This is a genomic window from Pseudomonas fluorescens NCIMB 11764 (assembly GCF_000293885.2).
GTDB classification, from domain to species: Bacteria; Pseudomonadota; Gammaproteobacteria; order Pseudomonadales; family Pseudomonadaceae; genus Aquipseudomonas; species Aquipseudomonas fluorescens_B.
Map to the genome: position 1 here is coordinate 1,375,344 of NZ_CP010945.1, position 114,667 is coordinate 1,490,010.

106 protein-coding genes, 1 tRNA gene and 3 pseudogenes (2 of these 110 only partly in view) are annotated in these 114,667 nt (G+C 57.3%); 55 read left to right on the plus strand and 55 right to left on the minus strand.

Going from position 1 to position 114,667, the window contains the following annotated elements; translation table 11 throughout:
* Positions 1-405 carry the 5' portion of an SDR family oxidoreductase gene (locus B723_RS06285; RefSeq protein WP_017335901.1) on the minus strand. Its footprint begins 336 nt before the window's first position, so 405 of the gene's 741 nt are visible here — the first part of the coding sequence; the start codon lies at positions 403-405; the stop codon falls past the left edge of the window.
* A 130-nt stretch (positions 406-535) separates the two neighbouring features.
* Between B723_RS06285 and B723_RS06290 the strand changes: the two genes are divergently transcribed.
* Both B723_RS06290 and mgrA read left to right on the plus strand, forming a co-directional pair.
* Positions 536-1,426, plus strand: a complete 891-nt coding sequence (locus B723_RS06290) for a LysR family transcriptional regulator (protein WP_017335902.1) — start codon at positions 536-538, stop codon at positions 1,424-1,426.
* 163 nt (positions 1,427-1,589) lie between these two features.
* Positions 1,590-2,627, plus strand: a complete 1,038-nt coding sequence (gene mgrA, locus B723_RS06295; RefSeq protein ID WP_017335903.1) for an L-glyceraldehyde 3-phosphate reductase — start codon at positions 1,590-1,592, stop codon at positions 2,625-2,627.
* A 163-nt stretch (positions 2,628-2,790) separates the two neighbouring features.
* Here the strand turns inward: mgrA and tauD are convergent, their stop codons facing one another.
* The 7 genes from tauD to B723_RS06330 all read right to left on the minus strand — a co-directional run bounded on the left by tauD (position 2,791) and on the right by B723_RS06330 (position 11,174).
* The gene (gene tauD / locus B723_RS06300) at positions 2,791-3,633 is read right to left on the minus strand and encodes a taurine dioxygenase (RefSeq protein WP_017335904.1); all 843 of its coding nucleotides are present in this window, start codon (positions 3,631-3,633) and stop codon (positions 2,791-2,793) included.
* Between the two features lie 54 nt (positions 3,634-3,687).
* Entirely contained in the window at positions 3,688-4,521 is an 834-nt protein-coding gene (tauC, locus tag B723_RS06305) for a taurine ABC transporter permease TauC (protein ID WP_017335905.1), read from the minus strand.
* Entirely contained in the window at positions 4,518-5,312 is a 795-nt protein-coding gene (gene tauB / locus B723_RS06310) for a taurine ABC transporter ATP-binding subunit (protein ID WP_017335906.1), read from the minus strand. Before tauB ends, tauC begins: the two co-directional genes overlap by 4 nt.
* 16 nt (positions 5,313-5,328) lie before the next feature.
* Positions 5,329-6,306, minus strand: a complete 978-nt coding sequence (tauA, locus tag B723_RS06315; RefSeq protein WP_017335907.1) for a taurine ABC transporter substrate-binding protein — start codon at positions 6,304-6,306, stop codon at positions 5,329-5,331.
* A 304-nt stretch (positions 6,307-6,610) separates the two neighbouring features.
* Complete coding sequence (gene gshA / locus B723_RS06320; RefSeq protein ID WP_031318224.1) at positions 6,611-8,194, minus strand: glutamate--cysteine ligase; 1,584 nt, start codon at positions 8,192-8,194, stop codon at positions 6,611-6,613.
* A 272-nt stretch (positions 8,195-8,466) separates the two neighbouring features.
* Positions 8,467-8,850 (minus strand): PaaI family thioesterase, encoded by a 384-nt coding sequence (locus B723_RS06325; protein WP_017335909.1) that lies wholly within the window; start codon positions 8,848-8,850, stop codon positions 8,467-8,469.
* On the minus strand, positions 8,850-11,174 hold the full coding sequence (locus tag B723_RS06330; protein WP_017335910.1) for a Tex family protein: 2,325 nt from the start codon (positions 11,172-11,174) through the stop codon (positions 8,850-8,852). The genes B723_RS06325 and B723_RS06330 overlap by 1 nt, the downstream gene beginning before the upstream one ends.
* Before the next feature lie 360 nt (positions 11,175-11,534).
* On the opposite strand from B723_RS06330, the gene ompR reads away from it, so the two are divergent.
* Both ompR and B723_RS06340 read left to right on the plus strand, forming a co-directional pair.
* Positions 11,535-12,275, plus strand: a complete 741-nt coding sequence (ompR, locus tag B723_RS06335) for a two-component system response regulator OmpR (protein ID WP_008149284.1) — start codon at positions 11,535-11,537, stop codon at positions 12,273-12,275.
* A gap of 103 nt (positions 12,276-12,378) precedes the next feature.
* On the plus strand, positions 12,379-13,692 hold the full coding sequence (locus B723_RS06340) for an ATP-binding protein (RefSeq protein WP_017335911.1): 1,314 nt from the start codon (positions 12,379-12,381) through the stop codon (positions 13,690-13,692).
* Between the two features lie 129 nt (positions 13,693-13,821).
* Here the strand turns inward: B723_RS06340 and rimK are convergent, their stop codons facing one another.
* Genes rimK through B723_RS06355 form a run of 3 tightly spaced genes read right to left on the minus strand, consistent with a single transcriptional unit; the run spans position 13,822 to position 15,999 of the window.
* Positions 13,822-14,727 (minus strand): 30S ribosomal protein S6--L-glutamate ligase, encoded by a 906-nt coding sequence (gene rimK / locus B723_RS06345; RefSeq protein WP_007949201.1) that lies wholly within the window; start codon positions 14,725-14,727, stop codon positions 13,822-13,824.
* Positions 14,724-15,185, minus strand: coding sequence for an ATP-dependent zinc protease family protein (locus B723_RS06350; protein WP_193393014.1), 462 nt, complete (start codon positions 15,183-15,185; stop codon positions 14,724-14,726). Before B723_RS06350 ends, rimK begins: the two co-directional genes overlap by 4 nt.
* Before the next feature lie 34 nt (positions 15,186-15,219).
* Entirely contained in the window at positions 15,220-15,999 is a 780-nt protein-coding gene (locus tag B723_RS06355; RefSeq protein WP_017335913.1) for an EAL domain-containing protein, read from the minus strand.
* Positions 16,000-16,107: 108 nt separating this feature from the next.
* Between B723_RS06355 and B723_RS06360 the strand changes: the two genes are divergently transcribed.
* The gene (locus B723_RS06360; protein WP_017335914.1) at positions 16,108-16,515 is read left to right on the plus strand and encodes an RNA-binding S4 domain-containing protein; all 408 of its coding nucleotides are present in this window, start codon (positions 16,108-16,110) and stop codon (positions 16,513-16,515) included.
* A gap of 212 nt (positions 16,516-16,727) precedes the next feature.
* Here the strand turns inward: B723_RS06360 and B723_RS06365 are convergent.
* Positions 16,728-16,964, minus strand: a pseudogene (locus B723_RS06365) (phosphatase PAP2 family protein); the annotation flags it as partial.
* A gap of 101 nt (positions 16,965-17,065) precedes the next feature.
* On the opposite strand from B723_RS06365, the gene hslO reads away from it, so the two are divergent.
* Together hslO and B723_RS06375 are read left to right on the plus strand one after the other, a co-directional pair.
* On the plus strand, positions 17,066-17,968 hold the full coding sequence (gene hslO, locus B723_RS06370; RefSeq protein ID WP_017335916.1) for an Hsp33 family molecular chaperone HslO: 903 nt from the start codon (positions 17,066-17,068) through the stop codon (positions 17,966-17,968).
* Positions 17,969-18,147: 179 nt separating this feature from the next.
* A complete protein-coding gene (locus B723_RS06375) occupies positions 18,148-19,689 on the plus strand; it encodes a phosphoenolpyruvate carboxykinase (protein WP_017335917.1) in 1,542 nt (513 codons plus the stop codon).
* Between the two features lie 143 nt (positions 19,690-19,832).
* On the opposite strand, the gene B723_RS06380 is transcribed toward B723_RS06375, so the two are convergent.
* The 5 genes from B723_RS06380 to B723_RS06400 form a co-directional block, all read right to left on the minus strand.
* A complete protein-coding gene (locus B723_RS06380) occupies positions 19,833-20,186 on the minus strand; it encodes a DUF1493 family protein (RefSeq protein WP_017335918.1) in 354 nt (117 codons plus the stop codon).
* A 101-nt stretch (positions 20,187-20,287) separates the two neighbouring features.
* Entirely contained in the window at positions 20,288-20,587 is a 300-nt protein-coding gene (locus B723_RS06385; RefSeq protein ID WP_017335919.1) for a type II toxin-antitoxin system RelE/ParE family toxin, read from the minus strand.
* Complete coding sequence (locus B723_RS06390; protein WP_031318228.1) at positions 20,587-21,030, minus strand: hypothetical protein; 444 nt, start codon at positions 21,028-21,030, stop codon at positions 20,587-20,589. The genes B723_RS06385 and B723_RS06390 overlap by 1 nt, the downstream gene beginning before the upstream one ends.
* Positions 21,031-21,183: 153 nt before the next feature.
* Positions 21,184-21,480: a hypothetical protein gene (locus B723_RS06395; protein ID WP_017335921.1), complete on the minus strand. Its 297-nt coding sequence runs from the start codon at positions 21,478-21,480 to the stop codon at positions 21,184-21,186.
* Between the two features lie 280 nt (positions 21,481-21,760).
* Entirely contained in the window at positions 21,761-22,036 is a 276-nt protein-coding gene (locus B723_RS06400) for a hypothetical protein (RefSeq protein WP_017335922.1), read from the minus strand.
* A gap of 295 nt (positions 22,037-22,331) precedes the next feature.
* Between B723_RS06400 and B723_RS06405 the strand changes: the two genes are divergently transcribed.
* Entirely contained in the window at positions 22,332-22,835 is a 504-nt protein-coding gene (locus tag B723_RS06405; protein WP_017335923.1) for a hypothetical protein, read from the plus strand.
* A 46-nt stretch (positions 22,836-22,881) separates the two neighbouring features.
* Here the strand turns inward: B723_RS06405 and B723_RS06410 are convergent, their stop codons facing one another.
* Positions 22,882-23,946 (minus strand): S8 family peptidase, encoded by a 1,065-nt coding sequence (locus B723_RS06410; RefSeq protein WP_031318230.1) that lies wholly within the window; start codon positions 23,944-23,946, stop codon positions 22,882-22,884.
* Between the two features lie 274 nt (positions 23,947-24,220).
* Between B723_RS06410 and B723_RS06415 the strand changes: the two genes are divergently transcribed.
* The 3 genes from B723_RS06415 (at position 24,221) to B723_RS06425 (ending at position 28,008) form a co-directional block, all read left to right on the plus strand.
* A complete protein-coding gene (locus B723_RS06415) occupies positions 24,221-26,155 on the plus strand; it encodes a RecQ family ATP-dependent DNA helicase (RefSeq protein WP_017335925.1) in 1,935 nt (644 codons plus the stop codon).
* A 102-nt stretch (positions 26,156-26,257) separates the two neighbouring features.
* On the plus strand, positions 26,258-27,484 hold the full coding sequence (locus B723_RS06420; protein WP_017335926.1) for a 3-hydroxyacyl-CoA dehydrogenase: 1,227 nt from the start codon (positions 26,258-26,260) through the stop codon (positions 27,482-27,484).
* A gap of 92 nt (positions 27,485-27,576) precedes the next feature.
* Complete coding sequence (locus B723_RS06425; protein WP_017335927.1) at positions 27,577-28,008, plus strand: acyl-CoA thioesterase; 432 nt, start codon at positions 27,577-27,579, stop codon at positions 28,006-28,008.
* 70 nt (positions 28,009-28,078) lie between these two features.
* On the opposite strand, the gene B723_RS06430 is transcribed toward B723_RS06425, so the two are convergent.
* The 4 genes from B723_RS06430 to B723_RS06445 form a co-directional block, all read right to left on the minus strand.
* Positions 28,079-28,564 carry a glycine zipper domain-containing protein gene (locus B723_RS06430; protein WP_017335928.1) on the minus strand — a complete coding sequence of 162 codons (486 nt, stop codon included), beginning with the start codon at positions 28,562-28,564 and terminating at the stop codon, positions 28,079-28,081.
* Between the two features lie 339 nt (positions 28,565-28,903).
* Positions 28,904-31,252, minus strand: coding sequence for an FdhF/YdeP family oxidoreductase (locus B723_RS06435; RefSeq protein ID WP_017335929.1), 2,349 nt, complete (start codon positions 31,250-31,252; stop codon positions 28,904-28,906).
* On the minus strand, positions 31,249-32,088 hold the full coding sequence (gene fdhD, locus B723_RS06440) for a formate dehydrogenase accessory sulfurtransferase FdhD (protein ID WP_017335930.1): 840 nt from the start codon (positions 32,086-32,088) through the stop codon (positions 31,249-31,251). The genes B723_RS06435 and fdhD overlap by 4 nt, the downstream gene beginning before the upstream one ends.
* A 94-nt stretch (positions 32,089-32,182) precedes the next feature.
* Entirely contained in the window at positions 32,183-33,070 is an 888-nt protein-coding gene (locus B723_RS06445) for a LysR family transcriptional regulator (protein ID WP_017335931.1), read from the minus strand.
* Positions 33,071-33,206: 136 nt separating this feature from the next.
* Here B723_RS06445 and lysM point away from each other — a divergent pair, with 136 nt between their 5' ends.
* Positions 33,207-33,647, plus strand: coding sequence for a peptidoglycan-binding protein LysM (gene lysM / locus B723_RS06450; RefSeq protein WP_017335932.1), 441 nt, complete (start codon positions 33,207-33,209; stop codon positions 33,645-33,647).
* 144 nt (positions 33,648-33,791) lie between these two features.
* Here the strand turns inward: lysM and yrfG are convergent, their stop codons facing one another.
* Positions 33,792-34,454, minus strand: coding sequence for a GMP/IMP nucleotidase (gene yrfG, locus B723_RS06455; RefSeq protein ID WP_017335933.1), 663 nt, complete (start codon positions 34,452-34,454; stop codon positions 33,792-33,794).
* Between the two features lie 90 nt (positions 34,455-34,544).
* Here yrfG and nudE point away from each other — a divergent pair, with 90 nt between their 5' ends.
* On the plus strand, positions 34,545-35,111 hold the full coding sequence (nudE, locus tag B723_RS06460) for an ADP compounds hydrolase NudE (protein ID WP_017335934.1): 567 nt from the start codon (positions 34,545-34,547) through the stop codon (positions 35,109-35,111).
* Positions 35,108-35,935, plus strand: a complete 828-nt coding sequence (gene cysQ, locus B723_RS06465) for a 3'(2'),5'-bisphosphate nucleotidase CysQ (protein WP_017335935.1) — start codon at positions 35,108-35,110, stop codon at positions 35,933-35,935. Before nudE ends, cysQ begins: the two co-directional genes overlap by 4 nt.
* Positions 35,936-36,109: 174 nt before the next feature.
* Here cysQ and B723_RS06470 read toward each other — a convergent pair whose 3' ends face one another.
* Genes B723_RS06470 through rfbB form a run of 7 tightly spaced genes read right to left on the minus strand, consistent with a single transcriptional unit; the run spans position 36,110 to position 43,195 of the window.
* Positions 36,110-36,565, minus strand: coding sequence for a thioesterase domain-containing protein (locus B723_RS06470; RefSeq protein WP_017335936.1), 456 nt, complete (start codon positions 36,563-36,565; stop codon positions 36,110-36,112).
* A gap of 40 nt (positions 36,566-36,605) precedes the next feature.
* On the minus strand, positions 36,606-37,991 hold the full coding sequence (locus B723_RS06475; protein ID WP_017335937.1) for a sigma-54-dependent transcriptional regulator: 1,386 nt from the start codon (positions 37,989-37,991) through the stop codon (positions 36,606-36,608).
* Positions 37,988-39,796: a sensor histidine kinase gene (locus B723_RS06480; RefSeq protein ID WP_031318232.1), complete on the minus strand. Its 1,809-nt coding sequence runs from the start codon at positions 39,794-39,796 to the stop codon at positions 37,988-37,990. Before B723_RS06480 ends, B723_RS06475 begins: the two co-directional genes overlap by 4 nt.
* A gap of 36 nt (positions 39,797-39,832) precedes the next feature.
* Positions 39,833-40,702 carry a dTDP-4-dehydrorhamnose reductase gene (gene rfbD / locus B723_RS06485; protein ID WP_017335939.1) on the minus strand — a complete coding sequence of 290 codons (870 nt, stop codon included), beginning with the start codon at positions 40,700-40,702 and terminating at the stop codon, positions 39,833-39,835.
* Positions 40,699-41,244: a dTDP-4-dehydrorhamnose 3,5-epimerase gene (gene rfbC, locus B723_RS06490; RefSeq protein WP_017335940.1), complete on the minus strand. Its 546-nt coding sequence runs from the start codon at positions 41,242-41,244 to the stop codon at positions 40,699-40,701. Before rfbC ends, rfbD begins: the two co-directional genes overlap by 4 nt.
* A complete protein-coding gene (rfbA, locus tag B723_RS06495) occupies positions 41,241-42,116 on the minus strand; it encodes a glucose-1-phosphate thymidylyltransferase RfbA (protein ID WP_017335941.1) in 876 nt (291 codons plus the stop codon). The genes rfbC and rfbA overlap by 4 nt, the downstream gene beginning before the upstream one ends.
* On the minus strand, positions 42,113-43,195 hold the full coding sequence (rfbB, locus tag B723_RS06500) for a dTDP-glucose 4,6-dehydratase (protein WP_017335942.1): 1,083 nt from the start codon (positions 43,193-43,195) through the stop codon (positions 42,113-42,115). Before rfbB ends, rfbA begins: the two co-directional genes overlap by 4 nt.
* Positions 43,196-43,371: 176 nt before the next feature.
* Between rfbB and B723_RS06505 the strand changes: the two genes are divergently transcribed.
* The 12 genes from B723_RS06505 (at position 43,372) to B723_RS06560 (ending at position 56,745) form a co-directional block, all read left to right on the plus strand.
* Complete coding sequence (locus B723_RS06505; protein ID WP_017335943.1) at positions 43,372-46,284, plus strand: aminotransferase; 2,913 nt, start codon at positions 43,372-43,374, stop codon at positions 46,282-46,284.
* 211 nt (positions 46,285-46,495) lie between these two features.
* Entirely contained in the window at positions 46,496-47,374 is an 879-nt protein-coding gene (gene aguB / locus B723_RS06510) for an N-carbamoylputrescine amidase (protein ID WP_017335944.1), read from the plus strand.
* Between the two features lie 4 nt (positions 47,375-47,378).
* Entirely contained in the window at positions 47,379-48,485 is a 1,107-nt protein-coding gene (gene aguA / locus B723_RS06515) for an agmatine deiminase (RefSeq protein ID WP_017335945.1), read from the plus strand.
* Between the two features lie 244 nt (positions 48,486-48,729).
* Positions 48,730-48,942 carry a hypothetical protein gene (locus B723_RS06520; RefSeq protein ID WP_017335946.1) on the plus strand — a complete coding sequence of 71 codons (213 nt, stop codon included), beginning with the start codon at positions 48,730-48,732 and terminating at the stop codon, positions 48,940-48,942.
* Between the two features lie 314 nt (positions 48,943-49,256).
* Positions 49,257-49,925, plus strand: coding sequence for a DsbA family protein (locus B723_RS06525; protein ID WP_017335947.1), 669 nt, complete (start codon positions 49,257-49,259; stop codon positions 49,923-49,925).
* 242 nt (positions 49,926-50,167) lie between these two features.
* Positions 50,168-51,454: an OprD family porin gene (locus B723_RS06530; RefSeq protein ID WP_017335948.1), complete on the plus strand. Its 1,287-nt coding sequence runs from the start codon at positions 50,168-50,170 to the stop codon at positions 51,452-51,454.
* A gap of 330 nt (positions 51,455-51,784) precedes the next feature.
* On the plus strand, positions 51,785-52,075 hold the full coding sequence (locus B723_RS06535; protein ID WP_017335949.1) for a type II toxin-antitoxin system RelB/DinJ family antitoxin: 291 nt from the start codon (positions 51,785-51,787) through the stop codon (positions 52,073-52,075).
* A complete protein-coding gene (locus tag B723_RS06540) occupies positions 52,041-52,355 on the plus strand; it encodes a type II toxin-antitoxin system YafQ family toxin (RefSeq protein WP_033037147.1) in 315 nt (104 codons plus the stop codon). Before B723_RS06535 ends, B723_RS06540 begins: the two co-directional genes overlap by 35 nt.
* A 263-nt stretch (positions 52,356-52,618) precedes the next feature.
* The gene (locus B723_RS06545) at positions 52,619-53,632 is read left to right on the plus strand and encodes a 2-keto-3-deoxygluconate permease (RefSeq protein WP_017335951.1); all 1,014 of its coding nucleotides are present in this window, start codon (positions 52,619-52,621) and stop codon (positions 53,630-53,632) included.
* The gene (locus tag B723_RS06550) at positions 53,629-54,909 is read left to right on the plus strand and encodes a four-carbon acid sugar kinase family protein (protein ID WP_017335952.1); all 1,281 of its coding nucleotides are present in this window, start codon (positions 53,629-53,631) and stop codon (positions 54,907-54,909) included. Before B723_RS06545 ends, B723_RS06550 begins: the two co-directional genes overlap by 4 nt.
* 5 nt (positions 54,910-54,914) lie before the next feature.
* Positions 54,915-55,916 (plus strand): 4-hydroxythreonine-4-phosphate dehydrogenase PdxA, encoded by a 1,002-nt coding sequence (pdxA, locus tag B723_RS06555; RefSeq protein ID WP_017335953.1) that lies wholly within the window; start codon positions 54,915-54,917, stop codon positions 55,914-55,916.
* 55 nt (positions 55,917-55,971) lie between these two features.
* Positions 55,972-56,745, plus strand: coding sequence for a DeoR/GlpR family DNA-binding transcription regulator (locus tag B723_RS06560; RefSeq protein WP_017335954.1), 774 nt, complete (start codon positions 55,972-55,974; stop codon positions 56,743-56,745).
* A 521-nt stretch (positions 56,746-57,266) separates the two neighbouring features.
* Here the strand turns inward: B723_RS06560 and B723_RS06565 are convergent.
* Entirely contained in the window at positions 57,267-57,548 is a 282-nt protein-coding gene (locus tag B723_RS06565) for a DUF3077 domain-containing protein (RefSeq protein ID WP_017335958.1), read from the minus strand.
* Between the two features lie 449 nt (positions 57,549-57,997).
* Here B723_RS06565 and B723_RS33605 point away from each other — a divergent pair.
* From B723_RS33605 to B723_RS06590, 6 genes and pseudogenes are all read left to right on the plus strand, one after another.
* Positions 57,998-58,316, plus strand: a pseudogene (locus B723_RS33605) (transcriptional regulator).
* Complete coding sequence (locus B723_RS06570) at positions 58,306-58,590, plus strand: helix-turn-helix domain-containing protein (protein WP_017335959.1); 285 nt, start codon at positions 58,306-58,308, stop codon at positions 58,588-58,590. The pseudogene B723_RS33605 and the gene B723_RS06570 overlap by 11 nt, the downstream one beginning before the upstream one ends.
* A gap of 211 nt (positions 58,591-58,801) precedes the next feature.
* A complete protein-coding gene (locus B723_RS06575; protein ID WP_017335960.1) occupies positions 58,802-59,023 on the plus strand; it encodes a tautomerase family protein in 222 nt (73 codons plus the stop codon).
* Positions 59,020-59,676, plus strand: coding sequence for a DsbA family oxidoreductase (locus tag B723_RS06580; RefSeq protein WP_017335961.1), 657 nt, complete (start codon positions 59,020-59,022; stop codon positions 59,674-59,676). Before B723_RS06575 ends, B723_RS06580 begins: the two co-directional genes overlap by 4 nt.
* Before the next feature lie 42 nt (positions 59,677-59,718).
* Complete coding sequence (locus tag B723_RS06585; protein WP_017335962.1) at positions 59,719-60,429, plus strand: SDR family NAD(P)-dependent oxidoreductase; 711 nt, start codon at positions 59,719-59,721, stop codon at positions 60,427-60,429.
* A gap of 67 nt (positions 60,430-60,496) precedes the next feature.
* Positions 60,497-61,339 carry an oxidoreductase gene (locus tag B723_RS06590; RefSeq protein WP_017335963.1) on the plus strand — a complete coding sequence of 281 codons (843 nt, stop codon included), beginning with the start codon at positions 60,497-60,499 and terminating at the stop codon, positions 61,337-61,339.
* Positions 61,340-61,701: 362 nt separating this feature from the next.
* Here the strand turns inward: B723_RS06590 and B723_RS06595 are convergent, their stop codons facing one another.
* The 5 genes and pseudogenes from B723_RS06595 to B723_RS06615 all read right to left on the minus strand — a co-directional run bounded on the left by B723_RS06595 (position 61,702) and on the right by B723_RS06615 (position 67,908).
* The gene (locus tag B723_RS06595) at positions 61,702-63,873 is read right to left on the minus strand and encodes a DEAD/DEAH box helicase (RefSeq protein ID WP_017335964.1); all 2,172 of its coding nucleotides are present in this window, start codon (positions 63,871-63,873) and stop codon (positions 61,702-61,704) included.
* Positions 63,870-65,324: a Hachiman antiphage defense system protein HamA gene (locus B723_RS06600; protein ID WP_017335965.1), complete on the minus strand. Its 1,455-nt coding sequence runs from the start codon at positions 65,322-65,324 to the stop codon at positions 63,870-63,872. The genes B723_RS06595 and B723_RS06600 overlap by 4 nt, the downstream gene beginning before the upstream one ends.
* Positions 65,321-66,445 (minus strand): ComEC/Rec2 family competence protein, encoded by a 1,125-nt coding sequence (locus tag B723_RS06605; protein WP_144425203.1) that lies wholly within the window; start codon positions 66,443-66,445, stop codon positions 65,321-65,323. The genes B723_RS06600 and B723_RS06605 overlap by 4 nt, the downstream gene beginning before the upstream one ends.
* 209 nt (positions 66,446-66,654) lie before the next feature.
* On the minus strand, positions 66,655-66,936 hold the full coding sequence (locus B723_RS06610; RefSeq protein ID WP_017335967.1) for a hypothetical protein: 282 nt from the start codon (positions 66,934-66,936) through the stop codon (positions 66,655-66,657).
* Positions 66,933-67,908, minus strand: a pseudogene (locus tag B723_RS06615) (integrase domain-containing protein). Before B723_RS06615 ends, B723_RS06610 begins: the two are co-directional and overlap by 4 nt.
* 798 nt (positions 67,909-68,706) lie before the next feature.
* On the opposite strand from B723_RS06615, the gene B723_RS06620 reads away from it, so the two are divergent.
* Positions 68,707-70,053: a site-specific integrase gene (locus B723_RS06620; protein ID WP_017335968.1), complete on the plus strand. Its 1,347-nt coding sequence runs from the start codon at positions 68,707-68,709 to the stop codon at positions 70,051-70,053.
* Here the strand turns inward: B723_RS06620 and B723_RS06625 are convergent.
* From B723_RS06625 to B723_RS06635, 3 genes are all read right to left on the minus strand, one after another.
* On the minus strand, positions 70,050-70,793 hold the full coding sequence (locus B723_RS06625) for a replication initiator protein A (protein ID WP_017335969.1): 744 nt from the start codon (positions 70,791-70,793) through the stop codon (positions 70,050-70,052). The two genes, B723_RS06620 and B723_RS06625, sit on opposite strands and share 4 nt — an antisense overlap.
* 226 nt (positions 70,794-71,019) lie before the next feature.
* Positions 71,020-71,220: a helix-turn-helix transcriptional regulator gene (locus B723_RS06630; protein WP_017335970.1), complete on the minus strand. Its 201-nt coding sequence runs from the start codon at positions 71,218-71,220 to the stop codon at positions 71,020-71,022.
* Positions 71,221-71,829: 609 nt separating this feature from the next.
* On the minus strand, positions 71,830-72,582 hold the full coding sequence (locus tag B723_RS06635; RefSeq protein ID WP_238588312.1) for a TraX family protein: 753 nt from the start codon (positions 72,580-72,582) through the stop codon (positions 71,830-71,832).
* Positions 72,583-72,866: 284 nt separating this feature from the next.
* Between B723_RS06635 and B723_RS06640 the strand changes: the two genes are divergently transcribed.
* The 8 genes from B723_RS06640 to B723_RS06670 all read left to right on the plus strand — a co-directional run bounded on the left by B723_RS06640 (position 72,867) and on the right by B723_RS06670 (position 79,408).
* The gene (locus B723_RS06640; protein WP_017335972.1) at positions 72,867-73,295 is read left to right on the plus strand and encodes a hypothetical protein; all 429 of its coding nucleotides are present in this window, start codon (positions 72,867-72,869) and stop codon (positions 73,293-73,295) included.
* Between the two features lies 1 nt (position 73,296).
* Positions 73,297-73,797, plus strand: coding sequence for a DotI/IcmL family type IV secretion protein (locus tag B723_RS06645; protein WP_031318241.1), 501 nt, complete (start codon positions 73,297-73,299; stop codon positions 73,795-73,797).
* 14 nt (positions 73,798-73,811) lie between these two features.
* Positions 73,812-74,237, plus strand: coding sequence for a hypothetical protein (locus B723_RS06650; protein ID WP_017335974.1), 426 nt, complete (start codon positions 73,812-73,814; stop codon positions 74,235-74,237).
* A gap of 379 nt (positions 74,238-74,616) precedes the next feature.
* Positions 74,617-74,808, plus strand: coding sequence for a hypothetical protein (locus B723_RS32855; protein WP_144425206.1), 192 nt, complete (start codon positions 74,617-74,619; stop codon positions 74,806-74,808).
* Positions 74,795-75,331, plus strand: a complete 537-nt coding sequence (locus tag B723_RS06655) for a hypothetical protein (protein WP_017335976.1) — start codon at positions 74,795-74,797, stop codon at positions 75,329-75,331. The genes B723_RS32855 and B723_RS06655 overlap by 14 nt, the downstream gene beginning before the upstream one ends.
* Entirely contained in the window at positions 75,324-77,516 is a 2,193-nt protein-coding gene (locus B723_RS06660; RefSeq protein WP_017335977.1) for a hypothetical protein, read from the plus strand. Before B723_RS06655 ends, B723_RS06660 begins: the two co-directional genes overlap by 8 nt.
* Positions 77,517-77,620: 104 nt before the next feature.
* Positions 77,621-79,045 (plus strand): DUF6035 family protein, encoded by a 1,425-nt coding sequence (locus B723_RS06665; RefSeq protein WP_017335978.1) that lies wholly within the window; start codon positions 77,621-77,623, stop codon positions 79,043-79,045.
* 12 nt (positions 79,046-79,057) lie between these two features.
* A complete protein-coding gene (locus B723_RS06670) occupies positions 79,058-79,408 on the plus strand; it encodes a histone-like nucleoid-structuring protein, MvaT/MvaU family (RefSeq protein ID WP_017335979.1) in 351 nt (116 codons plus the stop codon).
* Between the two features lie 313 nt (positions 79,409-79,721).
* Here B723_RS06670 and B723_RS06675 read toward each other — a convergent pair.
* A protein-coding gene (locus tag B723_RS06675; RefSeq protein WP_144425201.1) for an IS3 family transposase occupies positions 79,722-80,809 on the minus strand; the annotation gives its coding sequence in 2 pieces (ribosomal slippage) (positions 79,722-80,557 and positions 80,557-80,809; 1,089 coding nt in all).
* Positions 80,810-81,030: 221 nt separating this feature from the next.
* Here B723_RS06675 and chrA point away from each other — a divergent pair.
* The 4 genes from chrA to B723_RS06700 all read left to right on the plus strand — a co-directional run bounded on the left by chrA (position 81,031) and on the right by B723_RS06700 (position 85,485).
* Entirely contained in the window at positions 81,031-82,236 is a 1,206-nt protein-coding gene (gene chrA / locus B723_RS06685; RefSeq protein WP_031318243.1) for a chromate efflux transporter, read from the plus strand.
* A gap of 10 nt (positions 82,237-82,246) precedes the next feature.
* The gene (locus tag B723_RS06690) at positions 82,247-82,552 is read left to right on the plus strand and encodes a PadR family transcriptional regulator (RefSeq protein ID WP_017335982.1); all 306 of its coding nucleotides are present in this window, start codon (positions 82,247-82,249) and stop codon (positions 82,550-82,552) included.
* 582 nt (positions 82,553-83,134) lie between these two features.
* Positions 83,135-84,622: a SulP family inorganic anion transporter gene (locus B723_RS06695; protein ID WP_017335983.1), complete on the plus strand. Its 1,488-nt coding sequence runs from the start codon at positions 83,135-83,137 to the stop codon at positions 84,620-84,622.
* Between the two features lie 11 nt (positions 84,623-84,633).
* Positions 84,634-85,485, plus strand: coding sequence for a universal stress protein (locus tag B723_RS06700; protein ID WP_017335984.1), 852 nt, complete (start codon positions 84,634-84,636; stop codon positions 85,483-85,485).
* A 102-nt stretch (positions 85,486-85,587) separates the two neighbouring features.
* Here B723_RS06700 and B723_RS06705 read toward each other — a convergent pair whose 3' ends face one another.
* From B723_RS06705 to B723_RS06715, 3 genes are read right to left on the minus strand one after another with little or no spacing between them, the layout of a single operon-like run.
* Positions 85,588-88,581, minus strand: a complete 2,994-nt coding sequence (locus B723_RS06705) for a Tn3 family transposase (RefSeq protein WP_017335985.1) — start codon at positions 88,579-88,581, stop codon at positions 85,588-85,590.
* A gap of 3 nt (positions 88,582-88,584) precedes the next feature.
* Complete coding sequence (locus tag B723_RS06710) at positions 88,585-88,995, minus strand: putative toxin-antitoxin system toxin component, PIN family (RefSeq protein ID WP_017335986.1); 411 nt, start codon at positions 88,993-88,995, stop codon at positions 88,585-88,587.
* Complete coding sequence (locus B723_RS06715; RefSeq protein WP_017335987.1) at positions 88,995-89,234, minus strand: ribbon-helix-helix domain-containing protein; 240 nt, start codon at positions 89,232-89,234, stop codon at positions 88,995-88,997. The genes B723_RS06710 and B723_RS06715 overlap by 1 nt, the downstream gene beginning before the upstream one ends.
* A gap of 201 nt (positions 89,235-89,435) precedes the next feature.
* Between B723_RS06715 and B723_RS06720 the strand changes: the two genes are divergently transcribed.
* Positions 89,436-90,353: a recombinase family protein gene (locus B723_RS06720; protein ID WP_017335988.1), complete on the plus strand. Its 918-nt coding sequence runs from the start codon at positions 89,436-89,438 to the stop codon at positions 90,351-90,353.
* 317 nt (positions 90,354-90,670) lie between these two features.
* Here B723_RS06720 and B723_RS06730 read toward each other — a convergent pair whose 3' ends face one another.
* Genes B723_RS06730 through B723_RS06745 form a run of 4 tightly spaced genes read right to left on the minus strand, consistent with a single transcriptional unit; the run spans position 90,671 to position 93,250 of the window.
* Entirely contained in the window at positions 90,671-91,210 is a 540-nt protein-coding gene (locus tag B723_RS06730; RefSeq protein WP_017335990.1) for a hypothetical protein, read from the minus strand.
* Between the two features lie 37 nt (positions 91,211-91,247).
* Entirely contained in the window at positions 91,248-91,952 is a 705-nt protein-coding gene (locus B723_RS06735; protein ID WP_017335991.1) for a hypothetical protein, read from the minus strand.
* On the minus strand, positions 91,949-92,740 hold the full coding sequence (locus tag B723_RS06740; protein WP_017335992.1) for a hypothetical protein: 792 nt from the start codon (positions 92,738-92,740) through the stop codon (positions 91,949-91,951). The genes B723_RS06735 and B723_RS06740 overlap by 4 nt, the downstream gene beginning before the upstream one ends.
* Before the next feature lie 9 nt (positions 92,741-92,749).
* Positions 92,750-93,250: a hypothetical protein gene (locus B723_RS06745; protein ID WP_017335993.1), complete on the minus strand. Its 501-nt coding sequence runs from the start codon at positions 93,248-93,250 to the stop codon at positions 92,750-92,752.
* Positions 93,251-93,564: 314 nt separating this feature from the next.
* Between B723_RS06745 and B723_RS06750 the strand changes: the two genes are divergently transcribed.
* The 6 genes from B723_RS06750 (at position 93,565) to B723_RS06775 (ending at position 100,959) form a co-directional block, all read left to right on the plus strand.
* Positions 93,565-93,906 (plus strand): hypothetical protein, encoded by a 342-nt coding sequence (locus tag B723_RS06750; RefSeq protein WP_017335994.1) that lies wholly within the window; start codon positions 93,565-93,567, stop codon positions 93,904-93,906.
* Positions 93,906-98,267, plus strand: a complete 4,362-nt coding sequence (gene mobF / locus B723_RS06755; RefSeq protein ID WP_017335995.1) for a MobF family relaxase — start codon at positions 93,906-93,908, stop codon at positions 98,265-98,267. The genes B723_RS06750 and mobF overlap by 1 nt, the downstream gene beginning before the upstream one ends.
* Positions 98,267-99,469, plus strand: a complete 1,203-nt coding sequence (locus tag B723_RS06760) for a hypothetical protein (protein WP_017335996.1) — start codon at positions 98,267-98,269, stop codon at positions 99,467-99,469. The genes mobF and B723_RS06760 overlap by 1 nt, the downstream gene beginning before the upstream one ends.
* Positions 99,459-99,875: a hypothetical protein gene (locus B723_RS06765; protein WP_017335997.1), complete on the plus strand. Its 417-nt coding sequence runs from the start codon at positions 99,459-99,461 to the stop codon at positions 99,873-99,875. Before B723_RS06760 ends, B723_RS06765 begins: the two co-directional genes overlap by 11 nt.
* Entirely contained in the window at positions 99,872-100,114 is a 243-nt protein-coding gene (locus tag B723_RS06770) for a hypothetical protein (protein ID WP_017335998.1), read from the plus strand. Before B723_RS06765 ends, B723_RS06770 begins: the two co-directional genes overlap by 4 nt.
* 380 nt (positions 100,115-100,494) lie before the next feature.
* Positions 100,495-100,959, plus strand: a complete 465-nt coding sequence (locus B723_RS06775; protein WP_017335999.1) for a hypothetical protein — start codon at positions 100,495-100,497, stop codon at positions 100,957-100,959.
* A gap of 91 nt (positions 100,960-101,050) precedes the next feature.
* Here B723_RS06775 and B723_RS06780 read toward each other — a convergent pair whose 3' ends face one another.
* The 4 genes from B723_RS06780 to B723_RS06795 all read right to left on the minus strand — a co-directional run bounded on the left by B723_RS06780 (position 101,051) and on the right by B723_RS06795 (position 106,249).
* A complete protein-coding gene (locus B723_RS06780; protein WP_017336000.1) occupies positions 101,051-103,675 on the minus strand; it encodes an AAA family ATPase in 2,625 nt (874 codons plus the stop codon).
* Between the two features lie 100 nt (positions 103,676-103,775).
* Positions 103,776-104,828, minus strand: a complete 1,053-nt coding sequence (locus tag B723_RS06785) for a DUF3800 domain-containing protein (RefSeq protein ID WP_017336001.1) — start codon at positions 104,826-104,828, stop codon at positions 103,776-103,778.
* Between the two features lie 240 nt (positions 104,829-105,068).
* Entirely contained in the window at positions 105,069-105,659 is a 591-nt protein-coding gene (locus B723_RS06790) for a hypothetical protein (protein ID WP_017336002.1), read from the minus strand.
* Positions 105,660-105,865: 206 nt separating this feature from the next.
* Positions 105,866-106,249 (minus strand): hypothetical protein, encoded by a 384-nt coding sequence (locus B723_RS06795; protein WP_017336003.1) that lies wholly within the window; start codon positions 106,247-106,249, stop codon positions 105,866-105,868.
* A gap of 102 nt (positions 106,250-106,351) precedes the next feature.
* Here B723_RS06795 and B723_RS06805 point away from each other — a divergent pair, with 102 nt between their 5' ends.
* The 3 genes from B723_RS06805 to B723_RS06815 are packed head-to-tail and all read left to right on the plus strand — an operon-like array spanning position 106,352 to position 110,498.
* Positions 106,352-106,942 carry a hypothetical protein gene (locus B723_RS06805; RefSeq protein ID WP_144425207.1) on the plus strand — a complete coding sequence of 197 codons (591 nt, stop codon included), beginning with the start codon at positions 106,352-106,354 and terminating at the stop codon, positions 106,940-106,942.
* Between the two features lie 23 nt (positions 106,943-106,965).
* Positions 106,966-108,774: an ATP-dependent nuclease gene (locus B723_RS06810; RefSeq protein ID WP_017336006.1), complete on the plus strand. Its 1,809-nt coding sequence runs from the start codon at positions 106,966-106,968 to the stop codon at positions 108,772-108,774.
* Entirely contained in the window at positions 108,771-110,498 is a 1,728-nt protein-coding gene (locus B723_RS06815; RefSeq protein ID WP_017336007.1) for a UvrD-helicase domain-containing protein, read from the plus strand. The genes B723_RS06810 and B723_RS06815 overlap by 4 nt, the downstream gene beginning before the upstream one ends.
* Before the next feature lie 60 nt (positions 110,499-110,558).
* Here B723_RS06815 and B723_RS06820 read toward each other — a convergent pair whose 3' ends face one another.
* The 4 genes from B723_RS06820 to B723_RS06835 form a co-directional block, all read right to left on the minus strand.
* On the minus strand, positions 110,559-112,040 hold the full coding sequence (locus tag B723_RS06820; RefSeq protein WP_017336008.1) for a Shedu immune nuclease family protein: 1,482 nt from the start codon (positions 112,038-112,040) through the stop codon (positions 110,559-110,561).
* Positions 112,041-112,168: 128 nt separating this feature from the next.
* A complete protein-coding gene (locus B723_RS06825) occupies positions 112,169-113,197 on the minus strand; it encodes an Abi family protein (RefSeq protein WP_238588313.1) in 1,029 nt (342 codons plus the stop codon).
* A gap of 523 nt (positions 113,198-113,720) precedes the next feature.
* A tRNA-Thr gene (locus tag B723_RS06830) sits at positions 113,721-113,796 on the minus strand.
* A 130-nt stretch (positions 113,797-113,926) separates the two neighbouring features.
* Positions 113,927-114,667, minus strand: partial view of a nucleoside deaminase gene (locus tag B723_RS06835; protein ID WP_017336012.1) — the 3' portion only. It continues 501 nt past the right edge of the window; the window shows 741 of its 1,242 coding nt (coding positions 502-1,242); its start codon lies off the right edge, out of view; it ends in the stop codon at positions 113,927-113,929.

Here is a 114,667-nt window from a genome sequence, read left to right on the forward strand (position 1 = left end):
CCGTCCGCCGCTGTTCAGGCGAGTGGCCGCTTCACGCAACGTGTTGAACGTGCCGCGAGCGTGAATGTTGAAGTTCTGGTCGAACAGTTCGTCCGTGTGTTGCGCCAGCGGCATCACTTTGAAAATGCCGGCGTTGTTGATCAACACATCGACTTTGCCCAGCTGCGATTCGGTTTCATCGAACATCCGGCGCACGTCGTCGGCATTGGCCACGTCAGCCTTGATCGCTATGGCTTGATGGCCGGCCTGACGCAACTCCACGACCAGTCCGGAGGCTTCGGCGGCGCTGCTGGCGTAGTTGATGGCGACGGCGAACCCCTCGCTGGCCAGTTGTCTGGCGATGACGGCGCCGATGCCGCGAGAGGCACCGGTCACGATGGCCACTTTCGAAGTTTGAGTAGTCATGGCGGTTAATCCTTTGGGGGTGTTGGTGGGGGGGGAAAGCCAGATTCACATGTTTACTCAGGCCGATAAATGCACGAGAGTTGCCTTGACTGTTCAATAATCGCCAACAATCGAAGCTCCGGAGCTCAGCGTGGATCAAGTCAAGGCAATGAAGGTTTTCGTGCGGATCTACGAGCGCAGCAGCTTCACCCTGGCCGCCGAAGACCTGAATCTGCCGCGGGCAACCCTGACCCACACGCTGAATCAGTTCGAAGCCTGGCTCGGTACGCGTTTGCTGGAGCGCAGCACACGTAAAGTGCGTCCGACGCTGGACGGCGAGGCTTACTACCTGCGTTGTGTGCAGTTGCTGGCAGAGCTGGAAGAAGCCGAGCTGGCCTTTCGCAGCGTGGCGCCGAAGGGGCGATTGCGCGTGGATTTGCATGGCACCTTGGCCAAGCACTTCGTGATCCCTGCGTTGCCGCAGTTCATGGCCCGTTACCCGGATATCGAACTCTCCATCAGCGAGGCCGACCGCTTTGTCGACCTGATTGCCGAAGGCGTCGACTGCGTACTGCGCGCCGGCACCCTCGGCGACTCGGCGCTGATCGGCAAGCGTGTCGCCAACCTGCGGCAGATCACCTGCGCCAGTCCTGCATATCTGCGCAAATACGGCGAACCGAGAACCCTCGAAGACCTGAAACACCATCGCGCGGTGAACTACGTCTCGCGCACCACGGCCAAGTTGTTTCCATTCGAGTTCATGGTTGATGGCGAGCTGAAGGAAGTGGCCATCGACGGCGCGATTTCAGTATTCGGCGCGGAAATCTATGCCGCGTCGGCCATCGCCGGACTGGGCTTGATCCAGTGCCCGCATTACCGAATGGCAACGCTGATTGCTCAGGGGCTGGTGCAGGAAATCCTCATCGACACCCCTCCGCCGCCGATGCCGGTTTCAGTGCTGTATCCGCACAACCGACACCTGTCGCCACGGGTTCGGGTGTTTGTGGATTGGTTGGGGGAGGTGTTTGCGGGGGCCGTTTGAACGAAGGCTGCGATCCTGGCGATGGTTGTACCGCCGAAGATGAATAATGTGAAACGTTTCAGCATTTCCTCGAGTCGGAGGTTTATCGACGTTTGTCTGGGCGTATGCTGGGCAACTTGCGAAGCAGTCGATGCCAACTTCAAGACAGACAAGAGAGGATTCGATGACCTACACCGCTGCCGAAAACCGCTACGACTCCATTCCTTACCGCCGCGTCGGCCGCAGCGGTCTGGTGCTGCCGGCGTTGTCCCTGGGCCTGTGGCACAACTTCGGCGACAGCACGCCGATCGACACCCAGCGTTCGTTGCTGCGCACGGCGTTCGATCTGGGGATCAACCACTTCGACCTGGCCAACAATTACGGCCCGCCGTACGGCAGCGCCGAGATCAATTTCGGCCGTTTGCTGCGCGAAGACTTCAAGCAGTATCGCGACGAGCTGATCATTTCCAGCAAGGCCGGTTGGGACATGTGGCCCGGTCCTTACGGGCAGGGCGGCGGTTCGCGCAAATACGTGCTGGCCAGTCTTGATCAGAGCCTGCAGCGCCTGGGCCTGGATTATGTGGATATTTTCTATTCCCACCGTTTCGATCCGGATACTCCGCTGGAGGAAACTGCCAGCGCATTGGCTACGGCGGTGCAGCAGGGCAAGGCGCTGTACATCGGCATCTCGTCGTATTCCGGGGTGAAAACCCGTGAGATGGCGGCGCTGTTGAAAGAGTGGAAAGTGCCGTTGCTGATTCACCAGCCGGCCTACAACCTGCTCAATCGCTGGGTGGAAAAGGACCTGCTGGAGGTCACCGACGAACTGGGCACCGGCGTGATTGCCTTCACACCGTTGGCGCAGGGCCTGTTGACCGACAAGTACCTCAATGGCATTCCGAAGGACGCGCGGGTCAATCGTCCGGGCGGTGGTTCTTTGCAGTCCTCGCATCTGTCGGAGGCCAACATCGCCCATGTGCGTGGGCTCAACGAAATCGCCAAGCGTCGCGGCCAGAGCCTCGCGCAACTGGCGCTGGCGTGGACGCTGCGCGATCCGCGGGTGACCTCGGCGCTGATTGGTGCGAGCCGGCCGGAGCAGATCATCGAGAACGTCGGGGCCTTGAAGAATTTGAGCTTCACTGTGGAGGAGTTGGCGGAGATTGACCGGTTTGCCCAGGAGGGCGGGATCAATCTTTGGGAGAAACCTTCGACGGCTGAGTAAGGGTTTGGCGCCAGAATCTTTGGCGCCTTTTAGACCGCTATCGCGAGCAGGCTCGCTCCCACAGTGGTTGGGGGTTGACCACAAAATGTGTGGCCGGCCGATCACTCTGTGGGAGCGAGCCTGCTCGCGATGGGGCCAGTACAGTCAATGGAAAAATCAGGATTTACCTGAAAAACGGCACATCCCCCAACACCGTCGCCCGCTGCATCACCCGCCGCGCCGGTCGGTAATCATCCACCGCGTAATGCTGCGTCACGCGGTTATCCCAGAACGCTACGTCGTCCTTCTGCCAGCGCCAGCGAATGGTGAACTCCGGCCGCGTGGCATGGGCGAACAGAAATTTCAGAATCACCTCGCTCTCGGTTTCCGACAGCTCATTGATCTTCGAGGTGAAGCCTTCATTGACGAACAATGACCGGCGCCCGCTCACCGGGTGTGTGCGGATCACCGGGTGCGACAGCGGCGGATTCCTGCGGCGTGCTTCTTCCCACTGAGCCAGCGCCTCAGGCGTATTGCCATAGCGTTCCAGCGGAAACGAACGGGTGAAATCGTGAGTCGCGGTCAGCCCTTCAAGCAAACTCTTCATCGGCGCTGACAACGCTTCATAAGCCGCAATGCCGCTGGCCCACAACGTGTCGCCACCAAACTCCGGCAGCAATTTCGCGCTGAGCACCGCACCCATCGCCGGGGTCGGCAGGAAGGTCACGTCGGTGTGCCAGATCGCGTTGTCGCGCACGTCGGTGACGGCCGTGTCGAGGATCAGCACTTCCGGTTGTTCCGGTACATTCGGGTAGATCGGATGAATATGCAGGTCGCCGAAATGGGCGGCGAACCGTGCCTGTTGCTGCGGCGTGATCGGCTGGTCGCGGAAGAACAGCACCTGATGCTGGAGCAGCGCCTGCTCGATGGCATCGCGCTGTTCCAGGGTCAGCGGCTGACTGATGTCGATGCCGCTGATTTGCGCGCCGAGCGCGTAGCTGAGAGAGACGATTGTCAGGTGGCTCATGGTGGTTCTCTTAATCCGGGGTGCCGAACTGTCGGCGTGTTCAATGACAAGTCTTTAGTGAGCCTGGCCGTGCCACGGCACCAGTTTGCGTTGCAGAGCACGCAGGCCCATCTCCATGGCAAAGGCGATCAGCGCAATCACCAGAATCCCCAGTACCACCACATCGGTGACCAGGAATTGCGCGGCCGACTGGACCATGAAGCCCAAACCGCTGGTGGCGGCGATCAGCTCGGCGGCGACCAGCGTCGACCAACCCACCCCCAGACCAATACGCACGCCCGTCAAAATGTCCGGCAAGGCACTCGGTAAAATCACATGGCGAATCAATTGTGCCCGGGTTGCGCCCAGCGACTGCGCAGCGCGCAATCTGGCCGGGTCGACGGTGCGCACGCCCGTCGCGGTGGCGATGGCGATCGGGGCGAAAATCGCCAGGTAGATCAGCAAGACTTTCGACAGCTCGCCAATGCCGCACCAGATGACGATCAGCGGCAAATAGGCCAGCGGTGGAATCGGGCGGTAGAACTCGATCAGCGGATCGAGAATGCCCCGCGCGATACGGTTGGCACCGATCGCAATGCCGACCGGCACGGCGGTCAGCACGGCAAAGCCGAGGCCCAGACCGATGCGGCCGAGGCTCGCGCCCAGGTGCTGCCACAACGTTGAATCCATGTAGCCGGTGGTCACCAGCAGCCAGCCCTTTTGCAGCACGGCAGACGGTGGCGGCAGAAACAGCGGCTCGATCATTCCGGTAGCAGTCACGGCCCACCAAAGGGCAACCAGCGCGACCAGGGTCAGCACGCTGATCCAGCGCGTGCTCACACTGCGACGAACAGGAATGACCGTCGAACCCGGTTTCACCGTCACCGCCGGAATTTCATAGCTGCTCATGCGCGCTCCTGCCGCGTGGCGGCGCTGCGTTGGGAGAAGACTTTGGCGAGTACGTGTTCGCGGGTTTCGATAAAGCGCCGGTCGGATTTGATCGCCCGTGCGGATTCGCCAGCGGCATAACGCTGACCAAAATCCAGGCTCAGTCGCTCGACGATTTGCCCGGGGTTTGGCGCCAGCAGAATCAGGTCCGTGGCGAGAAACACCGCTTCTTCGATGTCGTGGGTAATCAGGAAAACGGGTTTGGCTGTGCGTTTCCACACCTGCAACAGCAGCTCCTGCATCTGTTCGCGGGTGAAGGCGTCGAGGGCGCCGAAGGGTTCGTCCATCAGCAGCACGCGAGGATCGGCGGCGAGCGCACGGGCCAGGCCGACACGCTGTTTCTGGCCACCCGATAATTGCCAGATGCGGCGATGTTCGAAACCGGAAAGGTCCACCAGCGCGAGCATTTCCCGAGCGCGGCTTTCACGTTTGTCGCGGGAAACACCCGCCAGTTCCAGACCGAAACCGACGTTGGCCAGCACGTCCTGCCAAGGCAGCAGCGCGTCGTCCTGGAACACCACGCCACGTTCTGCGCTCGGGCCTTTGACCGGCACACCATCAAGGGTGATGCGCCCGGCGCTGGGTTCGACGAAACCGGCAATCAGGTTCAACAGCGAAGTCTTGCCACTGCCGGAAGGGCCGAGGGCCACCAGCAATTGCTGGGGGCCAAGGCTCAAGGAAATATCCGCCAGCACCGGTTCCGGGCTGCCAGGGTACTGTGCGCTGATGCGCTCCAGCTGTAGCAAAGCCATCGCGATTCACTCCCGATCAGTTGGTGATGAACTTGGCGCTGACGTACGGCGCGTAGTCCGGCAGTACGGCCTCGACTTTGCCTTGTTCCTTGAGGAACACGGCGGTGTCGGTGATGGCTTTGGTGGTCGGCGCACCGAGGGTGATCACCTGATCAGCCGCCAGCGGATAGACGTTGCCTTGCAGCAACAGCGGAATGTCGCTGGCCTTGGCGCCGGACAGCTTCACCAGTTTGTCGACGTTGGACTGATTGGCGAGCCAGGCTTGCGGATCCTTGCGGTAATCGGCGTAGGCGTCGAGGGTGACTTTAGCGAACGCGGTGACGATTTCCGGGTGCTTCTGGGCGAAGTCTTTACGCACGATCCATGCATCGAAAGTCGGTGCGCCGAACTTGGCCAGTTCGCCGGAGGTGATCAGTACTTTGCCGTTTTCCTTGGCTACACCGAGCGCCGGATCCCAAACGTAAGTGGCGTCGATGTCACCGCGTTTCCACGCCGCAATGATCGCCGGCGGCGCGAGGTTGAGCACCGTGACTTTCGACGGGTCAATGTTCCAGTGCTTCAACGCGGCCAGCAGGCTGTAGTGACCGGTGGAAACGAACGGCACGGCAATTTTCTTGCCGATCAGGTCTTGCGGCGTCTTGATCCCGGACCCGTCGCGGGCGACCAGGGCTTCCGCGGCGCCGATTTGCGTGGCAATCAGAAAGGTTTCTACGGGAACTTTACGAGTGATCGCAGCCGTCAGGGGGCTGGAGCCGAGGTAACCGATCTGCACATCACCGGACGCGATGGCGGCGATGATGTCGGCGCCGTTGTCGAATTTGCGCCAGTCGATTTCGGCGTTGGTGGCTTTTTCGTACGCGCCGTCGGCCTGGGCGACTTTCGCCGGGTCTACGGTGGTCTGGTAAGCGACGGTCACGTCAGCCGCCTGGGCAAAGAAACTCGCGGCCGCCAAAGACGCGGCTGCCAGGAGGCGAATAGGGGAATTCAGTTTCATTGGGAAGCTCCTTTTCAGACGAACCGAGAGTCGGCGTGAAAACGAGACTAAATGATATAAGAATACGAAAATAAATAACTTTTTAGAATGAGCTTATGAGCGGAAAATTCTAAGAGAGAGTCGTTGTCGACCGCTTTCGTGGCGAGGGAGCTTGCTCCCGCTGGAGGCCGAAGGACTCCCGATCCAGACAATCGCATTCTGGAAGATAAAACAGGGTTGTCTGGTTGTGCGGCTGCTGTGCAGCCAAGCGGGAGCAAGCTCCCTCGCCACAATGATTTGCAGTGACTGAGGGAGCGAGTGAAGGTTAGTTGCTGATTGCCAGAATGCTCGCCTGATACGAACCGACAAACACATCGAAATCGCCGACTTCGTTCTGTTCCAGCTCTACTTGCTCAGCCAGCGAGGTACGTGCACGGTCTTCAAATTTCGCCTGGTCTTCGCCTGAAAGCGGCTCGCTGCGGAAAAATTCCGCGTGGGCCTCGCTCTGACGCAGGGAGAACTGGCTGAAGCTTTCCTTGTGCTCGGCCATCGCCGCCAGCACCTGGGCCGATGGCGTCAGGGACGGGTCCTTGACCTTGGCCAGTTGCGCATCCAGCGCCTTGCTGTGCGCATCGCCGCCATGGCTCTGATCCAATAATGCCGCCAGTGGTGCAATTTTCTCTAACAGATCGCCAGCCCACTCTTTCAGGTCAACCGGTTGACCGTCGCGCTGCAGTTGCAGGCCCGGACGGCGACCTTCCTTGACCACGCTGAGGAAGTTCGAGGTGGCGTTGCCGCATGAAGTATTGGTCAGCAGCGGGCTGTCGTTCAGCGCGCAATACAGCAGGAACGCATCGAGGAAGCGCGATTCGGTGAGGTCGATGCCCATTGGCAGGAACGGGTTGATGTCCAGGCAACGGACTTCAACGTACTGGATGCCACGGGCCACCAGCGCCTGGATCGGTCGTTCGCCGGTGTAGGTCACGCGTTTCGGGCGGATGTTGGAGTAGTACTCGTTTTCGATCTGCAGGATGTTGGTGTTGAGCTGAACCCACTCACCGTCCTGATGGGTACCGATTTCAACGTACGGTGGGTACGGCGTAGCCACCGCTTTGCGCAGGCTGTCGGTGTAGCTCGTCAGATCGTTGTAGCAGGGCGTCAGACCGGCCTGGGCGTTGCTCTGGTAACCCAGGTCGCTCATGCGCAGGCTGGTGGCATACGGCAGGTACAAAGTGTCCGGGTCCAGTTGCTCCAACTGGTGCGAGCGACCGCGCAGGAAACCGGCGTCCAGCGCTGGAGAGGCACCGAACAGGTACATCAGCAGCCAGCTGTAGCGACGGAAGTTGCGGATCAGGGCAATGTAGGCCGACGACTGATAGTCGCGGTCAGTGCCGACAAAGCCTTCGGCTTCTTTGAGCAGCGGCCAGAGTTTTTCCGGCAGGGAAAAGTTGTAGTGAATCCCGGCGATGCACTGCATGGTCTTGCCGTAGCGAAGGGCCAGGCCCTTGCGGTAGACATACTTGAGCTTGCCGATGTTGGACGTGCCGTAATAGGCGATCGGGATATCTTCCTCGGCCGGCAACGGGCACGGCATCGACGGACTCCACAGGTACTCGTTGCCGAGCTTGCTGTAGGCAAAACGGTGAATCTTGTCCAGGCTCGCCAGGGTGTCGGCCGGGTCGGGCAGGGCGGGGGTGATGAACTCCAGCAGTGACTCGGAATAGTCAGTGGTGATTTGTTCGTTGGTCAGCGCGGAACCCAATTCTTCCGGGTGCGGCGTTTGCGCCAGGCGACCTTCGCCGGTCACGCGCAGGCATTCACGTTCGATGCCGTGAAGGCACTGTTCGAGCAGAGAGAGGTTAGCGCGCTCGCCGAGCAGAGCCAGGCGGCGGTTGAGAAGTTCGCTCAAGTTGGATTCCTTCACGCGTCAGTCGCCCCAATATGGGGGTGGGCAAGACGGTCTACAAGGGTGAAGTTGAAACTGGCGTTTTCGCCTGGTTTTTGAGCCGCTCAGGCCATATGCCGGTCAGTCAGTAACCGCACAATCCCTGTGGGAGCGAGTCTGCTCGCGATGAGGGAGTGTCAGGCAACATTTTTGTCGGCTGACACACCCTCATCGCGAGCAGGCTCGCTCCCACAGGATTCGTTGCGCTGAAATTAACTCAAAATGATGGCAATCATCTACAGGACAGCGAACGTGCCTTGTGCTTTTGCGACGAGTTTGTCGCCCTGCATCACGTCGGCTTCGACCACCAGCGTGCGGCGACCCGGATGAATCACCCGCGCCGTGCACATCACCTCACCGTCTGCGACGGCGCGGATGTAGTTGATCTTGCACTCGATGGTCGCGCTCTGCTGGTCAAAGCCGTGGGTGCTGGAACAGGCCAGCCCCATGGCAATGTCCACCAGGCTGAACAGGGCCCCGCCGTGCAGCTTGCCGCCGCGATTGCGCAGTTCTGGTTCCAGCGCCAGGGCGACTTGCGCCACCCCGGCCTCCAGACTGTGCAAGCGACATCCCAGCAACTTGAAAAAAGCGCTTTCGGTCAGTCCGGCCGGAATGTCCATCAGCGTTTCTTCAATTGCTTGGCGTTGGCGAACAGCGAAGCCATGGCGTTGTTGGCCGGGGCCGCCGCCGTGGTTTCCTTGCGTGGTGCAGTGTTCTGGGACTGGCGCGGTGCCGACCCCGGACGCGCACCACGGGCGCCGTCGATTTTCTCGCCCGGAGTGTCGCTCATGCGCATCGACAGGCCTACGCGTTTGCGCGGGATATCGACTTCCATGACCTTCACTTTCACCACGTCACCGGCCTTCACCGCTTCGCGCGGATCCTTGATGAACTTCTCCGAAAGCGCGGAGATGTGCACCAAACCGTCCTGATGCACGCCGATGTCGACGAACGCGCCGAAGTTGGTCACGTTGGTCACGACGCCTTCGAGGATCATGCCCAGCTGCAGGTCCTTGAGGTCTTCGACGCCTTCCTGGAACTCGGCGGTCTTGAACTCGGGACGCGGGTCACGGCCCGGTTTTTCCAGCTCTTGCAGAATGTCGGTGACCGTTGGCAGACCAAAGGTTTCGTCGGTGTATTTCTTCGGGTCGAGACGCTTGAGGAAACTCGCATCGCCGATCAACGAGCGAATGTCGCGGTCGGTTTCAGCGGCGATGCGTTGCACCAGCGGATAGGCTTCCGGGTGAACCGCCGACGAATCCAGCGGGTTGTCGCCGTTCATCACGCGTAGGAAGCCGGCTGCCTGCTCGAACGTTTTCTCGCCCAGACGCGCGACTTTCTTCAACGCTGCACGGGTTTTGAACGCGCCGTGCTCGTCGCGGTGGCTGACGATGTTCTGCGCCAAAGTGGCGTTGAGGCCGGAAATACGGGCCAGCAGCGCCACGGAAGCGGTGTTCACGTCCACGCCCACGGCGTTCACGCAGTCTTCGACTACCGCGTCCAGGCCGCGCGCCAGTTTCAGCTGCGACACGTCGTGCTGGTACTGGCCGACGCCGATGGATTTCGGATCGATCTTCACCAGCTCGGCCAGTGGATCCTGCAAGCGACGAGCGATGGATACCGCGCCACGGATCGACACGTCGAGGTCCGGGAATTCCTTGGAGGCCAGTTCCGACGCCGAGTAAACCGATGCGCCGGCCTCGGACACCATGACTTTGGTCATCTTCATGGCCGGGTATTTTTTGATCAGTTCAGCGGCCAGCTTGTCGGTCTCGCGGCTGGCGGTGCCATTGCCGATGGCAATCAGGTCCACCGAGTGCTTGGCGCACAGGGCTGCAAGTATCGCGAGGGTCTGGTCCCATTTGTTGTGTGGCACGTGCGGGTAAACCGTGGCGTGATCCAGCAGCTTGCCGGTGGCGTCGACCACAGCGACCTTGCAACCGGTGCGCAGGCCCGGGTCGAGGCCCAGCGTGGCGCGTGGGCCGGCCGGGGCCGACAGCAGCAGGTCGTGCAGGTTGTGCGCGAACACGTTGATCGCTTCGGTTTCCGCACCGTCGCGCAGTTCGCCCAACAGGTCGGTTTCCAAGTGGGTGTAGAGCTTGACCTTCCAGGTCCAGCGCACCACTTCGCCCAGCCATTTGTCGGCGGCGCGGTTCTGGTTCTGGATGCCGAACTGCTGGCCGATCATGCCTTCGCACGGGTGCATGGTGCCCGGCAGTTCGTCGCCGACTTTCAGCGCGGAGCTGAGAATGCCTTCGTTGCGGCCACGGAAAATCGCCAGCGCGCGGTGCGACGGCATGCTTTTCAGCGGTTCATCATGTTCGAAATAATCGCGGAACTTGGCACCTTCCTCTTCCTTGCCGGCAATCACGCGGGCACTGAGGGTGGCTTCCTGCTTGAGGTAGCTGCGCAGCTTGTCCAGCAAACCGGCGTCTTCGGCGAAGCGTTCCATCAGGATGTATTTGGCGCCTTCGAGGGCAGCCTTCACATCGGCGACGCCTTTTTCGGCATCAACGAAGCGCGCAGCTTCGGTGTCTGGCGTCAGGGTCGGGTCGTTGAACAGGCCGTCGGCCAGCTCGCCGAGGCCGGCTTCCAGGGCGATCTGGCCCTTGGTGCGGCGCTTCTGCTTGTACGGCAGGTACAAGTCTTCGAGGCGGGTCTTGGTGTCGGCGAGCTTGATGTCGCGTTCAAGTTGCGGGGTCAGCTTGCCTTGCTCCTGGATGCTGGCAAGGATGCTGATGCGCCGTTCGTCGAGTTCTCGCAGGTAGCGCAGACGCTCTTCCAGATGACGCAACTGGATGTCATCGAGGCTGCCGGTCACTTCTTTCCGGTAACGGGCGATGAAGGGAACGGTAGAGCCTTCATCGAGTAGCGCGACGGCCGCTTCGACCTGTTGTGGGCGTACGCCGAGTTCCTCGGCGATGCGGCTGTTGATGCTGTCCATAAAACCACCTGACAAATTGTGAAAGCAGGCTCGCGGGCGCATGAATAAAGGCTCGGCGAGTCTGGTTGAGCGGCCTGGCCTGCGCCGCTACCTGAATCAACAGGCATCCCGTTGACCCGTGAAATCGAACAAATACTGCCAGCGCCTTGAAAATAAAAAGCGGCTGCCGCAGTAATGATCAGACGTTGCCTGACACAAAAGGCCGCGCATTATAACCAGCGTTCTGTCATTCGGGGGCATCACAGGCTGTAGGCACAATGCCCGGATTCCTGGCGGTGAAGGAAAAATCTGCTAACAATGCACACGGTGCGTATAACGGCAGCTACGCCATAATGCGCGCCGAGATCAAAGGAGCATCCAATGAGCAGCACTGCAAACATTGCTGAAGGCGAAAAAATTCTTATCGTTGACGACGATCCGGGGCTCAGCAGCCTGCTGGAACGCTTTTTCGTCAGCAAGGGCTATCGCGCCCGCGCCGTACCGAACACTGAGCAAATGGACCGCCTGCTGGCGCGTGAAGTGTTCAACCTGGTCGTCCTCGACCTGATGCTGCCCGGCGAAGACGGTCTGACCGCCTGCCGCCGCCTGCGCACGGCGAACAATCAGATTCCGATCATCATGCTCACCGCCAAGGGCGACGAGCTGAGCCGCATCAAGGGCCTGGAGCTGGGCGCCGACGATTACCTGGCCAAGCCGTTCAACCCGGACGAGCTGATGGCGCGCGTCAAAGCCGTCCTGCGTCGTCAGTCCGCTCCGGTGCCGGGCGCGCCGGGCAGCGAAGACGAAAGCGTGACCTTCGGTGACTATGAACTGTCGCTGGCCACTCGCGAACTGAAACGCGGTGACGAAGTGCACATGCTCACCACCGGTGAGTTTGCGGTGCTCAAGGCGTTGGTCATGAACGCGCGTCAGCCTCTGACTCGCGACAAACTGATGAACCTGGCCCGAGGCCGCGAGTGGGATGCCCTGGAGCGTTCCATCGACGTGCAGATTTCCCGTCTGCGCCGGATGATCGAACCCGATCCATCCAAGCCGCGTTACATCCAGACCGTCTGGGGCGTGGGCTACGTGTTCGTTCCGGATGGCGCCGCCACCAAGTGATCGGCGATTTGTAGGAGCGGGTCGTGCGGATGATGTTGTCCGCAGACTCGCGATCCGCAATATGCGAGCATCGCTCGCTCCTGCAAGTGTGTAGCGGTTATCCATGAAAACCCCCGTGTGGTTCCCCCAGAGTTTCTTCTCCCGCACCCTGTGGCTGGTGCTGATCGTCGTCCTGTTCTCCAAGGCGCTGACCCTGGTTTATCTGTTGATGAACGAAGACGTGCTGGTGGATCGCCAATACAGCCACGGCGTCGCCCTGACGCTGCGCGCCTATTGGGCGGCGGATGAAAACAACCGTGAAAAGATTGCCGAAGCCGCGACCCTGATCCGGGTGGTGGGTGCCGGCGTGCCGGAAGGCGAGCAACACTGGCCTTACAGCGAGATCTACCAGCGGCAGATGCAGGCAGAGCTTGGCGCCGACACCGAGGTGCGATTGCGCATGCACTCGCCACCGGCCCTGTGGGTTCGGGCGCCCAGTCTCGGTGATGGCTGGCTGAAAGTGCCGCTGTACCCGCATCCTTTGCGCGGCCAGAAAATCTGGAACGTGCTCGGCTGGTTCCTGGCCATCGGCTTGCTGTCCACCGCCTCGGCGTGGATCTTCGTCAGTCAGCTCAATCAACCTTTGAAACGCCTGGTCTATGCCGCGAGGCAACTTGGCCAGGGCCGTAGTGTGCGTCTGCCGATCAGCGATACGCCAAGCGAGATGACCGAGGTGTATCGCGCCTTCAACCAGATGGCTGAAGACGTCGAACAGGCCGGCCGCGAGCGCGAGCTGATGCTGGCCGGCGTGTCCCATGACTTGCGTACGCCACTGACACGGTTGCGGCTGTCCCTGGAACTGATGGGCGACCACAGCGACCTGACGGACGACATGGTGCGCGACATCGAAGACATGGACGCGATTCTCGACCAGTTCCTCGCGTTCATTCGCGATGGTCGCGATGAATCGGTGGAAGAGGTGGACTTGACCGACCTGGTGCGTGAAGTCGCCGCGCCTTACAACCAGAACGAAGAGAAAGTACGCCTGCGCCTGGAGCCGATTCAGCCGTTCCCGTTGCGTCGGGTGTCAATGAAGCGCCTGCTGAACAACCTGATCGGCAACGCGCTGCATCATGCTGGCAGTGGGGTCGAAGTGGCGGCTTATGTTTCCGGGGATGTGAGCGCTCCTTACGTGGTGCTGAGCGTCATGGACCGTGGTGCGGGCATTGATCCGTCGGAGCTGGAGGCGATCTTCAATCCGTTCACTCGTGGGGATCGCGCTCGCGGTGGTAAAGGGACCGGGTTGGGCCTGGCGATCGTGAAGCGGATTGCTTCGATGCATGGTGGGAATGTTGAGTTGCGCAACCGGTCGGGTGGCGGACTGGAAGCGCGGGTGCGGTTACCGCTTGGGTTGATGTTGCCGCGGGATGCGGTTTAAAGACCAGCATTGTCAGTGGGGCTTAAGGCCTCATCGCGAGCAGGCTCGCTCTCACATTGAAATACGTTTCCCTTGTGGGAGCGAGCCTGCTCGCGAAGGCGGTCTTCCGACCGCCATAAATCTCAGGGTTTAACCTTTCCCTTTGGTCCGCGTCATATTCGGCCCACCATTTTTCTCAAGATGCTCAATGATGATCCCCGCCACATTCTTCCCGGTGGTGGTTTCAATCCCTTCCAGACCCGGCGAAGAATTCACTTCCATCACCAGCGGCCCGTGATTGGAACGCAGGATATCCACGCCCGCCACCGCCAAACCCATCACTTTCGCTGCACGCAACGCAGTCATGCGTTCTTCCGGCGTGATCTTGATCAGGCTGGCGCTGCCACCGCGATGCAGGTTGGAGCGAAACTCCCCGGGCTTGGCCTGACGCTTCATCGCCGCAATCACCTTGTCGCCCACCACGAAGCAACGAATGTCCGCACCGCCGGCTTCCTTGATGTACTCCTGAACCATGATGTTCTGCTTGAGGCCCATGAACGCCTCGATCACCGATTCCGCCGCCGTCGCGGTTTCACACAGCACTACGCCAATCCCCTGGGTGCCTTCCAGCACCTTGATCACCAGCGGTGCGCCGTTGACCATGTCGATCAGGTCGGGAATGTCATCCGGGGAATGCGCAAATCCGGTGACCGGCAAACCGATTCCACGGCGAGACAGCAATTGCAGCGAACGCAGTTTGTCCCGCGAGCGGGCAATGGCCACCGATTCGTTGAGCGGAAACACCCCCATCATTTCGAACTGGCGCAACACCGCGCAGCCATAGAACGTTACCGATGCACCGATCCGCGGGATCACCGCGTCGAAACCTTCCAGCGGTTTGCCGCGGTAGTGGATCTGCGGCTTGTGACTGGCAATGTTCATGTAGGCGCGCAGGGTGTCGATCACCACCATTTCATGGCCACGCTCGGTACCGGCTTCGACCAGACGACGAGTGGAATACAGACGCGGGTTCCGCGACAGCACAGCGATCTTCATGCAACACCTGTGGAAGAGGTAGATACCGGGAACACCGGCTTGTCTTGTACATATTTAATGCCCGGATTGACCACCAACTGGCCGTCGATCAGGGCTTTGGAACCGAGTAACAGGCGATAACGCATGGACTTGCGACAGGCGAGGGTGAACTCGACCCGCCAGACCCGATCACCGAGGGCCAGGGTGGTGCTGACCACGTAACGCTTCTGCGCATGGCCGTTGGAGCTTTTGATGGTTTTCATCGTCACCAGTGGTGCTTCGCAGCGGCGGTGACGCAGTTGCACGACCGTGCCCAGGTGCGCGGTGAAGCGCACCCAGCTCTCGCCCTCGCGCTCGAACGGCTCGATGTCGGTGGCGTGCAGGCTGGAGGTGCTGGCGCCAGTGTCGATTTTTGCCCGCAGGCCCGCGACTCCCAAATCCGGGAGCGCCACCCACTCGCGCAGACCGATAACGGTCAAATGGTCAAATGTCTTCAATAGGAAAAACCGGCGATTATCGCGTCCAGGCTTCAGGCGGTACCTGAGCCAACGCTTTGAATGCAGGTTTGGCGAACCAGTAACCCTGCATCAGAAAAATTCCACAGTCCGCCAGGAAATCCCGTTCTCCGGCGCTTTCAATGCCTTCGGCGATGACTGTAACGTCCAACTCCGCACAGATTGTGACAATCCCCCGAACGATAGCCTGACGAACACGATCGCGGTCGACATCGCGGATCAGCGCCATGTCGAGTTTGATCAGGTCCGGTTGGAAATCAGCCAGCAGATTGAGCCCCGAGTAGCCCGCGCCGAAATCGTCGATGGCGGTCTTGAAGCCGAATTCGCGGTATTCACGCAGAATATTAGTCAAATGGCGATAGTTATCTACGTGCTCGCTTTCCAGGGTTTCGAAAATCAGACGGTCGATGGGGAAGCTGTGTGTTTTCGCGGCCTCTAGCGTGCTGCGGATACAGAGTTCGGGGCGGTAGACAGCGTTGGGCATGAAGTTGATCGATAAGTGTGTCTGCATGTTTAGACGAGCCGCGCCTGCAATGGCTCGAGTCCGGCAGAGCTGGTCAAAGCGGTAGCGATTCGCTTCTGTAATCTGCTCAAGCACAGACAGAGCGCCTTCCCCCGCGATGCCGCGTACCAAGGCTTCATGGGCGAAAACCGACTGATCCCGCAAGTCGACGATCGGTTGGTAGGCAAAGGCAAAGTCGAAGCCCAGCGGCTCGCTTTGCTGACAGCCCTGGCAACCATTTTGAGGCGAGGTCAATGAAGCCGGAAATATAGTCACTCCATGCCGGGGATCCGGCCTTGGTCACAGTCTATCTGGAGAGCCGGGTTGTTGCGCCCGACAGAAACGGTAGTACAGTTCCGACTATTGGCGGAAAGAGGAATTCAAGTGGCACAAAAACAGGAAGAAGACGACAAGGTCCGTCTCGATAAATGGTTGTGGGCCGCGCGTTTTTATAAAACACGTGCCTTGGCCAAGGCCGCGATTGAAAGCGGCAAGGTGCATTGCCGGGGCGAGCGCTGCAAGCCGGGCAAGGAGCCCAGGATTGGCGACGAGTTTCAGATTCGTACCGGGTTCGAGGAGCGCACGGTGGTGGTCCAGGCGTTGTCGATCGTGCGCCGTGGCGCGCCGGAGGCTCAGGCGTTGTACGCCGAAACCGAAGCCAGCATCGCCAAGCGCGAAGCGGCTGCAGCCATGCGCAAGGCCGGTTCGTTGGGCGTGAGCACCGATGGCAAGCCGAGCAAGAAACAGCGGCGGGATCTGTTTAAGTTTCGTGGGAGCAGTAACGACGAGTAGGGCTGGCAGATGTGTGTTGCCTGCAAAAAGATCGCAGCCTTCGGCAGCTCCTACGGGTGTACGCATTCCCATGTAGGCGCTGCCGAAGGCTGCGGTCTTTCAGGATCACCGCGTTACCCAGGCGAAGCGCTACACCACACACATCCGCGAAACCATCGGCATTTTTCCCAGCAGTCCGAACAACGCCAGCCCCCGGATCACCAGTGAAGCTAGATCATCCCGACCACCGCATCGAACGGGCGCAGACTTGCAATTGCCCAGCTGTGCAGCCATATCGGGTGAGTCGCCAGCGGCGAATTGAGTGGGTGAAACAGCCACTCGTCGAAAATCACACACAGCCTTTGACCCGTAGGCCATAACCAGAAGGCCAGCAGTGCCAGAGGCACAACATTGCAGAACGCCAACCGGCGGGTGTTCCACCTTGCTTGGAACAAACCCGGATTGTTCATAAAATGCCTCCCTTGGCTGAACGTCGCGCACCAAAACGGTGCCGTGTGGGCGCAATTTCACGTTCTGCAATTATTTGTCATTACTTCAGATACCCAGACCTATGACCGAGCTACCGGATACCGACTACACCCAACGCTTCATCTTCGATGACAGCGACACCCGCGGCGAGCTGGTGTCGTTGGAGCGCAGCTACGCCGAAGTCCTCGCCAAACACGCGTACCCGGAGCCGGTAAAACAACTGCTCGGCGAACTGATGGCCGCGGCTTCGTTGCTGGTCGGCACCTTGAAGTTCGATGGGTTGCTGATTCTCCAGGCCCGCTCCGATGGCCCGGTGCCGTTGCTGATGATCGAATGTTCCAGCGAGCGCGAAATCCGTGGCCTGGCCCGTTACGAGGCCGACCAGATCGCCCCCGACGCAACCCTCGCCGACCTGATGCCCAACGGCGTATTGGCACTGACCGTCGACCCGACCCAAGGCCAGCGCTACCAGGGCATCGTCGACCTGGATGGCGAAACCCTGTCGGAGTGCTTCACCAATTATTTCGTCATGTCCCAACAGGTGGGTACGCGTTTCTGGCTGTACGCCGATGGCCGTCGCGCCCGGGGCCTGCTGCTGCAGCAACTGCCCGCCGACCGTCTGAAAGACGAAGAAGAACGCGCCGCCAGTTGGCAGCATGTCACTGCATTGGCCGGCACCCTGACCGCCGATGAATTGCTCAGCCTGGACAACGAAACCGTGCTCCATCGCCTCTACCACGAAGAGCAGGTTCGGCTGTTTGATGTGCAGAAGCTACGCTTCCGTTGCAGCTGCTCGCGCGAACGTTCTGCCAATGCACTGGTCAGTTTGGGTCAGGAAGATGCCCAGGCACTGGTCATCGAACACGGTGGCCACATCGAGATCGATTGCCAGTTCTGTAACCAGCGCTACCTGTTCGACGCCGCCGATATCAGTCAATTGTTCGCTGGCGCAGGTGTCGAGACGCCGTCAGATACCCGTCACTAAAACGGTTCAGCGCAGGTAAATTCACTGGATAGTGCCGGAATAACGCCGTTACGACGGGAGGGCCCTACTTTTTTTGGGCTTTTCTGGCATAATCCGGCCCACTTTTTTCGCGGTAGTAGTGCACGACTTTCTACTACAAAACGTTTGGAGCACTCGGCCACTGGCCGACGGGGAACCTCATGACGCAAGCCAATAACGCCGTGTACACCGATCTGAGTGTTGATGATCTGGTTAAAGAAGCCCTGAATCGCGGTGAAGGCGAGCTTGCCGATACCGGCGCGCTGGTTGTTCGCACCGGTCACCGTACCGGCCGCTCGCCAGTCGATCGTTTCATCGTTGAAGAGCCGACCACCCAGGCCGCCATCGCCTGGGGCCCTATCAACCGCAAGTTCCCGGCCGACAAGTTCGATGCCCTGTGGGCTCGCGTCGAGGCGTTCAACAACGCGCAAGAGCATTTCGTTTCCCACGTTCATGTAGGTGCGTCTGAAGACCACTACCTGGCCGTGAAAATGACCACCCAGACTGCCTGGCAGAACCTGTTCGGTCGTTGCCTGTTCATCAACCCGGAAAAATACAACCCGGCTGGCCGTGATGAGTGGCAAGTGCTCAACGTTGCCAACTTCGAATGCGTGCCAGAGCGTGACGGCACCAACTCCGATGGTTGCGTGATCCTCAACTTCGCCCAGAAAAAAGTGCTGATCGCTGGCATGCGCTACGCCGGCGAAATGAAAAAAGCCATGTTCTCGGTGCAGAACTTCCTGCTGCCGGCTGCCGACGTACTGCCGATGCACTGCGCCGCCAACATCGGCGAAGCCGGCGACGTGACCCTATTCTTCGGCCTGTCCGGCACCGGTAAAACCACCCTGTCCGCCGACGAAAGCCGCTACCTGATCGGTGACGACGAACACGGCTGGGGCGAAGGCGTTGTCTTCAACATCGAAGGCGGCTGCTACGCCAAGTGCATCGACCTGTCGGAGAAGAACGAGCCGGTCATCTGGAAAGCCATCAAGCACGGCGCCGTCCTGGAAAACGTCGTGATCGACGACGCCAAGCACGCCGACTACGCCGATGTCAGCCTGACCCAGAACAGCCGCGCCGCCTACCCGCTGGAGCACGTTGCCAAGCGTTCCGAGAAAAACCTCGGTGGCGAGCCAAACGCTGTGATCTTCCTGACCTGCGACCTGACCGGCGTCCTGCCGCCCGTCTCGATCCTCAGCGAAGAACAAGCGGCCTACCACTTCCTGTCCGGCTACACCGCACTGGTGGGCTCGACTGAAATGGGTTCCGGCAGCGGCATCAAGTCGACCTTCTCCACCTGCTTCGGCGCTCCGTTCTTCCCGCGTCCGGCCGGTGAATACGCAGAGCTGCTGATCAAGCGCATCCGCGGCTTCGGCTCCAAGGTCTACCTGGTCAACACCGGCTGGACCGGCGGCGGCTACGGCGTCGGCAAACGCTTCAACATCCCGACCACTCGCGGCGTGATCGCAGCGATCCAGAGCGGCGCGTTGATCGGTGTTGAAACCGAGCACCTCGACACCATCAACCTCGACGTGCCACTGGCCGTACCGGGCGTTGAGACTGGCCTGTTGAACCCACGTAATACCTGGGCTGACAAGGCTGCTTATGATGAAGCCGCTAAAGCACTGGCCGGGTTGTTCGTTGAGAACTTCAAGAAGTTCGAAGTGAGCGACGCGATCAAGGCTGCTGGGCCGAAGTTGTGAGAGCTGGTTTGATGGAATGAGAAAGCCGCCCTTTGGGGCGGCTTTTTTGTATGTGCAATTCAGGCTGTCAGGCACACCGTAACTGCCATTATTCCAACCGAAAAGGCACTAAACGACCAGAATAATGGCACTTACGCGTTCGGCTAGATGCCTTCCAATTCCTGTGTCTCCCACCGTTGCACTTTGATCGCTTGGTAAAGCATTCCGATGGTTAGCGGGACTTTGTCACCGCGCCCCTTCGCCCGGCGCTTTTGAAACACATCAAACCCTTCCGGTTGGAAGTAGCGATAAGCGTCGTAGTCGATGAAGTCGATTCCAAACTGTTCTTCCAGGGCTTCCATCAGGTTTCGCGCATCGGCGCCGTCACAGCCCAGGTCGAAGTTGATCGAGGTGTTGAGGCTGATAGTTTTGCGTTCGGGCAGGCCGAGTTCTTCGTGCAGCAACTGCATGAGCAGGTGCATGGCGTGATCGTCGGGGAAGTTGGAAGCGAGGTTCATGATTGAGTCCAGTTGAAGGCAAGGCTGGCGCCGATGCTTATCAGCGCCTCCTGACACGCGCTGTTGAGTAGGTCCTTCAGAGCTCTTGAAGCCCTCAGGACTCAAGATGACCCTGCGGTTGACTCAGTCCACGGCCACTTCTGTCTAGCATGCAGTATCCGCACTACTTCTACCGTTTCATCCAGGACCATGTAGACCATGATGTAATTCGATGTGGCGACGATTTCATGAGTACCAAAAACTCTACCCCTCCTATACAGCTTTGGTCGCTGACGTGCTTGGTCTGCTTTGAGCTCAAAGATTTCGTCTAAAACAAGGGCCGCGTCAGGGTTGTCCTGACAAATATGATTCATGATGTTATCCCGGTCAGTCAGCGCCGAGGGGCGCCAAACTACCCGCATCAGCGCGCCCGTTGACGTATGGCATCACGTTTGGCAGCAAAGATTCGGCGCGCCTCTTCGTCGCTAACACTTGGCCGAGGATCATCAATGCTGGCCTGAACCTGTTTCCTGAACCACTCCTCGTAAGCAGCCGCTTCGTGAACTTGCTTCATTGCGTCGGAGCGGTCAGGGCGAGAATAGGTTTTTACTTGAAGGGGGTCATAGCTCGAAGCGTCGACATCGAAATGATTGATGCCTATTCCTTGCAAATAGATCACTAGGGTTTCGAGTCGTTTGAATAGGCGTATTTGCTGGCTGCGTTGCGCTGCCAGAGAATGCTTTTTTGATCCATGTTGGACCTGAATCGCCCAACCACCTTGCTTGGCTACGATGTGAATGGCGCTAACAGCGTCGCTTTCAACCAGTTTGACGAGTGCGCTGTGATCAATCGTTTCGGTTGTCATAAGAAGGAGCCTATGGCTGATCAGTGGCTCACATGCTACGCAATCAATAATAGTTTGCAATCTTCTGTCTCCATTAAGGATGTAGGAATTAGTATCCTTTTTCGTGGGCAGCCAGCTCACAGTGAGGCTGGCATACCCTGTGAACACGGTGTGTCAGGCCGGTGCTTTCCAGCCCATCATGCGTTGTTGGGCGACTTTCAGTAGGTCGCAGCCGTCCTGAGTCAACAGGTAGAGGGCGTGGGTGATATGCGGGATGTCTTCGACGTCACCGTTTTTGAAGCATTGGCAATGTAGGGTTTTGAGTAGGTCGCTGGAAGCGCGGATGCGCTGGAGGGCGGCTTCGAGGATGTCTTGCGGATTGGCCTCTGTGTCGATGATCAGGGGCGGGGAATCGGTGAGGTTTGTTTCGAGTGGGCGGTAGCGGTTTGGAAACGGATTTAATATGGTCACTGAAGAACACCTCTAATTAATTGGGAATATGCGTTCTCTTTGTCGAGTGACCAAGCCCGAGTCGCTGATTTGGCAGCGACGGTCTGACTATAGGTGTGAGTCGCCGGTTGGCGATAGGCGACAAGGTGCCTTCTGTTGTAGGACCGGGATGAAGCTTTGATAGGGCGTTGCCTACGTACTTATCCCCCGTCGAATTTCTCTCGTTTATTGATATGCAGGCACACCGCGTTATCGTTCTTCGCGGGCAAGCCTCGCTCCTCCAGGGGGGTGTGGGTGGGCATTAACCAGCGGTGAGTTTTGGGAGGCGTTGGCGGGCGATGTCGAGGAGTTCGTTGCCGTCCTGGGTCAGCAGGTAAAGCGCGTTGACGATGTTGGGAATGTCGCTCGCGTCCGCCTGTTTGAAGCATAGGCAGTACAGCGTTTCGAGCAGGTCGCTGGCGGCGCGGATGCGTTGTCGGGCGGCGTCGAGGATTTCGTGCGGGTCGGCCTCGGTGTCAATCACCAGGACCGGGGTGTCGCTGTAGCGGCTTTTGAGTGGGCAATAGCGGTCTTGCATCTGGGTCCGTCCTGTAGGAAGTCTGGCAGGCCGACACTGTTTCAGCCGCGCCGAAAACTATGAAGCGGACGACGCGTTGCGGCAATACGGCTGCAATCGACACAGTTTGTAGGGGATTTACTGGCCCTCGGGCATTCGCCCTACGCGTTTCCCGAGGTTTTTTTAATCGAAACCCTTACAGGTGAATTTTCCTACGTGTTTCTCAGGCGCAGCGCAGCAAACCTCTGTATCGTGCGCGCCAGAATCTGTAGGGCATTTCGAAAATGCCTGGTTAAGCACTTAAAGGGAATTAGGTATGCAATGGCTACGTATGGCCTCGGTTTTGTTGTTGTGGGCGGGGGCGTGTCGTTTGACCGGCGCGGCTGACGCGGGTAACTCGATGGTGCTGGCCAACATGGACCGCACGGGCTGGCCGGACGCGCTCACCACTCAGGCGAACATGGACACCGCGTCTCGCGCTGAGGTGTTGATGTTCGGCAAGGCGCTGCTGGCCAGCGAAGCGCTGGACGAACAGGGTCTGAAACAACGCCTGGGCGTGCAGGCGGTGAAGCTCAAGTCTGTACGCCAGGTGCGTGATGGCTTGTGGGATCGATTGCTGACCACCTACCGCAATGCCAGCCAAGACTGCGACGGCGAACCGTTCTGCCCCCGTGTGCGAAGCGTCGCTGATTTGCGTCAGTTGGCCGCGGCGTTCACCGGCGAAATCAGCCCGGCCCACGCGGCGTGGGCGAGCAAGAGCCAGGTGTTTCATGAGCAGGCGTTGAATGAGCAACTTCGGGTGGCGGTGTTGGTGCCCTAGTGCTGTCTAGGGCAAGTCCCGGTGACGCTGTCCTCCCCGTTTCGGCTTAGTTGATCGTGGATTTCGGAGCCTGGCGCGAAGCCGCTTCAAGATCCATCAAACCTCGACCGTACGCCTCACTGTTGGCATAGATACCTGTTCGGTTCGCTGTTGCCAGCAGGCGTTCGCGTACTTGTTGCGCGGTAAGTTCGGGGTATCGGCTTTGCAATGCTGCCAGGGCTCCGCTGACCATGGCGGCAGCCGGCGAGGTGCCGGCGGTCTGCACGTACTTTCCGTCCTTGCTGGTGGTCAGCAGTCCTTGCCCAGCGCCGGAATCGCCGCCCGGTACCGCGATGCACCAGGCAGCCGCCACGCCGCAATAGTTGGACTTGGCATTGATGGCGCTGCCGTCGTTTTTCAGTGCAACCACGGCGATCCAGCCCTTTTCCAGTTCGGGTATGGCGATCGGCAAGCCGGGTTCAGCCAACGGTTCCCGTTTCAGTTCGTTACCCGTCGGGAACACAAAAACAGCGCCTTCCTGAACCAGTTTCCGGGCAGTCACCAACGACTCCGGCATGACCTGCTTGTAACGCGCCTCATTGATCTCTGTCGCCGGAATGGCATTGGCCCACGAGTTGTTGAGAATGCGCGCACCTTTGTCGAAGCCGGCCTGCCAGGATTGTGCAATCTCGGTGTCGAAGAAAAATGGCTCGTTGTCGTCGCCGAAACGAAAGGGGATCAGTTGTGCGTTGAAGGCGACACCGTGCATGCCCTGGTCATCTTTGTTGGCGGCGAGAATGCCGGCCATCTGGGTACCGTGACCCACCCGGTCGAAGGTGCCGGCACGGTTCTCGACATAGTCAAAACCCGGGTCAGCGATTCTTCCCTGAAATTCCGGCAAGTTGCTGTTCAGGCCTGAGTCGACAAGCGCTACGGCCACCCCCTGGCCAGTGCCGCCTCGGGCGTAGAGGGCTGACGCGTTAATCACCGCCAGGCCTTGCTGGCCCTGATATTCCAGTGTCTCGAACGGGGTCGGGTCGATGGACGGCTGCGTGGGGTTCGTCAGGCAGCCGCTTAACAAAAAGGTCAATGCGAGCACGGGGGGGAGTAAAAAAATGGGTCGTTGAGGCATGGTCGTTCCTTCGTAAATCTCCGCGCACATCAGGCTTTCCTGCCGTGTTGAACATTGCGCGAAGAGGGCAATTTTTTTTGAAGGTGAACCTTACCGGTGAAAAGGGGTGAAGCGTCAGGGAGGCAAAGTGCCCCGTTTGTTTCAACCTGTGGCGAAGGTTTGGCCTGATGGACGCTGTATCATCCCGTATCGTTTTTGCCCCCGACCTTTTCTCGACTCGCTGCGATCACCGGCTAGGCTTTGGGCTTCGCAGCGGTCAACGGAGTGACAGCTTATGCACAACACCCTGGAACAGGTTTTCGGTTATCCACAGTTTCGGCCCGGCCAGGAGGCGACGATCAGCGCTGTACTGGCCGGGCGTTCGGCGGCGGCGATTTTCCCCACGGGTTCAGGCAAGTCCCTGTGTTACCAGATGTCGGCGGTATTGCTGCCGCACCTGACGCTGGTGGTCTCGCCGTTGTTGGCATTGATGCAGGACCAGTTGGCGTTTCTTCAGCGACACGGGATCGCAGCGGGCAGTATCGATTCGGCCCAGAGCCGCGACGACGCCAGCGATGTGATGGCTCGCGCCAAGTCCGGCGAGCTGAAGATTCTGATGATTTCCGTGGAGCGCCTGAAGAACGAGCGCTTTCGCCATTTCTTGCAGCAGGTGCCGATCTCGCTGCTGGTGGTGGACGAGGCGCATTGCATCTCGGAGTGGGGTCATAACTTCCGCCCCGACTATCTCAAGCTCCCGGACTACCAGCGCCAGTTCAACATCCCTCAGGCGTTGCTGCTGACCGCCACCGCGACCCCGAAAGTGGTCGCGGATATGGAAGCGAAATTTTCCATCGCTCCTGAAGACGTGGTCACCACCGGTTTCTATCGGCCGAACCTCAACTTGCTGGTGGAGCCGGTGCGCGGCCAGGACAAACGTCGACGCCTGGTCGAATGGATGAGGGAGCGTCCCGACCAGCCGAGCATCGTCTACGTCACCTTGCAGAAAACCGCCGAGCACATCGCCGAACACCTGGGGCGCAACGGCGTGCAGGCCGAGGCCTATCACGCCGGTTTGCCCCATGAACAACGGGAAGCGATTCAAAAGCGCTTCATGGGCGGTCAGTCCAATTGCATCGTCGCTACCATCGCTTTTGGCATGGGCATCGACAAGAGCGACATTCGCAACGTGGTGCATTTCGACTTGCCCAAATCCATCGAAAACTACAGTCAGGAAATCGGTCGCGCCGGGCGTGACGGGCAACCGTCGGACTGCCTGGTACTGGCCAACCGCGACAGCCTCAACGTGCTGGAAAACTTCGTCTACGGCGACACGCCGGAATTGGACGGCATCCGTCACGTACTCGACGAATTGCAAGCCGCTGCACCCGAGGGGCAATGGGAGTTTCTGCTGGGACCGTTGGCCGATCAGAGCAATATCCGCCAGTTACCGCTCAAGACCTTGCTGGTGCAATTGGAGCTACGCAGGATCATCGCCCCGCGTTACGCCTATTACGCCGAATACCGCTTCAAGTATTTGCAGGAGCCGGAAGACTTGCTGGCCCGCTTCGAGGGTGAGCGCAAGGACTTCGTAGCGGCAATCATCCAGACTTCCACCCGCGCGCGGACCTGGGCCACGGTGAATTTCGATGCGTTGTACGAGCAGCATCGGGCCGAGCGCGATCGGGTGGTCAAGGCACTGGATTATTTCCAGGAAAAGGGCTGGGTCGAGCTGGAAAGCAAACAGATGACCGAGGTCTACAGCCTGCTGCAAACGGACTTCGACAGTCAGGCACTGAGTGCCGAACTGCATGCTTGTTTCACCCAGCATGAACGCACCGAGATCGCGCGAATCCACGCCATGCTGGATCTGTTCGCCACCGAGCATTGCCTGGGTTATCGCCTCGCCGAGTATTTCGGCGACGAAAATGCGCCGCAGCAGTGCGGGCACTGTTCGGTGTGTCACGGGCATGTGGCGCGGCTGCCCGCACCGCCAGAGTTGCCGGCGCTTGTGGATAAAAACTTCGAGGCGCTGTGCGGTGATTTTATCCACAGGCATGAACAGCACGTCGGCAGCGTTCCCTCAGCGGAGCGCGTGACGCGGTTTTTGTGCGGGATCAGCGTGCCGCTGTTTACCAAGCTCAAGGCCCGGTCGATTCCAGGGTTTGCAGCGCTGGAGGATTATCCGTATGGCGATGTGCGGAGTTGGGCCGAGGCGCATTTGCCGGGTTAGATCCATCCGCTGAATGTCCCCCATCACAGGAATAAATTTCAAAAATGCCCGGTGGCTGACTATGGTGGGGACTGTCTTTGGATCGCCAACAAGAGAACAATCATGAGCCAGACACCGTTCAACATTCAGCGCGCCGCCGTCATCGGTGCGGGCACCATGGGCCGTGGCATTGTCATGTGCCTGGCCAACGCCGGGGTGCCGGTGCAATGGGTGGATAACAATCCGCAGATGCTTGAGCAAGCGCTGGCCAGCGTGGCCGAGACCTGCGCGCACAACGTGCGTCAGGGGCGGATCGATCAGGCCGAGGCGGACGCTCGTATTGCGCGGATCTCGGCGGCTGCCGATTACGCAGCGATCCGCGATGTCGATCTGGTGATTGAGGCGGTGTACGAAAACCTTGAGCTCAAGCAGAAAATTTTCCGTGAGCTCGATGGCCTGCTCAAACCCGAAGCCATTCTGGCGAGCAACACGTCAGCGCTGGATATCGACGCGATCGCTGCGGCCACTCGCCGTCCGCAACAAGTGCTGGGCCTGCACTTCTTCAGCCCGGCGCACATCATGAAACTGCTGGAAATCGTTCGTGGCGCACAGACTGCGCCGGCGGTGCTGGATGCCGCGCTGGAGCTGGGCAAGCGCATGGGCAAGGTCAGCGTGGTGTCGGGCAACTGCGAGGGGTTCATCGGCAACCGCATGCTCAATACCTACGTGCTCGAAGCGCGCAAGATGCTGCTCGAGGGCGCTTATCCCTATCAGGTGGATGCGGCGTTGCAGGGCTTCGGTTTCGCCATGGGGCCGTTTCGCATGTTCGATGTGGTCGGCATCGACCTGCAATGGCGCGCTCGGGAACTGGCCGGTGTCGGGCAGGATGCGCCGCAGGTCCAGGTGGACAACCGCCTGTGCGAACTGGGGCGTTTCGGCCAGAAGAGTGGCAACGGTTATTACCACTACGAAGCCGGCAGTCGCCAGGCTGAGCACGATGTGGAAGTGGATGCGCTGGTGCTGCAAGTCAGCGAGGGATTAGGCTTCCAGCGTCGTGAAATCGGCCCTGAGGAGATTCTGGAGCGCTGCTTGCTGGCGCTGGTCAACGAGGGCGCGAAAATCCTTCAGGAAGGGGTTGCTGCAACGGCGCACGACATCGATCTGGTGTACCTCAACGGCTATGGGTTCCCGGCGGACAAGGGCGGGCCGATGGCCTGGGCGGGTCAGCAAGGGTTGGCGGACATTCATCAGCGGTTGTTGGCGCTGGAGACCCGGCAGGGTGATCACTGGCAGCCGGCGCGGTTGATTGGGGAGTTGGCGGCGGTGGGTAAGGGGTTTGCTGATTTGTAGTGTCTTTAATGACGCAATCGCGAGCAGGCTTGCGATGAGTACGACGCGGTTTCCGCCTTAAACTCGCCATCCAACTCAAGGAATCGAACCTGATGTCCAACCCGATGCCTCAACGCACCGACTACCCGCACTTCCAGCCCATCACCACTCGCTGGCACGACAACGATGCGTACGGTCACGTCAACAACGTCACCTACTACAGCTTTTTCGACACGGCGGTGAACACGTATCTGATCGAAGTCGGCGGCCTGGATATTCATGACGGCGAAGTCGTGGGTTTTGTCGTGAGTTCGGCGTGCGATTACTTTGCCTCCATCGCTTTCCCCGACCGGATCGAGATCGGTTTGCGGGTGGGCAAGCTGGGCAACAGCTCTGTGCAATACGAACTGGCGGTGTTCAAGGCGGGTGAAGACGACGCCTGTGCGGCGGGGCGCTTCGTACATGTGTTCGTGGATCGGACATCGAATCAGCCGGTGGCGATTCCTGGCGGATTGCGCGGTGCGCTGGAGCGGTTGGTGGTTTGACCGGCAAAAAAAAATCGCAGCCCGAAGGCTGCGATTTCTTGATCTACCGGTAAACGAGGCGATTCAAGCCTCAGTCGCGATAGCGATGGTGATGCTTGCGGTGGCCATAGGCGTGACCGCGACCGGGATGACCATCACGGTAGTAGCGACGGTCGTCACCACGGCCGCGATAGGAGCGACGATCATCGTCCTCATCGCTCTTGTTGCCCATGTAGTTACCCAGCGCGCCACCGGCGCCGCCGCCTGCCGCGGAGCCGATCAGGCTGCCGGTGGTGCCGCCCATGCTGCGACCGACCACGTTACCGCCCGCTGCGCCCAACGCACCGCCAATGGCCGCTTCGCCACGGCTGCGTTTGTCTGCGCCGACTGCGCTACCACCCGCGCCGCCCAGGGCTGCGCCGATGGTGGAACCTGTGTTGCCGCCTAACGATTGACCGACGACCGAGCCCAAAACCCCACCCAATGCGCCGCCCACACCTGCTTCGGTGGTGCCTCCGGCAGAAGCTAAGCCACTGACCAGGCCAAGGGACAACAAGAGAATCGAGGAGAACTTCATAGAGGAACCTCAAGGGGATGACGGCGCGATCCTGAGGCTGAGGCAGGGTGCTTACAATCGAAATCCGACGAATGACACGACTTCAGCAGATATACCTAAGTTACTGTTTTTTGGGCGGAACTTAAGTGTTTTTCGCCGGTCTTTAGCTACTTCGGACAGGCCGTTTTTGTGAAAAAACGGCCTTTTTTGTGGGCGTTGGGAAAGTTGGCTTGCCGCTGAAAATCAGGCGCGTACATCGTCTTGTGGCGAGGGAGCTTGCTCCCGCTGGGTCGCGAAGCGGCCCCAAAAAAAGCAGCGGTGCGGCGTTCCGACAAGCTCCCTCGCCACAGGGTGTGCGCGTTAAGCTGACTTGGCCATGATCAACCCGGTCTCACTCGCCGCTTCCAACCGGATCGCCACAAACTTCGACGTCGGCGTATGGCTGCCATCCCCGGTGCTCTCCAGAGGCACCAGCGGGTTCACTTCCGGGTAATACGCAGCCGCTTGCCCCGCAGGAATATCAAACGCCAGCAGCGTGAAGCCCTTCACCCGACGCTCTACGCCATCGTCCCAGATCGACACGATGTCGGCCTTCTGCCCAGGCTTGAAGCCCAGGCGAATAATGTCGGCTTCGTTGACGAACAACACGTCGCGCTGACCTTTCACGCCGCGATAACGGTCATTCAAGCCATAGATCGTCGTGTTGTATTGATCGTGGGAACGCATTGACTGCAGGATCAGGTCCGGCAATACGCCAGTGGCGCGGGTGCGTTCGTGCACCAGGTCCTTGGGCAATACGTTCGGGCGGAAATTGGCCCGGCCTGATGCAGTGTTCCATTTGCGCGCACCGGCACTGTTGCCGAGGTAAAAACCACCAGGGTTCTTGATCCTCTCGTTGAAGTCCTTGAAGTTGGGAATGGTGTCGGCAATCAAGTCGCGGATGCGATTGTAGTCCGCTACCAGCCAATTCCAGTCCACGGGGTGGCTGCCCAGCGTGGCGGCCGCGATACCGGCAAGAATCGCTGGCTCCGAGCGCATCTGGTTCGACAGCGGCTCCAACTGGCCATTGGAGGCGTGGACCATGCTGAACGAGTCTTCGACGGTCACTGCTTGAGGGCCTTCGGTTTGCCGGTCGATGTCGGTCCGGCCCAGGCACGGCAGGATCAGCGCGTCTTTACCGTGGGCCAGGTGGCTGCGGTTGAGCTTGGTGCTGATCTGCACGGTCAGGTCACAATTGCTCAGCGCCTGGAAGGTCCGCGGACTGTCAGGGGTGGCTTGGGCGAAGTTGCCACCCAGGGCGATGAACACTTTTGCCCGACCTTCGGCCATGGCGTGAATCGCTTCAACCACGTTGTGGCCGTTTTCACGCGGCACCTTGAACTGGAAACGACGTTCCAGGGCGTCGAGGAACGCCACCGGCGGACGCTCGTTGATACCCATGGTCCGGTCGCCCTGCACATTACTGTGGCCACGCACCGGGCACAGGCCCGCGCCCGGCCGCCCGATGTTGCCGCGCAAGAGCATCAGGTTGGCGATTTCCTGGATGGTCGCCACCGAATGACGATGCTGGGTGATACCCATGGCCCAGCACATGATGACGTTCTTGCCTTTGGCGTACATGCGCGCGGCTTTTTCGATTTCGACTAGGGGCAGGCCTGATTGCTCGACGATCTGCTCCCACGAGGTGTCGTCGACGACGCCCAGGTAGTCCAGCACGTTGACGCTGTGTTCATTGAGGAAGTCGTGGTCGAACACGGCAGGCTCACCCGCCTTCTGCGCATCGCGCTCCCATTGCAGCAGGAACTTGGCCATGCCGCGCATGATCGCCATGTCGCCGCCCAGTGCCGGACGGAAGTACGCGGTGTTGGTCGGCTTGTCGCCGTTGGTGAGCATTTCGAGCGGGTGTTGCGGGTGCTGGAAACGTTCCAGTCCCCGTTCTTTCAGCGGGTTGATACACACCACTTGAGCGCCACGTTTGACCGCTTCGCGCAACGGTTCGAGCATCCGTGGGTGGTTGGTGCCGGGGTTCTGGCCCCAGACGAAAATCGCATCGGCGTGCTCGAAGTCATCGAAGGTCACGGTGCCTTTGCCGACGCCAACGCTCTGCGACAACGCAACACCGCTGGCCTCGTGGCACATGTTCGAGCAGTCGGGGAAGTTGTTGGTGCCGTAGGCGCGCACGAACAATTGATAGAGGTACGCCGCTTCGTTGCTGGCACGTCCCGAGGTGTAGAACTCGGCCTGGTCCGGGCTCGACAAACCGCGCAGATGCTTGGCGATCAGGGCAAACGCATCGTCCCAGCTGATCGGTTGGTAGCGATCGGTTTCGGCGTTGTAGCTCAATGGCTCGGTCAGGCGGCCCTGATATTCAAGCCAGTAGTCGCTCTGCTCCAGCAGCTGGGTGACGCTGTGTTTGGCGAAGAACTTGCCGTCGACACGGCGTTTGGTCGCTTCCCAGTTCACCGCTTTGGCGCCGTTCTCGCAGAACGCCACCATGCCGGCTTCATTGGAATCGCCCCAGGCGCAACCGGGGCAGTCGAAGCCGCCGTTCTTGTTGGTCTTGAGCATCATGCGCAGGTTTTTCAGCGCGTTGTCGCTGGTCAACCAGGCCTGGGCAACGCTGATCAGCGCGCCCCAACCACCGGCCGGGCCTTTGTAGGGCTTGTAGCGGGGGACGGGTGTCTGGTCGGCTTGACGATGTTGACTCACGCTTGATTCTCCAACGCAGGGCTATATACCCGCGGCGCACTTTTCTGCGGCAGGTGGATGAGATTGAGGTTATGGCGGCGGGCCCATTGCACGGCTAGGCCCGTGGGCGAGGACAGGCTGACGAGGGTCTGGATGCCTGCGCGCAACACTTTCTGGATCAATTCGAGGCTGCAACGGCTGGTGACAATCGCCAGGCCGCCGGTGGTCGGGATTTTTTGCCGGATCAGCCCGCCGATCAGTTTGTCGAGGGCGTTGTGCCGGCCAATGTCTTCGCGACCCAGCAGCAATTCGCCTTCGGCGTTCATGAACACCGCCGCATGCACCGCGCCGCAATGCTGACCCAGAGGCTGAAACGCGCTGATGCGCTGGCGCAAGCCGTCAAGCCATTCGGCGGGTGGCAGGGGGGCGCCGGGCAACACCTTGAGGTCCGGCAAGGCCTGCTCCACCGCTTCCACGCCACACAGTCCGCAACCGCTGGTGCCGGCCAATTGCCGACGCTGCTGCTTGAGGTTCCAGAAGGCGCGGTTGGCGATGGTCACTTGCGCGTATTGCGCCGAACCCGAGCCGCTGAGTTGCAGGTCATAAATGTCGGAGGCGTCTTCGATGATGCCGCTGCCGAGGCTGAAACCGACAATGAAGTCTTCCAGATCCGTTGGCGTCACCAGCATCACCGCCTGGCTGATGCCGTTGAAGGCAATCGCCAGCGCGACTTCTTCGGCCAGCGCGGTGCTGGCCGATTCGGTGTATTGAAGATCGCTGTAACTGTAGGTTTGGCTGGCGGCGGGCGCGGGCGCTTCGAGGGCTGGCGCCGCGCAAACAGGGCGCTTGGCTTTCATCAGGCATCACCGACGGTTTGGTCAGGTTTAAGCCTATGCGCGTCAAAGTGTCGCGTCTAATCGCTATTACTGATCTGCCGATAGATGACATCGATCAAGAGATGGTTGGCGATTTCTGATAGATCGCAAAACAGGCTTCCGCCAGCGCTGACCGCGGCGCGCTGCGACGCATGATCAGCCCCAGTTGGCCGAGGGTCTGCGCGTTTTCGATCGGTTGCAAACGCAGATGATCGGTCAGGTTTTCCAGCCCACCGTCCAGCGGCATCACGGCGCAACACAAACCACCGTGCACAGCTTGTAACAGTTGATGCACGGCATCGGTCTGCAACAGCGGCTGGGGGGTGAGGCCGCGGCTGTGGAAATTGTGATCGATGGACTGGCGGAAATGCATGCCGCTGGTGAGCATGCCCAGCGGCAGTTCAATCAACGACTCCCAGCTCAGCGGTGCCTCGCCGAACGTGAAAAAGCGCTGATCGTAGAGCAGGCCCATGCGGGTTTCGCTGAAGGTCAGGGAGTCGAATCGTTCGGCGTCCAGGCGTTCCAGGTACGACACACCGAGGTCCAGGCGATTGTTCGCCAGTTGTTCGAGGATCTGCTCGGAGCTCAGCGCAGAGAGTTCGAAACGCAGGTTCGGGTGTTCGGTGTGCAGGCGTTGTAGCAGGGGCAGCGGATCGAAACTCGACAAGGGCACCACGCCCAGACGCAGCGTACCGACCAGGTTGCCGCGACAGGCGGCGGCCTCGGCCTGCAAACCGTCACAGGCCGCCAGCACGGTGCGCGCCCAGGCCAGCACCCGCTCGCCAGGCGCGGTAAAGCCTTCGAAGCGTTGGCCGCGGTTGACCAATGGCAGCTCCAGCTCTTCTTCGAGGCTGCGCAGACGCATGGACAAGGTCGGCTGGGTGATGTGACAACGTGCGGCGGCCTGGCCGAAGTGACGGGTTTCGTCGAGGGCGATGAGGAATTTCAGTTGCTTGATGTCCATCTTCGCTCCAGGGCGCGGGAAGGTCGGGATTCTAGCGCCTGGGGGCAAGCGGCGTCATTGGTCGGGTGAGAACCGAGGGTTGCAACCTTGGTCTAGGCTTTTGCGTCTGGAACCCAAAACCCAAGGAGCGTGCACCATGAGTATTTTTAGCTTTGTGAAAGAAGCAGGCGAAAAACTTATCGATCTGCTGACACCCGGCAATGCCAATGCCAGCGAGCAGTTGAAGGAACACATCAGCAAGGTCGGCCTGGGTAACCCGAATGTGCAGGCGACAGTGGATGGCGACAAGGTCACGGTGACAGGTGAAGTCGGCAGTCAGGAAGAGAAGGAGAAGATTCTGTTGGCGGTGGGCAATATCGCCGGCGTCGGGAGCGTGGATGACCAGATTACGGTGACCGGGCCGGTGGTGAAGGCTGCGACCTTTGTCACGGTTGTGAAGGGCGACACCCTGAGTGCGATTTCCTTGCGCGTGTATGGCGATGCCAACAAGTATCAAAAGATCTTCGAGGCCAACAAGCCGATGCTCAAGGATGTGAACAAGATTTATCCGGGGCAGTCGTTGCGGATTCCGGAGTAACACATAAACCTGTGGCGAGGGAGCTTGTCGGAACGCCGCACCGTCCCGCTCGGCTGCGCAGCAGCCGCAATTCTCTGAAGGAAACTTCAGCCAGATTGGGAGCGCTTTGCACTCCAGCGGGAGCAAGCTCCCTCGCCACAAGTCTCAAAGCCCGGCAATCAGCTCCCGATAATCGATCACCGCCACAAACTCCGCCGTGTCTTTCGGCCCTTTGCGGCTGTCCGGTTCCCGCACTGCCAACAAATGCGCAACACCGAAATCCCGCGCACTGCGCAGGATCGGCAACGTATCGTCGATAAACAGGCTGCGCGCCGGATCGAAGCCGATGTCCGCCTGCAAGGCCTCCCAAAACTGCGGATTCTCCTTGGGGAAGCCGTAATCGTGAGAGCTGATCAATCGCTCGAAGTAGGGCGCCAGTTCAATTCGTTCCAGCTTCAGTGACAACGAGTCCCGGTGCGCATTGGTGATCATCACCACCCGTTTGCCCGCCTTCCTGATCGCCTCCAGAAATGTATCCGCATCGGGGCGCAAAGCGATCAGGTGCGCGGTTTCCAGTTTCAGTTCGCGCACCGGCAGCTTCAGCTCGGCGCTCCAGAAATCCAGGCAATACCACTGCAACTGGCCGGCGTTGCGTTCGAACAGCGGCTGCAATTCCATCTCGGCCATGGCCCGGCTCACCCCGTGCAACTCGGCGTAACGCTGGGGCAAATGCTCCAGCCAGAAATGATTGTCGAAATGCAGGTCCAGCAGCGTGCCGTCCATGTCCAGCAGAACGGTGTCGATGTCGCGCCACGGCAGCAGTGACATAAAAAACTTCTCCAACGGTAAAAAAGATATCCGAGGTCAACAATCAGGATAGGCCGGGTATAGTAACGCGTTCACGCCAAGGAGCTTTTCATGCGCCAGAAACCCACCGTCCTCGCCCGCGAGATTGTCGCCACCAGCCGTTTATTCTGCGTCGAAGAGCTGAAACTGCGCTTTTCCAATGGCGTGGAGCGCACATATGAACGACTGGTCGGCAAGGGCGCCGGGTATGGCGCGGTGATGATCGTGGCGATGATCGATGCAGACCACGCGGTGCTGGTCGAGGAATATTGCGGCGGCACCGATGAATACGAGCTGTCTTTGCCCAAGGGCTTGATCGAACCGGGTGAAGACGTGTTGGCGGCGGCGGAGCGCGAGCTCAAGGAAGAAGCCGGTTATGGCGCACGACAGCTGGAGCATCTGACCGAGTTGTCCTTGTCGCCGGGTTACATGAGCCAGAAAATTCAGGTGGTCCTGGCCACCGACTTGTACGAAGAACGGCTAGAGGGTGACGAGCCCGAACCTATGGGCGTGGACAAGATCAATCTGCGTGAACTGTCCGGCCTGGCACAGAACCCGCGATTCACCGAGGGCCGTGCCTTGGCGGCGCTGTACCTGGCCCGCGATCTGCTGACTCAGCGCGGGGTATTCCTGCCATGAATTTTCCGCATCCCTTGATGGCGCCGGTGGTTGAACTGGCACTGAAGGCTGGCGACGCCATCCTGCCGTTTTGGCGTACCGGCACTGCGGTGACCGCCAAGGCTGACGATTCACCGGTCACCGCGGCCGACCTTGCCGCTCATCACCTGATTCTGGCCGGGCTGACCGCGCTGGACCCAAGCATTCCGGTGTTGTCCGAAGAGGACGCCAACATCCCGCAGAGCGTGCGTGCCGGCTGGCAGCGCTGGTGGCTGGTCGATCCGCTGGACGGGACCAAGGAGTTCATCTCGGGCAGCGAAGAGTTCACCGTCAACATCGCGCTGATCGAGCAAGGTCGCGTGGTGTTTGGTGTGGTGTCGATGCCGACCAACGGGCGTTTCTATGTTGGCGGTGCGGGTCTTGGCGCGTGGCGTGGTGATCGAGAAGCCGAGCCATCGCCGATTCAGGTTCGCAATGCTCTGGCTCCTGGAGAGGCGTTCACGGTCGTTGCCAGTCGTCGGCATTCAAGCCCTGAACAAGAACGCTTGCTGGCCGGACTGAGCGACAGCCTCGGTGAGTTGCAACTGGCCAATATCGGCAGTTCGCTGAAATTTTGCCTGCTGGCGGAAGGCGCGGCCGATTGTTATCCGCGCCTGGCACCGACTTCGCAGTGGGATACGGCGGCGGCCCAAGGTGTGCTGGAAGGAGCCGGCGGTGAAGTGCTGGAGTTGAGCGGCGTGCCGTTCAGTTATCCGGCGCGGGAGTCTTTGCTGAACGAGTTTTTCCTGGCGCTGCCGGCGAAGGCTGCCTGGCGGGAAAAACTGCTGGAACTCGCCCGTTCCTGATCTGCGCACACGCCTTGTGGCGAGGGAGCTTGTCGGAACGCCGCACCGTCCCGCTCGGCTGCGCAGCAGCCGCAATTCAGGCACCGGGATTTAAATGATATCGCGCGGTGGCTGGCCTTGGGGCCGCTCCGCGACCCGGCGGGAGCAAGCTCCCTCGCCACAGGTGTTGTGTCGTTATCGGTGAAGGACGTACTGCCCGGTGAACGTTACTGCATCGTCATCGCTATCGGCATTCACAATCCGTGAGTGCAACGTCAACCGCGCCCGCCCATAGCGTCCATACATCGCCAAGAACTTCTTCCATACCGCCGCACTCGGCGCCTGGCAAATCGCCGTCGCGTCCATGGTCACCGGCAGCGGATAGCTGATCTGCCCTTCCTGGATCACGATGTGCCCGTCCTCAATCCCTTCCTCGCGCAGACGCAAGTGCAGCCAGCCCCAGCCCGCCAGCACCGCGCCGCAATACAGGCTGCCGCCGAACATGGTGCTCTTGTGATTGACGTTGGCTTCCAGCGGCAAGTACAGGCGCAATTGCTGGTCATGCCAGTCGAGCACTTTGACGCCCATGGCCTGCGTCAGGGGAATGTCGCGGTGCAGGACTGATTCCAGATGACGACTGTCGCGGTTCATGAATAGGCCTTTTGCTTGAGGAGTAAGGATTGCCGGTCGCTCAATCGAGTTCGTCGGTCGGGTGATGGTCGGCAAAGTTCAGCCCGTGCTTGCGCAGTTTGTCGTGCAAGGTCTTGCGTGGAATGCCGAGGGCTTCGGCGAGGCTGCGGACCGAGCTGTGAGAGCGCGCCAGTTCGGCGGCAATCAGCGATTTCTCGAAGTTTTCCACCTGTTCGCTCAATCCGCCGCTGAACGCTTCAACCGTTGTGCTCGCTCCAGCCTCCGGCGCGCTGTTGTCCAGTGCCAGTTCCAGGCCCAGGGCGAAGCGTTCGGCGGCGTTCTGCAATTCCCGCACGTTACCCGGCCAGGTGTGACGCAGCAGCAGCGCCCGTTGCCCCGGTTGCAGTTCATGGGGCGGCAAGCCATGGCGAGCGCTGGCTTCATCGGCAAAATGCTGGAACAGCATCAGCGCGTCTTCACCGCGTTCGCGCAGCGGCGGAATCCGCAGCGGTGCGACGTTGAGACGGTAATACAAGTCGGCGCGGAAGCGTCCCTGATCGGCGGACTGGCGCAGGTCTTCCTTGGTCGCGGCGATGATGCGGATGTCCAGCGGGATCAGCTGATTGCCCCCCAGACGCTCGACCACCCGCTCTTGCAGCAAGCGCAGCAGCTTCACCTGCACGTCCAGGCTCATGCTTTCGATTTCATCGAGGAAGACTGTGCCGCCGCTGGCGAATTCGAACTTGCCGATACGGCGCTTCTGCGCCCCGGTAAACGCGCCCGGTTCATGACCGAACAACTCGCTTTCCACCACTGATTCGGCGAGGGCCCCGGCATTAATGGCCACGAACGGGCCGTTACGCCGGTTCGACAAATCGTGCAGGGCCCTGGCCACGACTTCTTTGCCGGCACCGGTTTCGCCGAGGATCAGCACGTCGGCCTTGGTCGCGGCCAGTGCACCGATCTGTTCGCGCAAACGCAGCATCGGCGCCGATTGCCCGACCAGTCTTGCGCTCAGTTCATTGCGGTCGCTCAGGGCCAGACGCAGACTGCGGTTGTCCAGCACCAGCCGGCGCAAGGCCAATGCACGGCGCACGCTGTCGAGCAGGGCGTCGCTGGCGAAGGGTTTTTCCAGAAAGTCATAAGCACCGGTGCGCATCGCTTGCACGGCCAGCGGCACGTCGCCGTGACCGGTGATCAGCAGCACGGGCAGCTCCGGGTCTTGCGCGTGCAGTTCGGTCAGTAACTCAAGACCGTCCATGCCCGGCATGCGAATGTCGCTGACCACTACCCCCGGCCAGTCACGCTCCAGTTGCCCGGCCACGCCCTTGGCTTCGGCGAGTGGCAGGATTTTCAGGCCCGCCAGGTCCAGCGTCTGGCTCAAGGCTTGGCGCAGATGCGGATCGTCGTCGATCAACACGACCTGGATGCGGTTGTCGATGGTCATGCACTTCGGTCCTCGGACGGTTGCAGGCTCACGCCCGGTGCGCCTGCGCGCAGTTTCAGGGTAATCAAGGCACCGCCTTCCTTGTGGTTGGCGAACGACAGTTCACCCCCGAAGGCGCGCATCAGGGTCTCGCAAATCGCCAGCCCCAGGCCCAGGCCCTGCGTGCGGGTCTTGGTGGTGTAGAAAGGCTCGCTGGCGCGGCCGAGGGCTTCCATGCAAAAGCCAGGGCCGTTGTCGCGAATGTACAGAATGACGCCATCGGCGGTGGATTGGGCACTCAACCAGAGTTTACGCGGCGGGCCTTTTTCCGTCAGCGCGTCCAGCGCGTTGGCCAGCAGGTTGCCGAGCACCTGACGCAAACGGGTTTCCCCGGCTTCGACCCACAGCGTGGCGGCCGGCAAATCTCGGATCAACTCGACCTCCATGCTCCGCCGGCGCTTGGCCAACAGCGCCAGCGCGTCATCCAGCGCCGGTTGCAGCGCAACGCTTTCCGGGGCGTGGCGATCACGCCGGGCAAAGGCACGCAGGTGCGCGATGATCGAGGCCATGCGCCCGGTCAGTTCGCTGATCAGCTTGAGGTTGCCGCGCGCATCGTCGGTGCGCTCGTGATCAAGCAGCACTTCGGCGTTTTCCGCGTAGCTGCGAATCGCCGCCAGCGGTTGATTGAGTTCGTGGCTGATGCTCGCCGACATGGTCCCGAGCGCCGACAGCTTGCCCGCCTGCACCAGATCATCCTGGGCACGCACCAATTCCTGCTGGGCATTTTCACGCTCCAGCACTTCCTGTTTCAGCCGACGGTTGAGGCCTTCGAGGTCGCTGGTGCGTTCGGCGACGCGGCCCTCCAGTTCCCGACGGGCCTTGGCTTCGAAGGCGATTCGATCGAGGTAGTGGCGGCGGCGTTGCATCATCAGGCCGAGCAGCAGCATCAACACCAGCAGCGTCGCGCCGCCAATGGCGACCACCGTGCGCACCGGGCGGTCGATCAGGGTGCGCGGCGCAAGGATGCTGACGCTCCAGCCGGTTTCGTCGATCTGCCGGGTCTGGGTCAGCCACGCGTCCGGATCAAGGTTCAACGGCTTGGGTTCTCGGGTCGGGTAGGGCTGAATCGCGGTGATTGCCTCGCGCTCCGCGTCGCTCAACGGACGGGTCGCGCGAAAACGCCATTCCGGCCGCGAAGTGAGAATGACCACGCCGTTGTGGTCAGTCACCAGCAGTTGTTCCGGGGTTTTGCCCCAGAGGCTTTCGGTGTGGTCCAGGTCAACCTTGACCACCAGCACGCCGATGATTTTTTCGCGATCCCGGACCGCGGCGGCGAAGAAGTAGCCACGTTTGGCCGACGTGGTGCCCAGGCCGAAGAAGCGCCCCAGACGCCCGGCCATGGCTTCACTGAAATACGGCCGAAAGGCGAAATTGCGCCCGACGAAACTGTCGTGTTTGTCCCAGTTGGAGGCGGCGAGCGTCTTGCCCGTGGTGTCCATCAGGTACATGACTTCGGCGCCGGTCTGGGCGCTGATGTTTTTCAGCAGCCGGTTGGCGTTGCCTTGGATGACGCCATCATCCGGTGCAGACAGGTCAGCACGCAGGGCCGGCAGGTCGCCAAGAATCTGCGGCAGCACTTCATAGCGATGCAGTGTGCCCAGCAGGTTGGCGACGTACAGGTCGAGGGTCTGACGGTTCTGCCCGGCCAGTTCGCTGCGGTAATAACGCTCGGCCAGATGCTCCAGCGGCCACAGCAATGGCGCGAGGCACAGCGCAAGCAGAGCCAGGCTGCGCCAGCGGGGTCGGCGTGGAAGGGTCGAGTTCATGAGCATCAGGCGCCTGTGGGTACAGGCGCATTATGCCTAGGCTTGTCCGGCAAGACACTCGCGCAGCGCGGTTTGCCAGTCAGGTTGACTGACGCCCCATTCGCGCTGCAGGCGACTGCAATCCAGGCGCGAGTTCAGCGGGCGGCTGGCGGGTGTCGGGTAGTCGCTGGTGGTAATCGGCAGCAGGTTTGCGCAAGGCTTTCCCTGTTCCCGCAGCGCTTCGCCGATGGCCTGGGCGAAACCGAACCACGAGGTCTCACCCTGCGCGGTCAGGTGATAAGTGCCCCAGGCGCCAGTCTCGCCGGCCTGCCAGCGTTCGATCAGAGCGAGGGTGCTGTTGGCGATCGTGCCGGCCCAGGTGGGTGCTCCGATCTGGTCGGCGACGATGCGCAGCTCCGGTTTTTCCTGCAGAAGACGTTGCATGGTCAGCAGGAAGTTGCGGCCGTGGGTCGAATAGACCCAACTGGTGCGCAAGATCAGGTGCTTGCCTTTTACCGCCGTAATCGCCTGTTCGCCGGCGAGTTTGCTCTTGCCGTAAACGCCCAATGGGTGAGGTTCGTCAGCTTCGTTGTAAGGCGCAGTCTTGCTGCCGTCGAACACGTAATCGGTGGAGTAGTGGATCAGCGGGATGCCCAGCGCCGCCGCTTCTTCCGCCAGAATGCCTGGGGCCTCAGCGTTGACGGAGAACGCCGCTGCTTTCTCGCTTTCAGCCTTGTCGACCGCCGTATAAGCCGCGGCGTTGATGATCAGGTCGGGACGAACACGCCGCACCTGCTGGCGGATCTGTTCCGGTTGCGCCAGGTCAAGCTGATCGCGTCCCGGAACGATCAACTCGCTCAGAGCGCCCAGACGATGCTGTAACTCACGTGAAACCTGGCCCTGCTGGCCACAGATGAGTATTTTCATGGAAACAGATCAACTTCTTGCAAGGTTTTGCCGTGCTGATCCCTGGCCGAAAGCTTGGGTGCCTCCTCCAGTTGCCAGTCGATGGCAAGTGTTGGATCGTCCCAACGGATGCAACATTCGGCGGACGGATTGTAATAGTCGGTGGTCTTGTAGAGGAACTCGGCGAAGTCACTCAGCACCACGAACCCATGGGCAAAACCTTCCGGCACCCAGAGTTGGCGACTGTTTTCTGCGGACAAACGCACAGCAGCCCACTGGCCGAAATTCGGTGAGCTGCGACGTACATCTACCGCTACATCGAGCACTTCACCGGCCGTAACGCGCACCAGTTTTCCCTGGGTGTTTTCCAGTTGGTAGTGCAAGCCGCGCAGGACGCCCTTCTGTGAGCGGGAATGGTTGTCCTGAACGAACTGTCTCTTCAGGCCGGTCGCCTCTTCGAAGGCCCTGGCATTGAAGCTTTCGTAGAAAAAGCCGCGCTCATCCCCGAAGACCTTGGGTTCAAGGATCAACACACCGGGCAACGCGGTTTCAATCACATTCATTGTCCACCCTCAGCCAGTTTGTAAAGGTACTGACCATAACCGGTCTTGCCAAAATACTTGGCGCGCTCGAGCAAATGCTCGCGGTCGATCCAGTCTTTTTCGTAAGCGATTTCTTCGAGGCAGGCGACTTTCAACCCTTGGCGATGCTCGATGGTCTGCACATACTGGGACGCTTCGAGCAAGCTGTCGTGAGTGCCGGTGTCCAGCCAGGCGAATCCGCGGCCGAAGCGCTCGACCTGCAGATCGCCACGCTTGAGGTAGGCATTGTTGACGTCGGTGATCTCCAGTTCGCCGCGAGGCGAGGGCTTCACGGCCTTGGCGATCTCGATCACATCGTTGTCGTAGAAATACAGGCCGGTCACGGCATAGCTGGATTTCGGGGCTTTCGGCTTTTCTTCGATCGACAGGGCACGGCCTTCGTCGTCGAAATCGATCACGCCGAAGCGCTCCGGGTCTTTGACCCAGTAGCCGAACACGGTGGCGCCAGAAGGACGATTGACAGCGTTAATCAATTGCTCGCTAAAGCGTTGACCATGGAAGATGTTGTCGCCGAGGATCAGGCACACCGGATCCTTGCCAATGAATTCCTCACCAATCAGAAAGGCCTGGGCCAGGCCATCGGGCGAAGGCTGTTCGGCATAGCTGAAATGCACGCCGAACTGACTGCCGTCCCCCAACAGGCCGCGATATTGCGGCAGGTCCTGCGGTGTGGAGATCACCAGGATTTCCTTGATGCCGGCCAGCATCAGGACCGAGATCGGGTAGTAGATCATCGGTTTGTCGTAGATCGGCAGCAGCTGTTTGGACACGCCCAGCGTAATCGGGTGCAGACGCGTGCCCGAGCCCCCGGCCAACACAATTCCTTTCATCATGCGATCAACTCCTTGGTATTGATGGCGCCCAGTCGTTCACCCTGATAGCTGCCGTCCTGAACTCGGCGGCACCACTCCAGGTTTTCCAGATACCACTGGACGGTTTTGCGCAGGCCGGTCTCGAAGGTCTCTTCGGGCGTCCAGCCGAGTTCGCGCTCAATCTTGCTGGCATCGATCGCGTAGCGCAGGTCATGGCCAGGACGGTCCTGGACGAAAGTGATCAGGTCGGCGAAATGCGCGACGCCTTCAGGTTTGTTCGGCGCCAGCTCTTCGAGCAGGGCGCAGATGCCACGCACTACATCAATGTTCTTCTGCTCGTTGTGACCGCCGATGTTGTAGGTCTCGCCGACCACGCCTTCGGTGACCACTTTGAACAGTGCGCGGGCGTGATCCTCGACAAACAGCCAGTCGCGAACCTGCAGGCCGTTACCGTAGACAGGCAGCGGCTTGCCGGCGAGGGCGTTGAGAATCACCAGCGGGATCAGTTTTTCGGGGAAGTGGAACGGCCCGTAGTTGTTCGAGCAGTTGGTCAGCAACACCGGCAGGCCGTAGGTGCGTTGCCAGGCGCGGACCAGATGGTCGGAGGCCGCCTTGCTGGCGGAATACGGTGAACTTGGCGCGTACGGGGTTGTTTCCGTGAACAGGTCATCGACGCCATGCAGGTCGCCGTACACCTCGTCCGTGGAAATGTGGTGAAAACGGAAAGCGCTTTTTTCGGGCTCGGCCAGGGTCTGCCAGTAGGCGCGGGTTGCTTCGAGCAGGCTGTACGTGCCGACGATATTGGTTTGAATGAAATCCGACGGACCGTCGATGGAACGGTCGACATGGGACTCGGCCGCCAGATGCATGATCGCATGCGGCTGGAAACGGGCCAGTACGGCGCTGACGGTGGCCTGATCCACGATATCGGCCTGCACGAATTCGTAGCGTGTGTCGTTGGCAATGCTGGTCAGCGATTCCAGATTGCCGGCGTAGGTCAGTTTGTCCAGGTTGAGCACTTCATGCTCAGTATGCCGGATCAAGTGACGAACCAGGGCAGAGCCAATGAAACCGGCACCGCCGGTGATGAGAATACGCATGTTGGCCAGCCTTTATCTGTAAGACGATTGAAGCAAATGAGCATAGCTTGTCGGCAGGAGAGGGGTGGTGCAATAGGGTTGTGACAGCTATTTGGGTTTTGTTGGGCGCGCGGGGGTTGATTATCGACCGACGTGGTGGCGATATAAGCGACTAATAAAATTTCAGGGGTCGTTGTATGCCGCTCGCCACGTTGATTCATCGCGCCAGTTTGCCCAGCCCGCAGGTCTCTGCGGCGCAAGCGCTCGAGCTGCTCGAAGGGCATTACGGGCTGAGCGGAAAGCTGCAGGCGCTCGGCAGCCAGCAGGACCTCAACTACCGCGTTGACAGCCAGCATGGACGTTTCGTCCTGAAAATCTGCCGGGGCGACTATTCGGCGCTGGAGCTGCAAGCCCAGCATGCGGGGCTCAAGCATCTGGCCGAGCACTCGAAGGTGCCGGTGCCGCAAGTGATTTCCGCCCAGAACGGCGCTGACCTGCTGTCACTTGAAGTCGGCGGACAACCGGTGCATGTGCGCCTGCTCGAATACATCGAGGGCCAGTCGCTCACACACCTGGATCATTTGCCTGGGGCCGTGGTGGCCGGTTTCGGCCGGCTCTGCGGTGAAATGGACCAGGCGCTGGCCGATTTCAACCATGCGGGTCTTGAACGCACCCTTCAGTGGGACGCGCGCCATGCCAAGGCGTTGATCGCGCATTTGCTACCGGTCATCGAGGATGACGCGCAGCGAGCGTTGATCGCGCAAGTGGCCGAAGAGGCCGAGCGGCATTTGCAGCCGCTGGTGGACAAGTTGCCGGTGCAGGCCATCCACATGGACATCACCGATGACAACGTGGTCTGGCAGCGCGATTCGCAACGCCAGTGGCAACTGCAAGGCGTGATCGATTTCGGCGACCTGGTCCGCACCTGGCGCATCACCGACCTGTCGGTGACTTGCGCGGCGTTGCTGCACCATGCCGGTGGCGATCCGTTCTACATCTTGCCGGCGGTTCAGGCCTATCACGCGGTCAACCCGTTGCAACACGAAGAACTGCAGGCCCTGTGGCCATTGATCGTCGCGCGGGCGGCGGTGCTGGTGCTCAGCGGCGAACAGCAGGTCAGCATCGACCCGGGTAACCAATACAGTCGCGACAACCTGACCCACGAGTGGGAGATTTTCCGCGTGGCGACCTCAGTGCCGCTGGCGTTGATGGAAGCGGCGATCCTCACCGCTGTCGGCCAGAGCCTGCCAGCCATCGGCAGTGAAGGCTTTGCGCCACTGCTGCCGAGCCTGGTCGGACGTGAATTTGCCTTGATCGACCTGGGTGTACTCAGCCCGCATTTCGAGGCCGGTAACTGGGAGCAGGAAGGGATCGATCAACGCCTGTTGAGCGAAGCGGCGGCGGCTCACGGTCTGGCCGCAAGCCGTTACGGACAATACCGTTTGTCCCGTACCCGCCCCGACAGTGCCAGCGAACCGGACACGTGCCCGCTGCATGTCGAGTTGCGGGTGCCCGATGGCACCGCGGTCGAATCGCCATTTGCCGGCGTGGTCCACCAACCGGCGCCGGGTGTGTTGCAACTCGACGGCCCACAGCTGAGCGTGCGGCTGTGGGGCGTGACGCCGTCGCTGCACACCGGCGCGGCGCTGGTCAAAGGCCAGGTGTTGGGCGCGGTCAGCGGTCCGTTGCGGGTGCAGTTGTGCCGAGGCGCTTCGTTCGATGCGCCGTTGTTCTGCACGCCGTCTCGTGCGGCGGCCTGGCAAGCGTTGTGTCCATCGCCGGCGGTGTTGCTGGGGTTGGCTTGCGATGCGGAGGTTGAGCTTGATTCGCAGACTTTGCTGGCGCGCCGCGACGCCAGTTTCGCCCGGACGCAGAAACACTATTACGTCGACCCGCCACGCATCGAACGCGGCTGGCGCAACCACCTGATCGACATGCAGGGCCGCTCCTACCTCGACATGCTCAACAACGTCGCGGTGCTCGGTCATGGCCATCCGCGCATGGCCGCAGTGGCCAGCCGCCAGTGGTCGCTGCTCAATACCAACTCGCGCTTCAATTACGCGGCGGTTGCCGAATTTTCCGAGCGTTTGCTGAGGTTGTCTCCGGATGGCATGGACCGGGTGTTCCTGGTCAACAGCGGCAGCGAGGCCAATGACCTGGCGATCCGTCTGGCATGGGCCTACAGCGGCGGTCGCGACATTGTCAGCGTGCTGGAGGCTTATCACGGCTGGACAGTGGGCGCCGACGCGGTCTCGACGTCGATTGCCGACAACCCCAAGGCCTTGAGCAGCCGTCCGGACTGGGTGCACCCGGTGACGGCACCGAACACCTATCGCGGTGAATTCCGGGGCCCGGACAGTGCGCCGGATTATGTGCGCAGCGTCGAGCACAACCTGGCGAAAATCGCCGGGCAAGGACGCCAGCTGGCCGGTTTCATTTGCGAGCCGGTGTACGGCAATGCCGGCGGCATCTCGCTGCCGCCGGGGTATTTGAAACAGGTCTACGGGATGGTTCGCGCCCAGGGCGGCGTGTGCATCGCCGACGAAGTGCAGGTCGGTTACGGGCGCATGGGTCACTTCTTCTGGGGCTTCGAAGAACAGGGCGTGGTGCCGGACATCATCACCATGGCCAAGGGCATGGGCAACGGCCAACCGCTGGGCGCTGTGATTACCCGTCGGGAAATCGCCGAGGCGCTGGAAGCCGAAGGTTATTTCTTCTCATCGGCGGGTGGCAGCCCGGTCAGTTGCCAGATCGGCATGGCCGTTCTGGATGTGATGGAAGAGGAAAAACTTTGGGATAACGCCCAGGTCGTGGGCGGGTATTTCAAAGAGCGTCTGGAAGCGCTGATCGATATTCATCCGCTGGTGGGCGCGGTGCACGGGTCCGGTTTTTATCTGGGCGTTGAATTGATCCGCGACCGCGAGACCCTGGAACCGGCGACCGAAGAAACCACGGCGTTGTGTGATCGCCTGCGGGAATTGGGGATCTTCATGCAGCCGACGGGGGATTATCTGAACGTCCTCAAGATCAAACCGCCGATGGTGACCTCGCGCCGCAGTGTGGATTTCTTTGTCGATATGTTGGCGAAGGTGCTCGCGGAGGGGCTGTAAATACATCTCCCCTGTGGGAGTGCTTAATTCGATTATTATCTGGTTTAAGTGCTGTTGTTTTCGACGGAAGGAAGATTAATCGCTTTTAAAGCCGATTTTTATCGGCTATAAAGTCGCCATTGCCGCGGCGTGCCTCATCACGCCCGCCACTTCCCTTTCTGTCATCGGTCGATGGGAAACTCGACCCACAGCACTTGCCCGGAGATGATTCATGAGCCGTATCGTTACCGTCGCCGCCACCCAGATGGCCTGTTCCTGGGACCTTGAAGCCAACCTCGAAACCGCTGAAAGGCTGGTCCGTGAGGCTGCGGCCAAAGGCGCGCAGATCATCCTGATCCAGGAACTGTTCGAGGCGCCGTACTTTTGCCAGAAGCCCAATCCGGATTACCTGCAACTGGCCACAACGGTGGAAGAGAACGTCGCCATCAAGCATTTCCAGAAAATCGCCAGGGAACTGCAAGTGGTGCTGCCGATCAGCTTCTACGAACGGGCCGGCCGTGCGCGTTTCAACAGCATCGCGATCATTGATGCCGACGGCAGCAACCTCGGGATTTATCGTAAAAGCCACATCCCGGACGGCCCTGGCTACCACGAGAAGTACTACTTCAACCCGGGCGACACCGGTTTCAAAGTGTGGAACACCCGTTACGCGAAAATCGGCGTGGGCATCTGCTGGGATCAGTGGTTCCCCGAGTGCGCCCGCAGCATGGCGTTGCTGGGTGCGGAGATCCTGTTCTACCCGACCGCCATCGGCAGCGAGCCGCACGACAAGACCATCTCGTCCCGCGATCACTGGCAGCGTGTGCAGCAGGGCCATGCCGGCGCCAACCTGATGCCGTTGATCGCCAGCAACCGTATCGGCAACGAGGAGCAGGACGGGTACGACATTACCTTCTACGGCTCGTCGTTTATCGCCAACCAGTTCGGCGAGAAGGTCCAGGAACTCGATAAAACCGAAGAAGGCGTGCTGGTTCACAGCTTCGACCTCGACGAGCTGGAGCACATTCGCAGCGCGTGGGGCTCGTTCCGTGATCGTCGCCCGAACCTATACAATGCGCTCAAAACCCTCGACGGTTCCCTGGAGTCCTGACTGCATGACCACTTTAAACAGCACCCCGCGCGCCGACGGCTTCTACATGCCCGCCGAGTGGGCGCCACAAACCCAGACCTGGATGATCTGGCCCGAGCGTCCGGACAACTGGCGCCTGGGCGGCAAACCGGCGCAAGCCGCGCATGTGGCGGTGGCCAAGGCCATCGCGCGTTTCGAACCGGTCACCGTGGCGGTGTCCGCCGGTCAATACGAAAACGCTCGGGCGCGTCTGGACGTGCCGAATATTCGTGTGGTCGAGATGTCCAGCGACGACGCCTGGGTCCGCGACACCGGCCCGACATTCGTCATCAATAACCGCGGTGAAGTCCGTGGCGTGAACTGGGACTTCAACGCATGGGGCGGTTTTGACGGTGGGCTGTATTCGCCGTGGAACCGTGATTCGCAGGTCGGCGGGAAGATCCTCGAGATTGAACGCAGCCCGCGTTATCGCACCGAGGGCTTTGTGCTCGAAGGCGGTTCGATCCACGTTGATGGTGAAGGCACGCTGATCACTACTGAAGAATGCCTGCTTAACCGCAATCGCAACCCGCACTTGAACCGTGCAGAAATCGAAGCGGTGCTCAGCGCGAACCTGGCTGTGGATAAAATCATCTGGCTGCCGGACGGTTTGTTCAACGATGAAACCGACGGCCATGTGGATAACTTCTGCTGCTACGTGCGTCCGGGCGAAGTGTTGCTGGCCTGGACCGACGACCCGCAAGACCCGAACTACCCGCGCTGCCAGGCGGCGATGAAAGTGCTCGAAAGCAGCACCGACGCCAAGGGTCGCCCATTCACGGTGCACAAGATGCCGATTCCTGGGCCGCTGTATGCGACCGAAGAAGAATGCGCCGGTGTGGACCCGGTAGACGGAACCCAGGAACGCAATCCGACCGTTCGTCTGGCCGGTTCCTATGTGAACTTCCTCATCGTCAACGGCGGCATCATCGCGCCGAGCTTCGACGATCCGCTGGACGGCCCGGCCAAAGAGATTTTGCAGAGCCTGTTCCCGCAGCATGAAGTGGTCATGGTCCCGGGCCGCGAACTGTTACTGGGCGGCGGTAATATCCACTGCCTTACCCAACAGCAGCCTGCGCCGCACAAGGAGTGAGTGCCGTTGTAACAGCCTGAGTTGATTGAGAAATCACTCAGGCAACGGTTTTACTTCGGCACCTTGCAAGAAGCCCGCAGCCCGTCAGGACTGCGGGCTTTTTTGTATCCGCTGGTCGACTGTCCTGACACATTGGCACAGCTCTTGTATCTCTCCTGACGAGAAACAGGGAGGGGAGAACTTCGATGTTCTGTCATAAACCTTGGATAAGTTAGCCGCTCACAAACCAGGAGAGAGCGCGGAAATGAACGCCGAAATGAACGTAGTGAGCGAGCGGACACTGCATCCCCTGGCAGTAAACAGCGAATCGCTCCAGATCCTGGCGCACTGGTTGAAGTCCAATGGAACGCGTCAGATCAGGGAACCTGATCCGCGCCGGATGATGATCGAGCGCTACCCCGCTGGTTTATTCAGCGAAGCGGAGCTGGATGCGTTGTGGGATGTGATGGAAGGATAAAAAAGAACAACAACGGATTGATAAAAGCGCTGCCGGGAAGGTGGCGCTTTTTTTATGGGCGATGGTTTTGTGATCACTACAGTGCGACTCGCACACGATAGCTGCGGCTCACACCAGGCCCGCAGTGTTTAGACGCGGTATGAGCGGGTCACCGGGTTTGCCCGGTCTCCAATTCGTGTCTTGGTAGTGACAGAACGAGGGCGGTATTCGACCGATTCCTGAAACAGTTTGAAAGCTATTCCGGCGTTTTTCAGGAATAGAAGGAGGACTAATCTGCCGGCATCGAATTTCCTACCCTTTCGCCGGAGCCTCCCATGATCCTTCATTACATTTACGACCCATTGTGCGGCTGGTGCTACGGTGCAAAACCACTGGTGCAAACAGCCCGGGCAATTCTTCCGGTGATTGCCCATGGCGGCGGCATGATGACCGGCGCCCACCGCAAGAACGTCTCGCCACAGTTGCGCAACTACGTGATGCCCCACGATCGGCGAATCGCCGAGTACACCGCGCAGCCATTCGGCGAGGCCTACTTCGAAGGTTTGCTGCGCGATGAGACGGCGGTGTTCGATTCTGCGCCGCCGATTGCCGCCGTACTGGCGGCTGATCAGGTCGCTGACCGTGGACTGGCGTTGCTGGGCCGTTTGCAGAGCGCGCATTACGCGGAAGGCCGGCGCATTGCCGATGAAGCGGTGTTGTTTGAACTCGCCCACGAGATCGGCCTGGAACCTGAAGCCTTTCAGACCGCATTCAAAAACGCCGACACCGATCGCCACATCAAGGCCAGTCGCGACCTGTTGGCCAGCATCGGTGGTCATGGTTTCCCGACCTTCGCACTGGAGCAGGATGGCCAGTTCACGCTGGTCGACATCGGGCCGTGGTTCGGCAAGCCGCAAGCCTTTGCGGCCTGGCTGAGGCAGTCGCTTCCCGCACACGCCGCTTCATCCGGGTTTCAAACCTGTGGGCTCAACGGCTGCAATTAGAAAATTCTTAGACGATTTTCGCCTATTCACAGACGATTCATGAAATTGACACAGGGTTCAGGGCGGGACTAGGATTCGCCTCAACGCCTGTGGCCAACCGCCATGACTCAAAAATAATAAAAAGGCCCGCCGCGATTTTTCGTGGGCGGGCCTTTTTGTTTCGGGGTGAAAAAAGAGTGCGATAGCGCCGTTTCAGCCGTTCGACACAGCGCGTATCAACCCGTAATAAGGAAAAGAACAAAATGTTGAACAAGCGAATCAGCCTGATCGCTCTGGGGATGTTGAGCGCGACACAGGCCATGGCAAACGACCAGGCCGAATCCAAGGGTTTTGTTGAAGACAGCAGCCTCAAAGTGCTGCTGCGCAATGCCTACATGAACCGTGATTACAAAGACGGCCGACCGGACAAAGCCGAGTGGGGCCAAGCGGCCATCGGCACGTTCTCGTCCGGTTTCACCCAAGGCACCGTCGGTGTGGGTGTGGACGCGTTCGGTCTGTACGCATTGCGTCTGGATGGCGGCAAGGGCCGCACCGGCGCACAAGGTATCGACTTCTTCAAAAAAGGCGACAGCGGCAACGCGGCAGATGACCTGTCCAAAGGTGGCGCAGCGGTCAAATTCCGCCTCTCCAGCACCACGCTGACTTACGGCGACCAGATGCCGGCCCTGCCGGTGTTGAGCTACGACAACTCGCGCCTGCTGCCGGAAAGCTACACCGGCACCTTGATCACCTCCAAGGAGATCAAAGGCCTGGAGCTGAACGCCGGTCGCTTCACTGCCGAATCGCGCAAGAGCGCTGAAGGCCGTGACAGCGGTGGCTTGAAGTCGATCAACGTATTGGGCGGCAGCTACCAGTTCACCGAACAGTTCAAGGCGGCGGTGTACGCGTCTGACGTTGAAGACGTATTGAAGAAACAATACGTGAACGCCAACTACGTGTTCCCGATCGACAAGGATCAGTCCCTGACCCTGGACTTCAACGGCTACCGCACCAAGCTGGAAGATTCCTACGTCCGCGAAAGCGGTGCGACCGGTGACGACAACAAGATCTGGAGCCTGGCAGCGACCTTCGCCACCGGCCCGCACTCGTTCACCGTCGCGCACCAGCGCAGCACCGGCGACAGCAACCTGGGCTACGCCTACGGCGGCTATCAGAAGGATCAAGGTCGCGTCGGTGATGGCGGCAACACCATCTACCTGGCGAACTCCTACTGGTCCGACTTCAACGCCGAAGACGAACGCAGCTGGCAGCTGGGCTACGGTCTGGATTTCAGCACGTTCGGCGTTCCTGGTCTGAGCTACAACGTGGCTTACGTGCGCGGCGACAACATCACCACTTCCACCAGCGAAGGCGGTACCGAGCGCGAAATCTTCAACCAGTTCAAGTACGTCGTGCAAAGCGGCCCGGCCAAAGACCTGAGCATCAAACTGCGTAGCTCGATCCTGCGCGTGGCGCAGAAATCCAGCGAATACAACGTCAGCGGCAACGAAGTACGTGTGTTCGTGGACTACCCGATCAACATTTTCTGATGATCGGTTGCAGTATCGACGCCTGATTCAAGGCTGAGAAAGATGAGCCCCGACATGTTCGGGGCTTTTTTTCGCCTACCAATAAGCGTTCAGGCGCTTAGGTTATTTCCTGCATCGGATCAGGACAGTTCCCAGTACCGAAGGGGAACAAGCCGATATTCATCACTGGATTAATCGATTGAAATACCGGACGAGAAATTCAGTTGATTGTCAGCGCTCCTCAAACGGTGGAGCCGTCCATCACGCTGAAGTTGACCCCCAATAGCCTGCTCAACCAAAATGCTTGAGGTAGCGCCAATGTAGCTACAAATTAGAAATGAGGTCATTACCATGGGTGTATTGCTGAAAACCACCGACGTGCGTTGCCGCATTGATGAGGAATTGAAAGCGCGTGCTACTGAAGTCCTGAACGCTTGCGGCCTGAGCATCAGTGACGCCATGCGGCTTTTTCTTCGTCAGGTCGTAGCGACCCAGGGCCTCCCGTTTGAGGTACGCGTGCCTTCGGAAAAAACGGCCCGCGCCATGAGAGAAGCACGTGAGATTCGCCAGCGGTTCGACTCGATAGACGACATGCTGAGGGACGCTGATGGCGAAACCGGAGAAAAAGCAAAAGCGCGCTGAGCTGCCCAGGCAATGTGCACAAACGTCAGAATTCAAGAAGTCGTGGGACCGTTACAAGCGTGCCGGGCGCCGTGACATGAATGAAGTTCGCCAAGTGATGGTCATGCTGTTTCTGGGTGAACCGTTGCCACCGGAATACCTGGACCATGCCTTGATGGGTGATTGGGCTGGTTTTCGAGAGTGTCATATAGGCGGTGATTTCTTGATGATTTACGAGCACACACGCTCCGATTTCATCACATTTGTTGATCTAGGAAGTCATTCAGAGTTGTTCAAGTAGCGTCTGTAAAGAAAAGCCCCGACATGTTCGGGGCTTTTTTGTGAGCGCTGCAAGGCTCTGGACCGCTTCACAGGACGACTCGATTGACCTTTCCCAGCCAGGTTTTCCTATTCAAATGATCAAAACGATCATTTGAATGATTGGTTTGCGCATTCTATAGCGAGAGCTTAAGATAAATTTGACTGAATCAATCATTGCTTGATTGTTTCAGTCAGTTTCGAGGTGAAACACGTCTTACCCCACAATTATAAAAGGAGACCCTCGTGGCCCAATTCCCTATCAAGCGCACCATTGAACGCATCCCGGGCGGCATGATGATCGTGCCCCTGCTGATCGGTTCGCTGGTCGCCACCTTCATGCCTGACACACCCAAGTTTTTCGGCTCATTCACCAATGCACTGTTCACCGGGGCGCTGCCTATCCTCGCGGTGTTCTATGTCTGCATGGGCGCGAGCATCAACATCAAAGCCACGCCTTACTTGCTCAAGAAGGGCGGCACGCTGCTCATCACCAAAGTCGGCATCGCCGTGCTCATCGGCATTGTGCTCGGGCACTTTCTCGGCGAGCAGCCGATTTCGTCCGGCCTGTTCGCCGGCATCTCGACGCTGGCAGTGGTCGCCGCGATGAACGACACCAACGGTGGCTTGTACATGGCGCTGATGGGGCAGTACGGTCGGTCCGAAGACGTCGGTGCCTACTCGGTGATGTCCCTGGAGTCCGGGCCTTTTCTGACCATGGTCACCCTGGGCATCGCCGGTCTGTCGGCATTCCCGTGGCCGACGTTGGTGGGCAGCATTCTGCCGCTGGCGCTGGGCATGTTGTTGGGCAATCTCGACCGTGACATGCGCGACTTCCTGGCCAAGGCTGTCCCAGTAATGATCCCGTTCTTCGCGTTGGCGCTGGGGGCCAGCCTGGACCTGCACAACGTCTGGCAGGCCGGTTTGCTGGGTCTGGGCATGGGGGTTGCGGTGGTTGTGCTGACCGGTATTCCGCTGTTCTTCGCTGATCGTTTGACCGGTGGCACAGGCGTCGCCGGTGTTGCTGCGGCCACCACCGCCGGGAACGCTGCAGCCGTTCCTGCGCTGATCGCAGCGGCGAATCCCGTTTACGCCGAAGCCGCCAAGAGCGCGACCATATTGGTAGCGGCCTGCGTGGTGGTCACCGCGATCCTTGCGCCGATACTCACCGCCGCTGTTGCCAAGCGCGTGCAACAACGCAACGCCGTCGTCATCCCTGAGCAGGAGATCGAACCTCAAAAGCAGGAGGCCCTGCGATGAGGATTCTGATCATCGCGGATGATCTGTCCGGTGCGGCGGATTGCGCCATCGGTTTTGCGAGCGTCGGGCTGCAAACGGTGGTTACGCTCGATCCCTTGAACGACAAGGCCGATGCTCAGGTGATTGCCGCCGACACAGACACTCGGCGCCTGTCACCGGATCGAGCCGCCGAGCGCACCGTTGCGGCATTCAAGGCACTGCATCAGCCTGGGCAGCGGCTGTACAAGAAAATCGATTCGACCCTGCGCGGCAACTGGGCGGCGGAGGTCGCCGCCCTGCAACCCTTGGCCGGACTGGCCATCGTCGCCCCGGCGTTCCCCGCTACAGGTCGCACGTTGCGCGGCGGGCGGGTGTTCGTGAACGGCCAGCCGCTGGAAACCACCGACACCTGGAAACTCGAAAACGCCGATCGCCCGGCTGACGTCGAAGCCATGCTCATCGCCGCCGGCCTGAGCACCGCGAAGCTGGACCTCGACACCTTGCGCGGCAACGAAAAGGCGCTCGCGCACCACATCGCCGAAGTCGCCCGCAGCGGCACCCAGGCGCTGATCGTCGATGCGCAAACCGAAGACGATCTGCTGACCCTCGCTCGCCTGACCGCGTCGATGGATCAGCCGTTGTTCTGGATCGGCTCGGGCGGCCTGGCGCGGGAAATCGCCAGCCTTTCTGACTTCTCCGAAGCGCGGTTCACAACCCTGGAACCGACCGCGCAGGAAAAAAGCCAGGCATCCATTCTGATCCTCGTCGGCAGCCTGTCCGGCGTTTGCGAGCGGCAATGCGCGTTGCTCAAGGAGCGTGGGGGCGTCAGCGAACTGGTCGTCCCGCCCGAGGTCCTTCGCCAAGGCACAACCCATGGCGACTGGGCGATGTGGCAAGCGCGGATCGGCGAGCAACTGGACGGCTGGAGCGACCTGCTGCTGCGCATCGGCCGCGATGAAGCGTTCGATCCGCAGGAAGGCGCGCAACTCTCGAACATGCTGGCCGTATTGGTAGAACCACACTTCGCCAAGGTCGGCGGCCTGATCGCCACGGGCGGCGAGACCGCACGGGCCATACTGACCACCGTCGGCATCGACAGCCTGCAACTACTCACCGAAATCGAAGCCGGCGTCGCCTTTGCCCGCCCGACCGTTTCCCGGCAGGGCCATCGCCCCGGCATTGTGACCAAGGCCGGCGCATTCGGCACCGATAACGCCTTGTATGCGGCATGGCAACACCTGAGCGACAGCGCCGATCGCTCCCCGCCCCAACGCACACGAATCCAAGGACTCGAATGAACACTATGAGCAATTACCTCCCCGTCATCGGCATCACCATGGGCGACGCCTCGGGTGTCGGTCCGGAAATCATCGTCAAGAGCCTGACTCACGACATCGTCTATCAACAATGCCGGCCGCTGGTGATCGGCGATGCGCGACGTCTCGAACAAGCCAATGTCATCGTCGGTGGCAGCGCCAAAGTGCGCCGTATCAAGGACGCCTCTGAGGCGCGTTACGAGGCCGGCGTCATCGACTGCATCGACCTCGACCTGATCCCCGACGACCTGCCGTTCGGCGAACTGTCGGCCATCGCCGGTGACGCTGCCTATCAATACATTGCCCGTGCCGTGCAACTGGCCGAAGCCAGCCAGATTGATGCCATTTGTACCGCACCATTGAACAAGGAAGCGCTGCACGCCGGCGGCCATAAATACCCTGGCCACACCGAAATGCTCGCGCACCTGACCAACGTCGACGAAGTGTCGATGATGCTGGTGGCGCCGCAGTTGCGGGTGATCCACGTCACGACCCACATCGGCATCATCGACGCGATCCGCAAGATCGAGCCGGGCCTGGTCCAGCGCACCATCGAGCGCGGCAACGCGACACTGATCAAGGCCGGCATTGCCCGTCCACGAATCGGCGTGTGCGGGATCAACCCGCATGCCGGTGAAAATGGCCTGTTCGGTTACGGCGAAGAGGAAGAAAAAATCATCCCGGCGGTGAAGCTGTTGCAGGAACGCGGCCTCGACGTCACCGGTCCGCTGCCGGCCGACACGCTGTTCTTCCGCGCTGGCCGCGGCGACTTCGATCTGGTGGTCGCGATGTATCACGACCAGGGTCACGGCCCGGTCAAAGTGCTCGGTCTTGAAGCTGGCGTGAACGTCACCGTCGGCCTGGACGTGATCCGCACCTCGGTCGACCACGGCACCGCATTCGACATCGCCGGCAAAGGCATCGCCGATGAACGCAGCCTGCTCGAAGCGCTGCGCCAGGGTGCAGAGCTGGCCACGCGACGGGGATGAGCCGCACGGGCGCTGTCGTGTAAGATCGACCACCGTCCACCACGCGAGACCCGCCATGAAAGCCTCCGAACGCCACCGCGCCATCCTCGACCTCGTACGCATTGGCGATGCCAACGTCGAGCAATTGAGCGCGGCGCTCGGGGTTTCGGAAGCCACGGTGCGACGCGACCTCACCATGCTCGCCAAACAGCGACACCTGGTGCGCACCTATGGCGGCGCCACCTCCGTGGTCGGCGTTCATGAGCCGGAAGCTTCCCTCGAAGAACGCAAAACCAGCCAGTGGGAACAGAAGGACGCCATCGCCCAAGCGGCTGCGGCCCACGTCCAGGACGGCGATACCGTGCTGCTCGACGGCGGCACCACCTGCGCCGCGCTGGCCCATCATTTGTGCTCGCGACAAGACGTGCACGTGGTCACCAATAACCTGCTGGCCGTGATGACCCTCGCCAACGCGCCGGGTATTCGCCTGACCTTGATCGGCGGCGATTTGCGCGGTTCGAGCATGAGCACGCTGGGGCCGTTGGCCGAGCTGACGTTGAGCCGATTGAGTGTCGACAAAGCCTTCCTCGGTGCGGACGGCGTGGTCGCGGAATTTGGATTGTGCGAGGCGAGTGCGCAGCAGGCGTATCTCAAGGAATGCATCATCAAACGGGCTGCGCAGATTGTGGTGTTAGCGGATACCGACAAACTCGGCCGCGCCCGCCAACAGCATTGGACGCCGATTGAGCGAGAGTGGCGATTGATCACCGGTGCCACCGCCGATGAAGCGGCACTCGCACCGTTTCATGCCCTCAAGCAAATCACCGTGGAAACCGTAACCATCGAATAATTGCACCCCCTGTGGCGAGCGAGCTTGCTCGCGCTGGGTCGCGTAGCGGCCCCAAAAAATCTCACAAGCAACGCCGTTTTTTGCACTCAAGGCGGCAGCAACCTCCCTCTCTACAAGGCTCATGTCGCAGAAATCCAATTTCGGCGACACGTTCCTCCAACATGTCGTTCGCAGCGACACGTTCTCAAGACGTGTCGCAAAAAGTGAAAAATTGCGACACGTTATGGCCTCATGCGCTGCGAAGCGGACGCATTGAATGCAAAAAGCCCCGATTGATTTGTAATGCTGTTCACTTAAGAGTGTCTTGAATCAAAGGAAACTTGTGGCGAGGGAGCTTGCTCCCGCTTGAGTGCGTAGCACTCACAAAACTCGGCAATAGTTGTCAGATTTTTGGGGCCGCTACGCAGCCCAGCGCGAGCAAGCTCGCTCGCCACAAAGGTATGCACGATCCAAGAGCGCGCTTAAGTGAACAGCATTACGATTGATTCGGGGCTTTTTATGCGTGCGATTTAGAGACAACGTCACTGGCTGCAGTTGCTACCCGGCGCATCAAGCACCTTCGCCACATCATCAATGATTGCCTTGCTCATATCCTGTAAAAAATGCGACGCCCAGGCATGCCGGTCGGAATCGCGAATCATGGCTGCGTCTGATGCCAGCAATTTGGAGATGTGGAGCAGATCTGATGCGTGGTGAAGCGCTCGGATGATCGGGACATCCCGATTGATTCGGAATAGAGGTTGGTTGTCGTGATAGGAGAAGGGAGTCAGGCCAATGGTTTTTAGATCTTGAGGGTTGGTCATTGGGCACCTCCGTTTTTTGGGCGATGGTGGGTGGTGACCAGTGAAGCAGAAATAAATTTGAACGGATTGATACCGGGCATTAGCAATCTCCTACATTAAGTGAGCGCTACCACGTTCGTTCTCAGGCGAATGGGTGACAGCTGTGCGCAGGCTGAGAACCGGAAATGTAGGAAACCGGCAGACCCGAAGGTCTCCCACGCACAGCCGCCATAACACGGAAATGCAGGCACAAAAAAACGCCGACAATCGTGATTTGGGGCGCTCGTGCGCCTACATATTACCCGGGTTCTCAGGCCCGGTCGCTGAATTGGCAGCGACGGGTTGAAGGTAGCTTGAGGGCTGCGGATGCGCAATCGTGGCTAGGTGGTGGCGTGGGTGGAAAATTTCAGGGTAGAGATCAGACGATCGAGCATTGCTCAGCTGTACGGCAAAGCCGTATGGTCGGGCTCATTTTCACGATTATCGAAACCGAAATTTTCAAGCGTTACGCTGAATCCATCTGGGGACGATGGCGAACGCCATGAATTCATTACCTGGCTGGCGGCTAACCCGTTGGCCGGCGATGTGGTTCCTGGCAGCGTTGGTATGCGCAAGGTTCGTTGGTCCCGTAGCGGGATGGGCAAACGAGGTGGTACACGTGTTAGTTACTACAACACGCTTTCAGAAGGCTCTATCTGGTTGCTTATCGCCTATACCAAGGCGAAATTCGACAATTTACCCGCAGCCTTCCTTAAGCAACTGAAGGAGGAAATCAGCAATGGTCAATGAACTGGAGCAATTCCAGCAGGACTTGCTGGACTCTGTACGTCAAATGAAAGCCGGCAAAGCGGCTCGCGTGACAGAGGTGCCGCTGTCAGCAGCTGCTGAAGCGCGTGCCAAAGTGGGTATTTCTCAAAGTGCGTTCGCTAAACTGATTGGAGTCAGTTTGCGAACGTTGCAGGATTGGGAGCAAGGGCGTCGGCAACCGACGGGTGCGGCGCAAACGCTGCTGCGTGTTGCGAGTCAGCATCCTGAGGCTTTGCGTGACCTGCAAGCAGTCTAGGACTAGGGAAAGGCCAGATTTGTTTCACGTAACCAATCTGGCCATTTAAAGATCACTGTTCCATTTTTTCAGCGCATATCTCGAGCTAGTCATTACACCACGTAACGAATGATGTTCCCGCCCCCACCTTTATCCCCACCCCCCAAACTCCTACATTGAGCTCCAACACCTACCCATCATCCCGATGAGCAGGTCACTGGAGATCTTCCTCATGCCTTTCGTAAGCGTACGCATTACCCGCGATGGCGTTACCTCTGAGCAGAAAGCTCAGGTGATCGCTGAAATCACTGAAACACTGCAACGCGTCCTCAAGAAGGACCCGCACCTGACCCACATCGTGATCGAAGAAGTCGACACCGATAACTGGGGTTACGCCGGCATCACCACCACCCAGTACCGCAAGCAACTGGCTGAGAAGGAGGGCAAGTCGTGACTGCATCCGTCTCCATCGATTTCATTTCCGACGTGGTGTGCCCTTGGTGTGCATTGGGCGCGACGGCGTTAGAGCAGGCAATTGCGAACGTGGCCGGTGAAGTCTCGGTAGAGCTGACCTACAAGCCCTTCGAGTTGAACCCCAACATGCCGCCGGAAGGCGAGAAAGCCGTCGAGCACTTGATGCGCAAATACGGCCGCACCGCCCAAGACGTCGCCGCCGGTAAAGCCATGCAGATCGAACGCGGCAAGGCCATCGGTTTCACCTTCGATCTGGAGAAGCGCAGCCACTTCTACAACACGTTTGATGCGCATCGGTTGCTGTTGTGGGCGTTGCAGGAAGGGCGGCAGGTTGCACTGAAAAAGATCCTGCTACGCGCTTACTTCACTGACGGCCAGAACCCGAGCGATCGCGAGACGCTGGTTCGTTTGGCAGCAGAAGCGGGACTGGATGCGGCAGCGGCTCAAGACGTGTTGGCGTCCGGCGCGTTCGCCAAAGAAGTGCGTGAACTTGAAGCGTTTTACCAGCAACACGGCATCAATTCGGTTCCGGCCATGGTGCTTAACGGTCGTCACCTGGTGTCGGGTTCACAGTCGGTCGAGTACTACGAGCAGATGTTGAGACAAATGGCGAAGGAACCCGCCGAAGCCTGATTCATTACTTTTTAAACCATTATTTATCAGTAGAGGTTCATCATGAGCAATTCGAAAAAAGTCATCGTTATCACTGGCGCCTCCCAAGGTCTCGGCGCAGGCATGGTCAAGGCATTCCGTGATCTGGATTACAAAGTTGTCGCCACTTCGCGTTCGATCAAGCCATCCACCGATCCGGACATCCTCACTGTGGCCGGCGACATCGGTAACCCGGAAGTCGCTCAAAAAGTCATCCGTGAAGCCATCGCACGTTTCGGCCGCGTCGACACCCTGATCAACAACGCCGGTATCTTCGTCGCCAAACCGTTCACCCAGTACACCGCTGAAGACTACGCCAATGTGCTGTCGGTGAACCTGAACGGCTTCTTCTACATCACCCAACTCGCCATCAACGAGATGGAAAAACAAGGCAGCGGCCACGTCGTCAACATCACCACCAGCCTGGTCGATCACGCCATCGACGGCGTGCCATCGGTACTGGCTTCGCTGACCAAAGGTGGCCTGAACGCGGCAACCAAATCCCTGGCCATCGAATACGCCAAGCGCGGCATTCGGGTGAACGCGGTTTCCCCAGGCATCATCAAAACCCCGATGCACGGCGAAGAAACCCACGCAGCACTGGGCGCTCTGCACCCGGTCGGCCACATGGGCGAAATCAGCGACATCGCGCAGGCCGTTGTGTACCTGGACAGCGCCAACTTTGTGACTGGCGAAATCCTGCACGTGGATGGTGGGCAGAGCGCGGGTCACTAAGACCTGACCTGACTGTCCGCAGCGCCGTCGATCACGATCGACGGCGTTTTCATTTGGAGAACGCACCATGAACACCCACGTCCACAAGGTTTTCCTGATTACCGGGGTCAGCTCAGGCTTCGGCCTGGCCTTTTCGCAAGCAGCGCTGGCGGCGGGGCATACGGTGGTCGGCACGGTGCGGCGCGAATCCGAACGTGCAGCGTTCGAGGCGCTGGACGCCCATCGCGCCAGGGCATTCGTGCTCGACGTCACCGATTACCCGGCAATTGATCCGTTGGTGGCCGAAATCCTGCGCGAAGTAGGCCGGATCGACGTGCTGGTGAACAACGCCGGTTATGGCCATGAGGGGATTCTCGAAGAGTCGCCGTTGGCGGAAATGCAGCGCCAGTTCGACGTTAACGTGTTTGGCGCGGTCGCGATGATCAAGGCGGTTCTACCCGGCATGCGTGAGCAACGCAGCGGGCACATCGTCAACATCACCTCCATGGCCGGCTACATCACCTTGCCGGGCATCGCCTACTACAGCGGCAGCAAATTCGCCCTTGAAGGCGTCAGTGAAGCACTGGCCAAAGAAGTGGAAAGCCTGGGTATCCACGTGACGGCCATGGCTCCGGGCTCGTTTCGTACCGAATGGGCAGGGCGCTCGATGATTCGATCGGGCCGCGCTTTTAGTGAGTACGACGCGGTGTTCGATCCGGTCCGCAAGGCGCGTGAAGAGAAGAGTGGTAAGCAGGCGGGAGATCCGCACAAGGCAGCGCAGGCATTGTTGACCCTGGTGGCGGCAGAGAAACCGCCGGTTCATTTGTTATTGGGTAAGGATGCGGTGAGGTTGGTGCGGGAGAAGATTGCGCGGCTTGAGGCGGAGATTGATGCTTGGGAGGGGCTTTCTGAGTCGACGGAGTTTGACTGACCGAACACTCTTGTCGCATAAAAGATCAAACGGCAGAAACAACAAAGCCCTCGTATTTCTACGAGGGCTTCGTTTTGTATGGTGCGGCACCAGGAGTCGAACTGCAATTTAAGCTACTGTTTCAAAAACGATTTATCTGATGTGTAGTCTTTCAATATCTCTAAAATTATCCTTTTGCAAATTCCCCTCCGCTTTGTACGTTTTCGGTTAAATTTGATCAGGTGCTAACATGTTATCGTAATGAGTGGCGACGCTTTTAGTTGCTGACAAGTCATTAGGGAGGGTTGATCATGCCGTAATCAACCCGGTTCTAACTCGATAGCTGGAGGTGGCCGGATAAATCTCACGGATAGGAGTCAGCGTTAAAGATATTGAATTGCTCGGTTCAGGAGAGTTTTTTCAAAATCATCAAATTTCGATATGTAGAGACCCGGGTGCGATCTTACCTGCTCTAGGATTAAATCTACGGTGGCGTCCTCGCCGACGTTGCTAATTTGGTATATTTTTTGTGCTACACGAGTTGGTATTCCAAACTCTTCAAGAGCCACAATTGAAGGTGGTAAAAACATTGCTTCTAGAGAGTGGGCAAAAGCTGCGTAGTCGCCACAACGGTAATTGAATCGAGAAAATATTAAGCGCTGTACGTCGTTTATCGCCAAAATAATCTTAGGGAGGTTGTAGCCAATTAAGTTTCTTTTGAAATCGAAAACGCTTTGCACTGCGTCATCAATCTCATATTCCGCGTTTCGTGGGGACCAAAAATCATATTCGCTTTGAATTAGATCTTTGTCTTCTTTTCTATTTACAATGTTGAGCACTCTATAAAACAGCTGCTTTTTTGATTTGACGCATCCTCCGCCCATTCGTGATATTGCGAAGTGATCGAACATGATGTTGCATAGGTGTCTTAGTTGCTCGCTAGTTGGGAATTTTCCCGTCCATGCCATAATTGAGTTCCAGGCGCCACATTTCTCCATTAAGGCTTCTGCGAATTTTATTATCCTTTCCGGAGGAACACCGAGATGCTTATTAAGTAAAGTGATAGGTACATATTGTTGAGTTGTATATCTCGATAAACTAGCCCTTTGTTCGGTGCTTAGCTCGTCGATTATGCTTAGCAGCATGGGTCTAGAGGCGGAGTCATCTTGAGTCACTATTGGGACGTCGATCCAAGGAAGCTCTGCTGATGGTTTTCGTCCAATAACATGTATATCTCCAACAAAGTGTTCAAACATACGCCCACTACGTCCAGAGATATTGTTAAAAGTGAACGAATCCAGTTGGGTGGTCCCTCGAATACAGTCATCGTAAATTATGACGCTTCTAGCATTTGTGTTAACACCCTCAATCAAAGTTGAGGTGCAAACCAAAATATTTATGAGCTTTTCATTGAACGCTTCCACCACATACCCGGAGACGACACGAGGAAGTCTGCCATGGTGACAGGCAATCCCGCGTTCCACTGCGTCTGCCATCGACCAGTCATCGTGATATGTCTCTCTCAGCCAGTCAGAAAACTCTCCTTTTCTTATCTCTTGGTTCTCTCTGAGTTTCATGATCTTTTTTACTAGCGAGGCTGCTCGTTTTGGAGTCTTGCAGTAAATTAAAGTCTGTTCGTTTTGACCGATTTTTTGCAAAATATTGACTAAGTGCGCGTCGCGATCAATGTCTTTTTCTTTATCATTCCCATCTTCACGGATAATGTAGCGATATTCGTTAGCTACTACAGTTTTGTAATTGTCATATTTTACAAAATTGCAATTTAGTTTGTCTTCTATGCCTTCGGCCAGGCCATTAATGTTGGGGCCGAGCATGTAAAAGCGACTGCACATTTTAAAAAGTTTGTGAAATGCCAGATTTAGTCTGTCGCTTCGATAGTCAGATGTATTGAGAGGTGCTAATTTGTAAAACTCATCGATAATAAAGAAGTCTACTCGTTCAAGGTTCTTGCATTCCAAGACCCTTTCTTGAGTATAGATATATAGATTTTTTGTCGCTGGCTCTTGAGAGGACTGAGTGATTATCTTGTAGTTTTCTTTATATTTGCTAAATTTCTTTCGTAACTCATCCATCAAAGCTATGGTTGGGACTACTACCACAATGTTGTCGTATTCTTCAGAGCTGATGAGAGCATCTATAACTAAGCTTTTTCCGAAGCTTGTAGGTGCACTGAGTACGATGTTATCTCCATTTACAATCCTGTAATAAATCTCAGCCTGTTTTAGGTGGAATGTTATATCGCCAGCTATAGGCGACTTAAAAATATTCATCCTTATGCTGTCTTTCGACGTCATCAGATCTGGATCTAAGTACGGGAACAAACCTAGCTCGGAAATCAATATGTTCAACAGACCATGAAGCTGTTTGAATTCCCCACGCCTCTCTAGGCATCTCAGCGTCAGGTCCTGAATCAAGAATTGATTGTCATCATGTAAGTTGTATAGATTTATAAGTTCAACGAATAACCTTTGCCATCCGGTGAAAGCAGAGTTGTCGATTTGCTTACGAAGGTTGTTATAAATTTCCGTATTCAAAATTCGAACTCCTTAACAAATTTCGTATGTAACTCGTGTATGTTGTCGACCGGAAATAGAAAGATGCGGAGGTTGATCAAGGGAACGATTCGAGCATTGTAGGCGCCAGCAACCCTTTCCCTGCACTCATCTATATCTTTTTGAAATGAGTTTGAAAAATTGCTTGGGTCATAATTATTTATCAAGTCTGCATTGCTTGATAAAAACATAGGTATAATTATCTTATCAATTTTGTCAGTTAATTTGAGGTTGGAGTTTGATAATTTTTCCAGCTTTTTTATATACGGCCAAGTAGGGTCTAGTTCTGATAATATAACAACCAACCGGTCTTGGATTCCTCCGGAACGTATGATGGAGTCAACTCTGTGAATAGCCTCCTTTACTGTTTGCTCCATGGAAACCTCCATAGCAGAGATTCCAAGCCATAGCTCAACTTTGCCTCTATAAATAACGATATGCGAGCAGGAAAACACAGACTCGCCATCTACCGTTATTACATTTGAAATAATAGGGATGGTTTTATAATTTTGGCGAATCGCGATGTGTAAGAATAAATCGGCCATTGCTGCTGGGTTGCCAATCTGGAAGTTTCTTTTTGCACTTTGAATTCTTTTGAAGTTGTGTTGCCCCAAAGCTTTTTTTTGCTTCGGGGTCAGCGCGTAGTCTTCGATCCAGTTGAGCGTTTGATCAATCAGGTTCTGACTGCGCCATTCGCCAAGATCAAATCCTATATCTAGTCCCTTTATGTTTGGATCCGAAGCGGCACAGTCTATTGAGACAACAAATGGGCTTTCAGGATGGTCTGGCCTATCATAGGATATTTCGTCACCACCGGTTATAACCAACCCTTGGCTTTCAATGGCTTCAAGAGCGGATGGCCGTTCAAATATTGTATGGAAAGATACTGCTTGCAATGCCGATCCCACAGTTTGCAGTGCAAGCAAGCCAATAGCGTAGCCTTTAAAGAATACTGGCCCCCCGGATAAGCCATTTGCTTTGTCTAGCTCAGCCGGCTTTCCAAACTCAAAGTCATATTTATATGTTGTAGAGAAATCAAAGACGTTTGATATTTTACTAGTTATAGGGAAATGCAATCTGCTTTTTTCGGCCGCGTACCCTATAGCTTTTACCTCATCATTCAGCTCAGCTTTGTATATTCCTATTTCAATTTTTGATTTGATCGTAAGGCTGTCTGATGACAGTATTGCGAAGTCAGTTTCTTTATCGTAAAAAACACATTTAGCGGCATGGAACTCTTGACGAAAATAATCATCTCTACTTTGGAAAATCCGAAGCGTGTAGGCATTTTTGACGACGTGCCAAGATGTAAAAAAAATAGACGCACCCACCGAAAAGCAACTGCCTGTTGAAATGGGTTCACCTAGGTCGTCATAGGCTTCTAGGATAAAGACGTTATCGAGTTTGTACTCGTCAGTCAGTGCATTACTCAAAGCTCAAATTCCTTTATGCCCTGGTGGATGCTGATATTTCCTTCATAACTGTTGGCGTTGCTCAGGAAGGAGTTTGTGAGGTGGGGGATTTCGTGGTTTAGTAGTATTTTTGCCTCGCGGTCAGGAGAAAACTTAATGATTCTAGCTAAGGTCTCAATGTTAGGGTGTGAAAATTTATCGCCATTAGTAGAAATTAAATAGTTCGCAGTGCGTATTCTGCGTACTAAGTTAGCACTAAAGTTATTTCGGCTTCCGTGATGGGGTAGCTTTACCGCATCAACTGTGATGCTATCTGCAGACTTCGAGTTCAACCATGCCTCTATAGTCTCTGCGTCGGAATCTCCGAGCATTAAAATGCTTTTGTTTTCAGTTTTTAGAAGGAAAGAGATGCTGCTTTTGTTTGGGGGTGATGTGTCATTAGTAAATGGTTGATTTGCCAAATGCTCTATGTTTTCACTTAGACTTGAAATTTCCTCATCATGCTTTACTGAGGTATCAATCGAGCTGATAAAGCTTTCGAATGCAACGCTATATCTTGGGCTGATAAGGCGTCTTTTGATTTCTTTACTTTCTAATAGTTCAAGCCATTTTTGTTGGATTTTTAACAAGCTCTTTCTGCTTGGGCCTATCAGTTCAATTTCAAATTCTCCTATTATTATGTTTTTATTAAGGCTCGTTCTGTGGATTTGCCTGCCTTCGGTTGCTTTATTTAAGGGGATATTTTGCTGCTGTAATATTAAGGATAACGATGTGCCTTCAGAATACCCTATCAACTGGTCTTCGTCTCTAGACGTGGTGTTTGCTATGATTGCGGATAATTCTAGATCGTCACTACGATCACCAATATCACAATCCTCCACATCTAGGATTTGGTTAATGCCATTGAAATAAACTTCTTTTACTTTAGTTGCGTGCTTTGATGTGAGCAGCTTGATTGCTCCGCCAATATGGTCGTTATCAATATGAGTAACTATCAGGGCATCTAGCGTATCGACACCCTCTAACGAAGGCGACCAGTCAGCGAAGGACTTCGCAGTTCCACCATCCACTAAAATTTTGGTCGAGGCGCCGCTGATGAGAATTGAATCACCGTATGCGGCATCGTGCATGGAAATTTTCAATGTCAGCTTTCCTTAGCGTGGATGCTCGGGAGCATGCCAAATTGCCACTAAAATTGATATCTAAACACGCGGCTGACATGCCGTCCGTTGATGGCGTCCTGAGCTAGGCACGGCCCATGCGTAGCAAGCTCGCTAGGAACTGATATTGTTGGATGAGCAGATCCCGTTGGTCGCTGGACTCTAATGGTGTTTATAAGGGCTGGTACTGATCAGGCAATTGGTTTCCCGAACCATGATTTCCCCATACGTAGAGCAATCAGGTTAATTGTCAATTGATAGTAGTAGCGAGTCGCAGGGGCAGTATCTTTGATCTCATGTGCCAAAAACCAAACAACATGCTTTCGCTGCCACGTCCACGGATTGTCTAGCCTCCAGCGGTTAAAGATGGCTGCCTGAACGGTCTTCGCTTGACTGATGTGGCGCTCACGCGTGGCGTGCGCGCCCGTCAGCATTCCGGTCAGAAATACTCCCATATCCAATGGCTTGGTCATGCTCGGCCTCCAATATAGGAGCCCAGCACGTCGACTCGCCCGTGTCCTAGCTCATAGCTGATTTGCATCCGAGCCTCTCGGTCAAGCTGTGGGTCAAGCCAGTTGCACCTCCCACCGTTAACTGGCGCAGGATGACTGGTGATTTGTTCGTAGCGCTCACAGGCGTACGCCGCACGCAACTCATGAAATCCCCTAAGGTCGTGACGATGAAGGGGCGCGCGCCGGCCGCACCACGCTCCGGTGAAAATCAACGTAGCTCTCATTCTGCCCGAGCAGATTCCGGCTACCTGAGGGCGACACACCTGCTGCTTGGCTGAGCGCCTGACGAACATACTCATCCACATTGATCCAACGCGGCGCGGTGGCCCCACTGCGGCCGCCTTTGGTGCCGTCCTGGATATTGATCTTGCCGAGGGATTTGGCTTCACGCGTGAGACGCGGAAGGTCGGCCAGAATAGCTTCGCGCAATCGCATGCCGGTCGACCGTGCTAAATGGACGATGGCGGCTGCACGAGGATGCTGGTCTTGAAGCGCCTCGACGATTTGGGCCACTTGATCTCTATCCTGGCCCTGTGGCGCCAACACTCGAACGCTGGTCCGTTGCATCCCTAACGCCTTGCTCGGACTCTGCACTTTCACATACTGATCACCGCGAAGCGCAATCATGGTCCGGTTCACGCTGGACAATCTGTTCTGCGCCGTGGCGATGGCCAGGTCACCGCGCTCGACCAAACCACGAAGATGCATTGCATAGTCCGTCAACGTCTGCCGATCAATTTGCCGCGCGTCGTTAAACCCTGGTCCATCCTCCGACCTACACCACCGAACAAACGCCTGCCACCGGTCACTATGCGCCTTGACTGTGCCGTAATGCCCACCGCCAAACAGATCACGTAGTGCCTGCGGCCCGGCATAGCTCAGTTGCCGTCCATAGCCAAAATTGCGCCTATCTCGCCTACCCACCAATCCCATGATCAAACTCCTCTCGAACCCAAAACCTTTGAAACTTTCCCCACGTCATCCCGCCAAGAATGCTGAGTGTTATCAGGGATCAAGGCCCCTGCGACCTGTGAGGGTTGTCCACTAACGCGGGACTGGCGGCTCTTTACGACCGGGAGCTTGGGCATTTCATGATCTGGCCTCCTGAGCACTTCCGAGGAAGTGGGCGGGTGGAGGCTGCACTGGCTGACGAGACCAATGCCGCGAGAACCTGAGTCGGGTGAAGGCAGTGAGGCGATGACCGGGGCATGCCTGACTGTCAGTCAGGTGCAGTCCATTCCCTGGGCTGCGGCACCATCATCTGCATCGCTGTTGCTGGTGACTTCGGTGTTTGTCACGCCGATTGTCGCGAGGGGAAATGCCGCAAAACCTTGTACGAGTTGGGCTGCAGCAGCGGTAGGAGCGCCCGTCTCTTTCCGGAAGAAACGGACGGGCGCAGGTTGGCGCAATGAAATGGCCAAGCGCGGGGTGGCAGAGCGCGGGTCACTAAGACCGGTTCTCTAAACCCCAGAAACAACAAAGCCCTCGTATTTCTACGAGGGCTTCGTTTTGTATGGTGCCGGCACCAGGAGTCGAACCCGGGACCTACTGATTACAAGGGACTTGCTTAAAGGTTCCGTATGGTTTCATAGAGCTCCCCCTGCACACGGTAGCCCTTGATTTATAGGCGGTTCGTGGTTTTTGTTGTATCAGATAGTTCCATTGAGTACCGTTGAACACATCAAGAAACGGTGACCAAAGCGGTGACCAGTGAGCTCGGGGTAGGTAGAAATGGCATCGGTTATCAACGACCAGAAGCTTAAGGGGATGCAGCCTGAGGGCGCTCCCCTTACCGAAAGCTTACCTGGTCGAGGCATGGGGGCAATTCTCTTCAAACGTCCTGGCGAGGCACCGCCGTCAGCATACTTTCGCTACCGTCGAGATGGTAAGAGCTATCTGGTGAAAATCGGGAGCTGCAAAACTGGAGCTCGGGGTGCCGGCCTTACATTACCTAAGATCCGTGAGCGCGCCTGGGAGCTTGCGAAAGTTGCCTACGAGCATGGCGATGTGAAAGCGCACTTAGCCTTCCTAGAAAAACAGGCTGAGGCAGAGAGGCATGCCAGCGAACTGGCTCTGGCTGAGCAGGTACGTCTGAGAGCTATCGAGGCCGCGCGCGGATCTTTAGCGGAGCTTTTTAATGATTACATCGACAGCCGGCGTGGAACAGTGCGCGAGTCGCAAGTCGCTGAGCTAGAGAGAGTTCTGCGAGTCGAGCTGGAAGAAGCAAACCCAGACGTTGCAGAAATGAAGGCTCGCGACGTTCGGCCGGGCCACATCAGACAGATCCTGCTACCGATCTGGGACCGCGGGTCGAAAGGGATGGCGGATAAGGTTCGTGCATACCTCCATGCCGCATATCAATACGGGCTGACGGCAGAGCACTCGTTGTCTCGCACGAGCAGGAAGTCGTTTGCGCTTGAGCTCAACCCAGTAGCTCTACTGCCAAAGGAGCATAAAGCAACTGCACAGACCCGAGTGCTTAGCGACGCTGAGCTCAAGCATTTCTGGCAGACGATTACGCAAACTGACGAGGTGGGCCCTGTAATGGCCAGGCTTCTCAAGTTTGTGATCGCGACCGGGGGACAGCGGATCGATCAGGTTTCCCGCGAGCCCTGGACGAGTTACGACAGCGAGAAGAGGACGCTCCGTCTGATCGACGCCAAGGGGCGTGGGGGCGTTCGCCGGGTCCACCTTATTCCGTTATCAAAACGCGCTATTGAACTGCTTGAAGAAGTAGAGCCGCTTACAGGCCGTCACGACTTTATTTGGACGACGACCGGAAAGAAACCTATTGCGACGACAAGCCCGTCGCATGCAGTGCGTGACTGGCTTGCCTCAAAGCACGGGAAGATCAATGGCGAACAGATCCCACACTTCACGCCGCGTGATTTACGCCGTACGTGCGCACAGCTGATGCAGCGCTACGGAGTTGAGAACCAGATTAGCGACTTGCTGCAATCACATGGCCAGACTGGTGTGGTTGGACAGCACTATCGCAATAATCCGGAGGCCTACTTACCCGAGAAGCTAAAGGCAATGGCTGGATTCGAAGCGGCTCTTAGTAAAGTGCTCGGCTAGTAAGCGCTTGTGTGGCGCTTGGAGTTTTGGTGAGCACTGCGGTTCCATCTGACAATATACTCGCCGTTCTTGTTTTTATGAATGGCGTAGCTGAGAAGGAATCCAGCTGCTTTCAATTCATCCAGAGCCTTAGTGAGACCTCTTCCCTTTCCGAGGAAATCTTTAAGCTGGCTAGTAGTGCCACTTAATCTCATCAAGTTATCGACTTTTACCTCGCGCTCACCTGGCAGCCCGGCCGACATGTAATTCTGTAGGTACTTCGACAAAGGGGTTGTGAGGTTCTGGCGAATATCAAGGTCAATATAAGAAAGCTCGGTACTGAGCATGTCAATAACAATATCGCCTATCGAGAACCGCCAGCAACCAATTTCCTCGTCCCAGGATAATTGGTCGATTAGACTGAATGCATCGTAGCCAGTCTTAAATTTTGTTATTTTGATAGTGTTTCCCTTGAGCTTTTGCAGAGACTTATGCAGGGCCTCGTAGTTCTTCTTCCCTCCAGATATTCCTAGGGCGCGTAAAAGGGAGTGTCTGTTGAATAGTATTTTTTCGCCCGGTGCACGACCTTGAGCTAGACGTATAATTTCAATATATACGTCATTGTCAAACATATTAAGCTGCTCACCAGTATATTCGATTCTGATAGTGTCGTAGCTTTCTAGAACTTGATTTATCAGAAATTTTGCTTTTGTTTGTGGCTGATTAACAAATAGCGACGTACGCACCCAGGCCGTGGGCATCGCTGAAGCTCGTTGGGGTAAAGAGGGTATTGTGATGATCTCTGTAAGCGGCGGTAATAGCCCAGTCTCAAGCTCTCTGAGCAAGCCCCTACAAAGCTCACTGTTCGAAGCCAGTCTATCAGTATGGCTTTGAAGTATTTTGAAGGTCGAATTAGCGGACTTGCTCGACTTCAACTCTTTAGCGTGTGCGCCACTTAGATGATTCATGAAAAATAGTGCCGAGAACTTAAGCCGATTCTTTAAGAGGTTCGGACTTGATAAAGTCGATCACCTTTACAAGGTCGTAGCGAACTATGCGCTGATTGAAACGAATAGCCTCAGGAAAACCAGGGGTCGCGGATAGGCGGTAAAAAGTTGTCTTTCCGATATGCAGGTACTCGCAGATTTCTGCGATCGTAGAGAGTGGTTGGCGCTTTAAATTTTTCATGGATATTCCTCGGAACTGCATGGGGCTAAGTCAATTTTGCTAATCCGAGATGCGCAGTCAATGAGTGCACATTTTTGAAAACTGTTAATGTTTTATTATTGAAATTGCTTGAGTAAAACTTTAGTGAGAGCCTATTTTCGTAAGGTATTGATTTATCTAGACCGCAACCGTTCGTCGGGTTTTGATAAAAAAGATACGCATGGCGACTTATTCACAGGGTTCGTACTAACTGCGAAAGCGCTTTGCCTTGTGCTAAGCCACAAATTCAATCCAGGTAGTTCCGGAAACCTTGGGCTCAAAGGGCAGAACTGACTTATCCACAAGGTTCGTACTAACTGCGCCAGGCCGCTTGAACGGTTCGTACCAGCTGCCCCGATATTCGTACTAGCTGCGCAAAAGTTCGTACTAGCTGCGCCGAGGAATTTTTGGATGCCTTGCGGCACTAGAGCTGCAGAGCAGTTTCGCTTCACTTACATGTATTACATGTATTTACATAAGAAGCAGGTAGACAGCGCAGAGGCTATGCCTCCGCTTGAATGCGCCTACGGCGCGAGAAGCCCCCAGAAGGGAAGGGGACGGGTTGAGAACCGGTGTGGCGGCTTCGCCGTATCAGATCCTGGCGAGTGATAACGAGCTGAGTAGCAGCATATGAATCGGATAAAGAGGGTACATCCAGCTGCCGACCGGCCTGATCGACTGCACGCGGACTTGCAGTAGCGCCAGTCCGAGCAGCGGCGCCAGTGCAGCGGCGCAGATACCGGCCTGGGCCTTGGTCGGCAAATCTGAAATGATCAGGATCCCGCTGCCTGCGTTTGCAATAGCTGTGATCAGAGCTGCAAGCGACCACGTGGCAATTCGGATTTCAAGCTCGCGCGCCTGGAGAGCTGCCAATAGAATGACCGGCAGCAGTACGCCGGCAAGGCCGTAGCTCACGATCGGTCGATAAGCCACTGTGATTGCCAGTGCGACGGTGCCCGCGGCGATAAGAGTTGCAGTCCTGTGATGTACTGCTTGAGCAATTACAAGTCCTAAGCCTAATGTGAATAAGATGTTTAAATAATTCCCTTCGAAAAATTTCGAATAAGGTTGCTGACTGATAAGTGCAAATAAAATCATGCCGCCGAGATATTTCCATCCACCAGGGTACTCAGTAGGTTGTCGATACACGTTCGCTGCGATCGAGAGACAAAACAAGGGGAATGCAAGCCGCCCGACGATACGCATCCATCGAAAAGGCTCTTGTGATTCAGCGGGGAGGACATACCAGGCATGGTCAATTATCATGGATAGCAATGCAATCCACTTAACAAGATCAAGGGAATTATTTCGATTTAATTTCATAATGGTGCGGCCGATAGACACCCTTTGCTTGAATTATATATCAGTGGCTTTAATTTGATATATATTTATCATGGCTTTGTTGTTGTTTTTACTTGTGTGTTTATGTTCTTGTCGCGATAATCAAGTCATGTAGTAATCCGCAGCAGCAAAGCTGCGCACCAATGCCCTCAGGATCAGCGACAGGGGGGTTGCGGCAAGAAAAAGAAACGTCCTGTCGGATGCTCGCTGTTTCTCAGAATGATGCTAGTTAAATCTGGCCCTTCGGAACGCCTTGTTCCATTCATTCGACTAAACAGGAGCGTGTTATGAATTTCTTTGACGATGATGTCCTGGGCCAACTGGATCTGAATGAACTGGAGATAATGCGTGAGCGTGCTCACCATTTTTTAAGTAGAGTTCAATGTCAGGTTGAGCTAAAAAACTCAGCTGCCCGGCCACTTAGCCGGTTTACCTTTCAAGAGTCCGGGTTTGCCTTTTACGCAGAGAAAGTTGAGGGTGGAGTACTGATCAATCCAGCTCTTCCACCAAATTTCAGTAATAGAGACATTAGTACACGACCCTCGGAGGAACTTGAGCGGTGGTCGTGCCGCCCCTACATCGAGACCCGCGAAGTCCCGTCTGGTACTAGATACATTGTCAGCTGTCTCGATGGTGGCGCCTGGGATCGCCCCACGGACTGGGGTAGTTTCGCATCAATTAATGACGCATTGGTTTTCATCAGTGAGCGCTGCTGATATGAATCGATTGAAAGGAGTCCTGCCTGCGGTGGTAATGCTGGCCACCGTCCAGGCTGAGGCGGCGAACGACACGCTTCACCATCTCCCGCTCTTTGAGTTCGCAAATGGCTGCGTGGTGAAGGCCTTCGAGTTGAATTACGGCGCGCACGAGCGTCAACTCCAAGAACTACACGTTGAATGCCTCACAGATCCGGCATACAGGGATTGGCGTTCGAGCCTGCAGCGCGTAGGTATCCTGGATCAGCTGAAAAGCCCCAAAGCAGCACTGGTGCTAGCTGTAAACACCGGCCCTGGCCGGGTTACCCAGGAAGGCGTTAAAACCGTGGGTAACTTGAAACGCTACACCGCGACAGTTAGAACCCCGGTAGCAATCGTTTTCAACGGTAATGTTGATCGTGCGCCGAAAGGGTACGTGGAAACGGATGTTATCCGGGTACAGCAAAAAAACAGAATCTCTGGTTACGCGATTCACGCGATCCGCTTGAGCATCAAGAATTAAAAAGGACTGACATCATGAAAATCAAAATTTCCCTGGTAGTTATGGTTCTCACCGCCCTGATTGGTTGCGGTGAGTCGACAGGAAATAAAGTCATGCCGAAAGCAGCTACTACAGATGCTGTTTACAGTGAAAAGACCTCGCAGTATTTGGAGGAAGCGCTCGGGACGCCGAAGGCAAAACGAATAGAGCTTACGTTCTGGAATGAGGCGGCGAACCCTGACACTGGCTATCTCTCGCTCGTGGTTGACGGGGGTGAAAAAATTCGCCCGGTCGACAACCTAGGCGGCTATCGCCGCCGCACCGCCAGCTCTGAAGGCTTTAAGTTCATTTACAGTGATGGGGCCTGGAAAGCATATGTCGCCACTGGAGAAACATCTACTCACGGTGAAAATCCTCAGGAATTTTTCAACGAAGTAACCGGAATAATCCGCAGGTATTAGATTGAATCCTCTTCGCATAAGCCCCTCGCTAGGGGCTTTTTTGTGGGCGATAGTTAGAATTAATCATGTTATCAGAAGTTGGTTCGAGAATATTCGTTAGCCGTTGATTTTATATGCTCTCGCAATTGTAAAAGCATTTTTACTTTTAGTTAGATGTAATTAGATTTGGGTGTTGGTGTGTTTTATTGTTTTGGCGTGGGTTTACTTCAGCCTCGGAAATTTCTATTTATGTCACTACCAGATATCCAACGCGCTCTTGCCGCTCTACGCGAGATCCAAGTCAAAGCTGTAGAACTACCACCAAGCTGCGAGCATGACGGGCACGTCATCGCGGCTCTCGCGGTGACTGTTGAGCAGATCCTGAGCCGGGAGATTAAAGATGCTGCTTAAAGAAGCCCAAGTGAAAATTCCTCGCGCCATCGGTATTGGTTTGATTATTTATTTTGGTCTGGTTGTGCCAGGGCGGGAAGTTATCAGCCGTGTCGATCCAGTTACACACGTTAAGGCAGTTGAATCTGAAACTCCAATTCCACCCGTTTACTCGTCAGAGGTGAATCATGAGCAAAATTAAGACTGTCGCAGCTTATTTGACCGGCTATGCCCAAACAAAGAACGCTGTTCGTGAAGTTAAAACCTCGGCCAACCTGCCAATCAATTTTCTTCGCGGTCTCTGGGGACGAGTTCAGGAAATTCGACGTGAAGCCGAGGAAGCAAACGCACTGGCAAAACAGGATGATAAGGGCCTATGGGATGAAATGTGCCGGCAGCATGAAATTACCACGCAAAGCGTGCGGTTGAAGTACAAAGTCGCACTGTTCACCAATCTGATTCTTGTCCTTGGTGTCGGGCTGATTGTCGGCAATTTGCTGTCGAACATTGACGCGGGGGCGATGATGGTTTTCGCCAATGTCGTCTTTCTTAATCTTGTGCTGATGATCCTGTTCCAGAACGCTTATCGATTGAACATGGCTTACACACAATCTGCCCCTCCCGTTACGCAGTTCTTGAAGGATACCTTGAAGAATCCGACATTGTTAATCGGTCGCACTTTGCCGATGGATTATAAAGTTCGCTTGGAGCTCTCGAATGAATAGTTTCTCGCAACTTGTGCTTACCTGGATGTTCGGGCGCTGGATATTTGAAAATCCTGAAGTTTCTCAAGTAGTTGCGCAAGACGTAACGCCACTTACAATTTTCGCCGCCGCATTCTCGCAGCTGGGTTTGTTGATGTTTGGCGTGCTCGCCTCTTGGGCGATGTTCTTGGGGATTTTCCGGCTGAAGAACAACGGCAACTTCTTCGGAGCCAGGGACGGTAACGAGGCGTTTTTCTACCCGCTACGTGTAGTGGTCGCGTTGATCCTTGTCGCGCCAGTTGTCCCTGTTTCCAGTGCTGGAGGGGTGGCTATCACCCTGACAACTGGTCATGCGCTTATCGGCGGCGTTTCTAAAATGGCTGCCGATTTTGGCGACACGATGCAGCACAATGCATTCGAGCTGATGCACCGTCATAACCTGTTTAATGATCCAAAATTCCGCGTCGATGTTGATCCGGGCGTTGCCCTAGACATGCTGAATAGCTGGAAGCTGTCAGCTGCGCAACTCGCCGGCTTCGCTGTTTTTAGGGATCCGACTGAGGAGAAAGTCGTGGCCGGCCTCTCCGGTGAACAGCTTGCCCTGGTAGCTCTGCGCAATCGTTGGAATGAAGTCTATTTGAACTCTCACCCTGCAGGCGCTGGCGATGCCCAGTCGCAAGCGGCGGAGGCGTTTCTCAGTGCCGCTGGCCGATCGCTGCAGATCCCGCTAATCGCTCCGACAGACACCCTTGCTCGCGAGGTGACCCTAGGTGCCAATGGTCTGATCGACTCCGGCGCTGTGGATGACACTATCGGGCGTGAACTCGAAACTGAAGGGTGGTTTTGTCAGCTGGGTTGGATGAGTTCGATGACGTGCTCTGACGAGTTTGCCCAGGTCAAAGCGAATAACGCCGCTTCGATTGAAGCGGGCATTGCGGCCGCACAGCGCCAAATATGGATTCAACTTGTATCTCATGCCATGACTTACGCAAAGTCGCTTCAAGACGGTGGCGTTAGCCAGGCAGAGCATAAAGAGTATTTTGAAAAATCAATCAACTGGACAGCTCAGACTGCAGACTGGTACAGCAAAACTGTTGAAACCACGATTGCAAACACTTTGGCAGGAGACCAGGCAGAGCGTGCTGAGCCGTACTTTGATGAAGTGAAAAGTTGGGGCTGGATGCTTGGCGGTACTTTCGTTTTACGAGCGGCGAGCGACTTTAGCCGTGCCGCCAGCTATGCAGATGGAGCTACAAGCAAAATGATGCCTAAATCGTCACTGTCGGCTTTGACAGGCGGTGAGGTGCTATCGAAAGTGGTGGAACAAGAAACTCTCGCTCAAATTCAACCAGGTAATACGGGCAGCACTACAAAGTCGTTGCTAGCACGTGTTTTTAGCCTCGATATTCTGAAAGAAACGACAGGCCCAAGCATCCAGAACATTCACACAATAGCGGCCTGGGGCCGATCGCTTGTCGGTACTGGTATCGGTTTTTTCGCTGGGGGAAAAATTGCGCAGTACATGCCAGGTCTTTCCTCGATGACGGATGGAGCGCTTCCGAAATCAATCGGTGCTTTGATGATCATCGCTGGCGGGATGATCGGCTACGTTATGCCGTTGCTCTTCGCGGTATACGGACTCATGGGAGCAATAGGTTGGCTCGTAGCAGTGGCAACAACCTTTTTCGGAGTCACGCTCTGGAGCGCTGGCTTCGCCGCCCCAAAGGGTGAAGAGCACACGTCCCAAATGTCGGCGAAGGGCTGGAATGCCCTGATTTTCATTGGCCTTTACCCGGCCCTCGCGGTGGGCGGCCTAGCTGCTGCGATCGTAATTAGCGCCATCGGCTTGGCCATGGTCCAGGCTCTCGCGATGGGGATGTGGGGGATGTTTGACCCCGGCACTGCTGAAGTTGGACGTCCGCTTGAAAGCCTCGGCGGAATCCTAGTCGGTGGCTTGTTGCTCGTGGGTGTAATCATACTTGTGAGTTGGAATGTTGTTGTCACTTCGGCACAGCTCATCATGACCTTCCCGCGTACTGTGCTCAACATGATCTCCTTCTCCGAGCCAGGTCTGAACCCGTACGAAAACTCACCTCAGAATTTGATGGGCGGACTGGCGATGAGTGCTCGCCAGGTACTGACTGGCGCAGTGAGTCGAGCTATTAAACCGTCTCGTAACCCGACCCCGCCGCAGGGCGGCGGCTAGTAGTACCAGGCCCCGCTCTGCGGGGCCTTTTTGCAGTGATAGCTCGAGCTCAAAAAGCTACTATGAGCGCAGTACGCATCATGCATGGATGATGGAGAGCGCTCTTGACTACTGTTATCTCTGAGATTGCCGAACTTACAGAAACTCAGAAGCTCACTGAGATCATCGATTTGGATACAGGTCTTTCAATTGACCTGCAATCGTTTGTCTGCAGGCATGACAGGGAGGTTGTAAAAGCCAGAAATGAACTACGACGAAGATATCTAGTAGATCCAGAAAGTCCTTGGCTTGCCTGTGAGTTATGTGGTGCGGCCGTCCAGCTTGTTTGCCATACAGATCGCAAATACTATTTTAGGCATATGCCGGAGCAAGAAAATCGTGGTTGTCCGGTAAATACAAAGAACAAGCTGACACCAGATCAAATTCTGGCTGCAAAATATAATGGGGCTAAGGAAAGCTACGCTCATCAGCACCTGAAAGAAATTGTTCGGGATAGCATTATCGCTGACCCGAATTTTTCCAGTCCGCGCTTAGAAAAGATTTGGCGGTCAAGTAATTTTCTTGAGCGGGCTTCATGGCGAAAGCCTGATGTTCAGGTTGAAATGAATGGTCGTAAGTTTGCATTTGAAATACAGTTATCTACAACTTTTCTCAGCGTAATTGTTGAGCGGCGGGAGTTCTACCGCGCTGAAGGTGGTTCATTAATATGGGTTTTCCAGTCATTTGATCCGTCTCAAACTAGGCGGGCAGAAGAGGATATATTCTGCAACAACAATATGAATGTCTTTGTGGTAAGTGATGAAACACTTCTACGGTCTAGGAATAATAAAAGATTCTCGGTGGACTGTTGGTATCCGGTTCCATCATATAAGTATGGCTTGCTTGTGAACGAGTGGCAGAGTGAAAAGGTTTTTGTTGATGAGTTGACTTTCGACGTTGAAGATCAGCGGGTATATTTCTTTGATTATGAAAGCTTTCTCGCTGATGTAGAGTCGAAGCGGGCCAAGGAAGAGACTGCTCAGCAATTAGAAAAATTGCGTGAGCGCTTCGAGTCATTTTGGTTTAGTGAACGGCTAAGGTACGATTCAGATACGCCGCATCAAGAAGTGAAAGAGGAATGGAGCGCTTTTAAGCGGGAGTTGAGGGCTGCTAGGTTTTTAGGTATTTTGCCAGATAGTCATTGGTCGCCTCCTTTTTATAGTGTCATTTCACTGATGTTGAGCGCAAAATATGGTAAGCCAGTAGGGTACGGTTTTAAGACGCTGCTGGAAGTGACTAATCTTGCATTCACTTCATATAAAAAATTCCTTAGGCCTTTTGGTTTGGCGCTCCATTATTATGGGGCTGATAAAACTCTAGATGAACAAGATCGGAAAGGAACCTGGAGGAAGCGGAGGGAGATCATACGAAATGCGATGAAGGAGAGTAATCCGGAATACAAACAGTCTGTTGAGTATAATCTGTCCATTGCTTTCCTTCTTCCCAGAATATCTGATAAATTGAATCCTTTAAATTTAAATAATAGATAATTAGGAGGTGTTGTGAGTAAGCTTGCAGAATTCAAACGTCTTGAAGCTCAACTGGCAGCGCAGTTACAGCAACTGGATGCACTGAGGAATGATGCTGAACTGAAAAAAGAAATTCAGTTCGAGGAAAAGCTGCGGGCACTGTTAGCTGAGTACGGGATGAGCTTGAGAGATGTGATTAACATCCTTGACCCTTCCCCTCGCTCCACTCCTGCAGTTGTGGTGCAACGCCGTCAGCGCCAAATTAAGGTCTACAAGAATCCCAACACAGGTGAAGTCGTCGAGACAAAGGGCGGTAATCACAAAGTACTGAAGGCTTGGCGGGAGCAGTACGGAGTTGAAGCTGTGAACTCCTGGCTGCAATAAGCTATAGAGTTAGGGGTTTGGGGAGCAATGGAACCAAAAACCAACGTAAGCCCGACTAGCTCCGTTCAGAGCCCTCTTCCCAGGCATCCGACTCGATAAAACCATTGCGCAACTTGACCACCCATTGGCGCCGTTATTGACCAGCCGGCTGCATTCTTGACCAGTTATTTGCATTCGGAGTGACCAGGAGGGGGGCAATAGAGAAAACGGAAAAAATCGTACGCTAAGGCCAAGCGTGTTTTGCTAATGAACTGTGCTAGCAGACAAAACCAGCGGTAATCCCCCCATTTTTAGCACTCGCCAGAAGTAGAGGTCAGGCCGCGCGGGCCAACTTCTGTTTGGGGGTGATGCCTCCCAGGGCCATGTTTGGTCGTTCGTGATTGTATGTCCACATCCAGCGAGTTGCATGTTCCTGCACCTCGGCGATCGACTCGAACAAATAATGCCCCAGCCAGTCATAACGCACCGTGCGGTTGTAGCGTTCGACGTAGGCATTCTGCTGTGGATTTCCTGGCTGGATGTACTCCAGGCGAACGCCGTGCTTTTCCGCCCAGAGCACAAGCTTGCTGCTGATGTACTCTGGGCCGTTGTCACTACGGATGGCCTGTGGTTTACCGCGCCACTCGATGACTTGATCCAGTGCGCGCACGACACGCTCCGCAGGCAGTGACAGGTCGATATCCATGGCCAGGGCTTCGCGGTTGAAGTCGTCGATCAGGTTGAACAGACGGAAGCTGCGGCCATCGGCCAACTGATCGTGCATGAAGTCCATCGACCAGCAGTGATTGATCGCCTCTGGCACCGCCAGCGGCTCGGGTTTCTCCCGCACGATGCGTTTACGCGGTTTGATCCGCATGTTCAGCTCCAACTCTCGATAGATCCGGTACACCCGTTTGTGATTCCAGCGGCAGCCTTTCACGTTGCGCAGATACAGGAAGCACAGGCCGAATCCCCAATTACGCTGGTTGTGCGTAAGCCGGATCAGGTGATCGGCAATCTCGGCATTTTCCGAGGACAACCGTCGCTGGTAGCGATAGCAGGTGACGCTGACCCCGAAGGCCAGGCACGCCTGCTTGATACTGACCCGGCCAGAATGAACGGCCTGCTGCGCCATCTCGCGCCGCTGAGATGGCTTCACCACTTTTTTGCCATGGCTTCCTGGATGATCTCGGCCTTCAGGCGCTCTTCGGCGTACATCTTTTTGAGGCGGCGGTTTTCTTCCTCCAGCTCACGTAGCCGGGCCATCAGCGAGGCGTCCATGCCGCCGAACTTGGCGCGCCACTTGTAGAAGGTCGCCGAGCTGATGCCGTGCTCGCGGCACAGCTCCGGGACTGGGCTGCCGGCCTCGGCCTGCTTGAGGATGGCAATGATTTGGCTGTCCGAAAAACGCGATGTCTTCACGCAAAATTTCCTTGATCCGATTAGGAGAAAATTCTACTTCTGACGAGTACTGATTTCAGGGGGGATTACCCAGCGGCTAGCACAACATCGATTACTTGCATTGCGACACCCAGTACGAATTGCACGGTACTCCAGTCGTTTTGGGCAGCTATAAAATCGAATTTCGTTATCGAAGTTCGATTATTATGGATTAATCTGTGGAAAATCAGGTAGGCCAACGCATGACTAATACCTCCACCGATGACCGCAGCCCATGGTCGGTTTTTCTTATTTTTCTACGCCTTGGATTGACCTCCTTCGGCGGCCCCATCGCACACTTGGGATATTTTCGCGACGAGTTCGTCACGCGACGGCGCTGGTTGTCTGAACGCAGCTATGCTGATTTAGTGGCGCTGTGCCAATTTCTTCCAGGCCCAGCAAGCAGCCAGGTCGGCATAGCGTTGGGGCTATCACGGGCTGGATATAGCGGGGCGCTGGCTGCTTGGACAGGCTTTACGCTGCCTTCGGCCGTAGCTTTAATCCTGTTCGCGCTGGGCATTTCCAACTATGGGGATTCCGTTTCGCCGGGCGCGTTGCATGGCCTAAAAGTGGTGGCCGTTGCCGTAGTCGCCCAAGCGGTATGGGGCATGGCGCGCAACCTGTGTACGGATGGGCTGAGAGTCACAATAATGGCGATTGCCGCCTGTGCTGTCCTGCTCGTACCGTCCGCGTGGGGGCAGGTTGGTGTGATTGCTGCCGCAGGCATCATAGGCCGACTATTGTTCAAGCCAGCACATACTGTTGAGCACGACCCACTACCTATCACGGTCAGTCACCGGGCCGGCGCACTTTGGCTATCGTTATTTTTTGCCCTGCTGATTGGCCTACCGATCTTGGCAAAATTGCTGCCAAGTCCAACGATGGTGGTAGTGGACGCCTTCTATCGTGTGGGGTCACTAGTGTTCGGTGGTGGCCACGTTGTGTTGCCGCTGCTGCAAGCCGAAGTGGTGTCCTCCGGCTGGGTCAGTAATGAATCCTTCCTCGCGGGGTACGGGGCGGCTCAAGCGGTGCCCGGCCCATTGTTCACATTCGCCGCGTTCCTTGGTGCTTCGATGAGCACCGCTCCCTCTGGCTGGGTCGGCGGTATTGTGTGCCTACTGGCTATCTTCGCACCCTCTTTTCTGCTGGTTGTGGGAGCCATGCCATTTTGGGAGCGCCTGCGTCGCAATACAGGCATGCAAGCCGCGCTGGCTGGGGTCAATGCGGCGGTGGTTGGCCTGCTGCTGGCCGCGTTCTATCACCCTGTATGGACTAGCGCCATATTTCAGCCGCAAGACTTTGTCTTGGCCCTGGTCGCCCTTGTCGCACTGATGTTCTGGAAGCTCCCGCCGTGGCTAGTTGTCGTCGGCAGCGGTGCAGCGGGTTGGCTGTTGAGTATCGCGCTGTGAGGCACGAAAAATGACAGATAAAGACCTGTACGGCGGGTTGATCCGCCTGCACATACTTCACCATGCAGCCGAGAAGCCCGTCTTCGGACTGGGAATCATCGAAGAACTGCAACGACACGGCTACGAGCTGAGCGCCGGGACGGTATACCCAATGCTGCACGGGCTGGAAAAGAAGGGCTATTTGACCTCACGCCACGAACGCACCGGGCGACGTGAACGGCGTGTCTATGAGATCACTGAGCAAGGCCAAGTTGCGCTGGTCGAGGCACGTGCAAAGGTTAAGGAACTGTTCGGCGAGTTGATCGAAGGTTGCTGAGTTTACGGCTTCAACTCGGCGTCAGGCGGTTCACTGGCACCGCGTCAGACTAGGGCCGCTTTCTGCATTTTCTGACGCCAAGGCGTCAATCTCTATGGCCTCAACCTGACAGGCCGAATGCTTAGCGTACGATTTTTTCCGATTTCTCTATCGACCCCAGGAGGATCTGAATTGATCTCTCCACCATGTGTACACTGCCTGACAGCGGAGTTCGTCGCGGTTTAATCTAGAAAGACTTGCCCTAGGGAGATCAGCACGGCTGGAAGAACTGACCCAAACGAGGCAGCAGGTCGCATTTGACGATATCTTCACTGTATACTTTATCGCTCAGCCATACCTCTTGAGCTACAGGAACACCAGCATGACTGTACTCCAAACGATCTACTGGCAGCCTACGCCGCCTTAGCGCTACGCCCCCTCGCAACATCTCGCTTCCGCTAGTTTCGCTCGCGGTCGCGTACTGCTGTATGCCCGGTTTTTACACCCAAGGCACACAGCCAAATAATCCTCACAACTTGAATTCGTATCGACGCGCTCGCCATCTGCCTGGTGTGCGTGTGGTGCATTGCCTTGGATATTCTGATGCTGCAATCGCTCAAACAAACGTGGTTTTCCAACGTCCGTGGAGACGTGCTCGCGGGGATCGTGGTCGCGCTCGCGCTGATCCCGGAGGCCATTGCTTTCTCTATCATTGCCGGCGTCGACCCCAAGGTCGGTCTCTACGCCTCCTTCTGTATCTGTGCTGTCATCGCCTTCGTCGGCGGTCGACCCGGCATGATCTCGGCAGCTACCGGTGCGATGGCACTGCTGATGGTCACCCTGGTAAAAGATCACGGGCTTCAGTATTTGCTGGCAGCCACCTTGCTCTGCGGGGTGCTTCAAATCCTCGCTGGATACCTGAAACTGGGCTCTCTGATGCGCTTTGTTTCGCGCTCGGTAGTCACAGGCTTTGTGAATGCATTGGCGATTCTGATTTTCATGGCGCAGTTACCTGAATTGACCAACGTGACCTGGCACGTTTACGCCATGACCGTAGTGGGCCTCGGAATAATCTATCTGTTTCCGTATGTACCGAAGATCGGCAAGCTGATTCCCTCGCCGCTGGTGTGCATCCTGGCCCTGACGGCCATTGCTATTTACCTCGGTCTGGATATCCGCACTGTGGGTGACATGGGCGAACTGCCGGACACGCTGCCGATTTTCCTGTGGCCTGAAGTCCCGCTGAACGTTGAAACTCTGCGCATCATCTTCCCGTACTCAGCCGCTTTGGCCGTAGTAGGTCTGCTTGAGTCCATGATGACCGCGACCATCGTCGACGATTTGACCGATACCACCAGCAACAAAAACCGTGAATGCAAGGGTCAAGGCATTGCCAACATCGCTGCCGGGATGCTCGGCGGTATGGCAGGCTGCGCCATGATCGGCCAGTCGATCATCAACGTGAAATCCGGTGGACGTACCCGTCTCTCCACATTGTGCGCGGGCATTTTCTTGCTGCTGATGGTCGTTTTCCTCGGCGAATGGCTCTCCAAGATCCCGATGGCTGCATTGGTTGCTGTGATGATCATGGTATCCATCGGCACCTTTAGCTGGGATTCCTTGCGCAATCTGAAAGAGCACCCACTGTCGACCAACCTCGTCATGGTCGCGACCGTTGTGGTGGTCGTGGCAACGCATAATCTGGCTTACGGCGTGTTGGTCGGCGTACTGCTGGCTTCGTTGTTCTTTGCGAACAAGGTCGGACATTACCTCGATATCAAGAGCAGTCTTGAAGAGACGGAGTCGCATCGGACTTACCGCGTGGTAGGCCAGGTGTTCTTCAGCTCGGCAGACAAGTTCACCGAAGTTTTTGACTTCAAGGAAGCGCTCAACAAGGTCACCATCGATCTGACACAGGCGCATTTCTGGGATATCACCGCCGTCGCCGCGCTGGATAAAGTGGTAATCAAGTTCCGTCGCGAGGGCGCCGAGGTTGAAGTGCTGGGTCTAAATGAGGCCAGCGCCACAATCGTTGACCGCTTTGGCGTGCATGACAAACCTGGCGCCATCGACAAGCTCATGAGCCACTAAGGAGATCGACAATGACCCACGTAATGGCATGTATTGATAACTCACAATCCTCATTGGCGGTCTGCGACTACGCAGCATGGGCGTCGCAGCGACTCAACGTGCCTCTTACCTTGCTTCACGTATTGGATGAAGAGAAATACCCAGCAGCAGCTGACCTAAGTGGAAATATTGGTCTCGGCAGTCGAGAGCATCTGCTGGAGGAGCTGGCTACATTGGATGCCCAACGCGCCAGACTCGCTCTGGAACAGGGCCAACACATGCTGGAAAAGGCCAGGGAGCGAACGGTCATTTCCGGCGCTGCGTTTCCTGAGCTGAAGCAGCGCCACGGACACTTGGTAGAAAGTCTGAGCGACCTTCAGGAGGATATTCGACTGTTGGTGATAGGAAGAGTGGGTGAAGACAACTCACGCAACGCGCACAGCCTTGGCAGCCAGATAGAAGCTGTAGTGCGAACAATTCACCGGCCTATCCTGATCACAGCCAACAGCTATAAAAAGCCCGAAAAGGTGATGCTCGCATTTGCCGGCAGCTCCACAGCCTACAAAACCATCCAAATGTTTGCCGCCAGTTCGCTTTGCAAAGACTTGCCCATTCATCTTGTTACGGTCGGTGCAGATTCGGTGAGCAATCATGAGGCACTGGGAAAAGCACAAAGCATGCTTCTCTCGGCTGGCTTCCTAGTCCAAGCTGAAATCAGACAAGGTGAGGTGGAGTCGGCTCTGCACGATTATCAGACAGAGCACGGCATTGATCTGCTGGTCATGGGTGCCTATGGGCATTCACGCATCAGGCAGTTTTTGGTAGGAAGCACGACTACGACGATGCTTCGAACAGCCACCATGCCTGTATTGCTGCTGCGCTGAGATAACTCTCTAAGCCACAGTGTTTCTACTTATTGAGAAATGCTGTGGTCAATCCCATCTAAGCTATCTGACAACATAGCCCACTGAGTTCGACCTGCGCACCTAAATATCGTCGTCTGGATTACGCAGTGGCCGTAGCTCACCTCGGGCGACCTCTTCTGGTACCGCGAAGGAGTACCGTCCCAACATATTGATGTGCTCGAAGATCAGCGGCGACAAACGAGCCAGGTCTTCGTCCTGTACCGGGTAGCCGTGCTGCTTTAACCGCTCCACGGCAGCCGTCATGTAGAGGGTATTCCATAGCACAATGATATTTACCACCAGGCCCAGGGCACCGAGTTGATCCTCCTGGCCTTCTCGGTAGCGCTGGCGAAGCTCGCCTCGTTTGCCATGGAACACGGCGCGAGCCAGGCTGTGTCGGCCTTCGCCGCGATTCAGTTGGGTCAGGGTGGCGCGGCGCTTGGACTCATCATCAATGTAGGTCAACGTATGCAGGGTTTTCTCGATCCGTCCGAACTCTGCCAACGCCTGGGCCAGACGGGTCGGACGATCTCCCGTTTGTAGGGTGCGCATGATGCCTGTCGCCGGCACTCGGCCAAGTTTGAGTGAGCCAGCCAAACGCAACAGGTCATCCCAGTGCTCGGCGATCAGGTCGAGCTTGACTGACTGGCGAGCAAGTCCGTTGAGCTTGCCGTAATCCGCGTCCGGGCGGGTGCGCCAGAAGCGGGTACCGCCGACATCAGCCAGGCGCGGGCAGAAGTGATAACCGAGCAGACGGAATAACCCGAACACCACATCGCTGTAAGCACCGGTATCGGTCATGATTTGTGTGGGCTGCAATTCGGTCTGTTGTTCCAGCACAACCGCGAGCAATACTAGGCTGTCGCGCAGGGTGCCGGGCACCGTAATGGCGTTAAGACCGGAAAACTGGTCGGAGATCAGGTTGTACCAGGTGACGCCCCGGCCGGTACCGAAATACTTCGGGTTAGGGCCGGCATGTACGGTACGCACAGGTACGACAAAACGCATGCCATCGGCGGAGGCCACCTCGCCGCCGCCCCAGACCTGAGCCAGCTCCAGTTGACTCTGCGCAGCCACCAAAATGGCATTGGCTGCCGACAGGGTATCGTCACGGAGATAGTTCTGGCTCACCCAGGACAGCCGGTCACGGCGCAGCGCTTGGTTGTCGTTGCGAGTCAAGGGCTCCAGGCCGGTGTTACAGGCTCCTCCCAAGAGCACTGCGCACAAACTCGTCACCAAGTTGTCGGCCCGCGCATTGCGTTCGGACACATGGGTGAAGGCTTCAGTGAAGCCGGTACGAGCGGCGATTTCTAACAGGATTTCCGGCAAATCGACACGCGGCATCAAGTCGGCCACGGCTGCACGCAGTTGCAGCAACGAGTTGGGCTCTTCCAGCTTCTCCAGCGCTCCGAGGGACAGCTCGGTTTTGCCCTCTGTATTCTCACTCAACTGGATCGCAGGATTGTCGGGCAGGCGAGCGGCGACTGCGTACCAAGTCGCATCCAGCTCGGCAGACAAGGCGTCCAAGGTGGTTTTGGCGTCCACAGTCAGGCCCAGTGAGCGACAGATGATCGGTCGCGCCGACAGCCATTCTGCACCATCGAGCAGACCGATACGCGGGTCGGCATAGCGCCAACTGGGTGCAACAAAGACATCGCGGCGGCGTAGGGCCGTGCGTAGTGCATCAAGCGTGCAGAAGACATAGGCGCCCATGTCGAGGGAGCCATCTTCGCGAGTGATGTGGTTCTGCCAAGCCTTGGCCACGATCTCCTGCGGCACGTCATCCTCCGGCTTCCTGCGAGGCAAGTTCAGTTGCAACCAGTCCAAACTAGCCGCCACACCCTTACCCGCCGGGCTGAAGCCGAAGCGAATATGTTTCAATAAGTCAGGAAGGAAACGGCGCACGCTGCGGTAGCGCTCCTCCAGAGCGAGGTAAAACACATCGTTGGCCGGACGGATCAACGCATTGACCTCTTCCAGGGCTTTCTCCAGCGTGACACGTGGCAGGTCGTTGAACAGCCGGGCACGGACATTGTCATCGCTGATCGAGCTATCCAGCACGACCTTGCACGCAGCGGCGAGCATTGCCGCCGAGCGATCCAGGTCTTTTAGACTACGCAACCGAGCCTTCTTGTCAGCCTTCTCTGCGTTGTTGAAGATATCACGCAGTAGCGCTTCCAGAACTTCCAGAGCATCGTCGTGCGCACTGGCTTCCAAGGAAACCGCGAATGCCACCAACGTCGCCAACCGGCGCGACGCCGGCAGTCGATTGATGGCCGTGACCTTCGCGGTGTTGGCAAAGCGAGCCAGGGCGGCAATGCGGCTGGGAGGGATATGCGCAGCTGCCGGTAAGGCGATACCCAACCCGCGTACATCATCCAGCCGACGCAGCGCCCGAACCAGTGCAGGGCCACTGACCATCACCGGGCCGGAGCGTAGTTGATCCAGTCGGGAACTACGGTTGCCTTCGGCCACCAGAAGCAAGTCTTGTAGGTGCTGTCTTTGCTCCTCGGTCACGCTGCGGCCCAAGGTGTACCAGAGGCGTTCTTCAACCCGGCTACGCAGTTGGGCAATGAAGCGCTCTAACTGGGAAATTCCGGGCAATAGGACTTTCTGTGTGAGCAGCCATGAGGTAGCTCGTTCGAACAGCACGCCAGGACGATCAGTACCAGTCCAGCAAAGGGCATACAGCCATCGGCTCAAACGAAAGCCGATGCCTGGGTCAGTAAAGTGGCGATAGCCATAGCGCTCTTGAATATCGGCCGCATGTATCCAGCGACGATGATCGCTATAACGTACAAGACAGTCAGGGTCGGCGATTGCCAATTGCCGACAAAGCACAAGCAGGACTTCCACCGGCACAGCCGTGGGTTTGTCCGGCAAAACACCGACGAAGCGAACGGTAGTCAGCAGAACGGCATAGCCCAAGCGGTTATGGTTGCCCCGTAGTACCTGGACGGCTTCACGGTCTTCATCGCTCAGGTGGAAGTAGCGCTCCAGTTCATCACGGCTGGGCGCATCGATGTAGCGACCAAAGCCGTCGCGTTGCTCCTGAGTCAGAAAACCAACCGGCATCGATCACAGTACCTCGGCGCAGAACACGGCGGGGGTGACAATCCGCGTGCGTTCGATATGTCCGCGCTGCAAGAGGCCTGCGCGTCGATCACCGGTTACTAGGTAGTCCGCATTGCCCGCCAAAGCCATGGCCAGCAGAAAAGAGTCATCCGGATCATCGGCTTCAACCTCAATGGTCAACCGCTCCAATACCACGGCGCGTTGCAGGTTATTGATCATGGCCCCCACTTTGGCAGGCTGAAGGATGGCCTGAAGCTTGGGGTAACGACTGGCGCGACGAATTTCGTCGAGCTGTGCCCGTGAAGTCACCACCTCGAAGCGAGCTGAACGCCAGGCCCGATAGATCGCATCAGGAGACCCATGCGGTGAGATCAGCGCACTGAACAGAATGTTGGTATCCAATACAACCCGCATCAGCGCTTACGCGCCCAGTCGAGCGCTTCTTCAACCGCTTCGGTCAGTTCGGCCTCACTCAGATGGGCATTGGAAACCTTGGCCTGTTCGGCGCTCAGCTCCAGGATGTGTGCCCGCACCGCTTCTTCGATGAAGCGCGACAGGTCGCCCTTACGGCCACCGCCTTGGCTGGCCAGAAACATGCGAAGCGATTGGTCGGTGTCGGTGGAGACGGCGACGTTCCAGCGAGTGGTATTCATGACTTTTTCCAATGTTAGGTGTTTATGTGTTTATACACTCGATCCTCACTGCGCCGCAACGGTTCGATAAAACCCTCGTTTTATAGAACTTTAACGGAAGACCTGCCCAGCTCCGAGTTAGCCCATATTATGGTTTTAAATACTGGTATCGTTAATCAAGGTTCTATTTTCAATTTCTCTGTTGAGTAAACGGTACTTTTGATGAAAATTGGCTATGCGCGGGTGAGTACTCGGGATCAGAACGCCGACCTCCAGATCGATGCTCTGACAAAGGCAGGGTGCGAGCGGATCTATCAAGACGTTGCCAGCGGCTCAAAAAGCGCACGTCCGGAACTGGACAAATTATTGGTTCATGTACGGGCCGGTGATGCTGTGGTGATTTGGAAGCTGGATCGTCTAGGGCGCTCGCTCAAGCACCTGGTCGAACTGGTCGGTGAATTGGCCGCTCGTAACGTTGGCCTGCAAAGTCTGAATGACCCCATCGATACCACCCACGCGCAAGGCCGCTTTGTGTTCAACCTGTTCGCTTCATTGGCAGAGTTCGAACGTGAGTTGATTCGTGAGCGCACACAGGCAGGCTTGTCCGCTGCACGGTCACGTGGTCGAGTCGGTGGCCGCCCGAAGGGGCTGCCCGCTCAGGCGGAAGCGACCGCTATGGCCGCAGAAACGCTGTACCGAGAGGGTCGGTTAAGTGTGAGCGCCATTGGCAAGAAACTGCACATTTCCAAAAGCACGCTTTACCGCTACCTCCGGCATCGCGGCATAACGATCGGCGTACCCGCAAAAATCACCCAGCATCTCAACATCACGGTCCCACCGGCAGTGGACAATGCCGAACGGATCGCGACGGTCATATTGCGCCTGGCCGTCGAGAACAACAGCAAGTTCGTGCGTGGTAAAAAACGGGCACTGGAGAATATCGAGCGTTACTGCCTGGAACCTTACGGCATGAAGCTGCTTGAGTCGGGCAACTACGCGCTGAGCATTCCCTATCGCAACGATGAGGCACTGGATAAGACGGTACATGATCTGCTGACCGAGATCAGCCAAGAGGCCGAGATGCGTAATTGCTTTATCGAGGCGGATGCCTGGGAAGAGGGCTCTGAGCGGAGGTGGTAGGGCTTATGTTGGTTTTTGGTTCCATTGCTCCCCAAACCCCAGTTACAAGACAAAGGGCGCATTTAGCGCCCTTTGTTGTTTTCCCTCATCTTCAGTTCGGCCTTGATGGATGGCCATTCCGGGGATGCCTCTAGTTCCCGAATTAGCCGTTCATGCTCAGGCTCCGGTACCAGAGGCAGCCAGCGCTGCTGTTCAACATCTTGGTCAGAGGTGCGAATGTCGCGTGTGAGTTTGGCACCGGCTCCGGCGAATCGCTTGCGCACCTCGTCCTTTCGTGTTTTTCGACGCGGATCGGCTGGCGAGAGTTGCCGCTCTCGTCAGCCAACTCTTCGCTCCGCTTCTGTTGCCTTTGCAGCTGCAATCCGCGCGCTTTCGAGTTGCAGGGCGCGTCCTGCATCAGCAATTTTTGCCCGAGTATCTGAGTTTCGAACACGTTGCTCAAAATGCCTTAGCTGGGGCATTCGACCCGTCACGCTTACTTGTTTCATGTCCGAATTCATCGCATCCATGAAACTCCCAAGTCCCGGAAAAAGCGTTTGGCTGCTTTCGTTCAGCGCATCCCCGCTCGCAAGAGCGGCGCGCAGAGCCCGGTTCTCTGTTTCAAGCCGAGCAATACGGTAGTCAGCCGCAATCAGTCCGACATATAGGACCGCTTGGCCTGGCTGCTTTAAGTCGTAAAGCCCGCCGAAATCGTCTAGATCCCTCGACTGAAATGGCACGTCGAACACTCCAGGCATGCATTCCTGGAGAGGGCTTGCCCCCGCAGGACCAATGAAAGCTGCGGCTAGAGCCGCGGCCGCATCCGTCACGCGCTTTTTCCGGGCGCAAGAATCTTCGTCATCGTCACGATTGCTCATGCGATTTTCCTCTCTACATTGCTGTGGTTTGGCGTTATCAGCGCCGTTCGTGAATCGGCCTATAGATGATTTCAGATGCCAAGAAATCTTCGATCTGGGGGGCCAGGTAGAGGATGGACAACACGGCCCCTAGGATCGCCCCGGTAGCAAATTTGGCTAAGCTCCACTTACGTGCCGTCGCTAGGTGCTCAGCAAATCGAGCGTTCAGAAGGTCGCGTTCGTTATTCAGTGCAATGTTGTGCTCTTTAACTCGCTCGCGAGTGGCAGCCAGTTCTTTCACTGTCCGCTCTAGCTCAGCTTGTAATGCTTTGCTCCGATCTTCTGCTGCCTGGCATCGTTCCAACGATGAGATGTCGATACACTTCTGCATTTCTGTGAGCGCATTTTCAACCGCTTCCAGACAGCCAGATTTCATTGCCGCCTCGTAAGCGACACGAAGGATTCGCGTCGTGTCGGAGAGCAAAGCGCGCTCAAGAGATTCCCGGAAAGCTTGGGACTCCTCTGGGCGAAGCAGTTGTCGTGGCAAAGCTTTTAGCTGCTCATGCAACTGTGCAGCATCAGCTAGGCGATCGGCGTATAGCCCGACGCTGTTACCAGCGGCACCAATTTTTGATGCTAGCGACTCCGTGAGCTCCAGCAGGCCGGGCTGCGTTCCCACGCCCTCAAGGCGTACGACTAGCGTTCGGAGCTCGTGCACCAGGTCGAAGATGCTCTGGATGCTGTCATCGCTCAGGGTGCTCATGCAGCCTCCTGGTCGGCTCCCCGGAGCTCGTCGAACTTGCCATGCAGTTGCTTGATCCAGGTGCTAGCTTCTTTCGCGATCGCCACTACCTCGACCAACACCATGCAGCGGCGAGCTTCCTTGCCGTTCCCCTTACGATCGAGGGTCAGGCTTTTTTCTCGGAGTTGAGCAATCAGGTCATCGGCGCCGTCGGCAATTTCTGGCAGGGTTTTGCCGAAATTACGCGACAAGCCGTAACCCTCGACGCCGGGCATGATGAGGACCGGTACATCGAGATCTTCGCCGAGGTCGAAAACGTCACCGTACAGAGCTCGGATGCGGCGGTCGTTCGGGTCTTGGGTCTTGCGGCTAAGTCCGTTGAGAACCAGAACAATTTTTGCGGAGGGCTCATCTTCACGGATTTTGTTGATTGTGCGCTTCGCATTCTCTACGTCCTGACCCACGTCCTTGACAGGAACCAGGATCAGATCGAACCGGCCGAGAAGGCCATTTCGGCCCATGGCTGCAAGCGCCGCCTCCGCAGTCTGGTTACCGATGTCGAGCACGAAAGATTTACCGGCGAACTCCTCGAAAAGGTCGAGGACGGCAAAGCCGGCATCGCCGTCAACAATGATCTGGCGTGATTCGATCTTCGAGCTGTTCATCCAGCGCGAATCGACGTTCTGGTCGTCGAGCTCAATCAGCGTACCAGTGCCCTCGCGGTCCAGAAGATATGTTGTGGCCACTTGCTGGGCGATGGTGGATTTGCCGACGCCACCTTTGGTCGAGGTACAGAGAATTCGAATCATGGGTTACTCCTAACTTGAGTGGTCTTTTCGCCCGAGCACCTGCTCGATGAGCGAGTTCACGTTTTCAGGTTTCGCCTGTTCCGCGGCGGCCGGTGCCTGTGTTGTAGGCTGGGTTTCAAATTGAGCGTCTGGGTATTGTTCTTCTCCGGAGTAAGGGTTGATGCCTTTCGACGATCCGATGGCCATACACTCGCGGTACTCTGCCGGGAGATGCTTTTTCAGGAAGGTGCGCAAGCTGTGATAGCTGACCATTACGCCTGCCTGCTCCAGCAGATCGAGCATCTCTTTAATCGATAGCCCCAGCAGCATCATGGATCTCAGCTCTGCTATTCGCGGTCGGAGCACACGAGTCGCGTGCCCACGAGTACGCGCGGAGTCCGTCCCTTCAAGGGCCTCTGCCTTCTTTTGCGCGATTAGAGCCCGTAGCCGGTCTGTCACCGCCTTTTCCTCCTCTGCCATCTCGCGCAGGTATGCATTGATGTCTTCTTCGTCTTCGGGGCGCTTGAACATTGAGTTTCTCCTGTAAGTACAAAGGTACGCATCGATTCTATCGAGAATCTCTAAAGATTCCTGCGTGATGCCTCTATAGCTATCAGGATGCTTGATTAACGCTATCGCGTTTCTATAAAGATAGCAAAAGAAGAAAATAGATCAACAAAATATCGTTGATATTCTATAAAGATTCTGTAGTTTAGAGGCGGAGGCTTGAACACGGCTGCACTCGCTTCGCGAGGTGCATCCGTGTCAGCCCAGCCAGCCGGGCAGAGAACGAGATCGGTGGACTACTAAAGCGGTAGTAGCCACCCCCTGAAGGGAAGATGGCGATGAGTTTCGAGCGTAAAAACCACACGCAAAGCATGGTGAGTGAGGTGGCGCATGCTGCCTTCGAGCGCCTTGCCCGCGATCTGCGTGTGCCGAAATCAGGCGTTCTTCAGGCGATCCTGGAGGCTGTTCCGACCTCAGATCTTGTCGCCCTGGTGCGAGGTGATCTTGCTTTGCACGACGCCAAAACCGTCGCCCTGGAGCCGGACGCAGCAATCGCAGTTCGCTCCGAAATCGAATCCGCCTTCGCCCTTCTGGGGCCTCGGATCGCGGACGCGAGCCGGCTGGGAGCGCAACGCGCGGTGGCTGAGCAGCTCAAAGCTCTGTTCGCCGAGGAGGCGTGATGGCGATCTTCACTATCGACAAATTCACCGGCGGCGATATCGGTGCGCGGGCGGACTATTTCGAGCGGGGCGAGGGGCGGATTCTCGACGACGAGCACGATCATGTGCTGTCTACCGGGGGTGAGGATTACTACCACATGCCCGGAAACGACACGCTGCTGACCGAGTACCTCGGCCAGGGCGCCCAGGCAATGGGGCTGGGAATCACTCCGCAGAATGGGGACTACGCCGCACTGATGGCCGGCACGAATCCACGTACAAGGGAATCGTACGTACCTAAGCGTCGCCAGGGAGAGCTTGAGCGCGGAACTGGCTTGGCCGGGTATTCCACGAGCTTCAATGCCGACAAGACTCTTTCCCTTGTCTACGCCTCACTGCCACGCGAGCAGCAGATTATTTTCGAGCGAGCCATGATGGAGGCGTCGCGCCGCGCCTTTGAGTACGCCGAAGCGCAGGGATACTTCGGGTATCGGCTCGGCGCCCAAGGGGTAGACCGCTACGCCGGCAAGGCCATGGCCGCCAGCTATTTACACTTCACAAACCGCAACCAAGAGCCGCATCTCCACGTTCACGTCGAGATTCCGAACGCCTGCCGCGGCACTGATGGGCAGTGGCGCCCGCTAGACGGCGGCGAGCTTTATAAGAGGCAAGCCGAACTGGCAGCGCTCTGGGACTGCTACCTGGCCCATGCTCTGAGCCGTGATATCCCTCAGCTCGCCAAGTACTTTGAAGTCGACTTAGAGCGCAACGGTCTGCGCGTAGCAGGCATCTCCCGCGAAACCGTGCTGGAGTTTTCCACCCGCCGCATCGAGATCCTCAAGGCTCTCGACGAGATGGGCGCTAGTGGGGCTGATTCAGCGCGCGGCGCAGCTAAGCGCACCCGCGAGGGGAAAAAGGAGCGAGACTCAGACGAGCTACGCGCTGAATGGCGCGAGCAACTCAGCAGCCTTCACCAGGAACTGCAGCGCGGTGACCTGAGCCCAGAAACCCGCCTGTTCGCGGAGCAGCTCGTATTCCGTAACTCCTCAGTTTTTGGTGAGCACGCCCTCGACCGAGCAGCCGCACAGCTCGCCATCTTGCATGGCGGCGAGCCTGCCATCCCGGCAATTAAATCTGCACTTATCCGCCAGCTCGGGGTTGTCGAACTCCCCCAGGAAGGCCGCTTTCGTGAATTCACGACCGAGACCTATCGTCAGCTCGAAGGCGAGCTTCTGGCCTACGCCCACGCTGCTCAGAAACCACAAGCGCGGTTCACCCTCAAACCACTCGATGTTGAGATGGCCATTGCGCGTATCGAGCGCGAGAAGGGTTACCCGATGCGCGATGAACAGCGCGCAGTCGTTCGACTCTGTACTTCCGGTGCTCGTGTCCAGATTATTCAGGGCGCTGCGGGCACGGGTAAGTCCGTCAGTCTGTCCGCGCTTCGCGAGGCGTATGAGGCTGCCGGTAACCGTGTCATCGGCCTGGCACCATCAGGGGCGGCGGCAGCTGAGCTACAGAACTCCGCTGGAATTCAGGCTCGCACGATCCACTCGCTACTGATGCGCCTGGAGAACGATAACGCCCAGTACCGCGAAAAGCTCCGAGCTACCGACGTGATCATCTGCGACGAAGCCGGCCTTGCGGATCTGCGCACCCTGCACAAGTTGGCTGGGTTCTGCGACGCAGCAGGCGCAAAACTCATCCTTGTCGGTGACGGACGCCAGCTTGAGGCTGTCGGCTCGGCATCCAGTCTGGACATGCTCACCGAGGAGGTCGGCTGCGCCGAACTGATCCAGATCGCTCGCCAGAAAGACCCTGCAGACCGCGCGGTCTCCCAGGCCTGGTTCGAGGGTCCGGCCGAGCAGGGCTGCCCTGACGCCCTGGATATTATGAAGGCTCGCGGCCTGCTGAAAATGCCGGTCGAAGGCAGCAAGGATAAGCCGCTCGATCTGATGATGCGCGACGTCCTGCAGGCTCGCTCAGAAGGCACCGACTGGCAAGAAATCCTGCTGCTGGCTGACCGTAACCAGTCCGTTCGTTCTCTGAACAACAAGATCCGCGATCACCGGTTCGAGATCGGAGAGTTGGACAAAGCCCAGCAAATCCGAATTCCGGTCGAGACTGGACGAGGCGATTACGCAGACCTCGATCTGGTGCCGGGTGACCGGATCATGCTGCGCAAAAATCAGAAGCTCGACGGCGAACCTGTCTACAACGGCGACCGCGCCAATCTTACGGCGATCGAAAGAGTGCAGACCGGCACCGACGATAACGGTGAACCCATCTACGACACCAAGATCACCGCACGCCTCGATCGAACCAAGGAGGAGGTCAGCTGGAATTTGTCCGACTACGCCTCGATCGATCACGCCTACGCGATGACTGTGCACAAGTCCCAGGGGCTCACGGTCGATCGTGCTTTCTACCTGACCTCAGACTCCACTGATCGACGCCTCGCGTACGTCGCTTACACCCGCTCGCGCTACGCCTGCAGCTTCTATACCGATAACGACCAGGATTCGCTCGATACCCTCGCGCGCAACACCGAAGGCTTCAAGAGCAAACGTTGCGCCCTGGACGCCGATAAAGAGTTCCGCGCCCTGATCCGCGCCAACGCTGAAGCCGGCCTTTACGAAGATCAGCCGATCAAGGCCCAGCAGCCGAGTACCAAGGATCTACTGGAGAAAGCAGGCGAGCGCTTCGAGTACCCGACCGAGCCGAAGGCCGAGCCCAAAAAATCGCCCGAGATCCAGGTCATGCCAGCCACCCAGGCCGACCATGATTTGTCCGTTGCCCGCGGATTCGCGGTGACCACTTTAATCGATCAGCCGACCGACACCCGCCAGAAACCCGGGAAACCCTACGAATTACCGGCCAATGGAAAGCGCGTCGCGCTCTTGGCCGAACCACTGCCTTTGCCCCCAACCCCCAAACAGGAAATCGAAAATGAGCGACCTGGACTATTCCGAGCCGACCGAGAACGAGCCCCCGAGCGTATAAGAGAGCTTGCCGACGCCGAGCGCGCCGGTCTGTTCGCCCACCACACGGTCGAAGACCCTCGCGAATCTGCGCGGTCCAATCCCCGAGACGGTCTGCGCAATCTGTCCGAATGCCGTCTGGCATCAGACACAGGGCGGGGACGTAAGGGTTTACTGCAAGATCATGCACGTAATCGTGGACGAGCTGCTGCTGGAATGCGACGGGACTGTGCCGCCGCCAAAGGCCAAGTAGGTTCCGATATGGCTAAGCCACGTCGAGTCTGGACGAAGGGCGAGCAGCAGCGCGAAACGCAGGTGATCCGAGATTGCGTTGAGCTGCGCGTTCACGCTGAGCGCCTCGGCTACGTTCAGGTGAGTGGATCGGGTGCTCGCGTACGCATGGAAAACAAGTTGCTCGATAAGTCCGACCCGATGCGCGAGATTACCCTCAAGCCGAATGCTAAAGGCGAGCCGAGCTGGGTTGCCACCAAGGCCGGTGCGGGCTCAGGCCTCGGTGGCGACGTTTTTCATCTCCATCAGCATTCGACCGGACAGAATTTTCTGGAGACCCGCGACGAGCTGCGCAAGGTCGCCTTCAACAAGGATTTCGAGGCAGGGACTCGCTACCAGGGAATTAGCGCTGCAGAGAGCGAAGCGCGCATGGAGCAGCAGCGGCAGGCTGAAGCTCTGAAAACTGAAGTGCGGCGAGCAGAGGCTTTCCGCCAGTACCAGCGCACTTTGGCAGAGCCGAACCAATTCTTGCTGGCTCGCGGCATCTCCGAGCAGACCCTCGCGGAAACCAAGTCGCGCACGGATCGGCACGGCAACGCCGTTTTCCCGCATGTCCGCGAAGACGGAAAATTCACCGGCTTCGAGCGCAAACACGACGGCCCGGCACTTTTCTCGAAGAGCCAGAGGGGCGTCTACATCGCGAACCCCGGATGCGAAGCCCCCGAGCGGATCAAAGTCGCCGAGGGTGGCCTTGATGCCCTGAGTCTCTACCAGCTCGATACGCCAGAGCAGCGCGCCTGCACGCTCTATGTCAGCTCTGGCGGGAACCCGGCCGACGACACCGCTCGCGCGCTGCGCGGCCTGGCCGACCGTACCGGCGCTCGGCAGGTCGATCTCGTTTATGACCGCGACGAGGCAGGCACTCGGCACACCGAAACTCTGAAGCAGCTGCTTGCCGAGCAGGCCCCCGGCCTGCAGGTTGCCGATCGCCGGGGCGACTACCGGATGGCTGATGGCGAGGATCCCAACGATCTGCTCCTGCGACAGCAAAGCCAGCCGCAGCAGGCGGCGCCCGATCAGCAGGCCGAAGCCCCTCAGCCGCCGGTTGCACCGAAACCGGCGACGGTGGAGGAGACGCAGGAAACCCCAGAACAGAGGAGGTCAATGTAATGCCCACTCTTTATATTTCCGCCGCCGACCTGCCCGGCGTCAACCTGGCTCCCGACACGCGCCTGTACGCCGGCCGCGGCTGGCTGGCTCTTGTCCGAGAGGCGATAGCCATCATCGGCGACAGCAAAATCCAAGCTATCAGGGAAGATTCTGGGGCGTTGCGGATCGAGGTGGTTTACAGCACTCCTGAACAGCGCGCAGCGCTGCGCGAGATCGAGCAGCGTTCACTGCAGGTCTGCGAGATCTGCGGCGCCATCGGCGAGTTGCGTTACGAAGGACTGAAAAACGACTGCCCGGCCGGCTGGCATCGCACGCGCTGCGAAAAGCACATCAAAACCAGGACAAACGGTGCGACGGCTTCACCACCGCTGCTCAATCAGATTGCCGACACCAACTCAGGCCTGTTCATCCACGCGCCTACCGGCACCGCCCAGACCATCGCCGAAGTCCTGCACGCCGTTGGACGATCGGTCGCGATGTTGACTGAGGCGGACAGCATGCAACTGGCGATTGAGCAGATCGCCGATCAGCTCGGAACGGCGCCGGGGCATACGCTCTCGGCAACCCTGGAGGCGGCGAGCTCCCGTCTCCGCGCGCCGATCTATCTGTTGGTCGATCGCGCTGAGCGATTTGAGCAGTCTGAAATCATTTACGCGCTGAAAGCCGCGCGAGATGTGCTGAACACATCGGCACTGTTCGGTCTACGCGTTGCGTTTGTCGGGGGCGATAGGGATGCCCAGGCGCGGATGACCAGACTCCCGGCAGCAGCATTTTTCTGCGCCCAGATGGTGGATGCCAGTGCTGAGCAGCTGTCTGTTTACAACCTCCAGGAGCGTGAGCGCCGGCGGCGCACTGCTCTGAGAGCCTTGAGGTCATTCGATTTCGCGGTGCGTCGAGCAGCTCTGCGTGAGCTGTCCGCCATCCTTCAGCTGGATCGAGAACACCCGATCGGTGAAGCTGCGCATCTGTCGACAGGAGAAGTGCAAGCCCTTGTGCCAGTCACCGTTGTGGAGGGCTATATCCCCTACGTGCGAGACATCGATATACCTGAGCCATGGGCTACGCGCTTTGCGCTTGCCTCAATCGGTTCAACTCGCCAGCTCAATGGCTCGTATGTGTCCGACTGGCGCAATTTCTTGAACCTTTGGGACCAGGAGCACGCACGACTGATCGACGCGCTGGAGGACTTGGATGATGTCTGACCGAGAAAATCTGCTTGCGCAGCAGATGCGCGATCTACAGATTCATCATCATGAGATCGAGCTGAGGAGACTCAAGGCGAGTGTCGGCGATCCGCTGGCTGCACCATTCCAGCGAGCCCTCGAAGCAGTGGCAGCAGGAGCAGCAATCGTCGAGGCCTACATCATCCCTGCGCCATTGGGCTTCGGGCGCGAGCCTGGTTGGAGCTTAGCGGTTTTCAGTGAGTGGCCACTGCCTGCTATGCAGCGCGTTGCTCTAGCAATCGCCGCGCAGGAGGCCAGCGAGTGTGTAGAGATCACTGTCGAAATTTATAGTTGGTCGGAGAACGCTCAGGAGCTCGCAGAGGCGATGGCCACCGGCATTCTCATTTGGCAAATGGACAATCCCCTGGGCAAGGAAGAACCATGACGCGCCGAATCACCTTGAATCTCGATCTCAACGAAAATGACCTTGATGCTCTCCAAGTCGTGCTGGCTAATCCAGCTGCCATCGCTAGGTCAGTAGCGCCGAATGATCCCCGCGAGCAGATCCGCATTGTCGACGTACTCGCAGAAATAGCCGGGGGAGTGACCGAGGCGCTTGCTCACGCGATGGCTAATTCCATCGACAAGCAGGTTTCCTCTTCGGAAGAGGGGCGTGGCCGATAGACATGACAAATTCGGAGAGCACCTTCACCTCATCTGATGAGGCCCCGAGGCTCCGAGAGCATACCCTGCAAAAAAACTAACCCCCTGGTGCGCAGTACCGGCAGGCCGGCCCGAGGCGTGGGGGTTATTCTTGCTGATCAGGTTATTGGGCCAGCGGTCAGGCGTCAACTCGAATTCGGCGCAGCCACTTCCCTTTCGGCTAGCGCCCGCGGAGTGGACATATAGAACCCGGTCGAGGTCGGGAGTCGCGTTGTGAACTACATATTGGCAACCTATGCACCGTGCATAGCTTAAGATTTTCGCATGACAGCCCGTCGATCGGATCGAAGACATCGCAGAGCGAGCTATGCACGGTGCATAGCTCAACGGAGCAACCTCGGATGACGATGCGCCGCGCCTACCTCGACACCGAATTCACCAGTCTGAACCGCTATAGGGCGAAGCTGATCAGCATCGCCCTGGTAGTACCCGGAGGCCCCGAGTTCTATGTCGAGTTGACCGACTCCTGGACGCTGGCCGACTGTTCCCCTTTCGTCTTGGAGACAGTGCTCCCTCTCCTCGATTACGCCAGTCACGGCCACACCACCGACGAGGCCAGGGGCGAGCTCCTAGTCTTCCTAGATGCGCTGGGCTCGGTAGAGATAATCACAGACGCCCCCGACCACGACTGGCCCTTGTTGCTGTGGCTCGCAGGCCCTACAGGATTACCGGCCAATGTACGACCGGAGCCCAGGCAACTCACCATCGACCTCGATGCCGACTATGGTGGCGATGAACCGCCCCACCACGCCCTCCAAGATGCCCGCCTTTTCGCCGCGCTCGCCGAGAAAACCAATCCCGCATGACCACCCTCCGTACACGGCTATAGCTCAATGAAAATCTACGCAGGTAATCAAGGGAATCGAGGAGAGGAATTGCGGCGAAATCCAATCAGAATCAGCGGCTCATTAGCCCCTCTAATGCTGCGTCCAATGCTGTGACAGATTCGACAATGGTTCGTACCGTGGCACGGTCGAATTCGTGGTCGCGCTGCGAGTCATGCACGCCGCTGTTGAGATAACCCCACTCGATACTTCCCGCACCGATGCCTAGTAGGCGATCCAGTGCAGCAACGACATCTGTGGTGCCAGCATACTGATCTGCGATGCGGCCAACAGCTGACCGCAGCTTGCCGCATTTGTTATTCAGTTCCCACGGCGAGCGCGGTCCACCGAGCTTGAGCTCAATGCGGCCATCGGTGCGCCGCCCCAACCAAGTCCAGATGCGATCGGTCAGGCTCTCCAGCGCGGGCCGCGCTTGACGCAGCGCTTCGCGCTTTTCGTCGCCCGCCAATGCCTGCTGGGCCAGCAGAACGTAATTTTTTGTCGGCGGGGCGGTGTCGACGCGCAACTCGTGCTCGCCGTTATGTGGCAAGAACTTGTAGCGCTTGATAGCCGCGGAGCGTCGCGCACCAAGCTCCTGCTGGATCCGATGCAGAAACTCCTCTGCGTGCGAGGTCAGAATAACTTGCTTACCGTCCAACAGACCGTCCTCGAAGAAGGTGCGCCAAATGCCATCGCGATGGTCATCGTCGATCGCGTTAACGACGTCATCGAAGATGACCACGGGGCAGCCCTGTGCAATGTTCTTAGCCAGCAGAATCGCAAGGCCCAGGCACTTGATATGTCCTTCGCTGAAGACGATCAGTGCGTCATAGCGCACGCCCGGTTCCCCGGCGAACTCCACTTCGATCTTGCCGTTCTCTGCCACCGGAAGCCACAGCGCATGCAACAGGTCGCTGGGCGGATCACCACGATTGAATGCGTTGTACAGATTGCGGGCTTGTTCCCCCAAGCCTTGAAGTAGCTCGCCCGGCAGCGCGGCCAAATAGGCCTGGATCTCTGGCAGAAAACTGTCGTAGGCGGCCTTGACCCGCTGATGGTGCGCCACCACAGGCACTTCTGCCTCGACGGCTTGGATCATTTCGCGATTCACCTCATCGAACAGTGCCACTGTCTGGCGAGCGGCGGTCAGTTCCTGATCCGCCGTAGTGCGCATCGTTCGCAGTCGTTCGATCTCCAGACGATGCTGATCTAACCTGTCCCGCTCCTGGGTAAGCGTGCCGCGTTGGTCATGGACTTCACGAGCCTGCGCGTCGGCGCGTTCGATGATCTCGGCGATCTGCAGCAGAGCGTTCCAAGGGTGTCGCTCCCCATCAACCCAGGCACCCAGCCAGTTTCCTGCAGCGGTGGGAGGCAACACAGGCAGACCCGCCGCCTGTATTTCCGCAAGACACACGTTCGCAGCAACCGCGACCACACGACGCATCTCGTCCCACAGCGCTCGAACTGCCTCACTCACCTGAGTCCGAAGGCTGGCCTCGTTCTGCTGAAGGGCGGCCAGTTGTGCAAGCTGCTCCAAGCCTGCGCGCGCTTTGGCGAAAGGGTCTTGTGCCACAGCGGCCAGCCCTGTGCCGCATGCAGGGCAAGCCGTTGCCCCGTCGGCTAGGGCCAGCACCGCCTCATAGAGTTTGGCATACGACACTTCGCCAGCGCGGTTCGCGAGCTGCCCGGACGACTCCTGCCACAGGCCCTGAAGGCGGTAGGCCTCTGCCAGCAGTGCCTGCAGCTGGGCCAGGGTCACCTCGTGGATGGCAGGCGGAACCGCATCAAGCTGGGCTTGCACATACGGCAGTCGTCCTTGTTGCTGCGGAGTGCCGAGCAACCAGTCGACGCAAGCTTGGTACGTCGCACCAGGCGACATGCGCTGTGCTAGAGCGTGCTCTAGACCCTCGATTCCTGCGACCTTTTGCGGGTATGCAGTGATCGTCTGTTCAGAGCTCGCCAGCTGCAGGCGGCGCTGTGCCAGTTGAGAAGCCTGGGCCCCGATTAGCATAAGATCCTGATCGAGCGACGGATTGAAGCCTCGCACGAATTCGCTGAATTGATCCACGCCGAACAAGGTTGCGATGAGCTGTCGCTGATCGCCCGGGGTCCGTGCTGCGATGCGAGCGAAGTCGTCGAGGCGGTTCTTTTCGATGAAGCAGAAGCGGTATTCGGATTCATCGGGCTGTACGACCTCAACTTCGTCTGCTCCCCTAGCCGACAACACTGGAGCGACATGGCGACGTAGGCGGGCGTTGTTGCAGTAGGTGCGTTGGTCGACCCTCTTAACCTGCGCTTCGCTGATGGAACCGAGCATTGCCACTTCCAGCGCCTCGCAGAAACTGCTTTTGCCGGTACCGTTGGCACCGTAGACCAGGGTGATGTCATGGCTGAGGTCGAATGTTTCCTGCCGCATGAACCCGCGAAATGGCCCCACATCAAGCTGGTGCAGGTGCCTCAGCACTGGACCGGCTTCAGGCCCGCGAGCATCCCCATCGTACGCGACAGGCATCTGCGCCAGATGCGCCACGGCCAGCGGCGCGAGGCGCGTTGACCGTCCGCGGCGCGCGGCGCCGACCTCCGCAAATGGCTGCAAATGATTGAGTACCAAGTGCGCGAGCCGGCGAACGTCGTCATGCACCTCTCGCTGCGCCAGGTGTGAAAGGAAGCGGTGGTACTCCGAATGAATGCTTGCCATGCAACCCTCTAGATAGAAAGACGCTTTCGGCTGCGTCCGTGACGGTGTTGATCGGCCTCTCGCTCCGTGGCGTGCGGTCGGGTTTTACTTTCATCCGCCGTTATGGCTTGTGGAAGTTCTGGGCGAAATAGTCGATTGTCTGCGCCGCCTGGGTCCCCTGGCGGAAGCGTTTCTGTTCCTCGAAATCGATCGAAGGCAGCATGTGGATCAACTGATGATCTGCATAGAGGGCCAAGACCCTCTGGGCATCCAGCGACCCGCCACGTTGACCCGTGAGTGTGTTCGCCGCCTCTATGGTCGCGCCGATCATTACGTCCGCCAGTTGCACCGCGGGACTAGTCTTGGAGTCGACCTGCGTCACCGACTGGAGCTTGAGTGGAAAGGTGATGCTCGCGATCTCCGACTGGCGAAACGTGATCGCGTCCTCGTGGTGAATAAAGCGCTGTAGTAAGTCGTGGTAGGTGAGCAGGTTCTTGGACTGATCGTGTTCGACCCAATAGGGACCGTAGGCCATGGCTTCCATCCGGCTGATCAGCGACTGCAGTACTACGAGGGCGGCGTCTGTGGTGACGCCTGGGGTGGCGATCGCTTGCAGGCATTCCGGCGCCGCAAACTGCGCCAAGGGGCCCAGTGCTTCTGGCAGTTCCCGCCAGCGCGAGGCGCGAGCGGCCTCGACCAGATCGGCAAGCGCCTCCGGGCTTTTCTCCTTTACTGCACGTTGGAAACAAGCCAGCAACCGGTCAAGAGCGCCTTCCCCGAGGAGCGTCGGACCTGTCACGTACAGCAGCGATGCGAGCGAGTAGTTCTGCCCATCCTCATAGAAGTCGATCCCGCGCTCGTAGTAGAAAGGCTCTACTGCGTAGTCCAGGAACATCAGCAGCAGAAGGAAGCGCTTGTCGCAGACGTAGGTCACGCATTTATGCTGGGTTAGCAGGTCGCGCAGTAGTGCCAACAAACGCGGGTGGTTGGCTGGGCGGCGTGCCAGAGCCCGATACTTGAGCTCGTCCGCCTGTAGCTTGGGAAAGTGCTCCTGGATCAAGCGCCTGGCCTGGTCATCGTCGATTGCGATGGCCGCCGCCCCCTGGAACCGTTGCTCAGGGTTAAGCAGGTCGAAGCCGGTGTAACCGCTTTCATCGATTCGAAAGCATTCCATTGCAATTCCCATCCGATCAAAGTGCGATATCTAGGGTGAGTGTTAGCACTTGCCAAGACCAATGTAACCGCGTGGTCAAGTCAGGTGCAATTATACGATCGGCGTCATCTCGCCCCGCAGGATGCCTGGATACTGGCTCAATTGTGGAGAGATCCAACCTCGCATGACGACAAGCCATGCACGGAGCATCACCAATTAGTGACTTACCGTACACGGCAAGACTGAAGGATTTTTCCACCGTTAGAAGCGAATGCCCACCACGTCACCGTCGGCGTTCAGCGCTGGTTGTCCATAGGTATCCACCAGTTTTCCCTTGAAGAAGACAAAGTATGGGGGCCAGAAGGAATGCTTACTCACCAGCGACAAAACGTGTTCGATCGTGGTCACCTGTTCGGGGCGCTTGAGTCGGAAGAAGTACATACTGCTCCAGTCATCGCTGAAGTACTCCTTAAGATCTCGCGGATCCCGCGTCTCAGAAATCGGCCTTTCGTCAGGATCTTCTTCGTCAAGCTGACTGGCATAGTTTTCAAACAGTCGATCTTGCAGAAACTCGAAGGCGTAAGGCTCCCATCTGATAGGGGAGTCCTCATCCTCTGTGTCAGGCACTTCTGATGGGTCGAAAGCCAGCAGAAATCCGCGGAAGTATGCATCCTCAATTGGTTTGCACTTCTCCGCAGCTTCGGCTGCTTGATGCCAGTTATCAAAACCTGCAGCTTTCGCTGTGATCTCAAGGGCTTCGTGATGCGGGATATCTTTTTCTCGCTTCATGCGACGAGCACGCTGCTTCAGGCGAGAGATGGCTTTTTGCGAAACGAGGGAAATGCGTTGCATGTTGAGGCTCCTCTGTTCGCGGAGTGCCGGTGCCCACTGCCGAGATCCGCACAGGGAATCCCAAACGCATTAAGTATGAAGTGAATCGTCCCATTCGGGTTTGCCAAGGTGGGCAGCAGGCTGCGATCCAGCCTGCGTTGATCGTATAAGAATGCTCACTACTGATTCAAGCCAGGACTCCCATGTTAGGCACGGCACCTCTTGTTTCAGCTAGCTATCTCATACTCGATTTCGTCCGCCTCGCGGGATAGACCCCAAGCTTGGTACTGGTCGGCGGCCTCGCCCTCAATCAGTTTCCAGCCAGGCGTTCCAATGGTTGGGCTAAACATAGGATTCAACTCATAGTCGATTCCAACCCGGCCAACCATGATGATCAGATAAGAGGGCGAATCGCCTTTGGTGAACGCAACGCTATGGGTGTGTTGTCTAGCTGCTAGCGCGGTGGCACTAACCCAGCAGGCGCAAGGCTTGTAACCCGCTCGAATTGCAGCCTTGCAGGTCATCTGCATGGCTCGGCGATGGTTGCCGCAGTGCGCAAAGAAGTGGGCATAAGCCTCGGCCAATCGACCTAGCGCGATGCGATCCATCATTCGTCCCATCTTTGCGTCACTCATCTCGCCCCTACTGCTCGGTTAATGGCCTTAGAATCGGATGGTCACCGAATTTCATTTATTGTTCAAAAGGGGAGCGGCATGCGTTCTGTTGTGTGTGGTGGAGTGGTTTTTGCCCTGGCCATCCTGGGTGGATGTGCAAATTTGGGAGGAGCAGACCAGCGGGCTGTTGTTGTTGACCACTACGCAGGGACAACTGATCTCTCAGGCTACCCGGGTATGGGGGTAGGGATGGGGCGTTTGCTCTACGGTCCCGCCGGCGCACGCGATGCAATCAGCTACCAACCTCTAGATGTTCGCCAATGCAACCAGCAGATGACTGCGTGTGCTTTGGGAATCGTGAATCTCACCAGCCGAATAGAGATCGTATCGGTTGGCGCTGATGCAGCAAAAGTAAAAGTTGACCTACAGTATCAAGTTGGATCCGAAGGGCGGCGGAGTTGGGCGGGGACTGAGTTCGTTACAAAGGTGAACGTTCCGGACATCATCAACGATCAAGGGGTTGTCTCTCGCATTGCTGAGATCAGCTACGGAGAGGTGCGGCATATCCAGCTGCCATACGGAGTCGACTTTGCTCTTTGCGTCTCTGCCCCTGGTGTGACGACCCTGGATAATCGCCCCTGTTCTAGCCGCCTAAAAGTCTTGGATCCGACTGGTACTGTGGCTTTCTAATTCTCGCAAAAGCCGGAGGGACGATGTACCTGAAGACATTGACAGTCAGCAACTTTCGCTCCATTGAGCAGCTTGAAATCCCGCTTTGTAACGATCTAACCATCCTTGTTGGGGAGAATAACGGCGGCAAGAGTAACGCGATTGACGCTATTCGGCTTTTGACAATGCCGTTGAGTGGTCGTCGTGAGCTCTATTGCGAGACGACCGATATCCGCTTCGGAAGTGCCAGGCGTCAGTTTGAGCTTATTGGGCGATTCGAAGAACTTAGCCCCGCACAGCAGGGACGCCTAATCTCGGCGGCGACCGATCACGCGATTTCGGGCAGCATCTTCGGCTTGCGCTATGACGAGAGCAGCGGACGCTTTCCGGTAAGGCCAGTTTTGTGGTCCGGCCACCAACAAGGTGCTCCGGAGCCTGGCTGTCATGACATGATTCGGCACGTCTATTTACCACCGCTCCGCGATGCTAAAAGAGCACTCGCTTCGGGCAATCCAACACGCATTTATGCCCTCCTGAACCACTTCCTTGATGGTGGTGATCCTGAGGCTCTGGCACGGTCGCTGCGGCGCGATGCCTCAGCGGAAATCCTTGGGAAGGTTGGGGGCGCTGTTGAGGTCGGTCTTAGCGCCCTTACCTCTGGCGTTCGCCAGCAGACAACATCGCTGGGCTTCGCCAATGATGAGAAGCTAATTGATATTGCTCGTGACCTGCGCTTCAAGCTCGCTGACCATGGTGTCGAGCCTGAGGATTTGCGCTACTCGGGTCATGGCTATGCCAATTTGCTCTACATGGCGACGATTGCGGTTGAGCTGGAAAAGGTTAACGACGCTGATTTGACCCTGTTTCTAGTCGAGGAGCCGGAGGCACATCTCCATCCCCAACTCCAGGCCGCCGTGCTCTGCTTTCTGGAAGAGCAGGCGGAGAAGTCTCGGCAGCCAAGACCTGGCTATGAAGGGCCCGCCGGCCAGTTGCAGGTTATCGTCGCTACTCATTCGCCCAATATCTCAGCGTGGGTAGAGAGCAAAAAATTGGTGTTCTTCCGATCCTTCATACCCGAGGCGGTCACCCCTATCGAAGTGCCTGTAGCAGCCGATGCGAAAGCGGCGAAACCTGCGCCTCTACCTCGCCGTGAGACACGCTGCATTCCGCTGGCGTCGCTCGCACTAGATCCGGTTGAGCGCCGAAAGATCGACCGCTATCTCGACGTCACCAAGTCTGCTTTCTTGTTCGGTGGGCGTGTGCTTCTGGCCGAAGGTATCGCCGAGGCTCTGCTCCTACCTGTGATTGCCAAGAAGCTCGTGCTTAAGGATAGCCCCGAGAAGCTGAGGCTATTCCGCTCTGCTGTCTTTGTGCCAATCGACGGTGTCGACTTTGAGCCCTATGCCAAGTTCCTTTTGACCTCGTTCAACGAGGTACGCATTTGCGATCGTCTGGTTGTGCTCACTGACGGTGATGGGGGTGGTCTGCCCGAGACCCAAGAACGACCGGGCGCGCTCCGTAAGGCGAGTTTGGAGGCCGTTGCGACCAAGCTCGGTGCTGAGGGACTCATCAAGGTGGTGATCAACGACTATTCGCTTGAGACCGAACTCGTTCGCGCAGGCAATGGGGTCTTGATGAAGGCTGTCTATCTTCAGCTTCACCCGCGCTCGGAAGCAAAATGGGACACGGCCGTTGCCGAGACCGGCGACGATCAGGCGCTTGCGATCCAGAAGCTGTTTGAGACTACCCGTAAAGGCGATTTCGCCCAGCTACTCGCCGAGGCGATCAACAACGGCCAAGTGTTCGTTGTGCCTGCCTATCTCGCGCGCGCGATCAGCGCGTTAGTCGAATGAGCTCCCGCTCTTTCACGCCCACGGGCGAACAGACGCGCGTCATCGGCCATGCGGGCTCTGCTTTTGTCGCAGCTTGTCCTGGCGCGGGTAAGACCCGTGTGCTGGTGGAGCGGGCGCGGAGCCTCCTGGCCGAGCGGTCGGATGGGCGCGGTATTGCCTTTCTGTCCTTCACGATAGCTGCCGTGTCCGAGCTGGAGGGGCGGTTGCGCCGCGAGGGGTTGCTTAAGACTCCAGCATTTCCTCACTTCATAGGAACCTTTGATGGGTTCCTATGGCAGTTCCTGATTGCGCCTTTTGGAGTGCCCGGCTGCGCGACGCGTCCCCGCCTGATTCCAGATAAGGAGCATCGCCAAATCCAGCCTTATGCGAAGGCTCAGTCACTTCCGCTAGAGTGTTTTGACCGAACGACCGGTAATGCAATCCCGGCTGCACTTACGCGGCATGGTTTCCGGGGGCGCATCAATGCGCATGAAACCGCCGCGCGCAAGATTCGCGCACTTTTCCTTGAGCGTGGCGAGTTGGATTTCGCTGATGCCCGCGACATTGCGCTTGCTCGGTTGCGAGATCCGGACTCTTCATCCGTCTTAGCGCGCGCGTTCGCAGCCCGCTTTGAAGAGCTAATCGTCGATGAGGCCCAAGACTGCAATCCGTCGGACTTGGAAATCATCGACTGGTTTCGCTCCATCCACCTCCCAGTGAAGGTGATCTGTGATCCCCACCAGTCGATCTATGGCTTTCGCGGTGGCGTGACCGAGCAACTCTTTGCCTTCGGTCAAAGTTTCGCGCCGCATGAGCAATTGCCTATGACCGGTAATTTCCGGTCGAGCCGTCATATCACCAAGGCGATCATGGCGCTGCGTGTGCCAGATATGTGTGCGATCACCGACGATGCGCTTGGGGCCCATAGCGACGAGCCGTCCCCTATCTACATCTTGGCCTATCCGGGCAACAGTGTGCCCTCCAGTGTCGGAGCCAAGTTCCGCGAGCTGACTGAAGCGCTCGGCCTTGACGCCCGCGATTGCCCAGTCGTAGCTGCGACCCGGCTCGGCGGCGCTAACGCGCTAGGCCATCCCACCAACAGCGGTATCAAAGATCTGAGCTATCGGCTAGCCGTTGCGGTCAGCGACTATCATTTCTCGTTCGAACTCGGTGGCCGGAAGGAGGCGCTCGAAGCGATCCACAAATTGATGCTGGAGCTAGAAGGTCATACCGCCGATAAGACCTATCATCAGCATATTTCAGACGCCGAGATCGAATCGAACTCGTGGCGACCGCGGGTCCTCAAACTGGTCGATGCTCTTCGCTATGACCCGATTCGCTTCGGGACGGCCGACGCATGGCTCAACCATGCCCGCAGCCTACTCGCGCCGCTACTGCCAAACGAAGGCCCGACGATTAACCAGCGACTCCGCCGCAATGCCGACCTGGAGAAAGCACTATCCTTCGCCCCACCGAGCGGGCATTGCGCCCGAACGATTCATAGCGTGAAGGGGTTGGAGTTCCCGGCGGTGTGTGTAGTGATGTCGTCGCGCACGGCGAAGGGGATTCTCGACTATCTAAATACTGGCAGCCCAGCCACCAGTAGCGAAGAGGTGCGCAAGATCTATGTAGGGGCTTCGCGTGCCCAACGGTTGCTGGCAATCGCCGCTCCAAAATCGCAGGCTATGCGTTTAAGGCACCGCTTAGAGGCGACTGGCGCGTTTGTTTCGTTGGTCACTTTGTAGCCGTTAGCTCGTAGCTGAGAGCGGCACTGCACTCACCCCAGTCGCTACTCTGGGTGAGGTCTAGAACGGAACGTCGTCCTCCTCGGCCCTAGCGTCCCGGTTCAGATTTGAGCTTGCTGGCGTTGAAGGTGACAGTGCCTTGTGAATGTCTTCCAAGCGTTGCTGCAGCTCATCAAAAGTCACCACTGTCACATCCTTGAGTGCATTTCGGTATTGTTCGAATGAGCGCCGCTGGTGTTTATCAGACGGTGTGCTGCCAATTACGACGATGGCTGGAACTGCGTGCGCGTGTACTGGCTCCTCTAGATCTTCTTTGAGCTGGAGAATTTCCCGCTGCAGGCTCGCCCGCTGATGGATTATTTGTGCGATAGAACCACTCAGCTCGACTGAGGGGCCATACGTATCATTCCTGTAAGCTGGAGTTTTCAGCAGATCTTTTTGCGGGTGCTTGATCTCGATGAGCGCCACGTTGCCTGTCGATTTTGCTGCCACTAGGAAGTCCGAATAGTTCCCGCCTCGCCCAGTGAAGCGTTTGCTGCCCACGTACGGCCGTTCGCAGACCAGCTTCACTGGAAAGGAAAAGGCCATATCTAGGATGAACGGATTGTCGGCCAAAAACTGTTGCCACTTACCTTCCTTTGCGTCGGTCGACATGAGCTTCTTGTAGCGTTCAATTAACTCGCCGAGAGTGACCCGCTCAATGTCCGCCTTGAGATCGAGCAGCATCAGAGGTGTCTTCTTGGCAATGACCCCTGCGTTGTCTTTCACCAGGTGAACCGCTGACTTTTGGTCTGCTATAGACAGCTGCGATCGCCCTTTTCCGAGCTTGATAAGGTCCGTCAGTACGTTGGCTGGAAGCTTCTTTGGCCGCTCAGGGTTTTGAATCGGATCCGCTGCATGGGCTAACCCGGTGTAGCAAACCAACTGCTTGTCTGATCGAGTCTCGCGTTGGTGTCTTTGGCTTAAGCGATCAAGGCTGCGCTTCAACTCCAAATATCGATCAATGCCAAGATAGTACGAACTACCGCAAATCCTCGCGTCATCCGATCCACCTTCGCCGTGGATCACGACAGTGTGTATACCACCTATATCGGCAATCGAATCAACGATGAAACGGTACTCCCACAGTAGGCCCAAGCCGATCTGCCAATCCTTCGCGAAGCCATCTGGAAGTGCGCTGAGTAGCCCTTCAAGCTCGTCGCGATCTGTTGGAAGGCTGTAAGGGTGGGCCTTAGGCCTAGCGAGGATAATTTCATTTATAGGGTCATGTTTAGGCGTTCCATAGTTCGCGCCTCCCCCCCGCTGATGAATTGGGTAGATACATATCTCGCTAGGAGTAACAGACAGGATCCGATGCCAGGTTTCTACTGCTTCAGGGGTTTCAAAGTCCGCGGTGACGTCGCTGAAATAGACATCACAGCTGTCCGCCTGCAGAGCAACGTCGGTCGGAATGCCTTCACCATCAAGGAGCAGAAACTCTACGAATGGCCCTCCGTCAGACCGAGATTGGAGAGTTATCTGCGAGGGGCGTAAAGAGGGCATTCACTTGCTCCAACATTGTGTGCAATGCAGGAGCCTGTCAGTTAGATCTGTTCAACGTCAACGAGCAAAATCGTTATTGGTTTAGGGGGGGCGGCGGCGAGCAGTTCGTAGTGGGGTGTGCTGGGTAGTTACGCGATGCCGAACAGTTTTCTCGGAAAGCCATTTTCATCCGGCAGTCCTAGCGCGGTGTAGGGGCATCCAGGCAAAGATGGCTTACTGTCGATGATGTCGGCCAGATGACGAGCCCATGTCGAGTTTGGGTTGATGCGCTGAACAAGGAACCATACGATTGCGGTGAGTCCATAGAATCGCGACAGAGCTTTTTGGTCCAAGGCAATGGCTTGAAAATAGGGCTCGCTGGTAATCATTGGTAACGGGTTTGCCATTACCTGGTTCCAGATCCGGGTGTGGTGGGCGCATCGGTTGCGCAGGGTGTTTATTTCTTGCAGCCATCGGGTGAGGGCTCTTGTGTCCTTAATCCCCAGGCGGCCGGCAATACGATTCTGGTAGTTACCTTTGAGTATCTCGAAGTATTTCGAGAGCGTACCAAAGTCCCAGGCTTCAACCGCTACCCAGAACGGAATGGCCTTATGGGCTTTGCGGTGCCAATCAATACAGTCTTCTTGGCTGCGGTTCACCAGGCCCTGCTGGCGTACAAGCCATTCAGCCCAGGTATTCCGCTGATTGCCTTTCCTGTCTTTCCAGGGCTTAGCCTGCTTCGGCTGGATGAACTGTACGTCGGTGTATGCCATGGGATCGTGGTATCCAACCTCATGGGCAATCACTGTCCTGAGGTGAATCTCGATTCGTTCCACTGCGTCGAATATGTGCTGTCTTAGGTGCTTGTCGAAGAGATAGAGGGCAACGGCATCGTCAAAGGAGACGCCCGGTTGGAACTGACTTTGGCGTAGTGGCTTCTGTGTGACGTTGCAGAGAACAACCTGCTGCTGGTCGTTCTTTACGAAATCTCTCGCTGGATACCAGTAGCCGCTGAGCCGGTAGTAGCCAATCTGAGCAAGTTTGCCTTCGGCGCGCTGAGGATCTGGGACTTCCATGCCACGAGCGGTCAACAAGTTGACCAAATCGGGATAGGTGCGGAATGGCTTTGGTGGAGCGAGCTGCCGCAACGTCCATGCCCCAGAAAAAAGAAGGCCCAAACATAATGCCGGACTAGCCAGCACCAGAGGATCGGGCGCGATTGGGACTAATACTCGGCCATTTGTTCGCTGCTGTCAATCCGGAGGCTTGTAAAGGCGCTGAAGGCATTATGTTCTGCGGCCTTCATGGCTAGGCCATCTCCTATAAGCGTTTCGAGCATCATTTAAAGCGTCCAGAAACGCCTTGGTGATGGTGTCTGGTTAGCTCCTGAATCCCCGGCCATCCTCGCGCTTGGGCTGATTCTTCAGGATATCGACGGCGCGGCTTGAGAGGTGGCCCAGGGCGGAATGTTCTTGGTCAGCGGCAGCATGGCGGTGAGTTGCTCCAAGTCGAGGTTAGCTCATAGCGGGTTGACGATCTTGCTGCAGTGCATGCCGGTCTCGGCCACAGACCGCGCGCTCTGTGGCGGCTCGGTCGCGCGATAGCAGCGGCATATCAAAAAAACGGTGACCAAAGTGGTGACCAAAAAGCCCATAAACGAAAAAGGCCCACCTTGCGGTGAGCCTAAGTCGTTGTTTTATATGGTGCCGGCACCAGGAGTCGAACCCGGGACCTACTGATTACAAGTCAGTTGCTCTACCAACTGAGCTATACCGGCGTGTTAGGGCGACGATTATAGCGATTGGGTTGGTTCTGTAAACCCCTGAATTCAGACTATTTTTGCGCAGGCGTAAGACCAGCCCCGCAGACGCTTCTGCGGGGCTGGAACGGGTGGATGTTTTGACGCCTTACACGCCGTTTTTGACCGCGTTGATCAGGTCCTGGCTCAACACCTGCGCGGGCGCCACTTGCACGCTTTGCGTATAGAACGGCGGCAGGTTCTGAGCCAGTGTCGACAACGCTTGCGGGGTGGTATTGCCCGGCAGCAGCACGTATTGCAGGTTGGACGGATAGCTCTGCGGCACGGGGCCTTCCATGGTCGAGCCGTAGGCGCCGAAGGTCATCACGGCCTGTGGCGTTGTCGGGTCGGGGGCGTAGAGGAAGACGAAGGTGCCGTACTTCGGATGGGTCAGGTATTGCGCGGCTTCGGCGCGTACGGCCGGGTCGGGGTCGTTCATCAGGGTCCAGCGCATGACGGCGTAGCCGCGGGTCGTTTCCATGAACGCTGTACGAATCGGCGACTGGTTCTCGACACCTCCCATACACACCAGCAGGTTGCCGAATGGATCGATCAACGCCACCGAATTGAACACCGTGCTTTGTTGCGCAGTTTTCAGCAGGGGAGGCGCGAGCTCGGCGCCGGGATCACGCGGGTTCGATGATTGCACGGTCAGCGCAAACGGGCTGAGCGCCGTGAGTGCCTGGCGCACTTTGCTGTTGGCCGGCAGGGTGGCCGGGTTTTTCAATTGATCCGGCGGCAGGCCACTGTTGTTACTGGCATCGCGCACGGTGTTGACGCTGGCGGAGAAGATCGAACTGCAGAGGAAGTACGCTGCCGAATCGATCGTCTGGTTGGCAAAAACAGGACT

What these genes read in the sequence shown, in the direction of transcription:
- B723_RS06390 (WP_031318228.1), bottom strand. Translation starts at nt 21,030, where the DNA reads ATGACAACCGAAACGATTGATCACAGCGCACTCGTCAAACTGGTTGAA.
- tauC (WP_017335905.1), bottom strand. Translation starts at nt 4,521, where the DNA reads ATGAGCAGCTATGAAATTCCGGCGGTGACGGTGAAACCGGGTTCGACG.
- B723_RS06720 (WP_017335988.1), top strand. Translation starts at nt 89,436, where the DNA reads ATGAAAATTGGCTATGCGCGGGTGAGTACTCGGGATCAGAACGCCGAC.
- B723_RS06340 (WP_017335911.1), top strand. Translation starts at nt 12,379, where the DNA reads ATGAAAACCCCCGTGTGGTTCCCCCAGAGTTTCTTCTCCCGCACCCTG.
- B723_RS06710 (WP_017335986.1), bottom strand. Translation starts at nt 88,995, where the DNA reads ATGCGGGTTGTATTGGATACCAACATTCTGTTCAGTGCGCTGATCTCA.
- B723_RS06505 (WP_017335943.1), top strand. Translation starts at nt 43,372, where the DNA reads ATGCCGCTCGCCACGTTGATTCATCGCGCCAGTTTGCCCAGCCCGCAG.
- B723_RS06820 (WP_017336008.1), bottom strand. Translation starts at nt 112,040, where the DNA reads ATGCCCTCTTTACGCCCCTCGCAGATAACTCTCCAATCTCGGTCTGAC.
- B723_RS06650 (WP_017335974.1), top strand. Translation starts at nt 73,812, where the DNA reads ATGAAAATCAAAATTTCCCTGGTAGTTATGGTTCTCACCGCCCTGATT.
- B723_RS06780 (WP_017336000.1), bottom strand. Translation starts at nt 103,675, where the DNA reads ATGGCAAGCATTCATTCGGAGTACCACCGCTTCCTTTCACACCTGGCG.
- B723_RS06380 (WP_017335918.1), bottom strand. Translation starts at nt 20,186, where the DNA reads ATGAACCTCGCTTCCAACTTCCCCGACGATCACGCCATGCACCTGCTC.
- B723_RS06625 (WP_017335969.1), bottom strand. Translation starts at nt 70,793, where the DNA reads ATGCCCACGGCCTGGGTGCGTACGTCGCTATTTGTTAATCAGCCACAA.
- B723_RS06400 (WP_017335922.1), bottom strand. Translation starts at nt 22,036, where the DNA reads ATGCAAGACCGCTATTGCCCACTCAAAAGCCGCTACAGCGACACCCCG.
- rfbD (WP_017335939.1), bottom strand. Translation starts at nt 40,702, where the DNA reads ATGAAAATACTCATCTGTGGCCAGCAGGGCCAGGTTTCACGTGAGTTA.
- B723_RS06330 (WP_017335910.1), bottom strand. Translation starts at nt 11,174, where the DNA reads ATGGACAGCATCAACAGCCGCATCGCCGAGGAACTCGGCGTACGCCCA.
- B723_RS06740 (WP_017335992.1), bottom strand. Translation starts at nt 92,740, where the DNA reads ATGATTCGAATTCTCTGTACCTCGACCAAAGGTGGCGTCGGCAAATCC.
- B723_RS06585 (WP_017335962.1), top strand. Translation starts at nt 59,719, where the DNA reads ATGAGCAATTCGAAAAAAGTCATCGTTATCACTGGCGCCTCCCAAGGT.
- B723_RS06815 (WP_017336007.1), top strand. Translation starts at nt 108,771, where the DNA reads ATGAGCTCCCGCTCTTTCACGCCCACGGGCGAACAGACGCGCGTCATC.
- B723_RS06810 (WP_017336006.1), top strand. Translation starts at nt 106,966, where the DNA reads ATGTACCTGAAGACATTGACAGTCAGCAACTTTCGCTCCATTGAGCAG.
- B723_RS06405 (WP_017335923.1), top strand. Translation starts at nt 22,332, where the DNA reads ATGCAATGGCTACGTATGGCCTCGGTTTTGTTGTTGTGGGCGGGGGCG.
- B723_RS06690 (WP_017335982.1), top strand. Translation starts at nt 82,247, where the DNA reads ATGACAGATAAAGACCTGTACGGCGGGTTGATCCGCCTGCACATACTT.
- B723_RS06430 (WP_017335928.1), bottom strand. Translation starts at nt 28,564, where the DNA reads ATGAAGTTCTCCTCGATTCTCTTGTTGTCCCTTGGCCTGGTCAGTGGC.
- B723_RS06640 (WP_017335972.1), top strand. Translation starts at nt 72,867, where the DNA reads ATGAATTTCTTTGACGATGATGTCCTGGGCCAACTGGATCTGAATGAA.
- hslO (WP_017335916.1), top strand. Translation starts at nt 17,066, where the DNA reads ATGACCGAGCTACCGGATACCGACTACACCCAACGCTTCATCTTCGAT.
- rfbC (WP_017335940.1), bottom strand. Translation starts at nt 41,244, where the DNA reads ATGAATGTGATTGAAACCGCGTTGCCCGGTGTGTTGATCCTTGAACCC.
- B723_RS06750 (WP_017335994.1), top strand. Translation starts at nt 93,565, where the DNA reads ATGAGTTTCGAGCGTAAAAACCACACGCAAAGCATGGTGAGTGAGGTG.
- rimK (WP_007949201.1), bottom strand. Translation starts at nt 14,727, where the DNA reads ATGAAGATCGCTGTGCTGTCGCGGAACCCGCGTCTGTATTCCACTCGT.
- B723_RS06425 (WP_017335927.1), top strand. Translation starts at nt 27,577, where the DNA reads ATGTCCAACCCGATGCCTCAACGCACCGACTACCCGCACTTCCAGCCC.
- B723_RS06630 (WP_017335970.1), bottom strand. Translation starts at nt 71,220, where the DNA reads ATGAAAAATTTAAAGCGCCAACCACTCTCTACGATCGCAGAAATCTGC.
- B723_RS06480 (WP_031318232.1), bottom strand. Translation starts at nt 39,796, where the DNA reads ATGAACTCGACCCTTCCACGCCGACCCCGCTGGCGCAGCCTGGCTCTG.
- B723_RS06645 (WP_031318241.1), top strand. Translation starts at nt 73,297, where the DNA reads ATGAATCGATTGAAAGGAGTCCTGCCTGCGGTGGTAATGCTGGCCACC.
- B723_RS06550 (WP_017335952.1), top strand. Translation starts at nt 53,629, where the DNA reads ATGAGGATTCTGATCATCGCGGATGATCTGTCCGGTGCGGCGGATTGC.
- mgrA (WP_017335903.1), top strand. Translation starts at nt 1,590, where the DNA reads ATGACCTACACCGCTGCCGAAAACCGCTACGACTCCATTCCTTACCGC.
- B723_RS06715 (WP_017335987.1), bottom strand. Translation starts at nt 89,234, where the DNA reads ATGAATACCACTCGCTGGAACGTCGCCGTCTCCACCGACACCGACCAA.
- rfbA (WP_017335941.1), bottom strand. Translation starts at nt 42,116, where the DNA reads ATGATGAAAGGAATTGTGTTGGCCGGGGGCTCGGGCACGCGTCTGCAC.
- cysQ (WP_017335935.1), top strand. Translation starts at nt 35,108, where the DNA reads ATGAATTTTCCGCATCCCTTGATGGCGCCGGTGGTTGAACTGGCACTG.
- B723_RS06730 (WP_017335990.1), bottom strand. Translation starts at nt 91,210, where the DNA reads ATGAGCAATCGTGACGATGACGAAGATTCTTGCGCCCGGAAAAAGCGC.
- B723_RS06790 (WP_017336002.1), bottom strand. Translation starts at nt 105,659, where the DNA reads ATGCAACGCATTTCCCTCGTTTCGCAAAAAGCCATCTCTCGCCTGAAG.
- B723_RS06385 (WP_017335919.1), bottom strand. Translation starts at nt 20,587, where the DNA reads ATGCGGGTAGTTTGGCGCCCCTCGGCGCTGACTGACCGGGATAACATC.
- lysM (WP_017335932.1), top strand. Translation starts at nt 33,207, where the DNA reads ATGAGTATTTTTAGCTTTGTGAAAGAAGCAGGCGAAAAACTTATCGAT.
- B723_RS32855 (WP_144425206.1), top strand. Translation starts at nt 74,617, where the DNA reads ATGCTGCTTAAAGAAGCCCAAGTGAAAATTCCTCGCGCCATCGGTATT.
- B723_RS06565 (WP_017335958.1), bottom strand. Translation starts at nt 57,548, where the DNA reads ATGACCAACCCTCAAGATCTAAAAACCATTGGCCTGACTCCCTTCTCC.
- B723_RS06410 (WP_031318230.1), bottom strand. Translation starts at nt 23,946, where the DNA reads ATGCCTCAACGACCCATTTTTTTACTCCCCCCCGTGCTCGCATTGACC.
- B723_RS06420 (WP_017335926.1), top strand. Translation starts at nt 26,258, where the DNA reads ATGAGCCAGACACCGTTCAACATTCAGCGCGCCGCCGTCATCGGTGCG.
- B723_RS06575 (WP_017335960.1), top strand. Translation starts at nt 58,802, where the DNA reads ATGCCTTTCGTAAGCGTACGCATTACCCGCGATGGCGTTACCTCTGAG.
- B723_RS06560 (WP_017335954.1), top strand. Translation starts at nt 55,972, where the DNA reads ATGAAAGCCTCCGAACGCCACCGCGCCATCCTCGACCTCGTACGCATT.
- rfbB (WP_017335942.1), bottom strand. Translation starts at nt 43,195, where the DNA reads ATGCGTATTCTCATCACCGGCGGTGCCGGTTTCATTGGCTCTGCCCTG.
- B723_RS06530 (WP_017335948.1), top strand. Translation starts at nt 50,168, where the DNA reads ATGTTGAACAAGCGAATCAGCCTGATCGCTCTGGGGATGTTGAGCGCG.
- fdhD (WP_017335930.1), bottom strand. Translation starts at nt 32,088, where the DNA reads ATGAAAGCCAAGCGCCCTGTTTGCGCGGCGCCAGCCCTCGAAGCGCCC.
- B723_RS06770 (WP_017335998.1), top strand. Translation starts at nt 99,872, where the DNA reads ATGACGCGCCGAATCACCTTGAATCTCGATCTCAACGAAAATGACCTT.
- B723_RS06590 (WP_017335963.1), top strand. Translation starts at nt 60,497, where the DNA reads ATGAACACCCACGTCCACAAGGTTTTCCTGATTACCGGGGTCAGCTCA.
- ompR (WP_008149284.1), top strand. Translation starts at nt 11,535, where the DNA reads ATGAGCAGCACTGCAAACATTGCTGAAGGCGAAAAAATTCTTATCGTT.
- B723_RS06325 (WP_017335909.1), bottom strand. Translation starts at nt 8,850, where the DNA reads ATGGACATTCCGGCCGGACTGACCGAAAGCGCTTTTTTCAAGTTGCTG.
- B723_RS06375 (WP_017335917.1), top strand. Translation starts at nt 18,148, where the DNA reads ATGACGCAAGCCAATAACGCCGTGTACACCGATCTGAGTGTTGATGAT.
- nudE (WP_017335934.1), top strand. Translation starts at nt 34,545, where the DNA reads ATGCGCCAGAAACCCACCGTCCTCGCCCGCGAGATTGTCGCCACCAGC.
- B723_RS06620 (WP_017335968.1), top strand. Translation starts at nt 68,707, where the DNA reads ATGGCATCGGTTATCAACGACCAGAAGCTTAAGGGGATGCAGCCTGAG.
- B723_RS06760 (WP_017335996.1), top strand. Translation starts at nt 98,267, where the DNA reads ATGCCCACTCTTTATATTTCCGCCGCCGACCTGCCCGGCGTCAACCTG.
- mobF (WP_017335995.1), top strand. Translation starts at nt 93,906, where the DNA reads ATGGCGATCTTCACTATCGACAAATTCACCGGCGGCGATATCGGTGCG.
- B723_RS06570 (WP_017335959.1), top strand. Translation starts at nt 58,306, where the DNA reads ATGGTCAATGAACTGGAGCAATTCCAGCAGGACTTGCTGGACTCTGTA.
- B723_RS06695 (WP_017335983.1), top strand. Translation starts at nt 83,135, where the DNA reads ATGCTGCAATCGCTCAAACAAACGTGGTTTTCCAACGTCCGTGGAGAC.
- tauB (WP_017335906.1), bottom strand. Translation starts at nt 5,312, where the DNA reads ATGGCTTTGCTACAGCTGGAGCGCATCAGCGCACAGTACCCTGGCAGC.
- B723_RS06445 (WP_017335931.1), bottom strand. Translation starts at nt 33,070, where the DNA reads ATGGACATCAAGCAACTGAAATTCCTCATCGCCCTCGACGAAACCCGT.
- B723_RS06540 (WP_033037147.1), top strand. Translation starts at nt 52,041, where the DNA reads ATGGCGAAACCGGAGAAAAAGCAAAAGCGCGCTGAGCTGCCCAGGCAA.
- B723_RS06520 (WP_017335946.1), top strand. Translation starts at nt 48,730, where the DNA reads ATGAACGCCGAAATGAACGTAGTGAGCGAGCGGACACTGCATCCCCTG.
- chrA (WP_031318243.1), top strand. Translation starts at nt 81,031, where the DNA reads ATGACTAATACCTCCACCGATGACCGCAGCCCATGGTCGGTTTTTCTT.
- pdxA (WP_017335953.1), top strand. Translation starts at nt 54,915, where the DNA reads ATGAGCAATTACCTCCCCGTCATCGGCATCACCATGGGCGACGCCTCG.
- B723_RS06775 (WP_017335999.1), top strand. Translation starts at nt 100,495, where the DNA reads ATGACGATGCGCCGCGCCTACCTCGACACCGAATTCACCAGTCTGAAC.
- B723_RS06415 (WP_017335925.1), top strand. Translation starts at nt 24,221, where the DNA reads ATGCACAACACCCTGGAACAGGTTTTCGGTTATCCACAGTTTCGGCCC.
- B723_RS06610 (WP_017335967.1), bottom strand. Translation starts at nt 66,936, where the DNA reads ATGACCAAGCCATTGGATATGGGAGTATTTCTGACCGGAATGCTGACG.
- B723_RS06785 (WP_017336001.1), bottom strand. Translation starts at nt 104,828, where the DNA reads ATGGAATGCTTTCGAATCGATGAAAGCGGTTACACCGGCTTCGACCTG.
- B723_RS06765 (WP_017335997.1), top strand. Translation starts at nt 99,459, where the DNA reads ATGATGTCTGACCGAGAAAATCTGCTTGCGCAGCAGATGCGCGATCTA.
- B723_RS06795 (WP_017336003.1), bottom strand. Translation starts at nt 106,249, where the DNA reads ATGATGGATCGCATCGCGCTAGGTCGATTGGCCGAGGCTTATGCCCAC.
- B723_RS06535 (WP_017335949.1), top strand. Translation starts at nt 51,785, where the DNA reads ATGGGTGTATTGCTGAAAACCACCGACGTGCGTTGCCGCATTGATGAG.
- B723_RS06470 (WP_017335936.1), bottom strand. Translation starts at nt 36,565, where the DNA reads ATGAACCGCGACAGTCGTCATCTGGAATCAGTCCTGCACCGCGACATT.
- B723_RS06475 (WP_017335937.1), bottom strand. Translation starts at nt 37,991, where the DNA reads ATGACCATCGACAACCGCATCCAGGTCGTGTTGATCGACGACGATCCG.
- tauD (WP_017335904.1), bottom strand. Translation starts at nt 3,633, where the DNA reads ATGAGCCACCTGACAATCGTCTCTCTCAGCTACGCGCTCGGCGCGCAA.
- aguA (WP_017335945.1), top strand. Translation starts at nt 47,379, where the DNA reads ATGACCACTTTAAACAGCACCCCGCGCGCCGACGGCTTCTACATGCCC.
- aguB (WP_017335944.1), top strand. Translation starts at nt 46,496, where the DNA reads ATGAGCCGTATCGTTACCGTCGCCGCCACCCAGATGGCCTGTTCCTGG.
- B723_RS06525 (WP_017335947.1), top strand. Translation starts at nt 49,257, where the DNA reads ATGATCCTTCATTACATTTACGACCCATTGTGCGGCTGGTGCTACGGT.
- tauA (WP_017335907.1), bottom strand. Translation starts at nt 6,306, where the DNA reads ATGAAACTGAATTCCCCTATTCGCCTCCTGGCAGCCGCGTCTTTGGCG.
- B723_RS06705 (WP_017335985.1), bottom strand. Translation starts at nt 88,581, where the DNA reads ATGCCGGTTGGTTTTCTGACTCAGGAGCAACGCGACGGCTTTGGTCGC.
- yrfG (WP_017335933.1), bottom strand. Translation starts at nt 34,454, where the DNA reads ATGTCACTGCTGCCGTGGCGCGACATCGACACCGTTCTGCTGGACATG.
- B723_RS06805 (WP_144425207.1), top strand. Translation starts at nt 106,352, where the DNA reads ATGCGTTCTGTTGTGTGTGGTGGAGTGGTTTTTGCCCTGGCCATCCTG.
- B723_RS06700 (WP_017335984.1), top strand. Translation starts at nt 84,634, where the DNA reads ATGACCCACGTAATGGCATGTATTGATAACTCACAATCCTCATTGGCG.
- B723_RS06745 (WP_017335993.1), bottom strand. Translation starts at nt 93,250, where the DNA reads ATGTTCAAGCGCCCCGAAGACGAAGAAGACATCAATGCATACCTGCGC.
- B723_RS06655 (WP_017335976.1), top strand. Translation starts at nt 74,795, where the DNA reads ATGAGCAAAATTAAGACTGTCGCAGCTTATTTGACCGGCTATGCCCAA.
- B723_RS06735 (WP_017335991.1), bottom strand. Translation starts at nt 91,952, where the DNA reads ATGAGCACCCTGAGCGATGACAGCATCCAGAGCATCTTCGACCTGGTG.
- B723_RS06660 (WP_017335977.1), top strand. Translation starts at nt 75,324, where the DNA reads ATGAATAGTTTCTCGCAACTTGTGCTTACCTGGATGTTCGGGCGCTGG.